This window comes from Mitsuaria sp. PDC51 (genome assembly GCF_900113225.1).
Classification (GTDB): Bacteria; Pseudomonadota; Gammaproteobacteria; order Burkholderiales; family Burkholderiaceae_C; genus Roseateles.
Map to the genome: position 1 here is coordinate 111,149 of NZ_FOZE01000002.1, position 111,595 is coordinate 222,743.

The 111,595-nt window shown below is 70.2% G+C and carries 105 protein-coding genes and 1 tRNA gene (2 of these 106 cut by a window edge); 48 read left to right on the forward strand and 58 right to left on the reverse strand.

The genetic code is table 11. The features are described 5' to 3' along the window. From BM393_RS11920 to BM393_RS11950, 7 genes are all read right to left on the reverse strand, one after another. Positions 1-515 carry the 5' end (the start) of a CS1-pili formation C-terminal domain-containing protein gene (locus BM393_RS11920; protein ID WP_091725666.1) on the reverse strand. It extends 1,990 nt beyond the left edge of the window, so only the first 515 of its 2,505 coding nucleotides appear in the window; the start codon lies at positions 513-515; the stop codon falls past the left edge of the window. Positions 516-565: 50 nt separating this feature from the next. Continuing rightward, entirely contained in the window at positions 566-1,057 is a 492-nt protein-coding gene (locus tag BM393_RS11925) for a CS1 type fimbrial major subunit (protein ID WP_091725668.1), read from the reverse strand. Positions 1,058-1,108: 51 nt separating this feature from the next. Continuing rightward, a complete protein-coding gene (locus BM393_RS11930; RefSeq protein WP_091725670.1) occupies positions 1,109-1,867 on the reverse strand; it encodes a hypothetical protein in 759 nt (252 codons plus the stop codon). Between the two features lie 625 nt (positions 1,868-2,492). Further along, on the reverse strand, positions 2,493-3,470 hold the full coding sequence (locus BM393_RS11935) for a tripartite tricarboxylate transporter substrate binding protein (protein WP_091725673.1): 978 nt from the start codon (positions 3,468-3,470) through the stop codon (positions 2,493-2,495). Between the two features lie 97 nt (positions 3,471-3,567). Further along, on the reverse strand, positions 3,568-4,599 hold the full coding sequence (locus BM393_RS11940) for a hydroxymethylglutaryl-CoA lyase (RefSeq protein WP_091725676.1): 1,032 nt from the start codon (positions 4,597-4,599) through the stop codon (positions 3,568-3,570). Between the two features lie 10 nt (positions 4,600-4,609). Beyond that, entirely contained in the window at positions 4,610-5,806 is a 1,197-nt protein-coding gene (locus BM393_RS11945; protein ID WP_091725680.1) for a CaiB/BaiF CoA-transferase family protein, read from the reverse strand. A gap of 133 nt (positions 5,807-5,939) precedes the next feature. Continuing rightward, a complete protein-coding gene (locus tag BM393_RS11950; protein ID WP_091725683.1) occupies positions 5,940-6,830 on the reverse strand; it encodes a LysR substrate-binding domain-containing protein in 891 nt (296 codons plus the stop codon). Positions 6,831-6,907: 77 nt separating this feature from the next. Between BM393_RS11950 and BM393_RS11955 the strand changes: the two genes are divergently transcribed. The 5 genes from BM393_RS11955 (at position 6,908) to mdoH (ending at position 14,261) form a co-directional block, all read left to right on the forward strand. Next, on the forward strand, positions 6,908-8,368 hold the full coding sequence (locus BM393_RS11955) for an ATP-binding protein (RefSeq protein WP_091725686.1): 1,461 nt from the start codon (positions 6,908-6,910) through the stop codon (positions 8,366-8,368). After that, positions 8,326-8,931 (forward strand): hypothetical protein, encoded by a 606-nt coding sequence (locus BM393_RS11960; protein WP_141225317.1) that lies wholly within the window; start codon positions 8,326-8,328, stop codon positions 8,929-8,931. The genes BM393_RS11955 and BM393_RS11960 overlap by 43 nt, the downstream gene beginning before the upstream one ends. Positions 8,932-8,965: 34 nt before the next feature. After that, positions 8,966-10,327: a sigma 54-interacting transcriptional regulator gene (locus BM393_RS11965; protein ID WP_091725694.1), complete on the forward strand. Its 1,362-nt coding sequence runs from the start codon at positions 8,966-8,968 to the stop codon at positions 10,325-10,327. 164 nt (positions 10,328-10,491) lie between these two features. Continuing rightward, positions 10,492-12,081: a glucan biosynthesis protein G gene (locus BM393_RS11970; protein WP_175538315.1), complete on the forward strand. Its 1,590-nt coding sequence runs from the start codon at positions 10,492-10,494 to the stop codon at positions 12,079-12,081. An 11-nt stretch (positions 12,082-12,092) separates the two neighbouring features. After that, on the forward strand, positions 12,093-14,261 hold the full coding sequence (mdoH, locus tag BM393_RS11975; protein WP_091725699.1) for a glucans biosynthesis glucosyltransferase MdoH: 2,169 nt from the start codon (positions 12,093-12,095) through the stop codon (positions 14,259-14,261). Positions 14,262-14,395: 134 nt separating this feature from the next. Here mdoH and BM393_RS11980 read toward each other — a convergent pair whose 3' ends face one another. The 7 genes from BM393_RS11980 to BM393_RS12005 form a co-directional block, all read right to left on the reverse strand. After that, a complete protein-coding gene (locus BM393_RS11980) occupies positions 14,396-14,800 on the reverse strand; it encodes a GFA family protein (RefSeq protein WP_091725702.1) in 405 nt (134 codons plus the stop codon). A gap of 148 nt (positions 14,801-14,948) precedes the next feature. Further along, a complete protein-coding gene (locus tag BM393_RS11985) occupies positions 14,949-15,887 on the reverse strand; it encodes an urease accessory protein UreD (protein ID WP_091725705.1) in 939 nt (312 codons plus the stop codon). A gap of 70 nt (positions 15,888-15,957) precedes the next feature. Then, positions 15,958-17,556: an ABC transporter substrate-binding protein gene (locus tag BM393_RS11990; RefSeq protein ID WP_254783430.1), complete on the reverse strand. Its 1,599-nt coding sequence runs from the start codon at positions 17,554-17,556 to the stop codon at positions 15,958-15,960. A gap of 52 nt (positions 17,557-17,608) precedes the next feature. Continuing rightward, positions 17,609-17,851 (reverse strand): hypothetical protein, encoded by a 243-nt coding sequence (locus tag BM393_RS25255; RefSeq protein WP_141225318.1) that lies wholly within the window; start codon positions 17,849-17,851, stop codon positions 17,609-17,611. Further along, a complete protein-coding gene (locus tag BM393_RS11995) occupies positions 17,844-18,809 on the reverse strand; it encodes an SDH family Clp fold serine proteinase (protein ID WP_091725710.1) in 966 nt (321 codons plus the stop codon). Before BM393_RS11995 ends, BM393_RS25255 begins: the two co-directional genes overlap by 8 nt. Before the next feature lie 99 nt (positions 18,810-18,908). Next, positions 18,909-20,135 (reverse strand): HD-GYP domain-containing protein, encoded by a 1,227-nt coding sequence (locus BM393_RS12000; protein WP_091725714.1) that lies wholly within the window; start codon positions 20,133-20,135, stop codon positions 18,909-18,911. Between the two features lie 146 nt (positions 20,136-20,281). Continuing rightward, the gene (locus BM393_RS12005; RefSeq protein WP_254783431.1) at positions 20,282-20,995 is read right to left on the reverse strand and encodes a c-type cytochrome; all 714 of its coding nucleotides are present in this window, start codon (positions 20,993-20,995) and stop codon (positions 20,282-20,284) included. A gap of 87 nt (positions 20,996-21,082) precedes the next feature. On the opposite strand from BM393_RS12005, the gene BM393_RS12010 reads away from it, so the two are divergent. From BM393_RS12010 to BM393_RS12025, 4 genes are read left to right on the forward strand one after another with little or no spacing between them, the layout of a single operon-like run. Then, a complete protein-coding gene (locus BM393_RS12010; protein ID WP_091725722.1) occupies positions 21,083-21,925 on the forward strand; it encodes a MoxR family ATPase in 843 nt (280 codons plus the stop codon). Between the two features lie 10 nt (positions 21,926-21,935). Continuing rightward, positions 21,936-22,160 (forward strand): hypothetical protein, encoded by a 225-nt coding sequence (locus BM393_RS12015; RefSeq protein WP_091725725.1) that lies wholly within the window; start codon positions 21,936-21,938, stop codon positions 22,158-22,160. Between the two features lie 49 nt (positions 22,161-22,209). Next, on the forward strand, positions 22,210-22,818 hold the full coding sequence (locus BM393_RS12020) for a GNAT family N-acetyltransferase (protein ID WP_091725728.1): 609 nt from the start codon (positions 22,210-22,212) through the stop codon (positions 22,816-22,818). After that, entirely contained in the window at positions 22,818-25,022 is a 2,205-nt protein-coding gene (locus tag BM393_RS12025) for a S9 family peptidase (protein WP_254783432.1), read from the forward strand. The genes BM393_RS12020 and BM393_RS12025 overlap by 1 nt, the downstream gene beginning before the upstream one ends. Before the next feature lie 39 nt (positions 25,023-25,061). Here the strand turns inward: BM393_RS12025 and BM393_RS12030 are convergent, their stop codons facing one another. Next, positions 25,062-26,354, reverse strand: a complete 1,293-nt coding sequence (locus tag BM393_RS12030; RefSeq protein WP_175538316.1) for an EAL domain-containing protein — start codon at positions 26,352-26,354, stop codon at positions 25,062-25,064. A 132-nt stretch (positions 26,355-26,486) separates the two neighbouring features. Here BM393_RS12030 and BM393_RS12035 point away from each other — a divergent pair, with 132 nt between their 5' ends. The 4 genes from BM393_RS12035 to BM393_RS12050 all read left to right on the forward strand — a co-directional run bounded on the left by BM393_RS12035 (position 26,487) and on the right by BM393_RS12050 (position 34,111). Next, positions 26,487-27,680, forward strand: a complete 1,194-nt coding sequence (locus BM393_RS12035) for a VWA domain-containing protein (RefSeq protein WP_091725736.1) — start codon at positions 26,487-26,489, stop codon at positions 27,678-27,680. Then, positions 27,677-29,608 carry an autotransporter assembly complex family protein gene (locus BM393_RS12040; RefSeq protein WP_091725740.1) on the forward strand — a complete coding sequence of 644 codons (1,932 nt, stop codon included), beginning with the start codon at positions 27,677-27,679 and terminating at the stop codon, positions 29,606-29,608. Before BM393_RS12035 ends, BM393_RS12040 begins: the two co-directional genes overlap by 4 nt. Positions 29,609-29,612: 4 nt before the next feature. After that, positions 29,613-33,911, forward strand: coding sequence for a translocation/assembly module TamB domain-containing protein (locus BM393_RS12045; protein WP_091725744.1), 4,299 nt, complete (start codon positions 29,613-29,615; stop codon positions 33,909-33,911). A gap of 125 nt (positions 33,912-34,036) precedes the next feature. Then, positions 34,037-34,111, forward strand: a tRNA-Arg gene (locus BM393_RS12050). Between the two features lie 109 nt (positions 34,112-34,220). Here BM393_RS12050 and BM393_RS25260 read toward each other — a convergent pair. Beyond that, positions 34,221-34,898: a hypothetical protein gene (locus tag BM393_RS25260; protein WP_217648437.1), complete on the reverse strand. Its 678-nt coding sequence runs from the start codon at positions 34,896-34,898 to the stop codon at positions 34,221-34,223. A gap of 417 nt (positions 34,899-35,315) precedes the next feature. Then, positions 35,316-35,657 (reverse strand): cupin domain-containing protein, encoded by a 342-nt coding sequence (locus tag BM393_RS12055; protein ID WP_091725747.1) that lies wholly within the window; start codon positions 35,655-35,657, stop codon positions 35,316-35,318. A 322-nt stretch (positions 35,658-35,979) separates the two neighbouring features. On the opposite strand from BM393_RS12055, the gene BM393_RS12060 reads away from it, so the two are divergent. Continuing rightward, positions 35,980-37,425, forward strand: a complete 1,446-nt coding sequence (locus BM393_RS12060; RefSeq protein WP_091725752.1) for a S41 family peptidase — start codon at positions 35,980-35,982, stop codon at positions 37,423-37,425. Positions 37,426-37,537: 112 nt separating this feature from the next. Here the strand turns inward: BM393_RS12060 and tatC are convergent, their stop codons facing one another. From tatC to argB, 12 genes are all read right to left on the reverse strand, one after another. Next, positions 37,538-38,332 carry a twin-arginine translocase subunit TatC gene (tatC, locus tag BM393_RS12065; protein WP_091725756.1) on the reverse strand — a complete coding sequence of 265 codons (795 nt, stop codon included), beginning with the start codon at positions 38,330-38,332 and terminating at the stop codon, positions 37,538-37,540. Beyond that, the gene (gene tatB, locus BM393_RS12070) at positions 38,329-38,814 is read right to left on the reverse strand and encodes a Sec-independent protein translocase protein TatB (protein WP_091725760.1); all 486 of its coding nucleotides are present in this window, start codon (positions 38,812-38,814) and stop codon (positions 38,329-38,331) included. The genes tatC and tatB overlap by 4 nt, the downstream gene beginning before the upstream one ends. Before the next feature lie 11 nt (positions 38,815-38,825). Beyond that, entirely contained in the window at positions 38,826-39,056 is a 231-nt protein-coding gene (tatA, locus tag BM393_RS12075; RefSeq protein WP_091725763.1) for a Sec-independent protein translocase subunit TatA, read from the reverse strand. Positions 39,057-39,246: 190 nt separating this feature from the next. Continuing rightward, entirely contained in the window at positions 39,247-39,594 is a 348-nt protein-coding gene (locus BM393_RS12080) for a histidine triad nucleotide-binding protein (protein WP_091725766.1), read from the reverse strand. A gap of 75 nt (positions 39,595-39,669) precedes the next feature. Then, on the reverse strand, positions 39,670-40,071 hold the full coding sequence (locus BM393_RS12085) for a hypothetical protein (protein WP_091725769.1): 402 nt from the start codon (positions 40,069-40,071) through the stop codon (positions 39,670-39,672). Then, positions 40,068-40,436, reverse strand: a complete 369-nt coding sequence (locus BM393_RS12090; protein ID WP_091725772.1) for a phosphoribosyl-ATP diphosphatase — start codon at positions 40,434-40,436, stop codon at positions 40,068-40,070. Before BM393_RS12090 ends, BM393_RS12085 begins: the two co-directional genes overlap by 4 nt. 5 nt (positions 40,437-40,441) lie before the next feature. Next, positions 40,442-40,834, reverse strand: a complete 393-nt coding sequence (gene hisI, locus BM393_RS12095; protein WP_091725777.1) for a phosphoribosyl-AMP cyclohydrolase — start codon at positions 40,832-40,834, stop codon at positions 40,442-40,444. Positions 40,835-40,880: 46 nt separating this feature from the next. Then, positions 40,881-41,363, reverse strand: a complete 483-nt coding sequence (locus BM393_RS12100; protein WP_091725781.1) for an NUDIX domain-containing protein — start codon at positions 41,361-41,363, stop codon at positions 40,881-40,883. Next, on the reverse strand, positions 41,356-42,309 hold the full coding sequence (locus BM393_RS12105) for an ATP-binding protein (protein WP_091725786.1): 954 nt from the start codon (positions 42,307-42,309) through the stop codon (positions 41,356-41,358). Before BM393_RS12105 ends, BM393_RS12100 begins: the two co-directional genes overlap by 8 nt. A gap of 56 nt (positions 42,310-42,365) precedes the next feature. Beyond that, positions 42,366-43,004, reverse strand: a complete 639-nt coding sequence (gene slmA, locus BM393_RS12110; RefSeq protein WP_091725790.1) for a nucleoid occlusion factor SlmA — start codon at positions 43,002-43,004, stop codon at positions 42,366-42,368. Positions 43,005-43,159: 155 nt separating this feature from the next. Then, on the reverse strand, positions 43,160-43,948 hold the full coding sequence (locus BM393_RS12115) for a response regulator transcription factor (protein WP_310732152.1): 789 nt from the start codon (positions 43,946-43,948) through the stop codon (positions 43,160-43,162). Positions 43,949-44,084: 136 nt separating this feature from the next. Further along, positions 44,085-44,999 carry an acetylglutamate kinase gene (gene argB / locus BM393_RS12120; protein WP_091725796.1) on the reverse strand — a complete coding sequence of 305 codons (915 nt, stop codon included), beginning with the start codon at positions 44,997-44,999 and terminating at the stop codon, positions 44,085-44,087. A 112-nt stretch (positions 45,000-45,111) separates the two neighbouring features. Here argB and BM393_RS12125 point away from each other — a divergent pair, with 112 nt between their 5' ends. Genes BM393_RS12125 through BM393_RS12135 form a run of 3 tightly spaced genes read left to right on the forward strand, consistent with a single transcriptional unit; the run spans position 45,112 to position 46,967 of the window. Then, a complete protein-coding gene (locus BM393_RS12125; RefSeq protein WP_091725799.1) occupies positions 45,112-46,098 on the forward strand; it encodes a cation diffusion facilitator family transporter in 987 nt (328 codons plus the stop codon). Further along, entirely contained in the window at positions 46,095-46,532 is a 438-nt protein-coding gene (gene dtd / locus BM393_RS12130; protein ID WP_091725803.1) for a D-aminoacyl-tRNA deacylase, read from the forward strand. Before BM393_RS12125 ends, dtd begins: the two co-directional genes overlap by 4 nt. A gap of 51 nt (positions 46,533-46,583) precedes the next feature. Continuing rightward, a complete protein-coding gene (locus BM393_RS12135) occupies positions 46,584-46,967 on the forward strand; it encodes a VOC family protein (RefSeq protein WP_091725807.1) in 384 nt (127 codons plus the stop codon). Positions 46,968-47,042: 75 nt separating this feature from the next. On the opposite strand, the gene BM393_RS12140 is transcribed toward BM393_RS12135, so the two are convergent. The 9 genes from BM393_RS12140 to BM393_RS12180 form a co-directional block, all read right to left on the reverse strand. Continuing rightward, complete coding sequence (locus BM393_RS12140) at positions 47,043-48,008, reverse strand: tripartite tricarboxylate transporter substrate-binding protein (RefSeq protein ID WP_091725811.1); 966 nt, start codon at positions 48,006-48,008, stop codon at positions 47,043-47,045. A gap of 139 nt (positions 48,009-48,147) precedes the next feature. Beyond that, positions 48,148-49,431: a phenylacetate--CoA ligase family protein gene (locus BM393_RS12145; protein ID WP_091725814.1), complete on the reverse strand. Its 1,284-nt coding sequence runs from the start codon at positions 49,429-49,431 to the stop codon at positions 48,148-48,150. Then, positions 49,431-49,721 (reverse strand): hypothetical protein, encoded by a 291-nt coding sequence (locus BM393_RS12150; protein ID WP_091725818.1) that lies wholly within the window; start codon positions 49,719-49,721, stop codon positions 49,431-49,433. The genes BM393_RS12145 and BM393_RS12150 overlap by 1 nt, the downstream gene beginning before the upstream one ends. Positions 49,722-49,768: 47 nt before the next feature. Beyond that, the gene (locus BM393_RS12155) at positions 49,769-50,575 is read right to left on the reverse strand and encodes an ABC transporter ATP-binding protein (RefSeq protein WP_091725821.1); all 807 of its coding nucleotides are present in this window, start codon (positions 50,573-50,575) and stop codon (positions 49,769-49,771) included. Positions 50,576-50,589: 14 nt separating this feature from the next. Beyond that, entirely contained in the window at positions 50,590-51,933 is a 1,344-nt protein-coding gene (locus tag BM393_RS12160; protein ID WP_091725824.1) for an ABC transporter substrate-binding protein, read from the reverse strand. Between the two features lie 77 nt (positions 51,934-52,010). Beyond that, positions 52,011-53,075, reverse strand: a complete 1,065-nt coding sequence (locus tag BM393_RS12165; RefSeq protein WP_091725828.1) for a branched-chain amino acid ABC transporter permease — start codon at positions 53,073-53,075, stop codon at positions 52,011-52,013. A 30-nt stretch (positions 53,076-53,105) separates the two neighbouring features. Continuing rightward, the gene (locus tag BM393_RS12170) at positions 53,106-54,035 is read right to left on the reverse strand and encodes a branched-chain amino acid ABC transporter permease (RefSeq protein WP_091725832.1); all 930 of its coding nucleotides are present in this window, start codon (positions 54,033-54,035) and stop codon (positions 53,106-53,108) included. A gap of 24 nt (positions 54,036-54,059) precedes the next feature. Beyond that, a complete protein-coding gene (locus BM393_RS12175; protein WP_091725836.1) occupies positions 54,060-54,968 on the reverse strand; it encodes an ABC transporter ATP-binding protein in 909 nt (302 codons plus the stop codon). Further along, positions 54,968-56,914 carry a long-chain fatty acid--CoA ligase gene (locus BM393_RS12180; RefSeq protein WP_091731366.1) on the reverse strand — a complete coding sequence of 649 codons (1,947 nt, stop codon included), beginning with the start codon at positions 56,912-56,914 and terminating at the stop codon, positions 54,968-54,970. Before BM393_RS12180 ends, BM393_RS12175 begins: the two co-directional genes overlap by 1 nt. Positions 56,915-57,241: 327 nt before the next feature. Between BM393_RS12180 and BM393_RS12185 the strand changes: the two genes are divergently transcribed. Next, positions 57,242-57,898 carry a Crp/Fnr family transcriptional regulator gene (locus tag BM393_RS12185; protein ID WP_404932661.1) on the forward strand — a complete coding sequence of 219 codons (657 nt, stop codon included), beginning with the start codon at positions 57,242-57,244 and terminating at the stop codon, positions 57,896-57,898. A gap of 45 nt (positions 57,899-57,943) precedes the next feature. On the opposite strand, the gene BM393_RS12190 is transcribed toward BM393_RS12185, so the two are convergent. Next, positions 57,944-58,534 (reverse strand): GNAT family N-acetyltransferase, encoded by a 591-nt coding sequence (locus BM393_RS12190; RefSeq protein ID WP_175538317.1) that lies wholly within the window; start codon positions 58,532-58,534, stop codon positions 57,944-57,946. 345 nt (positions 58,535-58,879) lie between these two features. On the opposite strand from BM393_RS12190, the gene BM393_RS12195 reads away from it, so the two are divergent. The 5 genes from BM393_RS12195 to BM393_RS12215 all read left to right on the forward strand — a co-directional run bounded on the left by BM393_RS12195 (position 58,880) and on the right by BM393_RS12215 (position 66,637). Next, positions 58,880-59,563 carry a response regulator transcription factor gene (locus BM393_RS12195; protein WP_091725845.1) on the forward strand — a complete coding sequence of 228 codons (684 nt, stop codon included), beginning with the start codon at positions 58,880-58,882 and terminating at the stop codon, positions 59,561-59,563. A gap of 7 nt (positions 59,564-59,570) precedes the next feature. Continuing rightward, entirely contained in the window at positions 59,571-60,875 is a 1,305-nt protein-coding gene (locus BM393_RS12200) for a HAMP domain-containing sensor histidine kinase (protein ID WP_175538318.1), read from the forward strand. 136 nt (positions 60,876-61,011) lie between these two features. Beyond that, positions 61,012-61,884, forward strand: a complete 873-nt coding sequence (gene imuA / locus BM393_RS12205; protein WP_091725850.1) for a translesion DNA synthesis-associated protein ImuA — start codon at positions 61,012-61,014, stop codon at positions 61,882-61,884. Beyond that, on the forward strand, positions 61,832-63,325 hold the full coding sequence (locus BM393_RS12210) for a DNA polymerase Y family protein (RefSeq protein WP_091725853.1): 1,494 nt from the start codon (positions 61,832-61,834) through the stop codon (positions 63,323-63,325). Before imuA ends, BM393_RS12210 begins: the two co-directional genes overlap by 53 nt. A 12-nt stretch (positions 63,326-63,337) precedes the next feature. After that, positions 63,338-66,637: an error-prone DNA polymerase gene (locus BM393_RS12215; RefSeq protein ID WP_091725856.1), complete on the forward strand. Its 3,300-nt coding sequence runs from the start codon at positions 63,338-63,340 to the stop codon at positions 66,635-66,637. A gap of 9 nt (positions 66,638-66,646) precedes the next feature. Here BM393_RS12215 and BM393_RS12220 read toward each other — a convergent pair whose 3' ends face one another. Continuing rightward, positions 66,647-67,042, reverse strand: a complete 396-nt coding sequence (locus tag BM393_RS12220) for a type II toxin-antitoxin system VapC family toxin (protein WP_091725858.1) — start codon at positions 67,040-67,042, stop codon at positions 66,647-66,649. Beyond that, entirely contained in the window at positions 67,042-67,338 is a 297-nt protein-coding gene (locus tag BM393_RS12225) for a hypothetical protein (RefSeq protein WP_141225320.1), read from the reverse strand. The genes BM393_RS12220 and BM393_RS12225 overlap by 1 nt, the downstream gene beginning before the upstream one ends. 245 nt (positions 67,339-67,583) lie before the next feature. Here BM393_RS12225 and BM393_RS12230 point away from each other — a divergent pair, with 245 nt between their 5' ends. After that, entirely contained in the window at positions 67,584-68,393 is an 810-nt protein-coding gene (locus BM393_RS12230; RefSeq protein ID WP_141225321.1) for an alpha/beta hydrolase, read from the forward strand. Positions 68,394-68,548: 155 nt separating this feature from the next. Here the strand turns inward: BM393_RS12230 and BM393_RS12235 are convergent, their stop codons facing one another. Continuing rightward, on the reverse strand, positions 68,549-69,589 hold the full coding sequence (locus BM393_RS12235; RefSeq protein WP_175538319.1) for a hypothetical protein: 1,041 nt from the start codon (positions 69,587-69,589) through the stop codon (positions 68,549-68,551). A gap of 181 nt (positions 69,590-69,770) precedes the next feature. Here BM393_RS12235 and BM393_RS12240 point away from each other — a divergent pair, with 181 nt between their 5' ends. The 3 genes from BM393_RS12240 (at position 69,771) to BM393_RS12250 (ending at position 72,863) form a co-directional block, all read left to right on the forward strand. Further along, positions 69,771-71,255, forward strand: a complete 1,485-nt coding sequence (locus tag BM393_RS12240) for a hypothetical protein (protein WP_091725867.1) — start codon at positions 69,771-69,773, stop codon at positions 71,253-71,255. A 152-nt stretch (positions 71,256-71,407) separates the two neighbouring features. Further along, the gene (locus BM393_RS12245; RefSeq protein WP_091725871.1) at positions 71,408-72,319 is read left to right on the forward strand and encodes a penicillin-binding transpeptidase domain-containing protein; all 912 of its coding nucleotides are present in this window, start codon (positions 71,408-71,410) and stop codon (positions 72,317-72,319) included. A 52-nt stretch (positions 72,320-72,371) separates the two neighbouring features. After that, the gene (locus BM393_RS12250) at positions 72,372-72,863 is read left to right on the forward strand and encodes a copper chaperone PCu(A)C (RefSeq protein WP_091725875.1); all 492 of its coding nucleotides are present in this window, start codon (positions 72,372-72,374) and stop codon (positions 72,861-72,863) included. A 15-nt stretch (positions 72,864-72,878) separates the two neighbouring features. Here BM393_RS12250 and BM393_RS12255 read toward each other — a convergent pair whose 3' ends face one another. Further along, entirely contained in the window at positions 72,879-73,817 is a 939-nt protein-coding gene (locus BM393_RS12255) for a LysR family transcriptional regulator (protein WP_091725879.1), read from the reverse strand. A 150-nt stretch (positions 73,818-73,967) separates the two neighbouring features. On the opposite strand from BM393_RS12255, the gene BM393_RS12260 reads away from it, so the two are divergent. Both BM393_RS12260 and BM393_RS12265 read left to right on the forward strand, forming a co-directional pair. Then, positions 73,968-75,008 (forward strand): zinc-binding alcohol dehydrogenase family protein, encoded by a 1,041-nt coding sequence (locus BM393_RS12260; protein WP_091725882.1) that lies wholly within the window; start codon positions 73,968-73,970, stop codon positions 75,006-75,008. A 245-nt stretch (positions 75,009-75,253) separates the two neighbouring features. Continuing rightward, positions 75,254-76,231, forward strand: coding sequence for a hypothetical protein (locus tag BM393_RS12265; protein ID WP_091725887.1), 978 nt, complete (start codon positions 75,254-75,256; stop codon positions 76,229-76,231). A gap of 9 nt (positions 76,232-76,240) precedes the next feature. Here BM393_RS12265 and BM393_RS12270 read toward each other — a convergent pair whose 3' ends face one another. Then, positions 76,241-77,326, reverse strand: a complete 1,086-nt coding sequence (locus BM393_RS12270; protein WP_091725892.1) for a zf-TFIIB domain-containing protein — start codon at positions 77,324-77,326, stop codon at positions 76,241-76,243. Positions 77,327-77,476: 150 nt separating this feature from the next. On the opposite strand from BM393_RS12270, the gene BM393_RS12275 reads away from it, so the two are divergent. Both BM393_RS12275 and BM393_RS12280 read left to right on the forward strand, forming a co-directional pair. Then, on the forward strand, positions 77,477-78,109 hold the full coding sequence (locus tag BM393_RS12275) for a phasin family protein (protein ID WP_091725896.1): 633 nt from the start codon (positions 77,477-77,479) through the stop codon (positions 78,107-78,109). 155 nt (positions 78,110-78,264) lie between these two features. Further along, a complete protein-coding gene (locus tag BM393_RS12280) occupies positions 78,265-78,894 on the forward strand; it encodes a PEP-CTERM sorting domain-containing protein (RefSeq protein WP_091725900.1) in 630 nt (209 codons plus the stop codon). A gap of 134 nt (positions 78,895-79,028) precedes the next feature. Here BM393_RS12280 and BM393_RS12285 read toward each other — a convergent pair whose 3' ends face one another. Together BM393_RS12285 and BM393_RS12290 are read right to left on the reverse strand one after the other, a co-directional pair. Next, a complete protein-coding gene (locus BM393_RS12285) occupies positions 79,029-80,525 on the reverse strand; it encodes a carboxypeptidase M32 (protein WP_091725904.1) in 1,497 nt (498 codons plus the stop codon). Between the two features lie 86 nt (positions 80,526-80,611). Further along, positions 80,612-81,094 (reverse strand): YqaA family protein, encoded by a 483-nt coding sequence (locus BM393_RS12290; protein WP_091725908.1) that lies wholly within the window; start codon positions 81,092-81,094, stop codon positions 80,612-80,614. 21 nt (positions 81,095-81,115) lie between these two features. Between BM393_RS12290 and BM393_RS12295 the strand changes: the two genes are divergently transcribed. From BM393_RS12295 to ruvC, 10 genes are all read left to right on the forward strand, one after another. Next, positions 81,116-82,018 carry an ABC transporter substrate-binding protein gene (locus BM393_RS12295; protein WP_091725913.1) on the forward strand — a complete coding sequence of 301 codons (903 nt, stop codon included), beginning with the start codon at positions 81,116-81,118 and terminating at the stop codon, positions 82,016-82,018. Positions 82,019-82,104: 86 nt separating this feature from the next. Beyond that, positions 82,105-83,199: a tRNA dihydrouridine synthase DusB gene (gene dusB, locus BM393_RS12300; RefSeq protein WP_091725917.1), complete on the forward strand. Its 1,095-nt coding sequence runs from the start codon at positions 82,105-82,107 to the stop codon at positions 83,197-83,199. Continuing rightward, positions 83,196-83,429: a helix-turn-helix domain-containing protein gene (locus BM393_RS12305; RefSeq protein WP_091725921.1), complete on the forward strand. Its 234-nt coding sequence runs from the start codon at positions 83,196-83,198 to the stop codon at positions 83,427-83,429. The genes dusB and BM393_RS12305 overlap by 4 nt, the downstream gene beginning before the upstream one ends. Positions 83,430-83,546: 117 nt before the next feature. Further along, positions 83,547-85,127: a bifunctional phosphoribosylaminoimidazolecarboxamide formyltransferase/IMP cyclohydrolase gene (gene purH, locus BM393_RS12310; RefSeq protein ID WP_091731371.1), complete on the forward strand. Its 1,581-nt coding sequence runs from the start codon at positions 83,547-83,549 to the stop codon at positions 85,125-85,127. Positions 85,128-85,494: 367 nt separating this feature from the next. Further along, on the forward strand, positions 85,495-86,019 hold the full coding sequence (locus BM393_RS12315) for a porin family protein (protein WP_091725925.1): 525 nt from the start codon (positions 85,495-85,497) through the stop codon (positions 86,017-86,019). Positions 86,020-86,229: 210 nt separating this feature from the next. Next, positions 86,230-87,639: a coniferyl aldehyde dehydrogenase gene (locus BM393_RS12320; protein ID WP_091725929.1), complete on the forward strand. Its 1,410-nt coding sequence runs from the start codon at positions 86,230-86,232 to the stop codon at positions 87,637-87,639. Then, positions 87,636-89,279 carry a GMC family oxidoreductase gene (locus BM393_RS12325; protein ID WP_091725932.1) on the forward strand — a complete coding sequence of 548 codons (1,644 nt, stop codon included), beginning with the start codon at positions 87,636-87,638 and terminating at the stop codon, positions 89,277-89,279. The genes BM393_RS12320 and BM393_RS12325 overlap by 4 nt, the downstream gene beginning before the upstream one ends. 9 nt (positions 89,280-89,288) lie before the next feature. Next, positions 89,289-89,918: a 1-acyl-sn-glycerol-3-phosphate acyltransferase gene (locus tag BM393_RS12330; protein WP_091725938.1), complete on the forward strand. Its 630-nt coding sequence runs from the start codon at positions 89,289-89,291 to the stop codon at positions 89,916-89,918. Next, entirely contained in the window at positions 89,915-90,901 is a 987-nt protein-coding gene (locus BM393_RS12335) for a phosphatidate cytidylyltransferase (protein ID WP_091725941.1), read from the forward strand. The genes BM393_RS12330 and BM393_RS12335 overlap by 4 nt, the downstream gene beginning before the upstream one ends. An 11-nt stretch (positions 90,902-90,912) precedes the next feature. Beyond that, complete coding sequence (gene ruvC / locus BM393_RS12340) at positions 90,913-91,461, forward strand: crossover junction endodeoxyribonuclease RuvC (protein WP_091725944.1); 549 nt, start codon at positions 90,913-90,915, stop codon at positions 91,459-91,461. 16 nt (positions 91,462-91,477) lie between these two features. On the opposite strand, the gene BM393_RS12345 is transcribed toward ruvC, so the two are convergent. Further along, positions 91,478-91,984: a cupin domain-containing protein gene (locus BM393_RS12345; protein ID WP_091725949.1), complete on the reverse strand. Its 507-nt coding sequence runs from the start codon at positions 91,982-91,984 to the stop codon at positions 91,478-91,480. Positions 91,985-92,140: 156 nt separating this feature from the next. On the opposite strand from BM393_RS12345, the gene BM393_RS12350 reads away from it, so the two are divergent. The 7 genes from BM393_RS12350 (at position 92,141) to BM393_RS12380 (ending at position 98,216) form a co-directional block, all read left to right on the forward strand. After that, complete coding sequence (locus tag BM393_RS12350) at positions 92,141-92,419, forward strand: DUF1902 domain-containing protein (RefSeq protein ID WP_217648438.1); 279 nt, start codon at positions 92,141-92,143, stop codon at positions 92,417-92,419. A gap of 5 nt (positions 92,420-92,424) precedes the next feature. Then, positions 92,425-92,622, forward strand: a complete 198-nt coding sequence (locus BM393_RS12355; protein ID WP_091725953.1) for a type II toxin-antitoxin system HicA family toxin — start codon at positions 92,425-92,427, stop codon at positions 92,620-92,622. A gap of 155 nt (positions 92,623-92,777) precedes the next feature. After that, positions 92,778-93,155: a hypothetical protein gene (locus tag BM393_RS12360; RefSeq protein ID WP_091725957.1), complete on the forward strand. Its 378-nt coding sequence runs from the start codon at positions 92,778-92,780 to the stop codon at positions 93,153-93,155. Positions 93,156-93,194: 39 nt separating this feature from the next. Then, positions 93,195-93,728: a sigma-70 family RNA polymerase sigma factor gene (locus BM393_RS12365; protein ID WP_091725960.1), complete on the forward strand. Its 534-nt coding sequence runs from the start codon at positions 93,195-93,197 to the stop codon at positions 93,726-93,728. A gap of 10 nt (positions 93,729-93,738) precedes the next feature. Then, positions 93,739-94,650, forward strand: a complete 912-nt coding sequence (locus tag BM393_RS12370; protein WP_091725965.1) for an anti-sigma factor — start codon at positions 93,739-93,741, stop codon at positions 94,648-94,650. Between the two features lie 40 nt (positions 94,651-94,690). Further along, a complete protein-coding gene (locus BM393_RS12375; protein ID WP_091725969.1) occupies positions 94,691-96,442 on the forward strand; it encodes an ABC transporter ATP-binding protein in 1,752 nt (583 codons plus the stop codon). Beyond that, on the forward strand, positions 96,429-98,216 hold the full coding sequence (locus BM393_RS12380) for an ABC transporter ATP-binding protein (protein WP_254783433.1): 1,788 nt from the start codon (positions 96,429-96,431) through the stop codon (positions 98,214-98,216). The genes BM393_RS12375 and BM393_RS12380 overlap by 14 nt, the downstream gene beginning before the upstream one ends. A gap of 231 nt (positions 98,217-98,447) precedes the next feature. Here the strand turns inward: BM393_RS12380 and BM393_RS12385 are convergent, their stop codons facing one another. The 11 genes from BM393_RS12385 to murG all read right to left on the reverse strand — a co-directional run. Further along, a complete protein-coding gene (locus BM393_RS12385) occupies positions 98,448-100,436 on the reverse strand; it encodes a serine protease (protein WP_091725977.1) in 1,989 nt (662 codons plus the stop codon). 124 nt (positions 100,437-100,560) lie between these two features. Beyond that, positions 100,561-100,746, reverse strand: coding sequence for a hypothetical protein (locus tag BM393_RS12390; RefSeq protein WP_091725981.1), 186 nt, complete (start codon positions 100,744-100,746; stop codon positions 100,561-100,563). Further along, the gene (locus tag BM393_RS12395) at positions 100,740-101,000 is read right to left on the reverse strand and encodes a hypothetical protein (protein ID WP_091725984.1); all 261 of its coding nucleotides are present in this window, start codon (positions 100,998-101,000) and stop codon (positions 100,740-100,742) included. The genes BM393_RS12390 and BM393_RS12395 overlap by 7 nt, the downstream gene beginning before the upstream one ends. Positions 101,001-101,208: 208 nt before the next feature. Next, complete coding sequence (gene lpxC, locus BM393_RS12400; protein WP_091725987.1) at positions 101,209-102,144, reverse strand: UDP-3-O-acyl-N-acetylglucosamine deacetylase; 936 nt, start codon at positions 102,142-102,144, stop codon at positions 101,209-101,211. 24 nt (positions 102,145-102,168) lie between these two features. Continuing rightward, positions 102,169-104,328 carry a sensor histidine kinase gene (locus tag BM393_RS12405; protein WP_175538320.1) on the reverse strand — a complete coding sequence of 720 codons (2,160 nt, stop codon included), beginning with the start codon at positions 104,326-104,328 and terminating at the stop codon, positions 102,169-102,171. Positions 104,329-104,643: 315 nt separating this feature from the next. Further along, a complete protein-coding gene (gene ftsZ, locus BM393_RS12410) occupies positions 104,644-105,879 on the reverse strand; it encodes a cell division protein FtsZ (RefSeq protein ID WP_091725997.1) in 1,236 nt (411 codons plus the stop codon). Positions 105,880-106,002: 123 nt separating this feature from the next. Continuing rightward, positions 106,003-107,232 (reverse strand): cell division protein FtsA, encoded by a 1,230-nt coding sequence (ftsA, locus tag BM393_RS12415; protein WP_091726001.1) that lies wholly within the window; start codon positions 107,230-107,232, stop codon positions 106,003-106,005. An 8-nt stretch (positions 107,233-107,240) separates the two neighbouring features. After that, positions 107,241-108,077, reverse strand: coding sequence for a cell division protein FtsQ/DivIB (locus BM393_RS12420; RefSeq protein WP_091726003.1), 837 nt, complete (start codon positions 108,075-108,077; stop codon positions 107,241-107,243). 46 nt (positions 108,078-108,123) lie between these two features. After that, positions 108,124-109,131, reverse strand: a complete 1,008-nt coding sequence (locus BM393_RS12425) for a D-alanine--D-alanine ligase (RefSeq protein WP_091726006.1) — start codon at positions 109,129-109,131, stop codon at positions 108,124-108,126. After that, complete coding sequence (murC, locus tag BM393_RS12430; protein ID WP_091726011.1) at positions 109,128-110,558, reverse strand: UDP-N-acetylmuramate--L-alanine ligase; 1,431 nt, start codon at positions 110,556-110,558, stop codon at positions 109,128-109,130. Before murC ends, BM393_RS12425 begins: the two co-directional genes overlap by 4 nt. Next, positions 110,555-111,595, reverse strand: partial view of an undecaprenyldiphospho-muramoylpentapeptide beta-N-acetylglucosaminyltransferase gene (gene murG / locus BM393_RS12435; protein WP_091726016.1) — the 3' portion only. Its footprint extends 78 nt past the window's final position; the window shows 1,041 of its 1,119 coding nt (coding positions 79-1,119); the start codon falls outside the window, past its right edge; its stop codon occupies positions 110,555-110,557. Before murG ends, murC begins: the two co-directional genes overlap by 4 nt.

Below are 111,595 nucleotides of genomic sequence, written 5' to 3' on the forward strand. Positions count from 1 at the left end.
AGTTTCGTGTCCGAGCCGCCGGCGATGTTCAGCGCGTTGTGAACGATCAGTCCCGCGCCGCCCCGCTCAGGAAGGCGGTAGTGCCGCGCCGGCGACGTCCTGTGCTCGGCCGCGGACGTCGCGATCAACAGCGTGGAGGTCTGCAAGTCGTAATGGAGCGCAACGACACCGTCGCATTCGAGCGCGCACGGGCCCAGGGGACGGGTTCTGCTCAGCGCCTGCAGCCATCGCGCGAGTTCGCCGCCGGAGACGGCGCTGCCCTGCTCCATCCACTCGATCAGTTGCACTTCGCCATCCCGGGTGAGCACGCCCATGGCGTCGGACAGGAAGACGCCGTCAATCTCTATCCGCATCGCGCGAGGCAGACCGAAGAACTGGTCCTTGAAGTCGGGAGGAAGGTGGGCCACCTGCGCGACCAGCGAGAGATCGCTCGGCTTGGGCGCCGCGTTGATGCCGAGGCAAGCCAGCGACATCACGGCGGCGAGCGGGATCGCGAACCGTTCAGCGTGTTTCATTGGGGAAAGCGGCAGAAGTGAAAAAGGGGCGCCGCGGCGCCCCGCCTCGATCAGATCGAGGAATCGAACACCAGGGCGACCTGGCCGTTGTAGACGCCAGGCGCCGGGGTGCCGGTCACCTTGGGCGCCAGGGTCAGACTGACCCGTTGCCCGGCTGCCGCCTTGTCCTTGTCGAGGATGACGGCGGCCTGAGCGTTGCCGACGTTCACCGCCTGGTCGTTGACGGTGACATCGATGCCGATCTTGCTGGAGGCAGCGCCGGTCAGTTCGGCCGCTTTCATCAGATAGGCCTTGATCGGACCGATGGTGCTTTTCATCTCCAGGGTGCGGCTCATCGTCTGCAGGCTGCCGTTGGTGTAGGCGAAGGTCTGCACCTCCGAGGGGTTCCATCCCGGCGAGGCCGTGACATAGAACGTCGCCGTCGGAATGTCCGCGGCCACCGAGACCGAGAAGTCCTTGACCTCCGCCAAAGCGGCGCCGGAGGCGGCAGCGAGCGTCGCGGCGGCCAGACCGGCCTTGAAGGTGCGGGAAAGATTGAGCATTCGTATCTCCAGATCAAACAGTTGAAAGTGAACAAACACGGGCGGGCGAACTCACCAGAAGTGCATTTCGCGCCGCTCGTCTCCCTCCAAGAGAGTGAACAGAACCCCATGGCCGGACTGCTTCTCCAGTTCCAGCCGACCACCGGGTCTGACATGCCGCACCGAGGGAGCGGTGCAGTTTTCTTTTGACGCGTCGCAGACGGTCAGCGCATCCAGCACCACGGTGCTGTTGCCCTCGTTGCGAAGGACGACGCGGTCCTCCCCCTGATCGACGCGGGTGTCGAAACGAGGGGTATCGGGGCGGACGATGACGATGCCGCCATAGCCCGTGAGGATGCTCACGCCCGCCGCGAGCGGCGCGCGAATGCGCTCGCGCTCCTCGTCGCCCAGCAGGAACTCGTCGCCGGCTTCGGGGAGCACCGGGACGAAGCGGACGCGGTAGTGGCGCTCCTTGTCGCGCGTCCCCCGGAACAGCAGCCGTGTGGACTGAATGCCGCCGGCCGGCACGATCAGGCGCGCGGGACTTGCGATGAGCCCGACGCCGATGCCCGCGCTCAAGCGCCGTGTATCGACCGGATGCTCCGTGGTTGCGCCTGCCTCGCCATATTCGATCTCGCTGACGCTGATGCGGACGAAAGCCGTCGTATCGCCGCTGTTCCGCACCTGCTTGAGGAGGGTGCTGCGGGACGGGCCCAGGTAGTCGAACATTGTTCCGATGCTGATGGACGGCGCAGCCTGCGCAACGGTCGTCAGCACGGCAAACGCCGATGCGATCGCCAGCCGGCGGGAGAGATCACGAATGAAGGGCATATGCGCTCCGGAAGAGTTACCCGTTCGCGAGCCCCTTGCCTTTCCCGCTCAACGGCGGTGTCGGCGATCAGAGAGGGGTGCGACGACAGGCACGTCAGTCCCCGGTGCCAGTGATGGGTTCCTCCGCGTCGAGTGCCCGCCTCTGACATTCGTCAAGAGCGTCCCCTTCACCGATCCCCAGCCTTCCTTGAAACATTCCCGGCACGGCGCAATGCGCAATGGTTCACGCACGCGAGGCATGAGCACGGAATCCGCTCCCGCGGATGGGATTGAGCGCGCGTCCGCCTCCGGCTTACGCATCGTCCCCGGGGGACGAAGTTTTCGATCAAGTCAATATCGCGCCGAGCGCTTGCTCATGCAGTTCGCCGCGCCGCACGGCGGTGCTACCGCAAAGACTGGCTAGCTGCCGCCGAGCCCTCGAAGGGCTGTCGCAGTGACGGTCGCGGTCGCTTGCATAGCCCAGGCGGATGAAATCCGAGGGCGCGCGGCCGGCGCCTGGGTAAGGCCGACACGTCAGATGTGGAACGTCCTGGCGACGTCGGCAGGGTCGGTCAGGCTGCGCCTTCACAGGGCAGTCCCGACGGCCCCGCATGAGGGGCGGCGCGCGGCTTGAAGCGACGTCTGCTCAGTCCGCCTGGATCTTGGCCGAGCCGATCACCTTGCCCCAGCGCTGGAACTCGGCGTCGCTGTGCGCCTGCAACTGCTGCGGATTCATGTAGTCCGCCGTCGCGCCGAGCTCGGCGGCCTTCTTCTTGAACTCGGGCGTGGCCATGATCTTCTGGATCTCGGCGGTCAGCTTGTCGACGACCGCCTGCGGCGTCTTCGCCGGCGCGAACACGGCGAACCACGAACCGGCGTCCAGCTGGGGCAGTCCGGCCTGGGTCGCGGTCGGCACGTCGGGCAGCGAGCTCAGGCGCTCCTTGCCGGTCACGGCCACCGCGCGCAGCTTGCCCGACGCGATGAAGGGCATGAACGGCGGCGGCGTGCCGAAGGTGAGGTCGACCTGGCCGCCCAGCAGGTCCTGCAGCGCCGGGCCGGTGCCCTTGTAGGGGACGTGGATCATCTGGATGCCGGCCTGCTGTTCCAGCATCACGCCGGTCACGTGCTGCAGCGACCCATTGCCCGAGGAGGCGAAGGACAGCTTGCCGGGGTTCTTCTTCGCGTGGGCGACCAGCTCGGCCACGGTCTTCACCGGCACGCCCTCGCGCACGACGATCAACTGCGGCGCGGTCAGCACGTTGGCCACGGGACGCAGGTCCTTCAGGTCCCAGGCGGCCTTCTGGATGTGCGGCGTGATCACGTGATAGCCGGAGTACTGCATCAGGATCGTGTAGCCGTCCGGCTCCGCGCGCTTGGTCGCGACGGCCGCGAGCGCGCCGCTCGCACCTGAGCGGTTGTCGACGACCACCGTCTGGCCCAGCGCCTTGCCCAGCGGCTCGGCGAGCATGCGCGCGGCGATGTCCGTCGTGCCGCCCGGCGCGGCGCCGACCAGCATCGTGATCGGCTTGTTGGGATACGGCGCCTGGGCCTGCGCGGCCTGCAAGGGCACCAGCAGCGCGGCGGCGATGGCAACCGCGGTGACGCGGCGGCGGGTCGGGTTCATGGCTTGTCTCCAGAAAGGGCCGCTCGTGGCGGCGTTGTCGTTGGGATCGAAAGAAGCTGGGCAACGCGTGGGCGGGCGCCCCGGGGCCACCGTGCCGTCAGGCGTCGCGGGCCAGCGCGCGCTCGCGGATCGCCTCGAAATCGCGCGGCCGCGGATGCAGGTCGAGCCGGCGCCCGGCGCTGACGATCTGGCTCGGCACCGCGTGGCCGATCAGCGCCGGCAGGCGCCTGGCCGCGGCGATCAGGCGCGGCAGGTCCACGCCGGTGTCGCAGCCCATGCACTGCAGCGCATGCACGATCTCCTCGGTGCAGACGTTGCCGGTCGCGCCCGGCGCGTAGGGACAGCCGCCCAGCCCGCCCAGCGACGCGTCGAAGCGGTCCGCGCCTGCGTCCATCGCGGCGATCACGTTGGCCAGGCCCATGCCGCGCGTGTTGTGGAAGTGCAGCGTCAACTCGGTGGCGGGCCAGCGCTCGCGGAAGGCCCGCACCAGCGCGACGACCTGCGTCGGGTACGCCATGCCGGTGGTGTCGCACAGCGTCACGCCGCGCGCGCCGAGCTGCTCGATGAAATGGCCGCACCAGCCCAGCACCGTCTGGACCGGCACGTCGCCCTCCATCGGGCAACCGAAGGCGCAGGACAGCGACACGTTCACCGCGGTCCCGGCCCGATGCGCCATCGCGGCGACCTCGGCCAGCCCGGCGAAGGACTGCGCGCGCGTCATGCGCAGGTTGGCCAGGTTGTGGCTCTCGCTGGCGGACATCACCAGGTTGAGCTCGTCGGCGCGCGCCTCGATCGCGCGCTCGGCGCCGCGGACGTTGGGCACCAGCACCGTGTAGACCACGCCCGGCCGGCGGGTGATGCCGCGCATCACCTCGGACGCGTCGGCGAGCACTGGAATGGCCTTGGGCGAGACGAAGGCGGTGACCTCGATCTTGGCCAGGCCCGCCTCGGACAGCGCGTCGACCAGCGCGATCTTGTCGGCCGTGGGCACGAAGACGGCCTCGGCCTGCAGGCCGTCGCGGGTGCCGACGTCCTGCATGAAGACGCGACGCCCGGCGCCGGTCCAGACATCGGACGGTGAGCGCGGCACACCCGTGCCGGTGGAGGCGGAAGCGTTGGAAGCGGTCATGGGGGCGCCCTCAGGAAACGATCTTGCGCTCACGCAATGCGGCGATCTGCTCGGCGGTGAGGCCGATCTCGCGCAGCACCTCGTCGGTGTCGCCGCCCAGCCGCGGCGCGGCGCGGCGCACCGCGCCGGGCGTGCCCATCAGCTTGGGCACGATGCCCGGCACGTCGATCTCATGACCGTCGCGGGTGGGCTGGCGCAGGATCATGTCGCGGGCCCGGAAGTGCGGGTCCTCGACGATGTCCTTGGCGGTGTAGACGCGGCCCGCGGGCACGCTGGCCTCGGCCAGCGGCGCCAGCACCTGCTCGACGGTGCGCGTCGCTGCCCAGGCGCCGATCGCGGCGTCGATCTCCTCGACGCGCGCGACGCGGCCGGCGTTGTTGGCCAGCGCCTCGTCCCGGGCCAGATCCTCGCGGCCGATCACCTGCATCAGCCGCTTGAAGATCGAATCGCCATTGCCGGCGATCAGCACGACGCCATCGGCGCAGGCATAGGCATTGGACGGCGCGATGCCTGGCAGCGCCGAGCCCGCCGGGCCGCGCACGGCGCCGAAGGCGCTGTACTCGGGGATCAGGCTCTCCATCACGTTGAGGACCGCCTCGGTCAGGGCCACGTCGATGACCTGGCCGCGGCCGCCATTGACCTTGCGGTGGTACAGCGCCGTCAGGACCCCGATCGTGCCGTGCAGCGCGGCCAGCGTGTCGCCGATCGAGATGCCGCAGCGCACCGGCACGCGGCCGGGTTCACCGGTCAGGTGGCGCAGGCCGCCCATCGCCTCGCCGATCATCCCGAAGCCGGGCAGGTCGCGGTACGGGCCGGTCTGGCCGTAGCCGCTGATGCGCAACATGATCAGGCCCGGGTTGGTCTTCGCGAGGTCCTCGTAGGACATGCCCCAGCCCTCGAGCGTGCCGGGGCGGAAGTTTTCGATCAGCACGTCGGCCTCGGCGATCAGCTGCCGGGCGATATCCTGGCCGTCCGCCTGGCGCAGGTCGAGCGCGATCGAGCGCTTGTTGCGCGACTGGACCTGCCACCACACCGAGGTGCCGTCCTGGATCATTCGCCAGTTGCGCAGCGGGTCGCCGCTGCCGGGGGCCTCGATCTTCACCACATCGGCGCCGAAATCGCCCAGCGTCTTGCCGGCGAACGGGCCGGCGATCAACTGGCCCATCTCGACGACGCGCAATCCTTGCAGCGCCTGCAGTCCTTCCATGGCTCGTGCCCTCCTGGTCCTGGTGATGGAGGCGCATTCTGGGAATGCACGCCCCTGAGCGGAAGGCGGGAGTCGCGGCGGCTGCTTTCGCGGGTCGCGAAAGCGGACCGGGGTTCACCCTCGGGCGAGGGTCTCAGGAACAGAGATGGTCGATGAACACGCGCACATGGCGCGGCAAGCCGTCGAGGTCACGCACGCCGATCAGCAGCCGGCGATCGGACCAGGGCTCGTCGAGCGCGACGCGGCGCAGGTCCAGCGGCTTGAGCAGCGGCTCGACCGCCACGTCCGGCAGCACCGCGATGCCCATGCCCGCCGCCACCATCCGGCACATCGCGTCGAAGCTGCGGACCTGGATGCGGTTCTTCAGGCGCCGGCCCAGGGTTTCGGTCTCCATCTCCAGCCGCTTGTGCAGCGAGGTGGCCTTGGCCAGCGTCACGAAGTCGTACTCGACCGCCTGCGCCCAGCGCACCGCCTTGCGGCGGGCCAGCGGATGGCCGGCCGGCGCCACCAGCACCAGCCGGTCCTGGCGGTAGTTCAGGACATGCAGCCCGAGCGCCGGCGTGCGGTCCGCGAAGATGCCCAGGTCGGCGCGGCCATCGAGCACGGCCACCACGATCTCGTGGCTGTCCGCCTCCTCCAGCTCGATGCGGATGCGCGGGTTGTCGCGCACGAAACCCGAGACCTGCGCCGGCAGGAACTGCGTCACCGCCGAGGTGTTGGCCCACAGCCGCACCACGCCGGTCAGGCCCGACGCGTAGTCCGACAGGTCGGCCGTCATCTGGTCCACGTCGCTGAGGATGCGCTGCGCATGGCGCTGCAGCGCCAGCCCGGCCTCGGTCAGGGAAACGCCGCGCGAGTGCCGCTCCAGCAGCGTCGTGCCCAGCGCGTGTTCCAGGTCGCTCAAGCGCTTGCTGGCCGCGCCGACCGCCAGCGCGGCCAGCGCCGCGGCCCGGCTGATGCTGCCGGTGCGCGCCACCAGGGCGAAGAGCGACAGCGAGACGAGATCGACGCGATGCAGGTTCATGGCCGCCGGAGTATCCATCCGTATCCGCCGCCCCGGCTGGCGCGGGGAGCGCGGGGCCGCCGCTAACATGCCGGCCGATGTTCAGCCTCCACCACATGTCCTTCCGCCAGATGCTGCTGATCGGCTTCCTGTCGATCGCGGGCCTGCTCGCCGCCGCGTCGCTGGGCGGACTGCTGACGCTGGAGCGGCTGACGATGCAGAGCCGCGAGGCCGTCGTGCGCGCCGCCCGCATGAGCGGCCAGGTGCAGCAGCTCGGCGATCGCGGCGTCAGCATGGAGCGCGCCGCGCGCCAGTACGCGGTGCTGGAGGACCAGGCGCTGCGCAGGCGCTTCGAGGAGGATGCCGACGATGCCGAGCATGTGCTGGGCCTGCTGCGCGCGCAGGGGCTGACGCCGGCGCCGCTGGAGGCGTGGAAAGCCAAGCTCGACGAGATCCGCGCGCTGATGGACAGCCCGCGCGCCCTCCCCGCCAACGCGCGCAGGCGCGAGACCGAGCTGATGACGCGTTTCCGCGAGCTCGGCGGCCTGACCGGCGGCCTGGCCGAGGACGTCCGCCGCCATGCCGAGACCAGCAACCGCGTGCTGCAGGACAAGCTCGAGAACGGCCGCGTGCTGCTCGGTCAGCAGGTCCTCGGCGCGATCGCCGTGGCGGCGCTGCTGTCGCTGGTGTTCGGCATCTTCCTGACCCGCCCGCTGCGCCGCCTGGAGCGCGCCATCGCCGGCCTGGGCGAGAACCGCCTGGACGACCGCATCGAGATCCCCGGCCCGGCCGACCTGCGCTCGCTGGGCCAGCGGCTGGACTGGCTGCGCCTGCGGCTGGCCGAGCTCGATGCCGACAAGGCGCGTTTCCTGCGGCATGTCTCGCATGAGCTCAAGACGCCGCTGGCCGCGCTGCGCGAGGGCACCGCGCTGCTCGAGGACGAGGTCGCCGGGCCGCTGAACGACAAGCAGAAGGAAGTCGCCCGCATCCTGCGCGACAACACCGCCGTGCTGCAGCGCCAGATCGAGGACCTGCTGCGCTTCAATGCCGCGGCCTTCGAGGCCCGCGACCTCAAGCCGCAGCGCACCGAGCTGGTGTCCCTGATCCAGGGCACGATCGACCACCAGCGCCTGCAGTGGCAGGCACGCGGATTGCAAGTGCGCCTGTCCGGCGGCCCGCTCGAAGCGGAGGTCGACCCGGCCAAGATCGCGGCCGCGGTCGGCAACCTGCTCTCCAATGCGATACGCTTCGCCCCGCCCGGCGGCCACGTCGACATCGACCTCGCGCGCCAGGGCGGCCAGCTCACCATCGACTTGCGCGACGACGGCCCGGGCGTCGCGCCGGCGGACCAGGCCCGCATCTTCGAGCCCTTCTATCGCGGCGAGCGCCAGCCCGACGATGCCCTCAAGGGCACCGGCATCGGCCTGTCCATCGTCACCGAATACATCGCCGCCCATGGCGGTCACATCGACCTGCTGCCCGCCGACCAGGGCGCACATTTCAGAATCACGCTGCCATGCGCCCACACGCCACGGTCCCTGAAGTCCCTCACCGCCTGACCGCGCGGCCACCCGTCCCGCTTGCCGCCGTCGCCGCGGTGGCGGTGGCCCTGCTCGCGGCGGGCTGCGCGCAGCAGCCGCCCCGCACCATCGTCAAGGAGGTCCGCGTCGAGGTGCCGGTGCAGGTGCCCGTCGTGGCGCCCACCGACAACGCGGCGCGCATCGTGCTCAATGCCAACGACCGCCTTCGCCAGCTCAGCCCGCTCGAGCTGGGCCAGGAAGTCGCGCCGCGCGACGATGCCACGCTGCCGCCCGGCAACGCGGTGCAGCTGGCGCTGGCGCTGATGTTCAGCCACAACAACGGCGAAACCTTCCGCGCCCAGACCCTGCTCGACCAGGTGCTGCGCGACGCCCGGCCCGAGGCCAACGAATGGCGCCCCATCGCCCAGTTCCTCGCCGACCGCGTCGCCGAGCAGCGGCGCATGGAAGGCGAGCTCGAGAAAACCAAGCAGGTCCGCGACGACCTGCAACGGCGGCTCGACGAAGCCAACCGCAAGCTCGAGGCGCTCAAGGCGATCGAACGCAGCCTCGGTGGGCCGCGTTCGGCGCTCGACAAGCCATGAGCGAAGAGCAGGGCCGCTCCTCGGAGGCAAGCGCATGAGCGCAGGCGCGCGACTCCTCATCGTCGACGACGACGCCGACCTGCTGAAGCTGCTGTCGATGCGGCTGGAGGCGGCCGGCTACGACGTCACCGCCGTGGGCAGCGCCGAGGCCGCGCTGGCGCAGATGGACGTGCAACGCCCCGCGCTGGTGCTCAGCGACGTGCAGCTGCCCGGCATGGACGGCCTGGCGCTGTTCAACACCATCCGCGAGCGCCACCCCGCGCTGCCGGTGATCCTGCTGACCGCGCACGGCACCATCCCGGACGCGGTCGCCGCCACCGCGCAGGGCGTCTACACCTACCTGACCAAGCCCTTCGACGGTCGCGCCCTGCTGGACACCATCGCGCAAGCCCTGACCCTCACCGCGGTCCACCAGGACGACAGCCCCGACCAGGCCTGGCGCGAGTCCATCGTCAGCCGCTCCAACGTGATGGCCGAGGTGCTGGCCGAGGCGCGCCTGGTCGCGGCCTCGCAGGCTCCGGTGCTGATCCGCGGCGAGAGCGGCTCCGGCAAGGAGCTGCTGGCCCGCGCGATCCATGCCGCCAGCCCGCGCGCCAAGCGGCCCTTCGTTGCCGTCAACTGTGGCGCGATCCCGGAGCCGCTGCTCGAATCGGAACTGTTCGGCCACGTCAAGGGCGCCTTCACCGGCGCGCTGGCCAACCACCGCGGCCTCTTCCAGGCCGCCGACGGCGGCACGCTGCTGCTGGACGAGATCGGCGACATGCCGCTGCCGCTGCAGGTCAAGCTGCTGCGCGTGCTGCAGGAACACCAGGTGCGCCCGGTCGGCGCCAGCGCATCGGTGCCGATCGACGTGCGCATCCTGTCGGCCACCCACCGCGACCTGGAGGCCGCGCTCGCCGAAGGCCAATTCCGCGAGGACCTCTATTACCGGCTCAACGTCGTCAGCCTGACGCTGCCCAGCCTGGCCGAGCGCCGCGAGGACATCCCGCTGCTCGCGCAGCACTTCCTGCAGAAGCTCGCGCTGAAGTACGACAAGCGCCTCAACGGCTTCGCGCCCGACGCGCTCAAGGCGCTCACGATGGCCTCCTGGCCGGGCAACGTGCGCCAGCTCCACAACGTCGTCGAGCAGGTGAGCGCGCTGGCGACCTCGCCGCTGATCCCGCTCTCGCTGGTGCAGCGCGCGCTGCGCTCGCCCAGCGTCGAAGTACTTCCTTACGCGGAGGCGCGACAGCGTTTCGAGCGGGAGTACCTGGTCGGCCTGCTCAAGCTCACCGACGGCAACGTCGCCGATGCCGCGCGGCTCGCCGACCGCAACCGGACCGAGTTCTACCGCTTGCTGCAGCGCAACGGACTGGAGCCCTCGATGTTCCGGTCCGAAGGACCTGTCGCCGAATAGCGACAAGAAAATTCATTCAAAATCAACAACTTGCAGAAAAACCCACCGTCAGCGTCGCCGCCCGGCGACAGAAAATTCACGGTGCGGCAGCGCACAAAACGCGTAAGTTGTTGATCTGAAAGAGAAATCGCCGGTGGCACGGGCCTTGCAGAAAGGCCCGCCACATGCGAACTATTCACGCCCTCACCCCTCAGGCCCGCATCCCGGCGACCAGCGCTCGCCGCCAGGCTGACCAACGTCGGTGGATCGGATCGTTCATCGGGCTGGCCGTCGGCGCCGCCCTGCTGGCCGCGGCCTCCGCCGCCCAGGCCTTCGGCTTCGACGAGATCGCCGAACGCGCCAAGGGGCTGGCGGCCAAGCCCTACGTCGCGCCGCCGGACAACCTGCCGGCCGAGCTCAAGCAGCTCAACTACGACCAGATGCGCGACATCCGCTTCAAGCCGGATCGCGCGCTGTGGCGCCAGGAGCGGCTGCCCTTCGAGCTGATGTTCTTCCACCTGGGCCACTACCAGACCCAGGCCGTGCGCATCAACGAGATCGTCGGCGGCCAGGCCCGGCCGGTCCCGTTCAAGCGCGAGGACTTCGACTACGGCAAGAACAGCCAGCTCTCGCCGGGCAAGTGGGGCGATGTCGGTTACGCCGGCTTCCGCGCGCATTACCACCTCAACAACGACAAGTACAAGGACGAGCTCGCCGTCTTCCTGGGCGCGAGCTACTTCCGCGTGCTGGGCGCCAACCAGCATTACGGGCTGTCGGCACGCGGCCTGGCCATCGACACGGTCGGCGGCAAGGGCGAGGAATTCCCGCGCTTCAGCGAGTTCTGGATCGAGCGCCCCGGCGCCGACGCCAAGACGCTGACCGTGCATGCGCTGATGGACTCGCCCCGCGCCAGCGGTGCCTACACCTTCGTCATCAAGCCCGGCGCCGAGACCGTCGTCGAGACCCGCGTGCGCCTGTTCATGCGCGCCCCGGTGGCGACGCTGGCGCTGGCGCCGCTGACCTCGATGTACCTGTTCGGCGAGAACCAGCCGCAGAAGGGCGACTTCCGGCCCGAGGTCCATGACAGCGACGGCCTGATGGTCGCCAGCAGCAGCGGCGAGTGGATCTGGCGCCCGCTGATCAATCCGAATGGCACGCTGACCACCTCGTTCACGCTGCCGGGCGTGAAGGGCTTCGGCCTGATGCAGCGCGACCGCCGCTTCTCCAGCTACGAGGACACCGAGGCCCGCTACGAGATGCGGCCCTCCGCCTGGGTCGAGCCCACCAGCGACTGGGGGCCGGGCCGGGTCGAGCTGATGTCGCTGCACACGCCCGACGAGACCCACGACAACATCGTCGCCTACTGGGTCCCGGCGAAGCAGCCGGCCCCGGGCCAGCCGCTGGACTACTCGTACCGCCTGCACCTGCAGGGCGAGCAGCAGCAGCGTCCGCCCGGCGCCTGGGCGGTGCAGACCCGCACCGGCTACAGCTACGCCAAGCTCGACAAGAACGAGCAGCAGTTCATCGTCGACTTCGAAGGCCCGTCGCTGGCCGCGCTGCAGCCCGGCGCCGAGGTCAAGGCCATCGCCAGCACCAACGCCAACGGCGAGGTGACCGAGGTCAACGCCTATCCGAATCCGGTCACCGGCGGCTGGCGCATGGCCGTCCGCATCAAGCAGTTGCGCCCCGGTCAGTCGACCGAGCTGCGCGGCTTCCTCCAGACGAAGCAGCAGGTCCTCACCGAGACCTGGAGCCTGATTCTTCCTCCCCAGTGAAGGAGCCCGACATGACGCATTCCGCCCTGCATCCCGCCGCCTCGGCCCCCGGTCCGGTCGGCCCGAGCGCGCCGGCCATCAAGCGCGGCGCGATGGTGCCGCGGCCCTGGGGCCAGCGCACGCCGCCGGTCGAGTCGCTGCCGGCCTCCGAGCCGCCTCAGGCCTGGGAAACCGCGGCCCGGAACCGGCGCAACGCGCTCAAGCTGTCCATCGCCGGCGCCACCGCGCTGGCCACCGGCGTGCTCTGGCAGACCCACAACGGCTGGGCCAGCGACCCTTGGGCCTTCGCGCTGCAGTGCGTGCACCTGGCGCTGTTCGCCCTGCTCTTCGCCTGGGTCAGCGCCGGCTGCGTCACCGCGGTGATGGGCTTCTGGGTGATGCTGCGCGGCGACCGTCACGCCATCTCGATCAAGGACGCCGGCAACGAGCCGCTGGGCGCCGACGCCCGCACCGCGCTGGTCATGCCGATCTGCAACGAGGACGTCACCACCGTCTTCGCCGGCCTGCGCGCCAGCTGCGAGTCGCTCGCGGCGGCCGGCGCGCTGCGGCTGTTCGACGTCTACATCCTGTCCGACAGCTCCGATCCGGAATGCCGCACGCAGGAGCTGGCCGCCTGGGCCGAGCTGCGCGCGCAGTTCGCCGGCCGCGGCCGCATCCATTACCGCTGGCGCCAGCGCCGGGTGAAGAAGAAGGCGGGCAACGTGGCCGACTTCTGCCGCCGCTGGGGCCGCAACTACCGCTACATGGTGGTGCTGGACGCCGACAGCGTCATGAGCGGCGACTGCCTGCTGGGCCTGGTGCGCCTGATGGAAAAGAACCCGCGCGCCGGCATCCTGCAGGCCGCCAACCAGGTCTGCGGCCACGACACGCCGCATGCCCGCGCGCAGCAGTTCGCGAGCCGCGTGACGGGGCGCCTGTTCGCCGCCGGCATGCAGTTCTGGCAGCTGGGCGAGGCGCACTACTGGGGCCACAACGCGATCATCCGCGTCGAGCCCTTCATGAAGCACTGCGCCCTGGCCCCGCTGCGCGGCAAGGAGATCATGTCGCACGACTTCGTCGAGGCCGCGCTGATGCGTCGCGCCGGCTACCAGGTGTGGCTGGTGGCGGACCTGCCGGGTTCGTATGAACAGCAGCCGCCGCACCTGCTGGCCGAGCTGCAGCGCGACCGCCGCTGGTGCCAGGGCAACATCCAGAACGCCGGTCTGATCGCCGAGCCCGGCCTGCACGGCGTGCACCGCGCGATGCTGGTCACCGGCGCGCTGTCCTACCTCGCCGCGCCGCTGTGGCTGCTGTACGTGGGCCTGGGCGTGCTGCTGTGGAACGTCGGCGGCAACGAGGCCTTCCAGCCCTTCATGGAAGACGGTTCGCTGGCCCCGGGCGTGGCCGCGCTGTGGCTAGGCACGATCGGCATGCTGGTGCTGCCGCGCCTGCTGTCGGTGGCCGCGCTGATCCTGCGCGGCGAGCAGTCGCAGTACGGCGGCACGCTGAAGCTGCTGGCCTCCTGCGCCACCGAGGCCGGCATGTCGCTGCTGCAGGCGCCGCTGCGCATGGTCGCCCATTCGATCTTCTGCGTGGTCGCATTGACCGGCATCTCGCTGGACTGGAAGTCGCCGCCGCGGGCCGCCGAGGACGTGTCCTGGCGCGAGGCCTTCGCCGCCTACGGCCGCATCAGCGCGATCACTGCGGTGATCGCCGCGGCGATCGGCGCGCTGAGCCCGTCGACGCTGATCTGGATCGCGCCGATCGCGCTGCCGCTGCTGCTGGCCGCGCCGATCACCGTGCTGTCCAGCCGCGCCCGCCTGGGCGAGCGCATGCGCCGCGCCGGCCTGCTGCTGATCCCCGAAGAGAGCCAGACCCCGACCGTGCTGCGCAACGCCTGGGCCTATGGCCGCCAGGAACGCCACCTTCCCGGCTTCGCCGACCTGCTCGCCAGCCGCCGCCTGACCGCGCTGGCGGCCGAGGCGATGGGCCGCCGCGACGTGGGCCAGGGCATGCGCGCGCAGGTGCGTCGCCAGCGCCTGGAGCAGTTGAGCGCACAGCCTGGTGCCCTCGACGCGATGAGCAACGCCGAGCGCATGCGCTTCCTGAGCGAACCGGGCCACCTGCTGCGACTGGCGCAGCCGCTGCGCCCCGTGGCGGAGGCACGTGTCGTCCGTCCCGACCTGCGCCTGGCCGCCTGAGGCTGCTTGACGCCGCCTGAAGCCGCCGGAAGCCGCTACCTGCCGTTGAGTCCCGCCCCATCGGCCCGGGCGCCTCGCCGAAGAGTCATGGCGGAGGCGTGGTGCCCGGGATCGATGCGGTCAACGCCGCGGCGCTACATCGGATCGCGGTCGTAGGCCCGGACGTCCTGCGGCAGCCGGACCCAGCCATGCATGCGGCAGGTGTAGACCGAGTCCTGCGGCGGCGGGAAATCCGGATCCCCGAATCCCCCCACCGCCACGCCGACCGATCCCTCGACCCCCTCCTCCGTGTGGAAGACGGTGCTGCCGCACACCGGGCAGAAATGGAATCGGAATCGGGCGCCCCGGTCGCCGGCGCGCACGAATTCGGTCGCGATGCCGATGACCTCATAAGGTTCGGCAAAGGCCGCCAGCGCCGCGAAGACACTGCCCGTGCGGCGCTGGCACGCCAGGCAGTGGCAGAGGCCGGTTCCCAACGGCTCACCCTGCACCACGATCTTCAATTGGCCGCAACTGCACGAAGCGGTACGTGAAGCCATGCGATCACCTCCCCTGGAGACCGGACGTGGAGCGGCCATGCTAAGCGCAGCGCCAGGGCGCTGGCTACCAATCTGAGACATCGTTGCCACACCGACATGAATCGCCGTCCCCTCTCCGAGGGATGCGGCCCGCGCGGCGAGGGCCCGGCTACATCGCCCACAAGCGGGGCGTGGTGCCGTCCAGGTCCCACAAGGCGTGACGCCAGGCGGCCCAGCAACGCCGCAGCAGCAGCGCGACCGGCTCGACCACCGGTCCCAGCACCCGCACCACCAGCACACCGTCCTGCGCGGCGGTCGCGCCGGCGCTCGCGCGCAGCGGATCGGCGTCGATCAACGCGCGCACCGCGTCCAGCGCGCGTTCACGGCGATCGCGATCCAGCGCGGCGCCGCTGGCGAAGACCAGGGTGCCCAGGCAACGCTGCCCGGCCAGGCCGAGCTCGCCGTCCATCAGCAGCGCGTCGACCGCGTCCAGCCGGCCGCGCTCCAGCCAGACGCCGGGGATCTCCAGGTGCTGCAGGAAGCGGCCACTCGAGAACGGCTGCCCCGCGCCGGGCAGCCCGAGCGCGGTGATGTCCCAGGCCAGCAATTCGGCCGTCGGCGCCAGCGTGAAGCGCGCCTCGTTGACCGCTTCGCAGCCGGGGTAGGCGATCGCCTCGAGCGGCAGCCATTCCAGGCGCGCGCCCTCGCCCAGCGTCGCCCGCACGCGCTGCGTGGCGGGCGCGCCGTCCGGGCTGCGGTAGAAGCGCGTCGCGCCGGGCGTGGTCACCAACGCATGCGCCCCCTCGCCGACCGTCACCGCGATGTCCAGGGTGTCGCCGCCGACCAGCCCGCTGGGCGGATGGACCAGCACGCTGTGGCAGATCGCGTCGCCTTCCGGGTAAAGGCTCTTGAGCAGGCGCAACGGTCCGTCGTGCTCATGGCTGACGACGCAACGCCCTCGCTCGAGGCGGTAGTCGGCGCCCAGGCGGGCCAGCCACTGCCGCTGGGCCGGGGCGGCCGTCGTCGGGGACGAGGCCGGGCTGGCCGGGCTGGTCGGGCTCAGCGAAGAGGAGGTCGACGGGAATGAGGGATCGAAGGTCGCGGTCATGACGGCGCAGGAGGCAGGCGGCGGATGTTAGGCGCATCCGCACCATCGACGCCGCGCCGCTGGGCAAGGCTCACTTCGGCACAGTGATCCAGGCGTAGTCCAGCCAGTTGTCGGCGCGATGCACCGCCTTCACGCCCTGGCGCAGCGCCCAGGGCGCGGCCTGGCGATGCAGCGGCAGCACGTGCAGCTGCTCGCGGTACTCCTGCAGCGCCGCCTTGATGAGCGCCTCGCGCTTGACCGGATCGGCCTCGGCCGAGGACGCGGCCGCGAGCTGGTCGAACTTCGGATTCCGCGAGCGGCCGTAGTTGTAGAAGCCGGCGCCGGAGGCCTTGTCGTCACTGCGGTAGACCGGCGTCAGGATGGTCTCGGCATCGGTGATCGCGCCGCCCCAGCCCATCAGGTAGAGGCTGGTCTCGTAGCGCTCCAGCTTGGGGAAATAGAGCACCCGCGGCATCGCGTTGACCTTCACCTTGAGCTTGATCTGCGCCCACATCGAGGCGAGCGCCAGGCAGATGCCCTCGTCGTTGACGTAGCGGTTGTTGGGGCAGTCCAGCGTGACCTCGAAACCGTCGGGATAGCCGGCATCGGCCATGCCCTTGCGGGCGGCGGCGAGGTCGAACGGCAGGCGCGTCTCGAGTGCCGGATCGTCATATGCGCCGAGCGGTGACGGCGTGAGGCCGCCGGTGGGTTGCGACAGCCCGTTCATCAGGCGCTTGTGGATGGCTTCGATGTCGATGGCCTGGTACATCGCGCGGCGCACGCGCAGGTCCTGGAACGGGTTTCTGCCGCCCGGCGCGCGGCCGTACACCAGCGTGTCGCGCGCCTGGTCCATGCCGATGAAGACGAGGCGGTTCTCGAGCCCCTCCAGCACCTGCACGCCGGGCGTGGCGCGCAGCCGCGGGACGTCGCGCGGCGCGGGGTCCAGCAGCAGGTCGATCTCGCCCGACACCAGCGCGGCCAGCCGCGTCGCGTCGTTGGAGATCGGCGTGAACTGGACCTCCTGCACGTTGCCCTCGAAGCGGCCCCACCAGTTCGGGTTGCGCTTGTAGACGGTGCGGATGCCGGGCTGACGGCGCACCAGCATGAAGGGGCCGGTGCCGTTGGCGTTGAAGCTGGCGTGGCTTTCCTCGTTGTCCTTGAAGCTGAGCGGGCGCGTGACCTTGTGCTGCTCGCTCCAGGACTTGCTCATGATGAACAGCAGGTCCAGGTGCTGCAGGAAGATCGGATTGAAGCGCGGCTGGGTGATCTCGACGGTGAGCTCATCGATCTTGCGGGCGGTGCCCACGGCGTTGGCGTAGACCGCGACCTGGGAGGTCGGCGCCTTGGCGCGCTGCAGGGAGAAGACGACGTCGTCCGCGGTGAAGGCCGAGCCATCGTGGAACCGGACGTTGGGCCGCAGCTTGAAGCGCCAGACGAGCGGGCCGATCTGCGTCCATTCGGTGGCAAGACCCGGCACGATGTTGAGCTGCCGGTCGCGGGCGGTGAGGCGCTCATAGACCTGCGAGTTCATGCCGTTGGTCAGGCTCTCGTTCTGCGAGTGCGGGTCCATGGTCTGGGCATCGCCCTGGCTGGCCCAGCGCAGCGTCTGCGCCGCGGCGGTCGACGCCGCGCCGACCGCCCCACCGACCACGCCGGCGCACAGCGCCAGCAGCATGAGCATGCGCGTCATCCCGGTCTCCCGACGACTCTGTGAATGTCGGCCGAGTGTAGGCAGGCAGTGGTCAGCGGGTGGTCGGGGTCTTTCCGGACGGTTCTCGGATTGCCGCAACAGCGCGTCGCGCACTCCAGGGGCTGGCCCCTTCCTGCGAATATGAGGCCCACCGCTCCTCCTGCCGCCGCGCGGCGAGCGGCGACCCCGGCTTGCGATCCAGGTCGAAAAGGCCGGGATACAAGGTGAGGATCTGTTTGAGCATTTCCCGCTTGCTGTGGATCAGCAGATCAAGTGGATTGAGTCGTTCATACATGGATGCACCCCTCGAATGCAAATGGGAAACCATGAACCGAGACGACGGGGCCACCGTCGTGGTCGTCAAGTGGGCGAGTGCGGCATCGGTCCACGATGGCCCGAAGTCCCTCGTCCACGGGCCAGACGTTGCGCAGCAGTCGCCGCGCCTCTTTCCGATCGATGACAAAGGAGTGGGACGGATAGCCAGCAACCAGCTCGGCCAGACCGCCCGGCTCGACGTTGCGCCCTCGTTCTGCAAGACGCCGGCCATAGGCATGCGCGATCGTCATTGCACGATGCATCTCGGCCAATCGTTGCGGGTTCACCTGCTCCGCCATTGGCCGCAGCAGCTTCGCCGCGATGTCCGCGGCAATCTCGGACGCCACGCGTGTGGAGAGGCCACGTTCGGACAGGTCCAGCAAGGACACCTGGAAGGCCGTCATGAACTGGGCCAAGAGGATGTTGGCCGCCGTCAGTTGCTCAAGGCTTGAACTCGTCACCCCCAGCTCGTCGCCACGAAAGACCTGAACGTCAAGCGGGCCCAGTTCGCTCCTGTCGTCCATGTAAAGCGCCGAGGCACCCAACGCAATCAGCGTCCCCGCACTCTTGCAATAGCGGGGGATCAGCACATGCATCTGCCGATAGTGGTGGCTCAATGCCCGTGCGATTCGAAACGCAGCATCCGGGTCACCGCCGGCCGTCTCGAGCACGAGCAGCACATCGTCGTGCGTCTTCCCGGTCTCAACCAGGGTGCTCAGTCGTTCATAGCCGGCAACTGATACCTCACCGGTGTAGGTCACCACGTCATAGGGCGGCATGAGAGGCGACACGGGTTCCGCGCTCTCTTCCGCCGGCCCGGCGACATCGTTCTCCACGCCGTCCGCTTCATCCTTCCAACTCACTGCCATCGGATGCCCTCCAGCGCCAGACATCGGCGCGAGGTCCGCATCTTCGAGCGGCGCGTTCGGAAGGACCATGACCCCGACTAGGAGACCTTCGCCTCGAAACTCGGAGCCCGCCACTCAATCGAGTCTGGCCCGCCCACCGAAACATGCCGTTGGCGCCTGCGCCGACGCTCACCCCGCCGGCGTCTGCCAGAGTTCATCGAGCTTCTGGAAGCCCCAGGTGGCCGGATCCTCGCGGCCGATGATGCGGTCCGTCGCCCCGGGCGAGGACAGGTCCAGGACCTGCGTCGGGATCGGCATCTGCGACTTGGTCGAATAGAACGCCCGCACCCGCGGCGCCGTCAGCGCGGTCGCGTTCTGCTCCAGCACCACGGCGAGCTTGCCCGACTGCAGCTTCACCAGCGTGCCGACCGGGTAGATGCCCACGCACTTGACGAAGGCCTGGAACACGCGCGGATCGAAGTGGCCGGTCCATTGCGCCATCCGCGCCAGCGAGGACGCCGGATCCCAGGCGCTCTTGTAGGGCCGGTTCGAGGTGATCGCGTCGTAGACGTCGCACACCGCGCCCATGCGCGAGAGCAGGCTGATCTGCTCGCCCGCGAGCTTGCCGGGGTAACCGCTGCCGTCCATCTTCTCGTGGTGGCGCAGCGCCACGTCCAGCGCCGCCTCGGGCACCGAGGTGCCCTCCTTGAGCATCTCGTGGCCGCGCGTCGGATGGTCGCGCATGATCGCGAACTCGGCATCGGTCAGCGCGCCCGGCTTGTTCAGCACGTTCAGCGGCATCGCCATCTTGCCGACGTCGTGCAGCAGCCCGGCCAGGCCGGCCTCGCGGGTCTGCGCCTCGTCCAGGCCCATCTGGCGGGACAGCGACACCATCAGCGCGCACACCGCCACCGAATGCATGTAGGTGTAGTCGTCCTTGGTCTTGAGCCGCGCCAGGCTGATCAGCGCCGACGGATTGCGCTCCACCGAACTGGCCACCTCGGCCACCAGGGGCAGGCATTGCTCGGCGTCGATCGCCTTGCCCAGCCGGGCCTCGCCGAACAGGTTCATCACCGCGCGCTTGGAGCGCTGCATGACCTGCGACGCGCGCTCGAGCTCCTCGCCCATCGACGCCGGCGCGGTCCCGAGCTCCAGCCGGGGCGCGGCCTGCACCACCGCCGGAGCCTCGGGCGCGGCCGGCGCCGCGCCTTGGGCCGCCGCCGGGGGCGCCACGTCCAGCCCCTTGGAGGCGTCGATCCAGCAGAAAGGCACGCCGCTCGCCTTCAAGGCCTTCAGGTCCTCGGGGTCCGTCAGGACGAACTTGGTCTTCCAGAATGGATGGGACAACCACGAGCCCTCCATCCCCTGCAGGAACATGCCCAGCTTGACATCCGACGTCGGAATCTTCTTCAGCATGACTGGCGTTTTCGTCCAGGACAACACAGTATGGCGCCCTCCCCGGCGCTCGCACAGTCAGGCGACCATGAAAAAAACCGCCCCTCGGGGCGGTTCGTGATTGTCTTCGCGCCGCGGCCGGGAGCCCGGCCTCAGCGTGCCACGGTTCAGCGGAACCGGGACTGCGGGACTGTACGGAGTTCGGACGGCAAGCTGGCCAGGTACTGGGACAGCGTCTTGAGTTCCGCGTGGGTGAACTGCTTGACCTGGCCCGCCATCACCGCGTTGCTGCGGCCGTGATAGGGCTTGCCCTGGATCTGGTAGGACTTGAGCGCGACGTACAGGTAGTCGGCGTGCTGGCCGGCGATCTTCGGATAGGTGCCGTCGATGGGCTTGCTGAAGTTGGCGCCATGACAGCTGGCGCAGGCGCCCTTGTCGAGCAGCTTCTTCACGTCGGCGGGCGCCTCGACCGTGGCCGGCACCGCCTCGACCTGGGCCAGGCCGGCGTAGTACTCGGAGATCTCGGCGATGTCCTTGTCGCCCAGCGGCAGCGCGATGCCGCGCATCGTCGGATGCTTGCGGTCACCCTTGGCGTAGGCGGTCAGCGCGGAGGCGATGTACTTGGCGTTCTGGCCCGCGATCATCGGGACCTTGTGGACCTCGGGGAAGGTGGCCTGGTAACCCGGGATGCCGTGGCAGCCGATGCACATGGCCACCTTGGCCTGCACCGGCGCCTGGGGGCCAGGTGTTGCCGCGGCGGGTGGGGTCGCGGCCGGCGCTTGTCCCGGCGCGGGCGACGAAGGGGCGTTGGACTGAGCGGATACAACAAACGCACTTCCGGCCAGCATCAACGCGAGGGAGATCTGCAGTTGTCTTCTCATGGTCCCGATCTTCGAGGATTTGGGGCGGCGCGATTATAGGGGGGGCCCTATATACTGGTTTTCACCGCTGCGCTAGAGAAACCCCTCATGAAATTCAAAGGTTCCCAGGACTACGTCGCCACGCCGGATCTGATGCTGGCGGTCAACGCGGCCATCACCTTGAAGCGGCCGCTGCTGGTCAAGGGCGAACCGGGCACCGGCAAGACGCTGCTGGCCGAGGAGGTCGCCAAGTCCCTGGGACTGCCGCTGCTGCAGTGGCATGTGAAGAGCACGACCAAGGCGCAGCAGGGCCTGTACGAGTACGACGCCGTCTCGCGCCTGCGCGACAGCCAGCTCGGCGACGACAAGGTGCGCGACATCTCGAACTACATCGTCCAGGGCACGCTGTGGCAGGCCTTCGCCTCGGACACGCCGGTGGCGCTGCTGATCGACGAGATCGACAAGGCCGACATCGAGTTCCCCAACGACCTGCTGCGCGAGCTCGACCGGATGGAGTTCTACGTCTACGAGACCCGCGAGTGGGTGCGCGCCCAGCACCGGCCGCTGGTCTTCATCACCTCCAACAACGAGAAGGAACTGCCGGACGCCTTCCTGCGCCGCTGCTTCTTCCACTACATCAAGTTCCCCGAGGCCGACACGATGCAGGCCATCGTCGACGTCCACTTCCCCGGCCTCAAGAAGGAGCTGCTGGCGGCGGCGCTGAAGACCTTCTACGACGTGCGCAAGCTGCCGGGGCTGAAGAAGAAGCCCTCGACCTCGGAGCTGATCGACTGGCTCAAGCTGCTGCTGGCCGAGGACATCCCGGCCGAGGCGCTGCAGACGCAGGACGACAAGGTCGCGATCCCGCCGCTGGTGGGCGCGCTGCTGAAGAACGAGCAGGACCTGACCCTGTTCGAGAAGCTCGTCTACATGCAGAGCCGCAACCGCTGAGGCCGCCGCGATGAGCCAGGACTTCAATGCCGCCTGGCGCGCCGCGCTGGCGGACGCGCTGGGCTTCGTGGGCGGCGGCGTGATCGGCCTGCTGGTCGGCCGCGCGCTGGGCTGGGAATTCATCGGCGCGCCCGGCTGGGGCACGACGCAGATCCTGGGCCTGCTCACCATCCTCGCCGGCATGGGCGGCTGCCGCTGGCTGCTGCGCCGGCTGCTGCTCGGCGGCAAGGGCTGAGCGCCCCTCTCCTTCCCTCCACCGCCGGCCGCGGGGTCGGCCCGATCGCATGACCGCATCCACTCCCTTCACCGCGCCGGTCACCCTGGCCGGCCCGCACGCGCGGCTCGAGCCGCTGTCGCCCGCGCACCGCGAGGCGCTCGCCGAGGCCGCCGACGACGGCGCGCTGTGGAAGCTCTGGTACACGACCGTGCCGGCGCCCGAGCGCATGGCCGCCGAGATCGAGCGCCGGCTGGGCCTGCGCGACGCCGGCACGATGAATCCCTTCGCCGTCTTCGACGCGCAGGGCCGGGCCGCCGGCATGACGACCTACATGAACATCGATGCGGCCAACCGCCGCGTCGAGATCGGCTCCACCTGGACGCGCGCCTCCTGCCAGCGCAGCGCGCTGAACACGCAGTGCAAGCTGCTGCTGCTCCAGCATGCGTTCGAGACCCTGGACTGCATCGCGGTGGAGTTCCGCACCCATCGCCTGAACACGCAGAGCCGCCGCGCGATCGAGCGGCTGGGCGCGCAGCTCGACGGCATCCTGCGCTCGCACCTGCGCATGCCCGACGGCACGCTGCGCGACACCTGCGTCTACAGCATCACCGCGGCCGAATGGCCGACGGTGCGCAACCACCTGCAGTGGCAACTCGACAAGCCCCGGAGCGCCTGATGGCCACGTCCAGGAAAACCACCGCCAAGCAAGACACCGCCAAGCGAGACACGGCCAAGGGCGAGACCGCCAAGCGCGCCAAGCGGGCCACCACGAAGCGCGCCCGCGCGGCGATGGCGCTCAAGGCCCTGGACGTCGACGCGCTGTGGTCGCTGGCGCGACTGGGCGCGCCCAGCCTGTCGCCGGACGGCGCCCAGGCCGTGGTGCCGGTGACGCGCTTCGACATGGAGAAGAACCAGGGCGCGACCTCGCTGTGGCTGCTGTCCACGCTGGGTGGCGATGCGCGTCCGCTGACCTCCGCCGGCGAGAAGGACGGCCAGCCGCGCTGGAGCCCGCAGGGCGACCTCGTGGCCTTCATCGCGCGCCGAGACCAGCAGGGCGACAAGGACGAATCCCCGCAGCTGTACGTCATCCCGCCCGACGGCGGCGAGGCGCGCCGCGTGACGAAGATGCCGTTCGGCGTCGAGGCCTTCAAGTGGTTCCCGGACGGCCGGCGCCTGGCCTTCGTGTCCTGGGTCGATCCCTCGCTCAAGGGCCAGGCCGCGCAGGCACAGCGCCGCCAGGCCGAGAAGGATCGCAAGGACTCGGCCTATGTCACCGAGGAAGGCTTCTACCGCTTCTGGGACCATGCGCTGCCGATGGGCCGCGTGCCGCACCTGCATGTCGTCGACCTCGACAGCGGCCAGGTGCGCGACCTCTTCGAAGGCACCGACTACGAACTGAGCCGCGCCGAGCCGGATGCCGACAGCTTCGACATCTCGCCCGACGGCCGCCGCATCGTCTTCAGCTTCGATCCCAACACGCCCAAGACGCTGGAGCACCGCAATGCGCTGGCCGAGGTCGAGGTGCGCTCCGGCCGGGTCCAGGTGCTGCTGCATGAGCCGGCCTGGGACCTGGTCGCGCCGGTGTACAGCCATGCGGGGCACCACATCGCGTTCGTCGCCTGTCACCAGGGGCTGAAGCACACGATGCCGCAGCAGCTGGCGGTGCTGGACACCCATGGCCACTGGGCGGTGCTGTCCGAGGACTGGGACCAGGAAGTCGCCGCGCCGCTGCGCTGGGACGAGGACGACCTGGGCGTGCTCTTCTGCGCCGAGGAGCGCGGCCGCCGCCACCTCTACCGCTTCGACGTCAAGACGCTGCACGCCTTCCCGCTGTGCGAGGGCGGCCATGTCGGCGCCTTCGCGCTGGAGGCCGGCACGCTGGTCGTCCTGCATGACAGCGCGAGCTTCCCGCCGCGGCTGTCCGTCGTCGACCGGGAAGGCGATGCCGCGGAACAGGTGCTGCACCGGATCGAGTCCTTCAACGACGCGTCGCTGTCGACGCTGGCCTTCGGCGCGGTCGAGGAGCGCTGGTACGAGGGCGCGCTCGGCGAGCCGGTGCAGATGTGGCTCTACTACCCGCCCGGATTCGACCCGCGCCGCAAGACCAAGGCGCCGCTGATGCACCTGATCCACGGCGGCCCGCACACCGCGATGGGCGACAGCTGGCACTGGCGCTGGAACCACCAGGCGATGGCGGCGGCGGGCTACGTGGTCGCCTGCGTGAACTACCACGGCTCGTCGAGCTTCGGCAATCGCTTCGCCGACTCGATCACCGGCCGCTGGGGCGAGCTCGAGCTGGAGGACGTCGAGCGCGCGACCGACCTGCTGCTCCAGCAGCCCTGGGCCGACCCGAAGCGGGTCTTCGCGACGGGCGGCAGCTATGGCGGCTACATGGTCGCGTGGATGAACGGCCATGTGCCGGCCGGCCGCTACCAGGCCTACGTCTGCCATGCCGGCTGCTACGACTGGACGGCGATGTTCGCCAACGACGCCTACCTGTGGCATGCGAAGGAGCTGGGCACGGCCTACTGGAAGGATCCGGCCAAGGTCGCGTCGCAAAGTCCCATCGGCTACGCGCAGCACTTCAACACGCCGACGCTGGTCATCCACGGCCAGCTCGACTACCGCGTGCCCGACGCGCAGGGCCTGGCCTACTACAACACGCTGAAGGCGCAGGGCATCGCCGCCCGGCTGGTGTGGTTCCCGGACGAGAACCACTGGGTCATGAAGCCGCGGAACTCGAAGCTCTGGTATGGGGAGTTCTTCGATTGGCTGCGCCGGCACGATCCCGCTGGCGCGAAGCCGGCGGCCCCAAAGACCACCAGGTCGGCCAAGTCCAGGAAGTCGATGACGTCGGCGACGTCGGCCCGCGAGTCCTGAAGCGCCGGCGGGCGGGGCCGTCCCGATGCCGGCGGCGGCTCAGCCCTCGTTCCAGTCCAGGTCCCCGCACAGCACCCGCAATCGTCCGTCCTGCCGGTACGCCACCGAGACCGTCACGCACATCCGCGCGCCTTGCAGGCTCAGGTAGGGGCGGGTGACCTGGATCTCGCCGACCGCCTCAACCGCGCGGCGGAAATAGGGACGGCGCGCCCAGCGCGCGTCGCCGGCGCGCGCCATCGGCAGGAAGCGCGGATCGATCCCGGCCGGCCCGGAGGCCGGCACCGCGCGCGGGCCGAGTTCGCGCCCTTCCTCGTCGAGCAGGTAGCACATCTGCGCGCCTTCGAGCCGCAGGAAGGCCTGGCACGCCTCGGCCAGCGACCGGCCCTGCTGCAGCGGTCCCAGTGCCAGCGCGAGCGCGCTGCGGAACGGCGTCAGCCGGTCCTGGTGTTCCCGCTGCCGCCGCGCCTGGCGCTCGTTGAACAGGCCCCAGACGTCCTCGAGCGCGGACACGCCCTCCTCGTCGCGCAGGAACGGCGCCGGATGCCCGAAGGCGAAGCCCTGCACCAGATCCACATCCGCATCCATCGCGATCTGCGCGTCCTCGGTCGTCTCGATGCCCTCCAGCAGCACCAGCGAGCCGCAGTCATGCAGCAGCGCCGCCATCTGCGACAGCGCCCGCGCCATGCGCCGCGACCCGCGCGCGCGCACCAGCAGCGAACGGTCCAGCTTGACGATCTCCGGACGGATGCGCCAGATACGGTCGAAGTTGGAATGGCCGACGCCGAAGTCGTCCAGCGCCAGCAGGCAGCCGGTCGCGCGCGCCGCCTCGACCGCGTCCTCGAAGGAGTCGTCGCGCGCCATCACGTCCTCGGTCACCTCGAACACCAGCCGGTGCGTGGGCAGGCCGAGTTGATGCACCACCTCCACCGCCCGGGCCAGCATCCGCACCTGCAGCGCGGCATGGTTGAAGACGGCCGGGTGGATGTTCAGGAACAGCCAGCAGTCCGGCTGCCGCTGCGCGACGAAGTTGTGGACGTGCAGCAGCCGGCACAGGCGGTCCAACCAGACCTGCTGGTCGAAATTGCCGACGCCGTCGAAGGCGGTGACCGGCGTGATGGGCCGGCCGCGGTCGTCCTCGACGCGGATCAGGCCCTCATAACCGACCGGCCGGCGGTGCGGATAGCCGTAGACCGGCTGGAACGCGCTGGTCAGCCGGTAGTTCTCGTAGCTGCCGACCCAGCGGCCGCGCTCCTCGCGCACCGCGCCGTACAGCGCCTGCAGCATCGCCTCGACTTCGGCGTTGTCGTCGCCGTGGCCTTGACCGTGATCCATGCACCCGATCCCAACGTTGGAAGCTCCGCGGTCCCGCGGCCGCGGACCCGTGCGTGCCGCCGATGCTACGCCCGCGGACCGGTCAACCGGCATGGATAATGCCCGGATGCCCCGGAGTTCAGGGGGAGGCCCATGCTGATCCAGTTCTTCTACACGCTGCGCGCCGCCAAGCTGCCCGTCTCCGTCAAGGAGTACCTGACCCTGCTCGAAGCCATGAAGGCCGGCGTGCTCGACGACCGCGCCGAGGGCGGCAGCGGCCCGACGGTCGACAAGTTCTACGCGCTCGCCCGCACCGCGCTGGTCAAGGACGAGGCCCTGTTCGACAAGTTCGACCGTGCCTTCGCCGCCTACTTCAAGGGCGTGGAACTGATGGGCGACCTGTTCAAGGCGCTGCCCCAGGAATGGCTCACCAAGCAGCTCGAACGCGAGCTCACGCCCGAGCAGCTCGCCCAGCTCAAGGCCCTGGACTGGGACGAGCTGATGGACACGCTGCGCCAGCGCCTGGAGGAACAGCAGGAGCGCCATGAAGGCGGCAGCCGCTGGATCGGCACCGGCGGCACCAGCCCCTTCGGCAACGGCGGCGTCAACCCGCGCGGGGTCCGCATCGGCGGCCCGGGCGGCCAGCGCAGCGCGGTCAAGGTCTGGGAGCAGCGCGCCTACAAGGACTACGACGACGGCATCGAGCTGGGCACCCGCAACATCAAGGTCGCGCTGCGGCGGCTGCGCCGCTTCGCGCGCGAGGGCTCGGAGCTGGAGCTCGACCTGGACGACACCATCCACAAGACCGCCGCCAACGCCGGCATGCTGGACATCCGCATGATCCCGGAGCGCCACAACAAGGTGAAGCTGCTGCTGCTGATGGACGTCGGCGGCACGATGGACGAGCACGTGCATCGCGTCGAGGAACTCTTCTCCGCGGTCAAGAGCGAGTTCAAGCACCTGGAGTTCTTCTACTTCCACAACTGCGTCTACGACTTCGTCTGGAAGAACAACCGGCGACGCTTCAGCGAGAAGACCTCCACCTGGGACCTGATCCACAAGTACAACCGCGACTACAAGCTGATCTTCGTCGGCGACGCCACGATGAGCCCTTACGAGATCCTGCAGCCCGGCGGCAGCGTCGAATACAACAACGAGGAAGCCGGCGCCGAATGGCTGCAGCGGCTGACCAGCCACTTCACCAGGCACGTCTGGATCAACCCCGAGCCGGCCGGGGTCTGGCAGTACCGCCAGAGCATCTCGCTGATCCAGCAGCTGATGCAGCAACGCATGATGCCGCTCACGATGGGCGGCCTCGAACAGGCGATGCGCGTGCTCAACCGATGACGGCGACGCTACCGACGCCCTCGTTCCTCCGGCTTCTGCGGCGCCTGCTGCCGATCGTGGCGATCGGCGCGGCGGGCGCGATGCTGGGCGGCTGCTCGCTGCTGCCCACCGACCGCAAGGCCGAACTCAAGGTCGCCGCCACCGAGGGGCCGGACGAGGCCAATCCCAACGTCACGCGGCGCCGGATCTCCGCCTACGAGCTGACCGTGGAGGCGCCGCCGGAGCTGCGCGCGCTGCTGATGCAGCACCTGGACCTGGCGCGCTTCCGCGACACGCCCGAGGACATGCGCCTGACCGCCGCCGAGCTGCGCCGGCTCGCCGCCGTCGCGCCCGAGCAGGCGACCAAGCTGCTGGAGACCGCCGGCTACTTCAACGCCAAGGTCAGGACCGAGGAAGTGGGCGACCTGAACGACGGCGTGCGCAACCTGCGCCTGATCGTCGAGACCGGCCCGCGCGCGCTGGTGCGCCAGATGGACCTGCGCATCGAGGGGCCGCTCAAGATCGCCGCGGAGCGCGGCGACAAGATCGCCGGCGCGCTCGAACGCACGCTGACCCAGAGCTGGCTGCTGCAGCCGCAGACCGGCTTCAGCCAGGGCGACTGGGCGGCCGCCAAGAACGCGCTGCTGACCCGCGCCCGCGCGCAGGGGTATCCGCTGGCGCGGATGACGCACAGCGAGGCCGTCGTGCAGGCCGACGACAACCAGGTGGACATCGCCGTGACGCTGGAGACCGGGCCGCTGTTCACGCTGGGCGAGTTGACGGTCGAGGGCCTGAAACACCAGCCCGAGGACAGCGTGCGTCGCCTGGCCGGCTACAAGCTGCATCAGCCCTACAACGAGAAGCTGCTGCTCGACTTCCAGGAGCGGCTGCTGGGCACGCAGCTGTTCGACAGCGCCAGCGTCGAGATCCAGCCCGAGAGCGTCACGCCGCCGCCCGGCGCGGAGACGGTGGAGGTGCCGGTCACCGTCAAGATCCGCGAGGCGGCGCGCCAGCAGGTGACGCTGGGCGTCGGTTACCGGACCGTCGACGGCCCCAGCACCAGCATCGAATACACGCACCGCAAGCCCTTCGGCCTGAACATCCGCGAGCGCAGCAAGCTCGAGCTCTCGCGCGTGCGCCAGGCGCTGGACACCGAGATCAGCTCGCACCCGCAGCCCAACATGCAGCGCAGCCTGGCGCTGGTGAAGGTCGAGCGCATCGACGACAACGACCAGGTCAACCTCAACCTGAGCACCCGGCTCGGCTACGCCAAGGAGACCGAGCCCGAGGACCGGCTGACCTACATCGAGGTGCTGCGCGCCTGGGAGCACAAGCCCGACATCCCGACGACGGTGGCCGGCGCGGTCTCGCTGAACCAGCAGATGACCTGGCGCCGGCTGGACTCGCGGGTGCTGCCGACCAAGGGCTGGAGCGCGACGATGACGGTGGGCGGCGGCTGGGCCGACAGCTCGTCGGAAAAGAACGGGCCGTTCGCGCGCGCCACCGGCAAGGTGTTCTGGTACACGCCGCTGTCGGGCCGCTGGCTGTTCTCGACCCGGCTGGAAGGCGGCCAGATCCTCGCCAAGGGCAAGCTGGGCCTGCCCGAGGCGCTGCGCTTCCGCACCGGCGGCGACGACAGCGTGCGCGGCTACGGCTACAACGACCTCGGACCGGTCAACTCCACCGGCGCGCAGACCGGCGGCCGCGTGCTGCTCAACGGCAGCGTCGAGGTCTCGCATCCCCTCACGCCGCGCATCCCGCAGCTGATGGGCGCGCTCTTCCTCGACGCCGGCCAGGCCGCGCAGAACTGGGGCGACTACCACCCCGCCTGGGCCTACGGCACCGGCCTGCGCTACCGCAGCCCGGTCGGCGTGCTGCGCTTCGACTTCGCCAAGGGCAACCTGGTGGACAAGTGGCGCCTGCACTTCAGCGTGGCGATCAGCCTGTAATCCGATGAGCGATCCCCGCGACGACCTCCCGCCGCCCGCGCCCTCCGGCACGACGCCCGCTGCCGCGCCCGTGCCTGCTGGCCCCACCAACCCGACCGACGACGGCGACGCGGCCCGACGGCTGCGCCGTCGGCGACGCGGCCGCGGCCTGCTGTGGGTGCTGCTGGCCGTGCCGGTGCTGGTGGGCCTGCTGCTGCTGGCGCTGGTCTGGGCGCTGAAGACGGAAGGCGGCACGGCCTACGTGCTCGCGAAGGTGCCGGGGCTGACGCTGCAGCAGGCGCGTGGTCGCCTGCTGGGCGACTTCGACGTCGACCGCGCCGAGCTGGTGTTGCCCGGCACCGAGGACCGCATCGTCCTGGAGCAGCTGCAGTGGCGCAATGTGCGGCTGGCCTGGAACCGGTCGCCGCTGCTGTGGGGCGAGGTCCGGGCGGACCGGCTGGCCGTCGCGCGGCTGCGGGTGCAGATGGCGCCCAGCGCGTCGACCGAGCCGGCGAAGCCGCCGCTGAGCCTGCTGTCGCCGGTGGCCATCACGATCGCCGACCTCGAGATCGGCGAGCTCTTCGCGCCCGGCCTCGACCAGCCCCTGCGCGGCCTGCGCGGCAGCGCGGCGCTGGGCAGCGACGGCGGCCAGCAGCACGCGCTGACGGTCAGGTCGCTGGCCTGGCAAGGACTGACCCTCGCCGGCGAGGCCCGCATCGCGACGCGCGACGACCTGAAGCTCGCCAGCCGCTGGACGCTGAGCCAGCCCACCGGCGAGCTGCCGTGGACAGCGCCGTTCCAGCTGGACGGACCGCTCGCGGACCTGACACTGAAGGGATCGCTCGAGGCGGCGAAGCAGCGGCTGCAGGTGCAGGCGCGGCTGCAGGCCTTCGCGCCCTTCCCCGTCGCCCAGCTGCAGGCACGAGCGCAGGACCTGGACCTGGCCGCGCTGCTGCCCGGCACCGAAGGCGTGCCGCGCACCGGCCTGACCGGCCTGGTCACGATGACGCCGAACGCCGACCGGTCGCTGAGCGTCAAGGCCGACCTGGACAACGGCGCGGCCGGCCGCCTCGACCAGGATCGCCTGCCGCTGCGCGCGCTCCAACTGGACCTGTTGCTGGACCCGTCGAACTGGACCCGGCTGCGCCTGCCGCGGCTCGACGCGCAGCTGGCCGGCGGCGGTCGGCTGCAGGCCGTCGGCCAGACCAGCCAATCGGCCGGCAGTGCGCTGACGCTGCGCCTGACCGGCCTGGACAGCCGCCAGATCGATGCGCGATGGCCGCTGGTCCAGGCCCGCGGCGAATTGAAGCTGGGCACCCCGGCAAGCCTGGCCGCGCGGGGCGCCGACCCGGTCCTGACGGTCGAGGGCGACTTGGCCGGCGTGCTGGGACAGGGCAAGCTGCAAGCGCCGCTGGAGGTGACGCTGGCGGCCGAGCTCCGGCAGCGGTCCGTCGCGCTGCAGCGGCTGCAGGCCCGCTCCGGCCCGGCGACGCTGAAGGCCGAGGGCGAGTTCACCCTCAACGAGGCGCTTTCCCTCGCCGAGGGCTGGAAGACGCGGCTGGAGGCTTCGGTGCAGGGGCTGGATCCGCGCCGCCTGAGCGCGGAGCCGCTGGCTGAAGGCGCGCTGCCGCAGGCGCTCAACGGCCGCCTGCAGGCGACGCTGCAATCGGTGCGCGGCAGCCTCTGGCCGCAAGGCAAGGCCGAGTTCGACCTGCAGCCCAGCCAGTGGCAAGGCCTGCCGCTGAGCGGCCAGCTCCGCTACAGCCGCAACGGCGCGGCCGCGCCGGACCTGCTCGCCGACCTGAAACTGGCGGACGCGACGCTGCAGGCGCGCAGCCGCATCAACGCCTCGGCCCGCCGCGAACAGGTCGACCTCTCGATCGAGCTGAACGCGCCGAAGCTCGCCAGCCTGCAGCCGATGCTGCGTGCCCGCTTCCCGCAGGCGACGATCGTCGGCAGCGCCCAGGCGCAGGCCAGCGTCGTGCTGGTCCAGCCCGGCGCCCGCCAGGCGCAGTACGGCAGCGACGGCAAGTGGCAGCTGCAGGGCCTGGGCCTGTCCGGCGTGCCGGGCCTGCCGGCGAATTCCGGCAGCCGGCCGGCGCTGCAGCTCGACGCCGCCTCGGGCCAGTGGTCGCTGTCCAGCCTGAAGGACGCCCGCCTCGCCTGGACGACGCAACTCCGCCAATTGCGCCTGCCGCAGCAGAGCACGCGGCTGGACGACCTGCAGCTCGAGCTGTCAGGCAGTTGGGCCCAGCATCGCCTGACCTTGACCACGCAGGGCCAGGTCCCGCTGCCGCCGGTGCTGACGCAGCCCACCGCGACCAAGGTGGTCGCGCGCGCGCAGGCCGCGAGCGGCGCGGGCGGCACCCTCGCCCAGACCGTGCCGCTGGACCCGCAGGGCGCTCGCGCCCGGCTCGCACTCGACGGCGCGCTGGACACCGATCCGCTGCAGGCCTGGCGCCAGGGCGCGAACTGGCAGGCCCGCAACCTGGCGCTCGCGCTGGAAGCCAGCCAGCAGCCGACGCCGCTGCTCAAGGCCGGGCCGCTGGCACTGGCGCTGCGGCTCGACCGCGGCCTCGATCCGCGGCAGGCGGCGCTGGCGCCGGGGCGGATGGAGCTGCTCGGCGCCGGCCTGCGCTGGGACCGGATGAACTGGCAGAGCTCGTCGCGGTCCGACCTGCCCTCGGGCGAATGGGACGTGCAGGCCGCGCTGGAGCCGCTGGCCGCGGCGCCGGTGCTGAACAAGCTGCAGCCGGACTTCGGCTGGGGCGGCGACCTCCAGATCGAAGGCCGCTTCAAGTCGCGTCGCGACGCGCGCGGCCTGACGGTGGACGCAATGATCGAGCGCACCCGCGGCGACCTGACCGTCACCGACGAAGTCAGCACCCAGCGCCTGGGCTTGACCGACCTGCGCCTGGGCGTGATCGCCGACCAGGGCGTGTGGCACCTGGTGCAGGGCGTGGCCGGCGAGAACATGGGCGCCGTCGGCGGCGCCCTGAGCTTCCGCGCCGCCAACGCGCATGCCCTGCCGACGCCAGGCGCCAAGCTCGAAGGCGGCATCGAGGCCAAGGTCGACAACATGGGCAACTGGGGCCCGTGGCTGCCCGCCGGCTGGCGCCTGGGCGGCAGCCTCGCGGCGACGCTGAGCTTCGGCGGCACGCTGGGCGCGCCCGAGATCCGCGGTCAGGCCGGCGCGCAGAAGCTTTCGCTGCGCAATCCGCTGATGGGCGTGGACATGCAGCAGGGCGAGCTGGCGCTGACCATGAGCGGCCGCGAGGCCAGGCTGGAGAAGTTCAGCGCCCGGGCCGGCAACGGCACGGTGAACATGGACGGCACGCTGCGCTTCGGCGCCCAGCCCAGCGCCGAGCTCTCGCTGAAGGCGGACACCTTCGCGCTGCTGCAGCGCGTGGACCGACGCGTCGTCGCCACCGGCGCCGCGCAGCTCAAGGCCAGCGCGCAGCTGCTGGACCTGAAGGGCCAGTTCGTCGTCGTCGAGGGCCTCTTCGACTTCTCCCGTGGCGACGCGCCGCAGCTCGACAGCGACGTGCAGGTCGTGCGCCAGAGCGCGCCGCCCAAGGCGGTGGACGGCAGCGGCAAGCCGATGCGGCTCAAGCTGGACCTCGACCTGGACCTCGGCCGGCGGCTGCAGCTCAAGGGCTACGGCATCGACACGCGCCTGCGCGGCTTGCTGCATGTGGCGCAGGACGGCCAGCCAAGACCGCAGATGACCGGCGAGGTCCGCAGCGAAGGCGGCACCTTCAACGCCTACGGCCAGAAGCTGGTGGTGGAGCGCGGCGTGTTCAGCTTCGTCGGGCCGCTGGACAACCCGCGGCTGGACGTGCTGGCGATCCGCCCCGGCATGGAGAACGAGGACGTGCGCGTGGGCGTGACCGTGACCGGCACGGCCAACAGCCCGCGGATCCGGCTCTACTCCGAGCCCGACATGAGCGAGACCAACAAGCTGTCCTGGCTGGTGCTGGGCCGCTCGCCGGACAACCTCGGCCGCAGCGACACCGCGCTGATGCAGCGCGCCGCGATGGCGCTGATCAGCGGCGACGGCGAGAGCGCCAGCGACAAGCTGATCCACAACATCGGCCTGGACGAGCTGTCCTTCAGCGGCGAGGGCGACGACGCGCGGGGCACCGTCGTGCGGCTGGGCAAGCAGGTGAGCCGCAACGTCTTCGTCGCCTACGAGCGCGGGTTGAATGCGACCACCGGCTCCTGGCAGGTCATCTACAAGCTCGCGCAGCGCTTCACGCTGCGGGCGCAGGCCAGCGAATACCAGCAGGGGCTGGACGTGATCTGGCAGTGGAAGTGGGAGTAGCGGGGCTGTAGCAGGCCTGTAGCAGACCCGTGGCGCGGCCGAGGCCGAGCGGCCGCGTGCCAGGCGCTCCTTCCATGCGAGAATCCGCCGCTTTCGCGCAGCCGCCCGCCCGGGCGCTGCGTGGGCTCTCCGTAGTTCAATGGATAGAACGGCCGCCTCCTAAGCGGCAAATCTGGGTTCGATTCCCGGCGGAGGGACCATCGGGTTTGTCCACGCGGTTTCTCGCAAACCCTGACACTCCGCCTGACCCCACATTCGCCAGGAGTCAGTGCCCCACTCGCCCCGTACTCCCGGACCGGCCCGATGGCTTTACGGTTTTGAGGTCCACGCGGATACGGAGTTGGAACGGAACGCGGCCTCCATCCTCTTTGAGAGCACTAGCGCCTTTTCTCGCTGAGGCGAACCTTCCGGCCACTTTGAAAGCGCATAGCTCTCAAAGCTTCCGTCGCATATTCCGGTCTGCAAGCAGGCGGTGAAGGTTCGAAGATCGTTGGAGCGCTCCGCCTCCAGCGACGTGGCGTTGAAGGAGGCAAGCAATACTGCGCGACGGAATATTTCCGCGTCCTCGGGAGCTCTGAAGTCTTCACCTTGAAACCGCGGAAGGCCGGCCAATACCACTGCTGCCGATGCGAGTTGCCCTTGTTTGGCGAGTTCAACTAGCGCTTCGCCGGTCTTCGCATTGATATTGAAAAGATCGGCACGTGCCTTGTTGTAGCTCTTCGCATAGACATCGTCTTCGCGAGCGCGGTCTGCGGGGACCTCAAGACGAAAACTGCTGCAGCGGCTTTGGACCATTTGTTGCGCCTCAATGAACCGCGCTTGGAACGCCGCAGGATCCTTCCCGAGCTTATTGGCCCGCTGGTTGGCAATGTCCGGCAGGCTACTTCGAGCAACCCGGTTCGCCTCTCGGCACTGGAAAGTCACCTGATCCGAGTTGGCGAAAGAACCAGGTGCCGACAAGGCTTGCTGCTCGGTGACAAATGCCAACGGATCAGGGCTGGACATACCTCTTGCGAGCGCCCCCACACCCGGCGGCTGTGTTGGAGTCGGCAGACGTGCGGGGGACATATCCGTTGCCCTCGGATGAGACGCTGGAGAAGCCATTTCCGTTATCGCTGCAGTTCCTCCGAGCGATGGCGCGCGCAGACTAACTGGGTCACCGTCACCGCGATATGCCCAAAGGCCCAATGCGGCTGCGCAGGCCACCAGGATGAACGAAACATGGCTTCTCTTCATGGGGCGCAGTTGTTTTGCTCAGCTCGTGATGCAGGACTTCGGCCAGCTCAAGCCGATCCGCAAGAGCGCGAGTGGCCTGGTGCGAGTGGCCCGACAAGCGGCTGACCGCCGGAGGGACCACAGACGCCCCGCGCCGGTCTCGCATGGGTCTCGCGCCGCACCAACGATTCAGCGCTTCAGCACGATCGTCACCAGCGCCGACGCGTCCACGACGCCGGTCACGCCGTGCACCACCCCGCCCTCCAGATAACAGAGCTGCCCCGCGCGCAGGCGCTGGCGCTGCTCGGCGCCGTCGCGTAGCACGCTCAGTTCGAGCTCGCCTTCCAGGCAATGGAGCGTAATCTCCCCGTCCACCTTGTGCGGCGGCAGCGACTTGCCCCGCGGCAGCACCACCCGCATCACCTCCAGGCCCTCCGACTTGAACAGCGCGGAGGACGGCGTCCCGGACAAGGCGGCGCCAAGCGGCGCGACATCGATCGGCTGGGCGGGGGCGGCATGCGGCAAGGCCATGGCTCTGCTCCTGAAAGGCTGACGACGGCGGCGCGGGTACGCGCCGCGGCTGGCGATCGGGCCATCATGGCACCGACCGGCGCGACGCGCACCCCCGGCGCGGCCCTGCCCTGCCGGAAGTCATCGCCCCCCGTGACGAACGGGATCGGCAAAGCGCCAGGATTGCGCGCGGTACGCGTAAAAGCGGGGTAAACCGACTTTTCATGCCGGGCCGCCTTTTTGCCCGACGCATATACTGGGAACGCCTTTGTTCCGTCCCGCGCAACGGGGACGAACAAGCGGCGCCAAGCAGCCAGGCTGTACTGATTCAAGGTTTTTCATCATGGGCGCCAAACTGAAAGTCGCGGGCTGGGTCGCGTTGGGAGCGATGGCCGGGGTCATGACGACGATGCAGCTGCAGGCCAATGCGCGCAGCACGACCAGCCCCCTTCCGCTCGAGGAACTGCAGCAGCTCGCCGCCGTCTTCGGGATCGTGAAGTCCGACTACGTCGAATCCGTCGACGAGAAGAAGCTGATCAACGATGCCATTTCCGGCATGGTCAGCGGCCTGGACCCCCACTCCCAGTTCTTCGACAAGAAGAGCTTCAAGGAATTCCGCGAAAGCACCTCCGGCAAGTTCGTCGGTGTCGGCATCGAGATCGGCATGGAGGACGGCCTGGTCAAGATCGTCTCGCCGATCGAAGGCAGCCCCGCCTTCCGCGCCGGCCTCAAGAGCGGCGACCTGATCAGCAAGATCGACGACACCGCGGTCCGCGGCCTGACGCTCGACCAGGCGGTCAAGAAGATGCGCGGCGAACCCGCCACCAAGGTCACGCTGTCGATCTACCGCAAGTCGGAGAGCCGCACCTTCCCGATCACGATCACCCGCGAGGAAATCCGCGTCCAGAGCGTGCGCGCCAAGATGGTGGAGCCGGGCTACGCCTGGATCCGCGTCAGCCAGTTCCAGGACCGCACCGTCGAGGACTTCACCCAGAAGCTCGCCGACCTCTACAAGCAGGACCCCAAGATCAAGGGAGTCGTGCTGGACCTGCGCAACGACCCGGGCGGCCTGCTCGAAGGCGCCGTCGCCATCTCCGCGGCCTTCCTGCCCAAGGGCGTGGAAGTGGTGTCGACCAACGGCCAGCTCGCCGAATCCAAGGCCAGCTATCGCGCCGATCCCGACTTCTACGCCCGCCGCGGCTCCGGCGACCCGCTGCGCCGCCTGCCCGAGGCGCTCAAGAGCGTGCCCCTGGTGGTGCTGGTCAATGAAGGCTCCGCCTCGGCCAGCGAGATCGTCGCCGGCGCGCTGCAGGACCACAAGCGCGCGACGGTGATGGGCCTGCAGACCTTCGGCAAGGGCTCGGTGCAGACGGTGCGCCAGCTCGGCCCGGACACCGCGGTCAAGCTCACCACCGCCCGCTACTACACGCCCAGCGGCCGCTCGATCCAGGCCAAGGGCATCGTGCCGGACATCCCGCTGGACGAGACCGCCGAGGGCAACGTCTTCGCCGAGCTGCGCATGCGCGAGGCCGACCTCGAGAAGCACCTGCACAGCGCCGACGAGAAGACGGAAGAGGCGCGCTCGAAGGAACTCGAGAAGATCCGCGAGGAGCGCCGCCAGAAGCTCGAGGCCGACTACGCCAAGCGCGCCGAGCCGCCCAAGCCGCTGCCCGAGTTCGGCAGTAGCGAGGACTTCCCGCTGCGCCAGGCGCTGAACCAGCTGCAGGGCAAGCCGGTCGCGGTTTCCAAGGTGGCCCAGGAACGCAAGGCGGAAGCCAAGACGGAGTGAGCGACATCGGCCGGCGGCCGACGAGCCACCTTCCCGACCCCCCAATGAAAAACGCCCGGTGCAGTGCACCGGGCGTTCTTGTTTGGGGTCCTGGCTGAGGGCTCGTGCCGTCTCAACCGGCCGTCGTGCCCTTGTGTTCCTCGGTATCGTCCGGCGCCCGGGTGTAGCGGGCAAAGGCGCCGGCGGCCCACAGGCCCACTTCGTACAGCAGGCACATCGGAATCGCCAGCGCGAGCTGCGAGACGATGTCCGGCGGCGTGATCACGGCCGCGATGACGAAGGCCAGCACGATGAAGTAGCCGCGGAACTGCTTGAGCTGCGCCACCGTGACGATGCCCATGCGGGCCAGCACCACGACGACCACCGGCACCTCGAAGGCGGCGCCGAAGGCGATGAACATGTTCATCACGAAGCCCAGGTAGGCCTCGATGTCCGGCGCGGCGGTGATGCTCTTGGGCGCGAAGCTCTGGATGAAGGTGAAGACCTTGCCGAACACGAAGAAGTAGCAGAACGCCACCCCCGCGAAGAACAGCAGCGTGCTGGACACCACCAGCGGCATCACCAGCCGCTTCTCGTGCGAGTACAGGCCCGGCGCGACGAAGGCCCAGACCTGGTACAGCACCACCGGCAGCGCCAGCAGGAAGGCCGCCAGCAGCGTGATCTTCAGCGGCACGAGGAAGGGCGACAGCACGTTGGTCGCGATCATCGAACTGCCCTGCGGCAGGTGCGACACCAGCGGCACGGCCAGCAGGTCGAACAGGCCGCCGGGACCGGGCCAGGCGCACAGCAGGCCGAAGGCCACCCCGATCGCCAGCAGCGCCCGGATCAACCGGTCGCGCAGCTCCATGAGGTGGGACACAAAGGGCTGTTCGGTGCCGGCCAGTTCGTCTTCTTGGGGGCTGCTCATGAGGCTCGGCGAGGAGGACGGAAGCGCGCCACGCGGGCCGCGCCGGATTGGGCATGGCGTTTCACGCCCAGCCGCTGCTTGTACCAGAGCGGCGTGGCGCCCCGCTTCAGGCGCCAGTTCTTCTTCGGATGCGCGTAGACCGGGACCGGCGACGCGTAGCCGCCGATCGAGCCATCCGCCGACGTGCCGTCGACGGACAGGTCGGACCAGGTCGACTGCAGCGCCTGGTTGGCGGAATCCACCTGCTCCTGGACGCTGGCGTGCACGTCGCTGACGGCGGTCTCGAACTGGCCCTTCATCTTCTGGAGTTCCTCCAGTTCGATGGACCGGTTCACTTCCGCCTTCACGTCGGCGACGTAGCGCTGCGCCTTGCCCAGGAGCGTGCCCACCGTGCGGGCCACGCGCGGCAGGCGCTCAGGGCCGAGCACGACCAGCGCCACCGCGCCGATCAGGATCAGCTTGTCGAAGCCGAAATCGACCATGCGGGTCGTGCTCAGCTACGGGTCTTGGCGTCGACGTCGACGGTGTTCGGATCGGCCGCCTTGTTGGTGTTGGCCACCTGCTGCGGCGGCGCGTCGGACGAGGTGCCGTCCTTCATGCCGTCCTTGAAGCCCTTGACCGCGGCGCCCAGGTCGCCGCCCACGTTGCGCAGCTTCTTGGTGCCGAACACGGCGATGACGACCACCAGCACGATCAGCCAGTGCCAGATGCTCAAACTACCCATGACATTCTCCAGAGTCGGAAGTCGAAATTCTAAGGGGCGCTCATGACAGCCATACCGGCGATCTGCGCCCCTCCCTGCCCGCATCAGCGGCTTATGCGCCTCACCCTACCCGCTGGGCGAACGCAACCCCTCGTATATCGAGCGGTCGGCGCTGGCTTTCCGGGGCGGCCGCGGGCGAAGCGGGGGATGTTCAGCCCTTCGACCAGGGGCGAGGCCCGCCGATCGCATGCATGTGGAGGTGGAACACCTCCTGACCGCCGTCCGCCCCGGTGTTGACCACGGTGCGGAAGCCGTTGGTGACGCCCAGTTCCTTCATCAGCCGCGGCACCAGCACCGACATCTTGCCCAGCAGCGGCGCATGCTCGGGCTGCAGGTCGGCCATGCTGGCGATGTGCTGCTTGGGGATCAGCAGGAAATGCACCGGCGCCCACGGGTGGATGTCGTGGAAACCGATCAGGTCGTCGTCCTCGTAGACCTTCCTGGCGGGAATCTGGCCCTGGACGATCTTGCAGAAGATGCAGTTGGGGTCGTGGCTCATGGTGGCGGCGGGAGCGGCGGTCGGGAATTGCGGCGAACCGGAATCAGGCGGAGGGCGAGGCGGCGAGGCGCTGCCTCAGGTCGGCATCGGCCGGCGGTCGTTCATCGCCAGCCAGCCGCGCACGATGCGGTACAGGAACCAGATCGAGATCAGGCACCAGGCGATCCAGCCCGGGATGATGAACAGCAGCCACAGCGGGATCGTCACCACGTACAGGATCCCGCACCACAGCACGCTGCGCAGGCGCCAGGAGAAGTGGGTGGCCTGCCAGGTGCCGACGGCCTCGTCGCGCTTCACCAGGTCGACGATCACCGCGACGATCAGCAGCACGATGCTGGCCTGCACGCCGGGCAGCAGTGCGCCGATGGCGACGATCGCGTGCAGCACGTAGCTAATGATGCCGACGGTGCGCAGACTGGCCTCGCGCTGCGGATCCAGGGCAACGGACGGCGGTGGCGGATCGAACGACTCGGTCATGGGCGCTCCTGTGCTTGTCTGCTGGCGAATTCCTCGAGGCCGGACAGGCCTTCGCGGCGGGCGAGCTCGGCCAGCACCCGCTCGGGCCGCACGTCGAGCGCGGCCAGCGCCACGATCGAGTGGAACCACAGGTCGGCGACTTCGTAGACCAACTTGTCGGGCGCGCCGTCCTTGGCGGCGATCACGACCTCGGTCGCTTCCTCGCCCACCTTCTTGAGGATCTGGTCCAGGCCCTTGGCGAAGAGCCTGGCGACATAACTCTTGTCGGGATCGCCCTCGGCGCGGCGCTGCGCGACCACGTCGCCCAGGTGCGCGAGCACGTCCCGCGAGAGGGACGCGCCGGCGGCGGTGTTGTCGGTGCTCATCGCGCTCAGGCCTTGTAGATGGTGGCCGGGTCCTTGAGGACCGGCTCGACGGTGGTCCAGCGACCCTGCTCGAGCTTCTGGAAGAAGCAGCTGTGGCGGCCGGTGTGGCAGGCGATGCCGGGCTCATGGCCGTGCTGGGTGATGGTGAGCAGCACCACGTCGTTGTCGCAATCCAGGCGGATGCCGTGGACCTGCTGCACATGGCCGGACTCCTCGCCCTTGTGCCACAGCTTCTGGCGCGAGCGGCTCCAGTACACCGCTTCGCCACGCTCGGCGGTGCGGGCCAGCGCCTCACGGTTCATCCACGCGAACATCAGGATGTCGCCGGAGCCCTGCTCCTGCGCGATGACGGGCACCAGGCCGTCGCGGTCCCACTTGATCTGATCGAGCCAGTCCATCGCGGCAGTGTAGTCCGGCCCTGCCGACGCCGCCGGTCGCGCGCCCTCAGACGACATGGGTGAGCCCGACATGGAAGCGCTCCGCCGCGAACCACTGCAGCACCGGGATCGTGCCCGGCAGCACCGGCTGGACCTGCACCGGCAGGTGCTGCCAGCTCATGGCCTGGCCTTCGCGCATCTCGAACTCGCCGGTCCATTCGTAGACCTTGCAGAAGTGCAGCCGCACCTTGGCATGCGGGTACTCCATCAGCTCGATCTTCCAGGGATGGGCCGCGCCGATGGTGATGCCGAGTTCCTCGTGCAACTCGCGGCGCAGTGCCTGTTCCACCGTCTCGCCCGCCTCGAGCTTGCCGCCCGGGAACTCCCAGTAGCCGGCGTAGACCTTGCCCTCGGGGCGCGAGGTCAGCAGGAACTCGGTCTCCCGGCCGCCCGCCTCGCGGCGCACCAGCACGCCGACGGCAACGTCCACCGGCACACGGTCGGTGGCGGCGGACGGGCTGTGCGGATTGGCCTGTTGCGGCTCAGACATGGTCGAGGCCCTCCGGTGCGTCGCGGTCCGCGGTCGCAGCGACGGACGCGACCGGCGCCATGCCTTCATCGGCACCGCCGCGGCCGGCCAGGTCGCGGGCGAACTGGTAGGCGACGCGGCCCGAGCGCGAACCGCGCTCCAGCGCCCAGACCAGCGCCGGCTGGCGTGCCGCCTCGATGCGGGCGGCGTCCAGACCGAAGTGCGACAGCCACTGGGCGACGATCGCCAGGTACTCCTGCTGACTGAAGCTGTAGAAGCTGATCCACAGCCCGAAGCGCTCGCTCAGCGAAATCTTCTCCTCCACCGCCTCGCCCGGATGCACCTCGACGTTGCCGTCGCGCTCCGAGTGGGTGTAGCCGAGGTTGTCCTTCATCTGCTCGGGCAGCAGGTGGCGGCGGTTGCTGGTGGCGTAGATCAACAGGTTGTCGGTGGCGGCGGCGACCGAGCCGTCCAGCATCGACTTCAGCGCCTTGTAGCCGGCCTCGCCCTCGTCGAAGCTGAGGTCGTCGCAGAAGATCACGAAGCGCTCCGGCCGGTCGGCGACCAGGTCGGCCAAGTCCGGCAGGTCGACCAGGTCGGCCTTGTCGACCTCGATCAGGCGCAGCCCCTGGCCGGCGAACTCGTTCAGGCAGGCCTTGATCAGCGAGCTCTTGCCGGTGCCGCGCGCGCCGGTCAGCAGCACGTTGTTGGCGGGCTGGCCCTGCACGAACTGGCGGGTGTTGCGCAGCAGCCGCTCCTTCTGCGGCTCGACTTCCTTGAGGTCGGCCAGGCGGATCGTCGACAGGTGGCGCACCGGGTCGAGCCGCGCGCTCGCGCCGCGCTTGCGGTAACGGAAGGCGACCGCCGCCTCCCAGTCGGGCGGCGTCAGGGGCTGGGGCAGCACGGCCTCCAGGCGGCTCAGCAGCGCGTCGGCGCGCCGCAGCAGGGCATCAAGGGCGTCGGACATGGGGCCGAGTGTAGGGGCCGCGCCCCCGGTCGGCGGGCGCTGGGCGGCGGCCGGACTCAGGCGAGCATTCGCATTGCGGCATCCAACTGTTCGGTGGGAAGCCGCTTGAAGCCGGAGCGCGCATACCGCTGCAGCCGGCCAATGATGAAGCTCACCAGCACCGAGGCCTGCGCCTGGGCCTCGACCGTCGGGGTGCTCGAGCCCGAGGCCTCGGCCGCGGTGCGCAGCGCCTGGCGCAGCGAGGACTCGACCTTGTCGAAGAACTGGTTCATGCGCGCGACCAGACGCTCGTTCTCGTAGACCAGCGCGTCGCCGACCATCACGCGGGCCATGCCCGGGTTGCGTTCGCCGAACTGCAGCAGCACCGCGACGATGCGCTGCGCCTGGGCCAGGCCATCCGTCTCGCGCTCGGCGATCTGGTTGAGCAGCGAGAAGATGCTGGTCTCGATGAACTCGATGAGGCCCTCGAACATCTGGGCCTTGCTGGCGAAGTGCCGGTAGAGGGCGGCCTCGCTGACTTCCAGCCGCGCGGCCAGCGCGGCGGTGGTGACGCGCTCGGCCCCGGGCTGTTCCAGCATGCTGGCCAGCGTCTGCAGGATCTGCACCCGGCGCTCCCCTGGCTTGAGCCGCTTGCGTGGCAGCTCGGCCGGCTTGGCGGCGGCGGAGTCCGAGGTATCCGGGGGGCTGGTGTGCATGGGAGGGGCCGAAGTGTGCGGCGATTCTGGCACAGCCCGAACACCGCCTTGACGCCGATGCCGGACGCCGTACGGGCCGGCGGCCGGCGATCAGCGGCCCGACGGCACCCACGCGTGGTGCCGCTGCGCTGGCCGCGGGCGCGGCCCCGGTCCGGTCAGTCGCGCAGCCAGCCCAGGCGCCGCGCCTCGTAGATGGCCTCGACCTTGGAGCGCACCTGCAGCTTGCGGTAGGTGCGTTTCACGTAAGTCATGATCGTGTGCGGCGACACATTCATGAACTGCGCGATCTCGTCGAAGGTGAAACCCTTGGCGGCCAGGTGCAGCACCCGCGATTCCTGCTCGGACAGGGCCACGACCTGCTCGTCGACCAGCGGCATCGGGGCCGACTCGCCGAAGCCGCGCGGATGGGCGCCCGCGCCCTGCGGCGCCAGGCGCAGCAGCAGGCGGCGCGCGATCACCGGCGAGATCGGGCTGCCGCCCGCGCGCAGCGAGCGCAGCTGGCCGGGCAGGTCCAGCGCCAGCGAGTCCTTGAGCAGGTAGCCGGTCGCGCCGGCCTCGATGCTCGAGAGCACATGCTGCTCGTCGCCGAAGACCGAGATGACCATCACCTCGCACTCCGGCGCGACATGCGCGGCATGGCGGATCAGTTCGATCCCGCTGCCGCCGGGCAGGTCGAGGTCGACCAGCAACACGTCGGGACGCGTCTGGTCGAACATCTTCCGCCCCTGCTGGAGATCGGTGGCCATGCCCACCAGACGGATGTCCGGCGCTTTTTCCAGGGCATGGGCGAACGCTTCGCGGAAGCGAAGCTGATCTTCGACGATCAAGACGCTGAACAGTGACATGCAATCCCTCACGGCTATGGAGCCGCTGCGGGGCGCATTCTGGGATGTCGCGTCTTTCAGCGGCAATCCCCAGCTTGCAGTGGTATGACCTTCGACCATCCCCGACTCCTGAGCGTTACGCGAGGGCAAAGCACGCTCCCGGAAACGACCGAGCCCCCTCGTTCGGAGGGGGCTCGGTGGGGAATTTCGCCCCTCTGGGGGAGCGCCGGGGACGCCCCCGGGGCACGAACTCAGCTCAATGCGAGCGGATCATCGTGCCGTAGGCCTGCTCGGAGAGGATCTCCAGCAGCATCGCGTGGGGCACGCGGCCGTCGATGATGTGCACCGCCTTGACGCCGCTGCGGGCCGCGTCCAGCGCCGAGGCGATCTTGGGCAGCATGCCGCCGGACAGCGTGCCGTCGGCGAAGAGCTCGTCGATCTCGCGGGCCGACAGGTCGGTCAGCAGCTTGCCCTGCTTGTCGAGCACGCCGGGGGTGTTGGTCAGCAGCACCAGCTTCTCGGCCTTGAGCACCTCGGCCAGCTTGCCGGCGACGACGTCGGCGTTGATGTTGTAGCTCTCGTTGCTCTCGCCGAAGCCGATCGGGCTGATCACCGGGATGAACTGGTCGTCCTGCAGCGCCTTCACGACGCTGGGGTCGATCGCGACGATGTCGCCGACCGAGCCCACGTCGTGCTCCTTGGCCGGATCGTCCTTGTCGATCAGCTTGAGCTTCTTGGCGCGGATCATGCCGCCGTCGCGGCCGGTCAGGCCCACGGCCTTGCCGCCGGCGACGTTGATCAGGCCGACGATGTCCTGCTGCACCTCGCCGGCCAGCACCCATTCGACGACGCTCATCGTCTCCTCGTCGGTGACGCGCATGCCCTGGATGAAGTGGCCCTTCTTGCCGAGCTTGTTGAGCGCGTCCTCGATCTGCGGACCGCCGCCGTGCACCACCACCGGGTTCAGGCCGACCAGCTTGAGCAGTACCACGTCCTCGGCGAAGTCCTGCTGCAGCGCCGGATCGGTCATCGCGTTGCCGCCGTACTTGATGACGATGGTCTTGCCGTGGTACTTGCGGATGTAGGGCAGCGCCTGGGACAGCAGCTCCGCCTTGTCGCGCGGCGGGATGTGGCTGAGGTCGGCGTCGTGGACGGGCGGGGTGTTGCTCATGGTGCTGTCCGGATGAGGCGGAAGGGGTGGCGGATGGGGTCGCGGGGCGGACCCTCCAGGGAGGGCGCGCAAGTCGAACGGGCGCCATTCTAGGACCGGCAAAATCGACGCCATGCAAGTGCAGCAATACCTGAAGCTCTCGGTCCTCGTGGCAGTGCTGACCATCGCCCTGAAGACGGCCGCCTGGTGGTGGACGGGCTCGGTGGGCCTGCTGTCGGACGCGCTCGAATCGGGGGTGAACCTGGCCGGCGCGCTCTTCGGCCTGGCGATGGTGACCATCGCCCGCCGTCCGCCCGACGAGGACCACCCCTTCGGCCACCACAAGGCGGAGTACTTCTCCAGCGCCTTCGAGGGCGCGCTGATCCTGGTGGCCGCGCTGGGGATCGGCTGGGCCGCGATCGAGCGGCTGCGCACGCCGCAGCCGCTGGAGGCGCTGGGCGTCGGCATGGTGCTGTCGCTGGTGAGCACCGCGATCAACGGCGCGCTGGCCTGGAAGATGCTGCGGGCGGCGCGGGAGCACCGCTCGATCGCGCTGGAAGCCGACGCGCGCCACCTCTTCACCGATGTCTGGACCTCGGTCGGCGTCGTGGCCGGGCTGGTCGGCGTGCTGCTCACCGGCTGGACCTGGCTGGATCCGGTGCTGGCCATCCTGGTGGCGCTGAACATCCTGCGCGAGGCGATGCACCTGATGTGGCGCTCCACCGCCGGCCTGATGGACATGGCGCTCGAACCCGAGGACCAGCAGGCGATCTCCGCCGTGCTGAAGGGCTTCGCGTCGCCGGAGCTGCGCTTCGACCATGTCGCCACTCGCGTGGCCGGGCAGCGCCGCTATGTCGATTTCCACCTGCACGTGCCGGCGCGCTGGACGCTGGGCGAGGCCGCGAAGCTGCGCGGCGAGGTCGAGCGGGCGCTGATGCGCGCGCTGCCCGGCATCCGCGCCAGCATCCAATTGCTGCCGGTGAATGTCGAGACGCGCTTCGCCGAGCAGGCCGCGCGGGAGGCCCAGGTCCAGGCCCAGGCGCAGGAGGACACCCCGAAGGACGCCCCCGGCGCCCCCTCCCCCCTCACCCCGCCCACCCCCAAGGAAGGACAGGCATGATCGCGCTGCTCCAACGCGTGAAGGAAGCCCGGGTCGATGTCGGCGACCGCTGCACCGGACGCATCGGGCCGGGCCTGCTGCTGCTGGTCTGCGCCGAGCCGCAGGACAACGAGGCGGTGGCCGACAAGCTGCTGCAGAAGATCCTGAAGCTGCGCATCTTCAGCGACGAGGCCGGCAAGATGAACCGCAGCCTGCAGGACGTGGGCGGCGGGCTGCTGGTCGTCTCGCAGTTCACGCTGGCGGCCGACACCTCCGGCGGGAACCGGCCCAGCTTCACCGGCGCCGCGCCCGCCGAGCTCGGCCGCCGGCTCTACGAGCACCTGGTGCGCTCGGCCCGGGCGCAGCATCCGGTCGTGCACACTGGCGAATTCGGCGCCGACATGCAGGTCAGCCTGGTCAACGACGGGCCGGTGACCATTCCGATGCGGATGTGACAGACCTCCGAGCGACGACTTGAACGACCACCCGATGAAGGGGAGCCAACGATGATCAGCTACGTGACCTTGGGCAGCAACGACCGCCGCGCGGCCAAGGCCTTCTACGACGCGGTGCTCGCGCCGCTGGGCCTCAAGCCCGGCTACGCGGACGACGAGATGGTCGGCTACGGCCCCGAGGGCGGCGAGACCCAGCTGTGGATCGTGCAGCCCTTCAACGGCCTGGACGCGACCGCCGGCAACGGCACGATGCTGGGACTGGCCGCCTCGACGCGGGCCCAGGTCGACGCGGTCCACGCGGCGGCGCTGGCCGGCGGCGGCCGGGATGAAGGCCGTCCCGGCCTGCGCGAGAGCTACGGGCCCAACTTCTACGCGGCCTACTTCCGCGACCTGGACGGCAACAAGCTGTCGGTGGTGTGCCGCTCGCCGGCGTGACCCGGCGCCCGCCGCAATGAAAAAGCCCGCCAGGAGGCGGGCTTGCGGGGCGATCAGCCGGCGATCAATCGGCAATCAGTCAGCGTACTGGCCGGCCGCCTTGATGACCGGGGTCCACTTGTGGATCTCGGCCTCGACGAACTTCTTGTGCTCGGCCGGGTTCACGCGGTTGTCGGTCACGATCACCGCGCCCAGCGCTTCCTCGCGCTTGTGGAAGTCGGCATCCTTGAGCGCCGTCTTCAGCGCGGCGTTGATCTTCTCCAGCACCGCCTTGGGCGTCCCCTTGGGCGCGTACATGCCGTGCCAGATCGACACGTTGAAGCCCTTCACGCCGGATTCGTCCAGCGTCGGCAGCTTGGCCAGCGAGCCGCCCAGGCGCTTGGACGTCGAGACCGCGAAGGCCTTGACCTTGCCGCCGTCGATCTGCGAGGTGGTGTTGGTGGTCTGGTCGCACATGATGTCGACCTGGCCGCCGATCAGGTCGGTCATGGCCGGGCCGGTGCCCTTGTAGGGGACGGTGGTCATGTCGATCTTGATCGTGCTCATGTAGAGCAGGCCGCACAGGTGCGAGGCCGACCCCAGGCCCGCGTTGGCCAGGTTGATCTTGCCCTGGTTGGCGTGAAGCCACTTCTGCAGCTCGGCGTAGTTGTTGGCCGGCAGGTTCGGGCGCGAGATCAGCGTCATCGGCACTTCGTTGATCAGGCCGAGGTACTCGAAGTCGTCCAGGGTCTTGTACTGCAGGTTGCGGTACAGGGCCGGCGCGGTCGACATGCCGATGTGGTGCAGCAGCAGGGTGTAGCCGTCCGGCGCGGCCTTGGACACCTTGGTGGCGCCCAGCGTGCCGCCGGCGCCGCCGACGTTCTCGATCACGATGGTCGCGTTCAGCGGCTTGCGCAGCGCCTCGGCCAGGTCGCGGGCGACCTTGTCGGTCGGGCCGCCGGCGGCGAACGGAACGACGATGGTCACCGGCTTGTCGGGATATTCGGCCCAGGCGGCGCCGACGCTCAGCAACGCGACACAGGCGAGCAAGGTCTTCTTCATGGCTGTCTCTTCCTCGATGGAGGTGTGGGTGATGGCGCGGATGCTAGGTCGCCGCCCTTCCCTGCAACCTTCGGAAACTACGTAAGCCGGCCTCCTGCGGGGCCCGGGGCCCGGGCATCTGCCGCGAAACAGCGGGAAATCAGTCGAACTTGCGCAGGTCCTCGATGACTTTTCCGTCGTTGGGCAGCGCGCCGGCGGCGACGAAGGCCACCTCGCCACGCAGCTTGGTCACCTCGCGCAAGGCGACGGCCAGCTGGTCCGCCAGGCCCTCGGGGACGGCGCCGTCGGTCTCCACCCGCAGCGTCATCCGGTCCTGCGCCATCTCCCCCTCGACGACCAGCCGCCCGCGCCGCGCCTGCGGGAAGCGCCGCAGCACCTCGGCGACCTGGCCGGCATGCACGAACATGCCCCGCACCTTGGCGCTCTGGTCGGCGCGCCCCATCCAGCCCTTGATGCGCAGGTTGGTGCGCCCGGTCGGGCAGCTGCCCGGCAGCACCGCCGACAGGTCGCCGGTGCCGAAGCGGATCAGCGGGTAATCCGGGTTGAGGGTGGTGACGACGACCTCGCCGACCTCGCCCTCGGGCACGGGGTCGCCGGTGCCGGGGCGGACGATCTCGACGATGACGCCTTCATCCACGACCAGGCCCTGGCGGGCCGAGGTCTCGTAGGCGATCAGGCCCAGGTCGGCGGTGGCGTAGCACTGGAAGCCGGTCACGCCGCGCTCCACGCACCAGTCGCGCAGCGCGGCGGGGAAGGCCTCGCCGCTGACCAGCGCCTTGCGCACCGACAGCGGCTGGCCCTGCTCGGCCGCCTTGTCGAGCAGGATCTTAAGGAAGCTGGGCGTGCCGACGTAGGCATGGGGCCGCAGCTCGGCCATCGCCTGCAGCTGCAGCTCGGTGTTGCCGACGCCGCCGGCGAAGACCGTGCAGCCCAGCGCCTCGGCGCCGCCTTCCATCATGGCGCCGGCGGGGGTGAGGTGGTAGCTGAAGGAGTTGTGAACCAGGTCGCCGGCGCGCAGCCCGGCCGCGTGCAGCGCGCGTCCGACGCGCCAGTAGTCGCGGCCCAGGCCCTCGGGCTCGTAGATCGTGCCCGGCGACTGGAACACGCGGCGCGCGCCGGTGTCGCGCTTCAGGCCGCGCCAGCCGATGGTCGAGAAGCCGCCGAAGGGCTCGAAGGCGCCGCGCCCGCCGTCGGCGCGCACCGCCTGCTGGCGCGCCAGCAACTCCGACTTGCGCGTCACCGGCAGCCGGGCCAGCGCGGCGCGGCTGCGGACCTGGTCGGGCTCGACCTCGGCCAGCAGCGCGGCGAAGGCCTCGGTGTGCTGCCGCGCGTTGGCGACCTGGTGCGGCAGCGCCGCCATCAGGGCGGCCTCGCGGAGCGCGGGATCGCGGGCCTCGAGGGTGTCGTAGAACTCCGCGGCCATCACTCGTCCGCCCATTGCGCGAGCCGGCGCTTGAGGTCGTCCTGGAGCTTGCGCACCTCGGCGGCGCTGCGGCAGGCGCGGGTCTCCCAGTCGGGGCTGCGCATCGGCTTCTTCGCCAGTTGCGCGCTGATCTGGCCGTCCCCGGCCGACAGCCGGAGGACCTCGCTGCCCTCGAAGCTCCAGCTGTCGCCGCGCTCGATGAGCTGGCGCAGGTCGCGCAGCGCGCGGCGGAGCTGCACGAGCGCCTCCTCGACCTTGAACGGCGGTGGCGCGAAGAAGTCGTTGTCCATGAACTGCTCTCCCTTGGATCTCCGGTCAGGGCGCGCGGCGGCGGGCCTCAGGCCAGCCAGCGCTTGCGGCGCTTGTAGCTCTTGACGTCGCGGAAGCTCTTGCGGTCGGTGCCGCCCATGCCGAGGTAGAACTCGCGCACGTCCTCGTTGTCCCGCAGCGCCTGGGCCTCGCCGTCCATGACGACGCGGCCGTTCTCGAGGATGTAGCCGTAATCGGCGTAGCGCAGCGCCATGCTGGTGTTCTGCTCGGCCAGCAGGAAGGTGGTGCGCTCCTTCTGGTTGAGGTCGCGGACGATCTCGAAGACCTCCTCCACGATCTGCGGCGCCAGGCCCATCGAGGGCTCGTCCAGCAGCACCATCTTCGGATTGGCCATCAGCGCGCGCCCGATCGCGCACATCTGCTGCTCGCCGCCGGAGGTGTAGGCCGCCTGCGAGCCGCGCCGCGTCTTCAGGCGCGGGAAGTAGGCGTAGACCTTCTCGAGGGTCTCGGCCACCGCGGCCTTGCCGTCCTTGCGGGTGTAGGCGCCGGTCAGCAGGTTCTCCTCGATCGTCAGGTGCGCGAAGCAGTGACGGCCTTCCATCACCTGGATGACGCCGCGGTCGACCATGGCGGAGGTGGACAGGCGCTCGATGCGCTCGCCGCGCAGCTCGATCGAGCCCTTGGTCACCTCGCCGCGCTCGCCGGCGAGCAGGTTGCTCACCGCGCGCAGCGTCGTGGTCTTGCCGGCGCCGTTGCCGCCGAGCAGCGCCACGATGCGTCCTTCCGGCACCTGCATCGAGACCCCCTTGAGCACGAGGATCACGTGGTTGTAGATGACCTCGATGCCGTTGACGTTCAGAAGGACATTGGTCATGGCGCGCTCCGGGCTCAGCTCTGGCAGTCCGCCGGGGTGCGGCGGGTGACCTTCTTGTCGCTGGCGTACTTGTCCGCCGCCGCCTTGACCATCGGCTTGATGATCTGCTCGTCGGCCTGCAGCCAGTCGGAGGAGAAGTTCCACTTGCTGCCGTCCCAGGTGTGGACGCGCGCCCAGGTGGAGCCCATGTGGTCCTGGCAGGAGGTGGAGATCGGCCGGATCAGGTTGCCCAGGCCGAGCGCGTCGAGCCGCTTCTGGTCGATGGACAGGTTCTCCAGTCCCCAGCGCACCTGCTCGCCGGTCATCACCTTGCCCTTGCCGAAGCGCTCCTGCGCGCGGCGGATCGCCTCGACGCTGAGCATCGAGATGATCATCCCGCGCGTGTACAGCACCGAGCCGACCTCGTCCTTGGGCCCGCTGCCCTGGCCCTTCTCATGGACATGCTTGAGGATGTCCTGCATGACCCTGGCCTGCTGGCCCGAGCCGTTCAGCGCCAGCGCGTTGTAGCCCTTGGCGCCCTCGCCCACGTCCTTGACGTCGGGCTCGGCGCCGGCCCACCACACGCCGTACATCTTCTCGCGCGGATAGCCGGTGGCCTGGGCCTCCTTCAGCGCGGTCGAGTTCATCACGCCCCAGCCCCACAGCAGCACGTAGTCCGGACGCTGCTGGCGCACCTGCAGCCAGGCCGACTTCTGCTCGACGCCGGGCGCGGTCACCGGAATCTTCACCAGCTCGAAGCCATGCATCTTCTGCCGCTCCTCCAGCAGCGGGATGGGCTCCTTGCCGAAGGGCGAGTCGTGATAGACCAGCGCGATCTTCTTGCCCTTGAGCTTGTCGAAGCCGCCCTCCTTCTTCGCCAGGTGCTGGATCAGCATGTCGGCGGCGGTCCAGTAGCTGCCCATCATCGGGAAATTCCACTTGAAGACATTGCCGTCCTGCGAGGCCGACAGCCCGTAGCCCAGCGTCACCAGCGGGATCTTGTCGGTGGGCACCTTGTCGGTCAGCGCGAAGGTGATGCCGGTGGCCTGCGGATCGAAGAGCGATGCGCCCTTGCCCTTGAGCCGCTCGTAGCACTCGACGCCCTTGTCGGTGGCGTAGCCGGTCTCGCACTCCTCGAAGGTGATCTTCACGCCGTTGATGCCGCCGTCGCGCGCGTTGATCAGCTTCAGGTAGTCCTGCTTGCCGTTGGCCCACGGCGTGCCGTTGGGCGCATACGGGCCGGTGCGGTAGACCAGCAGCGGGATGAACTGCTCCTTGGCCTGCGCCAGCGCGGCGCCCGAGCCGCCCAGCAGGCTGGCCGCGGCGGCCAGCATCAGCGCGGCGCGCGCCGCGATCGTCGAGGTCTTGTGTGGCTTCATCGGTCTGTCTCCTGGTGGCACTCGTGATGCCTTGTTGAATGTGTCGGAACCGGAAGGACTGCGGGGGAACTGCTGAATCAATGCGGGAAGGGCCACAGGCGCAGCTTCTCCTTCGCGATCTGCCAGAGCCGCGCGAGGCCGTGCGGCTCGACGATCAGGAAAAACACGATCAGCGCGCCGAAGATCATCGTGGTCAGGTGCGAGGCCAGCGCCGTGTCGATCGGGATGCCGAACCAGTACGGCAGGTTGTCCAGCACGATCGGCAGCACCACCAGGAAGGCGGCGCCGAAGAAGGCGCCGGCGATCGAGCCCAGCCCGCCGATGATGACCATGAACAGCAGCTGGAAGCTGCGGTCGATGGAGAACGCCGCCGGCTCCCACGAGCCCAGGTGGATGAAGGCCCACAGCGCGCCGGCCACGCCGACGATGAAGCTGCTGACCGCGAAGGCGCTGAGCTTGGCCGCCATCGGGCGGATGCCGATGACGGCGGCGGCGACGTCCATGTCGCGCATCGCCATCCAGCTGCGGCCGATGTGCCCGCGCACCAGGTTCTTGGCGATCAGCCCGAACACCAGCACGAAGCCCAGGCAGAACAGGTATTTCTGCACCGGCGTCTCGATCGGCATGCCGAGCACCGACAGGCCGGACACGCCGACCGAGCCCGAGGGCGAATCGTTGGTCAGCCACTTGATGCGCAGGAAGGCCCAGTCGCAGAAGAACTGCGCGGCCAACGTCGCGACGGCCAGGTACAGGCCGCGGATGCGCAGCGACGGGATGCCGAAGAGCACGCCCACCACCGTGGCGCACAGCCCGCCCAGCAGGATGGCGGCGACCACCGGCATGCCGTCCACCCGCGCCAGGAAGTTGAAGGCCGCGTAGGCCCCCACCGCCATGAAGCCGCCGGTGCCCAGCGAGATCTGCCCGCAGTAGCCGACCAGGATGTTCAGGCCCAGCGCCGCCAGCGACAGGATCAGGAAGGGGATGAGGATCGCGCGCAGCAGGTACTCGCTCGCGAGTCCCGGCACCACGATGACCGCCAGCGCCAGCAGCAGCCCCATGGCCACGCGGTCCTGCGCGATCGGGAAGATCTGCTGGTCCGCGCCGTAGCTCGTCTTGAACTGGCCGTTCTCGCGATAGAGCATGTCGTTCTCCGTTTCAGGCGTTCGGGCCGTTCAGACGCGGTCGATGATCTTCTCGCCGAAGAGGCCCTGCGGCCGCACCAGCAGGAAGACCAGCGCCAGCACGTAGGCGAACCAGATCTCGATGCCGCCGCCCAGCGACGGGCCGATGTAGATCTCCGACAGCTTCTCGCCGACGCCGATGATCAGCCCGCCGATGATGGCGCCCGGCACCGAGGTCAGCCCGCCCAGGATCACCACCGGCAGCGCCTTGAGCGCCACCAGCGAGAGCGAGAACTGCACGCCCAGCTTGGAGCCCCAGATGATGCCGGCCACCAGCGCGACGAAGCCCGCCACGCTCCACACGATCACCCAGATGCGCGACAGCGGGATGCCGATCGACTGCGCCGCCTGGTGGTCGTCCGCCACCGCGCGCAGCGCGCGGCCGGTGCCGGTGAAGCGGAAGAACAGCGACAGCGCGGCGACCAGCACAGCGGCGATCAGCGCGGCCGCCAGGTCCTCCTGGTTGACCATCACGCCGCCCTGGAAGCTCTGCTCCATGAGGAACACCGGGTCCTTGGGCAGCCCCACGTCGATCTTGTAGATGTCCGAGCCGAACAACGTCTGCCCGAAGCCGTCCAGGAAGTAGGTGATGCCCAGCGTGGCCATCAGCAGCGTGATGCCTTCCTGGTTCACCAGGCGCGACAGCACCAGCTTCTGGATCAGCCAGGCGACGGCCACCATCAGCGCCATCGCCACCAGGAAGGCCAGCAGGTTGACGGCCAGCTTGCCGCTCAGGCCGGTCCAGCGCGGGATCCACTCGGCGAAGCGCGCCATCGCCAGCGCCGCGAACAGCACCATCGCGCCCTGCGCGAAGTTGAAGACGCCGCTGGCCTTGAAGATGAGCACGAAGCCCAGCGCCACCAGCGAATACAGCATGCCCGTCATCAGGCCGCCGATCAGCGTTTCGAGGAAGAAGCCCATGTCGATCGCTCCTGCGTCCTGCCGTCAATGCGAGGCGCCGAGGTAGGCGCGGATCACGTCCTCGTTGGCGCGGACCTCGTCGGGCCGGCCATCGCCGATCTTGCGGCCGTAGTCCAGCACCACCACGCGGTCGCTGATGTCCATCACCACGCCCATGTCGTGCTCGATCAGCACGATGGTGGTGCCGAACTCGTCGTTGACGTCCAGGATGAAGCGGCACATGTCCTGCTTCTCCTCGACGTTCATGCCGGCCATCGGCTCGTCCAGCAGCAGCACCTTGGGCTCCATCGCCAGCGCGCGGCCCAGGTCGACGCGCTTCTGCAGCCCGTAGGGCAGCCGGCCCACCGGCGTCTTGCGATACGGCTGGATCTCGAGGAAATCGATGATGCGCTCGACGTGCTCGCGGTGCGCGATCTCCTCACGCTCCGCCGGGCTCCACCACGGATTGCGAAAGGCCTGTGCGAACAGGCCCGTGCGCATGCGCAGGTTGCGGCCGCTCATGATGTTGTCCAGCACGCTCATGCCCTTGAACAGCGCCAGATTCTGGAAGGTGCGCGCCACGCCCATCTCGGCCATGCGGCGCAGCCGCGTGCGCGGGCTCAGCCGGCGCACGTCCTCGCCGCGGAACAGCACCCGGCCCTGCTGCGGCTGGTAGACGCCGTTGATGCAGTTCAGCATCGAGCTCTTGCCCGCGCCGTTGGGGCCGATGATGGCGCGGATCTCGTGCTCGCGGACGTCGAAGCTGATGTCGTTGAGCGCCTTCACGCCGCCGAAGGACAGCGTGATGTTGCTGACTTCCAGGATCACCTCGCCGACACGGCGCTGCGCGGCGGGCGACTCGCTCGCGGCGGGCGCGCCCGGATCGGCGACGGCCGCGGCGGCCTGGGCATCCTGGAACAGCGCCGAGCCCGGCGCGGTGGCGATGGCGCTCATCAGGCGGCCCTCCGGGTGGGCGAGAAGGTGCGGGCCTCCTCGATGCGCAGGTCGGCGGCGACGCTGCCGGTGCGGCCGTCCTCGAAGCGGACCGCCGTCTCGATGTACTGCGACGGCCGGCCGTCGTAGAGCGCCTCGATCAGCACCCGGTACTTGTCGGCGATCGCGCCGCGGCGGACCTTGCGGGTGCGGGTGAGCTCGCCGTCGTCGGCATCCAGCTCCTTGTGCAGCACGAGGAAGCGGGTGATCTGGCTGCCGGCCAGACGCTCGTCCTGCGCGAGGTCGGCGTTGACCTTCTCCACGCAGTCGCGGATCAGCGCGTAGACCTCGGGCTTGCCGGCCAGGTCGGTGTAGCCGGCGTAGGGCAGGTTGCGGCGCTCGGCCCAGTTGCCGACGGCCTCGAAGTCGATGTTGACGAAGGCGCAGACGCGGTCGCGGCCATCGCCGAAAGCCACCGCCTCCTTCACGAAGGCGAAGAACTTGAGCTTGTTCTCGACGTACTTGGGCGCGAACATCGCGCCGTCATGCGCGCCGCCGCGCAGCCGGCCGACGTCCTTGGCGCGGTCGATGATCTTCAGGTGGCCGCCGGCATCGAGGAAGCCCGCGTCGCCGGTGCGGTACCAGCCGTCGGCGCCCAGCACCTCGGCCGTCGCCTCGGGGTTCTTGTAGTAGCCCTTGAGCAGGCCCGGCGAGCGCACCAGGATCTCGCCGCTCTCGGCGAGCTTGATCTCCACGCCGTCGATGGGCACGCCGACGGTGTCGGACCGGGCCTCGTGGTCGGGCTGCAGGCAGACGAAGACCGCGGTTTCGGTCGAGCCGTAGAGCTGCTTGAGGTTGATGCCGATCGAGCGGTAGAAGCTGAACAGGTCCGGGCCGATGGCCTCGCCGGCGGTGTAGGCCACGCGCACCCGCGAGAAGCCCAGCGCGTTGCGCAGCGGCCCGTAGACGGCGAGGTCGCCGAGCCGGTACTTGAAGCGCTCCCAGCCGCCGACCGGCTGGCCGTCCATCAGCGCGGGCCCGACGCGACGGGCCAGCGCCATGCAGCGGGCGAAGAGCCAGCGCTTGAGCGCGCCGGCGTCCTCCATGCGGATCATCACGCTGGTGAGCAGGCCCTCGAAGACGCGCGGCGGCGCGAAGTAGTAGGTCGGGCCGATCTCCTTGAGGTCGATGCTGACGGTGCTGGCCGACTCGGGGCAGTTGACGACGTAGCCGCAGGCCAGCCACTGCGCATAGCTGAAGATGTTCTGGCCGATCCAGGCGCAGGGCAGGTAGGCCAGCACCTCCTCGTCGTGGGTGAGGCGGTCGAAGCGCGCGCCCGCCTGCGCGCGGTCGATCAGCGTCGCATGGGTGTGGACCACGCCCTTCGGGTGGCCGGTGGTGCCGGAGGTGAAGAACATCGCCGCCACGTCCTCGGCGCGGCCGGCCTCGACCTCGCGCTCGAACCAGCCGGGATGGCGCATCGCATGGGCGCGGCCGTCGTCGCACAGGCCGTCGATCGAGCCCAGGCCGTCGGCCGCGTAATGGCGCAGGCCGCGCGGATCGTCGAACCAGACGCGGCGCAGCGCCGGGCACTGGTCGCGGATCTCGAGCAGCTTGTCGACCTGCTCCTGGTCCTCGACGACGGCGAAGGCGACCTCGGCGTTCTGCAGCGGGTAGACGAACTCGGCGGCCACCGCGTCCTGGTACAGCGGCACCGGGATCGCGCCCAGCGACTGCGCGGCGAGCATCGCCGCGTACAGCCGCGGCCGGTTCTCGCCGATGACCACCAGATGCTGGCCGCGCGCCATGCCGGCGGCGGCGAAGCCGTGCGCGAGATCACGCACCAGCGCCGCGAGCCCGGCCCAGTCCAGCGTCTGCCAGATGCCGAGCTCCTTCTCGCGCAGCGCCGGCGCGCCGGGGCGCTGCCGTGCATGGGCGAGCAGCAAGCGGGGGAAGGTCTGGTCCACCGTCGTCTCCTTGTGGTCCCCGCTGTCGCCGTCTCTGGTGGAGGCGCTCATGCCGCGGGGTAAATGGACTGTAGGCCGGCTCATTGACGCCGTGTTGTCGTTGCGACGACATTCCTAGGGAGAGTTCGGGGCAGCGTTTTCCCCAGGGGGGCGCGTCAGGCTGTTGTCATGCGCCGGCGCGATGAACGGGGGATGGCCTCGATCACCGACACCGCTGTCCGCGCCGCGCTGGGTTCGCCGTCCCCGCCGCCCCTGCACCCGTCCCTGTCGGGGGCCGTGCCGACGCAGCCGCTGCGGCTGCGGGCGCGGGCCGCAAGCGCGCAGGAGATGGGCGCCATCCCCTGGCTGAAGGCGATCGAGCCGGAACTGCGCGAGCGAGTCTCCGCCAGCATCCAGGTGGCGGAGGTGGAGGTCGGCGAGCGCATCTGCCGCATCGGGCGCGAAGCCAATTTCTGGTTCGGCGTCATCGACGGCCTGCTCAAGATGAGCAATGACGAGGCGGCGGCGCGCCAGGTCACCTTCACCGGCGTGCCGCCGGGCGGCTGGTTCGGCGAGGGCACCCTGCTCAAGCGCGAGGCCTACCGCTACAACATCCAGGCGCTGCGCCGCAGCGTCGTCGCCGGCCTGCCGCTGGACAGCTTCCATGAACTGCTGGAGACCAGCCTGGCCTTCAACCGCTACGTGCTCAACCAGCTCAACGAGCGGCTGGGCCAGTTCATCGCCGCGCGCGAGATCGACCGCCAGAGCGATCCCGACCTGCGCGTCGCCCGCAACCTGGCGGCGCTGTTCCATCCGCAGCTGTACCCCGGCGTGAACGGGCTGCTGCGCATCACGCAGCAGGAACTGGGACATCTGGTGGGGCTCTCGCGCCAGCGCGTCAACGAGGCCCTGCGCCACCTGCAGGCGCAGCGGCTCATCGCGGTCGAGTACGGCGGATTGCGGGTGCTGGACCTCGCGGGGCTGCGGGTGTATCCGCAGCAGTAGCGGTGTCGGGGCGGTGCTGGTCCGTGGGCGCGGGGCCGGCCGGCCTCAGGCGCCGAACGGCGTCGCCTCGGGTTGCGCCGGCGGATGCGCGGCGTACTGCGCGGCGTTGATCTCGTAGAGCAGGCTGGCCGCCTCGCCCGGATGCTCGGCGACCGAGCCGGTCAGCCGCAGCCCGACCCGCTCCAGCGTCTTGCGCGCCGCGGTGTTGCCCGGCGCCAGCAGCGCCTGCACCGAGGTCGCGTGCAGGCTGTCGAAGGCCAGCGCCAGCGCCGCCAGCGACATCTCCGCCGCATACCCCTGGCCCCAGTGGTCGGACAGGAAGTGGAACTCCAGCAGCAGCGCCGGCGCGCCGCAGATCCGCCCCCGGCTCAGGCCGCCAAAGCCGATCGCCCCGAGCGAGGGCTGCTCGCGCAGCGAAACCGCCCACGGCCCCAGCCCGTCGCGCGCCCACAGCCCGCGCCATTGCTCCAGCCGCTCGGACATGGCGGGACCGCCGGATTCGAATCGACGATTCGCCGGGTCGCACAGCAGGTCGCGGAAGGTCCGGGCGTCCGCCGCCGCGGGCGGACGCAGGGTCAGCCGGGGCGTGTGGGTGAGCCGCTCGACGGCCGGGATGGAGAAGAGGGGGGCAAGCATAGGGGTTAACCCGCAAATTATGCGCCTGCGCCGCATTTCAAGTCATCTCCCGACCGCTCGGTCGGTGACCGCAGCGGGACTTGCGTCACGAAAGGTGACGAAGGCGTTGGAACCCTGGAAGTTTTGGCCCCTTGCGCGCAGATCGCCCGCTGCTTGCGCCGATCCCAAGGCCGCTCCCGGGGCCGTTACCCCGGCCGCGCCGGGCGACAGCCCAGCGACAGGTCGGCGCGGGCCGACTCGCATAGCATTCCCGGCATCCGCGGGCCCGGCGGGGGACTTCCCCCCCTCCGGGCTCCCTCCCCAGGACGACGCGGCGCCCGGCGCCGCAGGAACGTGAGCCTCGTCATGAAGCTGCTGGTCATCGAAGACAACCCGGACATCGTCGCCAACCTGTTCGCCTACCTCGAGCCGATGGGCTACGAGCTGGACGTGGCCCGCAACGGCCTGGGCGGGCTGGCGCAGGCCGCCGCCGGCTCCTACGACGCGATCGTGCTGGACCTGACCCTGCCCGGCCTGGACGGGCTGGACGTGGCCCGGCGCCTGCGCAAGGACTTCCGCCGGCCGACCCCCATCCTGATGCTGACCGCGCGCGACACCATCGCCGACAAGGTCACCGGCTTCGAGAGCGGCGCCGACGACTACCTGGTCAAGCCCTTCTCGCTGGTCGAGCTGGAGATCCGCCTCAAGGCGCTGATGCGGCGCTCTCACGGGCTGAACCTGAGCTCGGCGGTGAGCTACGCCGACGTCAGCTTCGACCCCGACACGCTGGAAGCCACCCGCGCCGGCAAGCCGCTGCAGCTCACGCCCACGGGCTACAAGCTGCTCTCGGCCTTGCTGCGCGAGGCCCCCAAGCTGGTCCGCCGCGAGGACCTGGAACGCGAGGTCTGGGGCAACGACCCGCCCGACAGCGATGCGCTGCGCACCCACATCCACGCGCTGCGCTCGGCGTTGGACAAGCCCTTCCCCGTCCCGCTGCTGAAGACCCATCCGGGCATCGGATACCGGCTGGTGTCGCCCGATGCGGGCTGAGCCCCGCGTGACCCGCGCCCCCTGGCGCCTGCGCTCCACCGCCGCGCCGACGACGCTGCGCACGCGCGTCGCCGCGGCCTTCCTGCTGCTGACCCTGCTGGTCTGCGGGGCCTTCGCCGTGGCGGCGGTGCGCATCGCCTCGAGCATCGAGGACCGCCTGATCGACCAGCGCCTGAGCCGCACCGCCGACGAGCTGATCGCCCGCGAGCGGCAGGGCCTGGAGCCCGACCTGCCGCCCAGCGTCACGCTCTACCGCGGCACGGAGATCCCGGCCCCGCTGCGCGGGAAGCCGCCCGGCAAGTACACGCTGCCGCAGGACGGCCAGCTGGTCAGCGCGCTGGTCCGGAACGACCTCGGCCCGGTCTTCGTGCTGACCGACCGCGACGAGGACTTCGCCAAGATCGAGGCGGGCGTCTACGGCCTGCTGGGCCTGGCCTTCGTCTGCTGCCTGGGGCTGGCGCTGTTCCTGGCGCAGCTGACCGCGAGCCGCATCGTCGCGCCGGTGACCGCGCTGGCACGCGCGGTGGAGACCGGCGCCGCGCCGCGCGAGTACCCGCTGCAGGATTCCACCGACGAACTGGGCGTGCTGTCGCGCGCCTTCGCCGCCAAGACCGAGGCCCAGCAGCGCTACCTGGACCGCGAGCGCTGGTTCACCGGCGACGTCAGCCATGAGCTGCGCACCCCGCTGGCGGTGATGCTGGGCGCCGCCGAGGTCCTGAAGGCGCGCCTGCACGGCCGGGACGACATGGTCGAGCTGGCCGAGCGCATCCGCCGCACCGCCGCCGACACCAGCGAGCGCGTGGTGGCGATGCTGCTGCTGTCGCGCGATCCGGCCAGCATCGGCGCGCCGCCGACCGCGGTGCTGCCGCTGCTGCGCCAGGAGATGGAGCGCTGCCGGCCGCTGCTCAAGGGCAAGGCCGTCGAGATGACGCTGCATGCCGCTCCCGCCGATGCCGCCCTGGAAGTGCCGGCGCGGCCCGAGCTCGCGGCGATCGCGCTGGGCAACCTGATCCGCAACGCCTGCCAGTTCACCGAGGAAGGCCGCGTCGACATCCGGCTCGAGGCCGGCCGGGTCGTCATCGAGGACACCGGCATCGGCATCCCGCCAGCGGTGCGCGATCGCATCTTCGACCGCTTCATGCAGGTGGACCCGGCCGGCGCCGGCAGCGCCGGGCTGGGCTTGGCCATCGTCAAGCGCGTGGCCGAGCACCTGGGCTGGACCGTCAGCCTGGAGGCGCCCGCCAACGGCGGGACGCGCTTCGCGCTGAGCTTCGGGCAGGCGTCCAGGGAGCGGGACATTCTCCCCACTTGAAGCGCGACATCCGCTGGACGGCTCGGCCGTCCCACCTATACTGTATGCACATACAGTTCCCAACGCCGGTGTCACGACCGGCGTTGTCGTCTCTTCCGCCGACCGTCTCGCTGATCGTTCCGCCGACCGCCCCGCCATGTCCGCCCTGCCCTTGCCCCTTCCCCCCGCCGTGGCCGAGGCCGTCTGGCGCGGCGACGCGCTGGGCCGCGGCACCGACACGGTCTGGCCCAGCGGCTTCGACGCGCTCGACGCCGAACTGCCGGGCGGCGGCTGGCCCGGCCGCCAACTGACCGAGCTGCTGCTGCCGCAGTTCTCGCTGGCCGAATGGCGGCTGGCCGGCCCGGCGCTGCGGCGCGTGGTGGCCGACGGCGCCGCGGTGGCGATGGTCGGCCCGCCCAAGCGCCCGCACCTGCCGGGCCTGATGCACCTGGGACTGGACGAGCGCCACCTGGTCTGGATCGACGCGCGCGCGCCCTCGGAGCGGCTCTGGTGCGCCGAGCAGCTGATCAAGTCCAACGCCGCCGGCGCGGTGCTGGCCTGGATGCCGCAGGCCGCGCCGGAACAGCTGCGGCGGCTGCAGGTGCTGGCGCAGTCCTTCGAGGGGCCGGTGTTCCTGTTCCGGCCGCTGGCCGCGCGCCACGATCCCTCGCCGGCGCCGCTGCGGCTGCAGGTGACGATCGACGTCGACTGGGCGCTGGACGTCCTGATCCTCAAGCGCAAGGGCCCCGCCCATGAGACGCCGCTGCGGCTGGCGTCCATCCCGGGCGGGCTCGAGCGGGTGCTGACGCCCCGGGTGATGCGGCCCAGCACGATGCGCCCTGTCGCGCCGATCGCGCCGATCGCGCCACTCGCGCCGGTCATGCCCGCCGCGACCGAAGCCGCGCCCGCCGCAGCGTCCGCCTTGTCCGAATCCTCGCGCGCGCCGCAGCCGCTCGCCCTGTTCCCGGAGCTGACCGATGTTGTGGGTCGCCCTGATCCTGCCGCCTCGTCCGCCGGCGCCGTCCGCTGATCCGGCCGCGCCGCCGGACCATCCCTGGGGGATCTGTCCGGAGGCGCAGGCGGGGCTGGCCGTGTGGTGCCTGCAGTTCACGCCGCGCGTGGCGCTGATGGAGGACGCCGTCGTCATGGAGGTCGAGGCCAGCCTGCGGCTGTTCCGCGGCCGGGGCGCGCTCCAGGCACGCATCGCCGACGAGGCGCCGGACCTGGGCGCCGTCGGCATCGGCTGGGCGCCGACAGCCACCGCCGCGCTGGTGCTGGCGCGCTGCGGCGTGCCGGACCTGGGTGGCCGGCTGCTGCAGGCGGTGCTGGATCCGCTCCCGCTGCAGGCGCTGAGCGCCGGCGCCGAACATGCCGAGCCGCTGAGCCGTGCCGGCATCAACACGCTGGGCCAGTTGCGGGCCTTGCCGCGCGGCGGCATCAGCCGGCGCTTCGGGGCGGCGCTGCTGGCGATGCTGGACCAGGCCTACGGGCTGCGTCCGGAGGCGCATCGCTGGGAAGTGCTGCCGGAGGATTTCCACGCCCGCATCGAGCTGCCCGGCCGCGTGGACCACGCGCCGGCGCTGCTGCTGGGCGCGAGGCCGCTGCTGATGCGGCTGTGCGGCTGGCTGGCGGCGCGCCATGCCGGCGCGACCGGCGTGACGCTGCACTGGGTGCACGACTCGATGCGCGCCAAGGATGCCGGCGATGGCGGATCGCTGACGATCCGCACCGCCGAGCCGATCCGCGCGCTCGAGCACTTCTGCCGGCTGATGGCCGAGCACCTGGCCAAGACGAAACTGCTGGCGCCGGTGGGCGAGCTGAGGCTGGAGGCGATCGGCGTCCAGGCCCTGACCGAGGACAGCGCCTCGCTGCTGCCCGACACGGTGCGCACCGGCGAGACGCTCTACCTGACGCTGGAGCGCATCGCCGCGCGCCTGGGCCCGGAGCGGGTGATGCAGCCGGCGCCTGGCGACGATCACCGGCTCGAATGGATGACGCGCTGGCAGCCCGCCACCGACGGCCAGCGCGCCGGCGCCTCCGGCACGGGGCGCCGGCGTCTGGCGGCGCGGCCCGCGCCGTCCATGCCCGAACCCGGCTTCCTGCTGGAGCCGCCGCTGCGCCTGGCGCTGCGCGAACACCGGCCGCATTACCAGGGCGCGCTGACACTGCTGGTCGGTCCCGACCGCGTCGAGGGCGGCTGGTGGGACCGCCTGCCGGCGCGCGCGCCCGCGGACGCGGCAACTGGGACTGGGACTGGGGCTGGGACCGGTGCCGGCGCCCGGGACCAGACCGCGCCGTCCTTCACCGCGCTCGTGCCGCAGGACGACGCGGCGATGGTGGCGGTCGGCCACCGCAACGTCGTGCGCGACTACTGGATTGCGGTCAACGACAACGCGGGCGTCGTCGCCATCTTCCGGCAGCCGCTGGACGATGGCGGCAGTGCGTGGTTCCTGCACGGCGTCTACGCCTGAACGGGTCGAGCGATGACGGCCCCGCCTGCCCTGCCCGCCGCCGCACTGCCCGCGCTACCTGCGCTGCCGGACTACGCCGAACTGCGCTGCCTGAGCAACTTCAGCTTCCTCAAGGGCGCCAGTTGGCCCGAAGAACTGGTCGAGCGCGCCAAGGAACTCGGCTACCGCGCGCTCGCGATCACCGATGAATGCTCGATGGCCGGCATCGTGCGCGCGCACGTGGCCGCCAAGCAGCATGGGCTGAAGCTGCTCGTGGGCAGCCAGTTCCGCATCGACCCGCGCGACGGCGCCGGTCCGGACGAGGCGGCCCCCTTCACGCTGGTGGCGCTGGCCTGCAACCTGAACGGCTACGGCAACCTGTGCCAATTGATCTCAAGGCTGCGGCGCTCGGCCGACAAGGGCAGCTACCGCTGCACGATCGACGACATCGGCCCCCAGGCACTGGATGACTGCGTCGTCATCGCCTGCGCGGACCGGCATGCGGCGGCCGCGCCGCTGCTGGCGATGTCGCGCTGGCTGCTGTCGCGCTTCACCGGCCGCTGCTGGCTGGGCGTGACCCAGACCCGCGAGCTCGACGACGAAAGCCGTCTGCTGCGACTGCGCGAGGCGGCCGCGCTGACCGAGATCCCGCTGGTGGCCGTCGGCGACGTCACCATGCATGTGCGCAGCCGCAAACCGCTGCAGGACGTGTTGACCGCGACCCGGCTGGGTCGGCCGCTGACCGAGTGCGGCCAGGCGCTGGACCGCAACGCCGAGCGCCACCTGCGCGCGCGGGGCCGGCTCGGGCTGGCCTTCCCCGCCGAACTGCTGGCCGAGACCCTGCGCGTGGCCGCCCGCTGCGAGTTCAAGCTCGACGAACTGCGCTACCACTACCCCTCGGAGGTCGTGCCCGACGGCGAGACGCCGGCCAGCCACCTGCGCCGCCTGACCTACGAAGGCGCGGGCCGGCGCTGGCCCGACGGCATTCCTCCGGCGGTCAGCGAGCAGATCGAACGCGAGCTCGCGCTGATCGAGGAGCTGCGCTACGAGCATTACTTCCTCACCGTTGCCGACATCGTCCACTTCGCGCGCTCGCAGGGCATCCTGTGCCAGGGGCGCGGCAGCGCGGCCAATTCCATCGTCTGCTACTGCACCCACGTGACCGAGGTCGATCCGCAGCGGATGCAGGTGCTGTTCGAGCGCTTCATCAGCAAGGAGCGCAACGAGCCGCCCGACATCGACATCGACTTCGAGCACGAGCGCCGCGAGGAGGTCATCCAGTACCTCTACCGCAAGTACACGCGCGAGCGCGCGGCGCTGGCGGCGGTGGTGATCTCGTACCGGGTCAAGAGCGCGCTGCGCGACGTCGGCAAGGCGCTGGGGTTCGAGCCGGAGACCCTGGACACGCTGTGCGGCAACCACCAGTGGTGGGACGGCCAGACCATCGACGCGGAACGGCTGCGCGAATCGGGCCTGGACGCGAATGACCTGGCGGTGCGGCAACTGGTGGAGATCACCTCGGAGCTGCTCGGCTTCCCGCGTCACCTGTCGCAGCACCCGGGCGGCTTCGTGCTGACGCAGGGACCGCTGACGCGCATGGTGCCGGTGGAGAACGCGTCGATGCCGGACCGCACCGTGATCGAGTGGGACAAGGACGACCTCGACGCGGTCGGACTGCTCAAGGTCGACGTGCTGGGGCTGGGCATGCTGACGGCGATCCGCAAGACGCTGGACTTCATCGGCAAGCGCCAGCGGGCTCCCTTCGAGGTCAAGGACATTCCGGCCGAGGACCAGGCCACCTACAAGATGATCCAGCGCGCCGAGACGATCGGCGTGTTCCAGATCGAGAGCCGGGCGCAGCGCAGCATGCTGCCGCGGCTCAAGCCCGAGAAGTTCTACGACCTGGTGATCGAGGTGGCGATCGTGCGGCCCGGTCCGATCCAGGGCGGGATGGTGCATCCCTACCTGCAGCGGCGACAGGGGCTGGAGCCGGTGGTCTATCCGAGCGGATTGGAATCGGTGCTGGACCGCACGCTGGGGGTGCCGGTGTTCCAGGAACAGGTGATGCAGATCGCGATGATCGCGGCCGGGTTCACCGGCGGCGAGGCCGACGAGCTGCGGCGCTCGATGGCGGCCTGGAAGCGCAAGGGCGACCTGGGGAAATACCGCGAGAAGCTGATCGAAGGGATGCGCGCGCGCGACTACCCGGTGTCCTTCGCGGAGCAGATCTTCGAGCAGATCAAGGGCTTCTCGGAGTACGGCTTCCCGGAGTCGCACGCCGCGTCGTTCGCGTTGCTGGTCTACACGAGCAGCTGGCTCAAGAAGCACCGGACAGCGGAATTCCTGGCGGGGATGCTGAACGCGCAGCCGCTGGGCTTCTATTCGCCGAGTCAGCTGGTGCAGGACGCCAGGCGCAGCGGCGTCGAGGTGCGGCCGCCGGACGTGATGCACAGCGACTGGGACTGCACGCTGGAGCGTGCCGATGGCCGCGTGATCCGGCCCACGCGTCGCGGCAAGGACACCGAGGCGCTCGATGCGCGGCCGCTGGACCAGGACGGCATCGCGCAGGACGAGGACGGCGACCCCTATCTGGAGTCGGACGAAGCGCTGGCGATCGACGCGGCGCCGGTGGCGGTGCGGCTGGGACTGCGGCTGGTGAAGGGCCTGCAGCAGGCCTCGGCGGCGGCGATCTGCCTCGAGCGCAGACGCGGCCCGTTCAACGACGCGGAAGACCTGGCGCGCCGCACCGGCCTGAACCAGCAGCAGATGACGACGCTGGCGGCGGGCGACGCGCTGACCAGCCTGAGCGGCCATCGGCGCCAGCAGATGTGGGACGCGGCCGCGCAGCATGCGCCGCCACCGCTGCTGTCGACGGCGCCGGTGCAGGAGGACTTCCTGGCGTTGCCGCAGGCGCCGGAGGGCGAGGAGATCGTCTTCGACTACGCATCGCTGGGCCTGACGCTGCGGCGGCATCCGCTGTCGCTGCTGCGGCCGATGCTGCGCGAGCAGCGCTGGATGTCGGCGCGGGAACTGAACGAGTTGCCGGATGGCCGCCCGGCGCGCGGCTGCGGGATCGTGACGGTCAAGCAGCAGCCGGCGACGGCCAAGGGGACGATCTTCATCTCGCTGGAGGACGAGACCGGGGACATCCAGGTCATCGTGCACCGCGCGCTGTGGCAGCGGCAGCGCCAGGTCATGCTGCATTCGCGGCTGATGGCGGTGAAGGGCAAGTGGCAGCGCAGCGGCGAGGTCCGCAACCTGATCGCCGGCCACATGGAAGACCTGACCCCGATGCTGGGACGCTTGAGGACGGAGAGCCGGGATTTTCACTGAGTCCCTGGGTCAAGGCTGACGCGCGCTCAGGCCCATGTGGGTCAGCTTGCGAATCGCTCGACGATCGAAAGTCACGAATGTCTCGCCACCTCGTCGACGTCCCTCACAGGCGATCACACCGTCCGAGAAATCTCCACCCGCCTGCAAGAGGTCCAGTCCCGCATCGACGATCTCGCCATCAAGGTCGATCCGGGGAAGCCCCAGCAGTCCACTGATGGCCTTGTGGATGTCTCCTGAATCAAAACGGTAGCGCGTCCTCAAGACCCAGAACAGCTCACAAAGGCTTGAGACGGCGATCACGATCCGTTCTGCATCACGAAACAAGTTCCGAACCATCATCTCTTGCTCGGGCGCATCGCCAACCACCAGACGCACGAGCAGGTTGGTGTCAGCGGTGATCCGCATCACCGCCGCCCCGCCCAGCCGTCCTCGATCGCTTTCCGGATCTGCTTCAGCGAAAGCGGCTTCTTCTGCTTGCGCGGCCGATCCCGAAGCATGCCAGCCACGCTGTCCACTTGACTCGTCCGCCGCTCAAGGTGCAGATAGACCGTGCCATTCGCCCAGAAGTCCACATCGATGCACTCCCCGGGAAGCAAGCCCAGGTGCTCTATCACCTCGGCGGGCAGCATCACTTGATCGATAGAACCACGCGTGTCGATCTTCATCCTGGCCTTTTTCATCGGAAGCTCCTTGGCACTCATGGAATGCGCTTGAGGTCGGAAGCCTAGCCCCGCACGCCATCGAAAAACCGCCTCTCCCCCTGACTTCCGTCAACGGTGGGAGAGAACGCGCGGCCTCCCCCTGCGGATCCCTCGGCTGTAGGTTCCGTCCGACGGCGCAATGCGTCCTCCGGGGGGTACCCAAGGGGTCGGTCCTTGCGGAAAGATCGGCTCAATGGTCCTCATGCCGACCCGCCCGTTCCGCTGGCGTGGCCGGCCCCGACATCATGAAAAAGATTGCCGTCCGTGCCCGCGCGCTGCCCGTCGCGGCGCCGCTCATCCCGTCGCCCTCCTGGGCGCTGCTCGGCATCGAGCCGCTGCGTGCCGCGATGGAATACGCCAGCTGCCGCCTGATGGACCGCAGCGGTCATCCGCCCGGCGACGGTCATCCCGTCATCGTGTTCCCCGGCCTGGCGGCCGACGCGCAGTCGATCGCGCCGCTGGTGGGCTTCTGCCATGGCCTCGGCTACGCGGCGCGCGACTGGGGCCGCGGCCTGAACACCGGGCCGGTGGGGAACATCGACCGCTGGCTCGACGCCCTCGCCGCCGACATCGAGGCGCTGGTCGCCGACCAGCCGCAGGCGGTCTCGCTGGTCGGCTGGAGCCTGGGCGGCATCTACGCGCGCGAGATCGCCAAGCGCATCGCGCTGCCCGTCCGGCAGGTCATCACGATCGGCACGCCGATCACCGGCGAGGCGGCGCAGACCAACGTCAGCCTGCTCTACCGCTGGATCAACGGCGCGCTGCCGGTGCTGGACGAGGACTTCAAGGCGCGCCTCCTGGCCGCACCCCAGGTGCCGACCACGGCCATCTACAGCCGCAGCGACGGCGTCGTCGCCTGGCAGGCCTGCGTGCAGCGCGAGGACCATCCGATGATCGAGAACGTCGAGGTCGACGGCAGCCACTGCGGCCTGGTGTGGAATCCCGCGGTGCTGAAGGTGGTCGCCGACCGGCTCGCCCATGCGCCCGGCGCGTGGCGCCCCTATGGCGACGCCACCGAGGCGAAACCCGCGCGCGCCGTCCAGTCGCTGAACTGATCGGCGCCGAGCGCTGAGCAGCGCTCTGCGAGCGGCAGGCGCCGGGAGGCGCCGTGCCGCACCCGCGCTACCGGATCAAGGCGATCAGGATGATGATCGGAATCGGCACGCCCAGCAGGTACAGCAACAGCGATCGCATGCGAGCTCTCCTTGCTTCAGTCGATGAGGTCGCGCTGCCGGCCGCCGATGGTGGCCAGCAGGCTCGCGGTGAAGGCGCCGATCAGCAGCGCCACGAACATCCACAGCGCCGCCGCCAGCGTCGCCTTGCGCGCGGCATCCGCGGCTTCGCGGGCGCGCGTTTCCAGCGCCTGCGCCTCGGCGCGGGCGCGCTGCAGCGTCTCGGTCACGCGCCGTTCGGCCTCGGCCTGCGTCAGGCCGGTCCGCTGCGCCACCAGCTGCGAGGCGGCGCGCGTGTCGTCCGAGGACAGGCGGCCCTCATGACGCAGCGCCCGTACCACGAGGCGTCGCAGCGCGGCGGACGACTGCTCGTCCGCATGCGCCATCGACGCGTCCGGCCAGCCGCGCAGCGTCGCCGGATTGGCCCCGGCCGGCGCAGCGCCGGCGGTCGCGGTGAGCGAGGGCCGCAGCAGCGTGTCCACGTAATAGCCGAGATCGTCGCGAGCCAGCGGATCCGAGCCCGCCCGGCCCTCCGCGCCGCGCTCGGCCAGGGTGCCGTCGGTCTCGGGCGATGTCCCCGCGGTCGCCGTCGTCGCTGTCGCCGCCGCACCGGCCGTCGCGACGCCGGCTGCGGTCGCCGCTCCCTTCACCCCCAGTCCCGCGATCGCGCCCACCGACGCCGTCAGCGTGGCCGCGGTGAACAGCGTCGCCACCGCCCAGGACAGCAGGCCGTGGGCGGTATCGCGGAAGTGGACCTCGTCGGCATCGGTGCCGCGCCAGCGCACCCGCAGCCGTCCGGCCAGGTAGCCCCCAAGCCCCGACGCCGCCAATTGCGTGAAGGCGAGCCACGCGATACCCGCCGCGCCGAGCGTGCCGGCGCTGGCGCCATCGCCGCCCCAGGGCGACACGGCGGCCAGGCCCAGCCCGACGCCGAGCAGCAGCAGGATCAGCGACAACGCCGCCGCCGCGGCCGCACCGGCCAGCACCGCGCCCCACGACACCGCCGAGACCGTCCCCCGGGCGGGGTAGGCTCCGCCGACGCTGCTCTCGCCCGCATACCAGGCTTCGTTCGCGACCATCGCAATCCCCTCGAGTGGTGATGAGGTCTGCTGGCAAAGGACGGACCTGAGATCGGGGACGCCCCTTTGGAGACGGCGCCCATGACCGGTGCCGTAACCCCGTGCCGTAACCCGGCGCCGTAACGCGCGTTACGCCGATGCCGTCACACCGACCGCGCGGCCCGCGCAGAATGCGTCACCCATGACCGTTGCCACCGTTGCCTCCGTTTCCTCCGCACCCGTCGCCGACAGCGTCGCGCATCGCCTCCAGCTGCTGCCGCACGGCCTGCGCATCGACGGCCTGCCCGAACTCCGCAACCGCCTGCTGCCGCGCCTGCTGGCCGCGCTGCTGCAGGCGCACGAGCAGGGCCTGGCCCGCGTCGACAGCCCCTGCTCGCGCGCCGAGCTGCGCGAGCGCATCGCCGGCATGGCCGAGCTGCACCGCACCCAGGTCTGGCGCGCGCTGGCGTTGCTGGACGACGGCCCGCTGGCCGCGCTGATCGAGGCCAGCGCCCGCAGCAGCGGCCCGTTCTGGCTGAACGCCCCACTGCTGGCGCGCTGCCAAGTTGAGATCGATGGCGAGCCCGCCGCCGGCGAAGCCCTCGCGCGCTGGCTCGGCCAGCAGCGCCCGGTGCGCGCGCCGGCCGCCGCGCCGCTGCTGCCGCTGGCCTACGCCGAGGCGCTGGCGCGCGCTGACTACCTGCTCGACCGCGGCGAGCTCTACCCCGCCCGGCTCGCGCTCCAGCAAGCCGCGCCGCACGTGCCGGAGGGCGACGACGCCGCGGCCGCCGCGCTCGGCTTGCGCCGCGCCCGCATCGCGCGCCGCCTGGGCGACTGGGCCGCGCTGCAGGACGAGCTGCGCGAACTCGGCCAGGCCCTCAACCATGGCCGCCTGCCCAGGCTGGAACGCCGGCAGCTGCGCGCCCGCGTCGCGATCCTGGCGGCCTGGCACTGGTACGGCAGCCTCGGCCAGGCCGCGCCGGCGCTGGACAAGCTCGACGAGGTCGAGCCCGAGGCGCTCGCCAGCGACTCCACCCTGCGCTGCGACCACGGCAACCTGCGCGGCATCGTGCTGCGCGAGCTCGCCCTGGCCCGCGGCGACGCGGCGCTGGCGACGCAGTCGCTGGCCAGCCTGGGCGATGCGTTGCGCGCCGCCTCGCTGGCCGGCCTGCCCGACGCGCTGCAGGTCTGCGCCGCCAATTTGTCCAACACGCTGGGCCAGCTCGTCGAGGCCGGCCTGCTGCCCGCCGCCGGCCCCGGCATCGCGGACGCGCTGCGCTGGCTGCTGCTGAGCGACGCGCTTTGCGCGCGCTGGCAGCTCGGACGCAGCTCGCTGCTGAACACCATCTTCCTGCTGCGACTGGCGGCGCTGGGCCGGCTGGACTTCGCCGCGCTCCAGCGCCTCGCTTCGGCGCAGGGCCTGCCGCTGCCGGCGGTCTCCTTCAACGAGCTCGCGGCCCAGCGCTGGGCCTCCTGCCGCGCGCGCCACTCGCAGCTTCCCGCCGACCAGCGCTGCGCCTTCCTGCTGCTGTGGGCCCGCCACGCGCTCGACGAAGGCGACGCCTTCACCGCCACCGACCTGGTTCGCCAGGCCCGGCTGCAGGCCCGCAAGCTGCGCGACGAGGACGCGCGGCGCCGCTACCTCGACGAGGCCGAGGCGCTGATGCCGCGCACCCGCCGCGCCTGAGCCGAAGCGATCCATCGCGGCGCCCGCGCAGCGCGGGATCGACCGCGCGAGGTCGCAGGTCGCAGCCGCAACGCCCGTAACCGCACTTCGATGCGGCGCGGCGCGACGGACTCCGGACACTGGTGGCCTCGATCACCGCACGGAGTTCCTCCATGACCCTGTCCCGTCTGTCGACCGGCGCCCTGCTCGTCTGCCTCGCGCTCACCGCCTGCCGCGCCTCGTTCGCACAGGGCGGCGCGACGCCCACTCCAGCCCCATCCGCCACGTCCTCCGCGCCCGCCGCCCTGGCCGTCGTCCCCGCCGACCAGCGCGAGCGCTGGGAGACCCGCCCGGAGTTGCAGCGCCATTTCGCCGAGCTCGGCACCGCGGGCACGATCGCCGTGCTCGACACCCGCGCGCATCGCTGGATCGCCTCGGACAGCGTGCGCGCCTTCGAGACCTTCCTGCCCGCCTCGACCTTCAAGATCCCGATGTCGCTGATCGCGCTGGAGACCGGCGCCGCGGTCGACGAGACGCAACCCTTCAAATGGGACGGCACCGAGCGGCGGATCGCCGACTGGAACCGCGACCAGACGCTGGCCTCGGCCTACCGGGTCTCGGCGGTGTGGGTGTTCCAGTCGCTGGCCCGCCAAGTCGGCCAGCCGACGGTGCAGCAGTTCCTGCGCGACTTCCGCTACGGCAACGCGATCGCGGGCCCGGTCGGCGATCGCTTCTGGCTCGACGGCGACCTGCGCATCTCCGCGGTCGGCCAGGTGGAATTCCTGCGCCGCGTGCATGACCGCGCGCTGCCGCTGTCCGACCGGACCTACGACATCGCTCGCAAGGTCCTGCTGCGCGAGCAGGGCCCCGGCTGGCGGATGTACGCCAAGACCGGCTGGGCCGATGACGCCCGGCCGCGGCCGATCGGCTGGTTCGTCGGCTGGGTCGAGCAGGACCGCGACCCGCGGCCGGTCTACTTCGCGCTCAACCTGGACATGACCGATGCGGCTTTCGCCCCGCGCCGCGAGGAGATCGCCAAGCGCGTGCTGCGCGCGCTCGGCGCGCTGGAGCCCGCCAGGCCGTGAGCGATCGCCGATACTCGCCCGATCGTCGACAACCCCGATTGGACGCCCCCCGATGAAGTCCCCCGCTCTCGCCCGCGCCGCCCTCCTTCCCCTCCTGCTGGTCGCCGGACTGGCCCAGGCCCAGGTCGTCGTCAGCGACGCCTGGGTCCGCGCCACGGTGCCGCAGCAGAAGTCCACCGGCGCCTTCATGCAGATCAAGTCGCCGACGGACACGAAGCTGGTGTCGATCAGCTCGCCGGTCGCCGGCGTGGCCGAGGTGCACGAGATGGCGATGGACGGCAACGTCATGCGCATGCGGCCGGTCAGCGCGCTGGCGGTGCCGGCCGGCAAGCCGGTGGACCTGAAGCCGGGCGGTTATCACGTGATGCTGATGGAGCTGAAGGGCCCGCTCAAGACCGGCGACGCGGTGCCGCTGACGTTGGTGTTCGAGGGCGCTGACAAGTCGCGCTCGACCGTCACCGTCCAGGCGCCGGCCCGGACCGGCCCGGTCACCGCCCCCGACGCCAAGGACCCGCACGCGGGCCACGGCGACCACAAGCACTGAACGCGCGACCGCGGCTCAGGGGCGCCGCAGCCCCTGCGCGAGGTGATCCACCAGCGCCTTGAGCCGCAAGGGCAGGAAGCGCTGGCTGGGCATCAGCGCATGCAGCGGCATCGGACGCCCCACCCATTCGGGCAGCACCTCCACCAGCGCGCCGCTGGCCAGGCTGTCGCGGATGTCGAGGTCGCTCTTGTAGGTGAGCCCCCGCCCTTCGAGGGCCCACTGGTGGGCGATGCCGCCGTCGTCGGCGGTGCGCCGGCCCTGCACCGACACCTCCACCGGCGCCGCCTGCATCGCGTCGCGGCGCCAGAAGCGCCACTCGCGCTCCAGCCGGTCGCCGATCTTGAAGCGGATGCATTCGTGCTGCGTCAGCTCGCCGGGATGGGTGGGCCGTCCCTCCCGCTTCAGATAGTCCGGCGACGCGACCAGCAGCCGGCGTCCGTCATGGAGCTTGCGCGCCACCAGCCGCGAGTCGGCCAGCTCGCCATACCGCAGCGCCAGGTCCACCTCGTCGCGCACCACGTCCTGCAGCGCGTCGCCGACGCTGAGCTGCAGCTCGACGCCCGGGTGGCGGTCGAGGAAGCTGTCCAGCAGCGGCAGCAGCGCCCGCCGCGTCAGGTCGCTGGACGCGCTCAGGCGGATGCGCCCGCGCAGGGCCGCCTGGTTGCCGCGGCCCTTGCCCGCCGGGCCCTCGCCCTCGGACACCAGCGCCAGGCCCTCGTCGAGCAGCTCCAGCGCCCGCTGCGCATAGTCCCGCAACCGCTCGCCGGCCATGGTCAGCCGCAGGGCCCGCGTGCTGCGCTCGGCCAGCCGCACGCCCAGCCGCGCCTCCAGCTTCTTCAGCATCGCGCTGGCCGCCGCCGGCGTGATGCCCATCTCGCGCGACGCCGCGGTCAGGCTGCCGCCCCGCGCGCACTCGATCAGCAGGCGCAGCTCGGCGGTGTTCTCGATGTCCATGGGCCGTCCTCCTCGGGGAATCTTCAATCCAGGTTTGAAACTGATAGCCATTCAGCAGGCTTCATTGATTCTGCCCAAGCGCGCACCATCCGTCCCCTGCGGGTCCTCATCCCCTCTTCCTGTCTCCCAATCCTTAAAAGGAGTCGTCTCATGAAAGCCGTCGGCTACTTCCAGTCATTGCCCATCACCGCCTCCGAGTCGCTGCTCGACCTGGACCTGCCCCTGCCCGCCCCCGGACCGAAGGACCTGCTGGTCGAGGTCGCCGCGGTCGCCGTGAATCCGGTGGACACCAAGATCCGGGTGCGCCGCGCCAGCGCCGATGGCACGACGCCGGTGATCCTGGGCTGGGACGCGGTCGGCACGGTGCGCGCGATCGGTCCGGAGGTCAGCGGCTTCGCCGTCGGCGACCGGGTCTGGTACGCCGGCGACATCACCCGCCCCGGCAGCAATGCGCAGTTCCAGTGCGTCGACCACCGCATCGCCGCCCGCGCGCCCACGACGGTGAGCGACGCCGAGGCTGCCGCGCTGCCGTTGACCGCGATCACCGCCTGGGAACTGCTGTTCGACCGCCTGCAGGTGCAGCAGCAGGCGGACCGTCCGGTCAGCCTGCTGGTCACCGGCGCGGCGGGGGGCGTCGGCTCCATCCTGGTCCAGCTGGCACGACGCCAGACCCACCTGACCGTCATCGGCACCAGCTCCGAGCCGGAGGGCGAAGGCGGCCGCTGGCTGCGCTCGCTGGGCGCGCATCACGTGATCAACCACCGCGAGCCGATCGCGCCGCAAATCGCCGCCCTGCAGCGCGACGGCGCGCCGCCGCTGCGCTACGTCACCAGCCTGACCCACACGCCGCAGCACTTCCCAGGCCTGGTCGAGGCCCTCGAACCGCAGGGCAAGCTGGCGCTGATCGATGACTTCGGTCCGGGCGACATCGACGTGATGGCGCTGAAGGGCAAGTCGCTGTCGCTGCACTGGGAACTGATGTTCACGCGCAGCATGCATGCGACGCACGACATCGCCGCCCAGGGCCGGCTGCTGGCCGAGGTCGCCGCGCTGGTCGACGCGGGGCAACTGCGCACGACGCTGGCCGACGTCGTCGGTCCGATCTCCGCCGAGCACCTCCGGCGCGCCCATGCGCTGCAGGAGAGCCAGCGCCAGCGCGGCAAGCTGGTGCTGCAGGGCTGGCCCGCCTGAACGGGGCCTGAGCGCGGCCTGAACGTCGGGGCCGCGAGGTCCGCGTTGCGCGCATGCCGCACTTCTCGTCACAGTTGTGACGTCTTACCGCCCCGGCCCGCCGGGGCGTTTTCATTGGCGCGCGGCTCGGGAAAACCTCCAGTGCGCGACGGCCTCGCGCAGGCGATACCTGCGGCCTCGGACGCCACGACGCGTCCGGCGAATCAACAACGGCCGACCACGGCCATGCAGAGCGAGGGATCGTCATGAACATCCGCAAGGTCCTGGCCGCCGTCCTGCCGGCGGCCCTTCTGTGCGCCGGCGCCTCGGCCACCGCCGCCACCATCGGCGTGATCCTGCCGGGCAGCTACCCGAGCACGGCGCAGGCCGAGGAACTGCAGCTGGGCATGACGCTCGCGCTCAAGACCTGGCCCGGCGACGCGGCGCCCAAGCTGGTCATCAAGGACAGCGGCTGCGACGCCCGCAAGGCCGACGCGATCTCCCAGGAATTCATCAAGGCCAAGGTGGACCTGGTGCTGGGCAACTGGTGCGAGATCAACGCCGGCGCCGACGCGCTGAAGGCGGCCGGCATCCCCTTCATCTCCAGCAATGCCGAGCGGGTCAAGGACCAGGACCTGCAGCTGCAGCTGGGCCGCATCGAGCTCAATGCCGGCGAGAAGATCGCCGCCGACCTGCGCCGCCAGACCGGGCTGCGGATCAGCGCGCGGACCTCGTGCTGGATGGACTTCGATGCGACGTTGTCCGAGCGCGTGGACGCGGTGCTGTGCCCGGTGCTGACGGTCGACCGCGGCCGCTGGGACCAGGTGGCCAACACCTACGGCGCGGCCTTCCGCAAGCCCTTCACCGCCTCGGCCGCGCGCGGCTACGCGGCGATGGAGGTGGCCTTGAACTACCTGCGGCGAGCCAAGGGCATGAAGCCCGCGGCGGCGCTGAAGGAGACCCAGGCTATGGCCACGCTGCTGGGCCCGGTGCCGACGCTGGACGCGCCGGCGCCGACGACGGCGCTGCAGCTGGTCTTCCGCCACGACCTGCCCAAGCTCAATCCGCAGCAGTCGCAGACGCTGGACAAGCTGGTCAAGACCAAGGGCTGCGCCTGCCCCGGCGGCACGCTGCGCAACGGCTGCCCGCGCGATTCCGGTCCGTGGGGCGAGCTGCCCTTCGTCGTGCGCGGTGGCGGCACACCGCCGGCCTGCACCAAGCCGATCGGGCTGCTGGAACTCTGAGCGGCCCGCTCAGCGCAGCAGCAGCGCGGCGATCCGCAGCGCGATCTCCACCAGCGTCGGCGGCGAGCCGCCGCTGGATTCGGGCCATCCGGAGCTCGGCCATTCGCGGGCGCCTCCGCGGTCGCGGCGGGCGTTCTCCCGGTCGTAGCGTTTCTCGTAGTCGCCTCGCCAGAAGTGGCCATGCTTGCCGCCCGCCGGATCGCTGGGAGTGACATAGGAGGCCAGCCGGCGGCGGCGTTCCTGCTCCACCTCGTCCTCGGCGACGCGCCCGTCGTGCTCGAGCGCATCGAGCAAGGGCCCGAGTTCCTCCAGCGACGGCACCACCACCGCGTGATGGCAATGCCCGCAGCGCGTCTCGCGCGTCGGATCCATCGGTGCGCCGCAGCCGCGGCAGGCCCAGCCGACCGGCTTGCCGCCGCTGGGCATCAGCAGCGGCTCCGAGGGCGAGCGCCGGCGCAGCGCGTTCGTCAGGCGCGGCATGTCGATCATCACCAGCGGGCTCCGGCACCACGGGCAGTCCTCGCCCTTGCCGTCGGCCGGGCCACCGCAACTCAGGCAGCACAGCTGGCGCCGCTCCGCCTGCAGCGCGCCGCGCTCGGCGGGCAGCAGCGGCCGCACCAGGCCGCGCTCGGCCAGCATGCCGGCCTGGCTGTGCAGGTGGCCGCCGCAACCACCGCACTCCAGCACCGGGAAGCGCCCGTAGCGCGTGAGATTGCGGACCTCCTTCAGCGCCTTCGCGCAGAGCGGGCAGGCCCGGCTCGGCGCGTGCGGCACGTCCGCCTGGCGCAGCCGGTGCAGGTCGCGCAGCAGCTGGATCCAGGCGGCCGGGGACAGGTGCACCGACTCGCGCGCGTCGAACCACACCAGTCCGCAAGGGCCGCAGTGGTCGATGTCGACCGTCGCCGGCGCGTGATGGCCGGGCAGGCTCAGGTGGCGCATCGGGGCCCGGCACTGCGGGCAGTCGACCAGCGCGCCCTTGCGCAGCGGCAGGTCGGGGTCCATCGCCAACGGCGGCAGCGGCGGGGGCGCCTCCGGCACGGTGTCGGGGAAGTCGTCGCCCGGGCGGCGGCCTGGGGTGGTGGTCGGCAAGGACATGGCCGGGATTCTGGTCCATGCGCCGTTCGCCCCGATGGGGGGTTGCGCACGTCAGGCGCGTCATCGTGACGCGCGGCACGCGCCCTATAGTCCGGTTCTCGACGAGCGGCGGAGGTCAACGCCGCCGCCCCGCGACGACAAGGAACGCCCATGGTCAAGAAGCAACAGAAGACGGCCGCCCCGAAGCCGGCGAAAGGCCGCCGCAAGGACGCCGCCTCGGCGAAGGTCGCGGACACGCCGTTCGCGGAGCAGGTCAAGGCCTCGGCGCAGCAGATCTGGTCGGCGGGCCTGGCCGCCTTCGCCAAGGCGCAGGACCAGGGCGGCGCGATGCTGGACAAGCTGTCCGGCGACAGCGCCAAGGCCCAGGACCCGATGCGCGGCGCCGGGGAGAAGCTCGACAGCGCCGCGCGCCGGATGAGCGACCTGGCCGGCGAGGTCGGCAGCCGCGCCGGCCAGCACTGGGACAAGCTGGAATCGATCTTCGAGGACCGCGTCGCGCGCGCGCTCGCCCGGCTGGGCATGCCGGCGGCGGAAGAGGTCGCCCGGCTGCAGGCCCGCGTCGAGGCGCTGGCCGCCGAGGTCGCGATGCTGCGCGCCCAGGCAGCGCCGGGCGCGAAGGCCCAACCGGCCAAACCGGCCAAATCGCGCAAGGCCGAATCCGCCAAGTCCGAATCCCCAAAAACCGAATCGCCCAAGACCAAGGCGCCCAAGGCCCGGACCGTCCAGGCGGCCAAGTCGACCAAGGCGGCCAAGGCGGCCAAGCCTCGCGCACGCACCACCTGACCCCTTGAAGCGGCGCGCGTGGCGTGCGAAACGTCACGAATCGTTTCGGCATCCCCAGCGCACAGGGGGATGGCAGGCGGCGGGCGGTCTCGAACAATTCGACACAAGCGCAGACCTCCTGCGCGCCCCTTGTCGAACTTCCGAGTCCCGCCGCCATGAAGCGTCTGATTGCAGCCTCCCTCCTCGCCGCTCCGCTGTTCGCGTTGGCCGCGCCCGTCAACCTGGTCAACAACGGCAGCTTCGAGTCGACCGTGATCGGCAATGGCAGCTATGCCATCGTCAACAGCGTCGTCGGCTGGACCGTCGGCCCGCACGGGCTGGAAATCCGCAACAACGTCGCCGGCTCGGCCTTCAACGGCAGCAACTTCACCGAGCTGGACACCACCACCAACAGCTGGATCAGCCAGACGCTGAACACGGTGGCCGGCGCCTCGTACACGCTGAGCTTCGCCTACACCAACCGCCCGGACAACCAGGGCGCGGTGAGCAACGGCCTGACCTGGCAGATCGGCGACCTGAGCGGCAAGGTCGGCAACAACACCGACACCACCTGGCAGACCTTCAGCACCACCTTCACCGGCACCGGCAGCCCGATGACGCTGCGCTTCGGCGCGACCGGCCGCAGCGACTCCTACGGCACCTCGCTGGACAACGTGGTGGTGTCGACGCTGAGCGCCGGCGGCAACGCTTCCGCCGTGCCGGAACCGCACAGCCTGGCGCTGATGCTGGCCGGCCTGGGCGCGATGGGCTTCGTTGCCCGCCGCCGCAAGGGCGGCAAGGCCTGACACCAGGACAGGCGGGTCCTCGACGACTCGTTGGGAGCGCGACGTGGGGTAGAGACCGCGGACGCGCATGGAGACAAGGGCACCCCACGGGGTGCCCTTTCTCTTGGGCGGCGCGATGGCGCGCGCCCGGCACCTCAGCCCAGGTAGCGCGTCTCCAGGTGGCGGCGGAAGTGCGCCGGCGCCAGCGCCTCGCCGCTGGCGCGTCGCACCAGCTCCGGCGTCTCCCAGCGGCTGCCCTGCGACCAGATGCGGTCCTTGAGCCAGTCGAAGACCGGCGCGAGCTCGCCGCGCGCGATCTCCTCGTCGAGCGTCGGCCGCTCGCGGCGCATCGTCGCGAACCACTGCGCCGCGTACATCGCGCCCAGCGTGTAGCAGGGGAAGTAGCCGAAGAGGCCGCAGCCCCAGTGCACGTCCTGCATGCAACCGTCCTTGTAGTTGCCGCGCGTGTCCAGGCCCAGCAGCTCCTGCATCTTGCGGTCCCACAGCGCGGGGATGTCCTCGACCTCGATCTCGCCCTCGATCAGCGGGCGCTCGATCTCGTAGCGCAGGATCACATGGGCTGGGTAGGTCACCTCATCGGCGTCGACGCGGATGTAGCCCGGCGCCACGCGCGTCATCAGCTTGTGCAGGTTGTCCGCGGCGAATCCGCGCTGATGGCCCAGGTGGCGCTCCACCAGCGGCTGCAGCAGACCGGCGAAGCCGGGATGCGCGGCCAGCTGCATCTCGAAGGACAGGCTCTGGCTCTCGTGCAGGCCCATCGAGCGCGCCCGGGCCACCGGCAGCCCCAGCCACTCGCGCGGCAGGTTCTGCTCGTAGCGGCCGTGGCCGGTCTCGTGGATGGTGCCGGTCAGGCTCTGCAGGAAGCTGTCGTCGCGGTAGCGCGTGGTCATGCGCACGTCCTCGGGCACACCGCCGCAGAACGGATGGGCGCTCTCGTCCAGCCGGCCAGCCTCGAAGTCGAAGCCCAGCAGCTTCATCGCGTCCAGTCCGAGCGCCCGCTGCGCGGCTGCCGGGAACGGCCCCTGCGGGTGGAGGACGCTGTCGCGCGCCTGGCGGTCCATGACCTGCCCGATCAGCCCGGGCAGCCACTGGCGCAGGTCGCCGAAGACGCGGTCCACCTCCGCCGAGCGCATGCCGGGCTCGAACTGGTCGAGCAGCGCGTCGTAGCGGCTCAGGCCCGCGTCGTCGGCGAGGTACTGCGCCTCCTCCCGCGCGTAACGCACCACCGGGCGCAGGTTCTCGACGTAGCCGGCCCAGTCGTTGGCCGGGCGTTGCTGGCGCCATTGATGCTCGCAGTGCGAGTTGGCCAGCGAGCGGGCCTCGACCAGCCGCTGCGGCACCGCGTTGGCCGAGCGCCAGACGCGGCGCATCTCGCGCAGCGAGGCACGTTGGACATCGTCCAGCGGCTCCTGCGCGGCCTCGTCTAGCAGCTGTTTCAGCGCCGGGTCGGTGCCCAGCTGGTGCAGCAGGCCGTCCATCTCGGCCAGCGCCTCGGCGCGGGCCTGCGCGCCGCGCGACGGCATGAAGGCGGACTGGTCCCAGGACGCGATCGACTGCAGGTGGGACAGACGGTGGATGCGCTGGTGGCGCTGGCACAAGGCGTCATAGGCCGGGGTGCGGGGGGTGCTCATGGCGGGGTCTCCTGTCGGTGCCCCGCATTGTGCAAGCGTCGGCGCAGGGTCCCTCCAGTCACGTCCGACCGGGCGCGGCGCCGCGCTCAGTCCAGCATCGCGACACCCACCGAGGTCATCAGCAGGTAGCGCGCGAACTTGCCGATCGCCATGTAGCCGACGCAGGGCCAGAACGGCAGACGCAGCCAGCCCGCCAGCGCGCACAGCGGGTCGCCGACGATGGGCAGCCAGCTCATCAGGCAGGTCTTCGCGCCGAAGCGTCGCAGCCAGCCGAGCACCCGCTGGTCGCGCGGCGAGTGATGCACGGCCGCCTCGTAGGCGCGCTCCGCGCCGTAGCCCATCCACCAGGTGATCGCGCCGCCGAGGGTGTTGCCGACCGTGGCCACGAGGATCGCCGGCCAGAAGAGCTCCGGCTTCGCATGCACCAGCAGCAGCACCACCGGTTCCGACCCCATCGGCAGGAGCGTCGCCGACACCAGCGCCACGACGAACACCGCGCCCAGGCCCACCTGAGGGAGAGCCAGGGTCTCCAGCATCAGGTGAATCATGTGTTGCAGCCAAGCTTCCATGCGTGGGATTATCTGAAGACCATGTCCTTGCGCCGCCTTGCCGTCTCGTCGTTCGCGCTGATCGGCCTGGCCCTCGCGGGTCCGGGGCACGACGGCCGCCTGTCCCCCGCCGCGACCGCCCGGGCGCAGACCGCCCCGCCGTCCGCTTCCGCACAGGCAAGCGCGGCGCCCGGTCCGGCCAGCCCGCTGCCTCCCATCCCGGGCTGTCCGCTGCTGGTCGCCTCGGGCAACCCCCAGTACCCGCCCTACCTGTGGCGCGACCCGGCCGACGAGCAGAAGCTGGTCGGCGCCAATGCCGACCTGATGCAGTGGCTCGCGGCCGAGATCGGCATCCCGGTCGAGACCCGCTACGTCGGCCCCTGGGGCCGGGTGCAGGAGGAGATGCGCGCCGGTCGCATCGACCTGATCGCGGGCGCCTTCTTCACGCTGCCGCGCACCGAGTACATGGACTACTTCCACCCGGCTTTCCGCGAGACGCGCAGCGTGATCTGGACCCGCAGCGCCGCACCGGTGGCGTACAAGCGCTGGAGCGACCTCGCGCCCAAGCTGGGCGTTACGGTGATCAACAACAGCTTCGGCGTCGAGTTCGACAACTACGCGCGCCAGTCGCTCAAGATCAGCCAGGTCGCGAGCATCGAGCAGGCGATCCAGATGCTGCAGCGCGGCCGCGCCGACTACCTGATCTACGAGGACACGCCGGCCGAGGCCTATGTCGCGCGCAACGGCGGGCCGGCGATCCAGCCGCTGCTGCCGGCGATCGCGCGCGAGGGCCTGTACCTGACGCTGTCCCACCGCTCGCGCTGCAACACCCCCGAGCTGCGCGGCCGCCTCGCCCGCGCGGTCTACAAGCTGTCGCAGGAACGGGTGATGAACCGGCTGGTCGAGCAGGGCTTCGTGCTCTGGCGCAAGCAGCCGTCGCCCTGACGGCCCCACCCGCCGGAGGGATCGGGAGGGGAAGCCGGAGCGGTATACTTCTGCCTCTTTTTTGTGCAGCCTCCGCACCGCTCCCGATGTCCACGCCGCTGCCCGGCACGCTCACGCTGGGTTCCTTCGTCCTGCCGAACCGTCTGTTCGTCGCCCCGATGGCGGGCGTGACCGACCGGCCCTTCCGCGTCCTGTGCAAGAAGCTGGGCGCGGGCTACGCGGTCAGCGAGATGGTGACCTCGCGCAAGGACCTGTGGAACAGCCTGAAGACCTCCCGCCGCGCCAACCATGAGGGCGAGCCGGCGCCGATCTCGGTGCAGATCGCCGGCACCGACGCGGCCATGATGGCCGAGGCCGCCGCCTACAACATCGACCGCGGCGCGCAGATCATCGACATCAACATGGGCTGCCCCGCCAAGAAGGTCTGCAACAAGTGGGCGGGCTCGGCGCTGATGCAGGACGAGGCGCTGGCGCTGCAGATCGTGGAGGCCGTGGTCGCCGCCTGCGCGCCGCGCGGCGTGCCGGTGACGCTGAAGATGCGCACCGGCTGGTGCCAGGCCGAGAAGAACGCGGTGGCGCTGGCCCGGGCGGCGGAGTCCGCCGGCATCGCGATGGTGACCGTGCACGGCCGCACCCGCGAGCAGGGCTACACCGGCCACGCCGAATACGACACCATCGCCGCGGTCAAGGCCGCGCTGCGCATCCCGGTCGTCGCCAACGGCGACATCGACACCCCGCGCAAGGCCCGCGAAGTGCTGGCCGCCACCGGCGCCGACGCGATCATGGTCGGCCGCGCGGCGCAGGGGCGGCCCTGGATCTTCGCGGAGATCGCGCACTTCCTCGCCACCGGCGAGGAACTGCCGGCGCCCCGCGTCGCCGACGCCAAGCGCTGGCTGGTCGAGCACCTGCACGACCACTACGCGCTGTACGGCGAGCTCACCGGCATGCGCAGCGCGCGCAAGCACATCGGCTGGGCGGTGCGGGCGCTGCCCGGCGGCGAAGACTTCCGGCGCCGCATGAACGCGCTCGAGACCTGCGACGACCAGGTCCGCGCGCTCACCGACTGGCTCGATGCGCTGGCGGCCCACCACGAGCGCCTGCCCTACGTGCCGGCCGCCGATGACGCCGCGAACGACGGACAACACCAAGACGAAGACCAAGAAAGAAGGCTCACGGCATGACGCCCAAACCGATCGACTCCTGCATCCGCGAAAACCTGGAGGCCTACTTCCGCGACCTCGGCGGCGAGGCACCGCACTCGATGCACGAGATGCTGATCCGGCTCGTCGAGAAACCGCTGCTGGAGGTCGTCATGCAGCACAGCGACGGCAACCAGAGCAAGGCCGCCGAATGGCTGGGCATCAACCGCAACACCCTGCGCCGCAAGCTCGTCGAGCATAAGTTGATCTAAGACCACCCCTACCGGCTTCCGCCGGCCCCTCAAGGGGCGAACGCGGGAGCCCGGCAAAGCCGGATCTCCGCGTTCCGCTTGGTCACACCCGAATCCCCCCGCATCGAAGGAATGTTCATGGCCCAACTCACCGCCCTGATCTCGGTCTCCGACAAGACCGGCATCGTCGAATTCGCCCAGGCGCTGCATGCGCTGAACGTGCGCCTGCTGTCCACCGGCGGCACCGCCAAGCTGCTGGCCGACGCCGGCCTGCCGGTGACCGAGGTCGCCCAGCACACCGGCTTCCCCGAGATGCTGGACGGCCGCGTCAAGACGCTGCATCCGAAGATCCACGGCGGCCTGCTGGCGCGCCGCGACCTGCCCGAGCACGTCGCCGCGATCCAGCAGCACGGCATCGACACCATCGACATCCTGGCGGTGAATCTCTATCCCTTCGAGTCCACCGTCGCCAAGCCCGGCTGCACGCTGGAGGACGCGATCGAGAACATCGACATCGGCGGCCCGGCCATGGTCCGCAGCGCGGCCAAGAACTGGAAGGACGTGACGGTGCTGACCGACGCGTCGCAGTACGCGCAGGTGCTCGAGGAACTCAAGGCCCACGGCAAGACCAGCGACAAGACGCGCTTCGCCGCGTCGGTGGCCGCGTTCAACCGCATCGCGCAGTACGACGCGGCCATCAGCAACTACCTGAGCGCGCGCCTGGACGACGGCTCGCTGGCCGAGTACCCGGCGCAGATGAACAGCAGCTTCGTGAAGGTGCAGGACCTGCGCTACGGCGAGAACTCGCACCAGACCGCCGCGCTCTACCGCGACCTGTATCCGGCGCCCGGCTCGCTGGTGACCGGCAAGCAGTTGCAGGGCAAGGAGCTCAGCTACAACAACATCGCCGACGCGGACGCCGCCTGGGAGTGCGTGAAGAGCTTCGACACGCCGGCCTGCGTGATCGTCAAGCACGCGAATCCCTGCGGCGTGGCCGTCGCGGCGAGCGCCGCCGATGCCTACGCGAAGGCCTTCAAGACCGATCCGACCAGCGCCTTCGGCGGCATCATCGCGTTCAACCGCGAGGTGGACCGCGCCGCGGCCGAGCTGGTGTCCAAGCAGTTCGTCGAGGTGCTGATGGCGCCGTCCTTCAGCGCCGAGGCGCGCGAGATCTTCAAGGGCAAGGTCAACGTGCGCCTGCTCGAGATCGCGCTGCCGCCGGGCGGCGCGCGCCCCTGGGACCAGGGCCGCAACGCGCAGGACGTCAAGCGCGTCGGTTCGGGCCTGCTGGTGCAGACCGCCGACAACCACTTCCTGTCCAAGGCCGACCTGAAGGTCGTCACCACGCTGCAGCCGACGGCGCAGCAGCTCGATGACCTGATGTTCGCGTGGACTGTCGCGCAGTACGTCAAGAGCAACGCGATCGTGTTCTGCGGCAATGGCATGACGCTGGGCGTGGGCGCGGGCCAGATGAGCCGCATCGACTCGGCGCGCATCGCGTCGATCAAGGCGGAGAACGCCGGCCTGGCGCTGGCCGGCTCGGCGGTGGCCAGCGATGCGTTCTTCCCGTTCCGCGACGGCCTGGACGTGCTGGCCGACGCGGGCGCCTCCTGCGTGATCCAGCCGGGCGGCTCGATGCGCGACGACGAAGTCATCGCCGCGGCCAACGAGCGCGGCATCGCGATGGTCTTCACCGGCGTACGCCACTTCCGCCATTGAGCGCCTGCGCCTGCGCCGGGGGCCGGGTCTTGCCCGCCCCGCGCGCGCTCCGCTCCGCTTCAGGCCCGGCCCTCGCGCCGGGCCTTTTGCTTGGCGCGTCGCCGTTACCGGTGCCCTCGCTGGCGGCGCATCCCTGACACATCTCTGCCGTTAAGACCGCATCAATGCATGTACGTTCTGCAGAGCGGACCCACTCTGATTGGGGATACGGGGCCTAGGCACCCACTCATTTGCGTCGCGAGCCTGCAACTCCATATGCACTTTTTTACCGCAGCGTGACCTCTTGCATTGACCGGCCAAGTGCGGCGTTGATACCTTTCGCCCCGCATCGCCGAGATGCGATTTTTCTTTAGAGAGAAGTATTCGAATGACCAAGATTTCCGCCATCGTCGCCGCCGCCCTGCTGGCCGCCGGCGCCGCTCAAGCACAGACCCAGACCCAAGCCCCGCTGTACGGCGAACTGGGCTACACCTTCGTCAAGGTGAAGGCTGACGGCGGCCTGTCGGCCAAGCCGGGCGCCATCCGCGGCATCGTCGGCTACGACGTGCACCCGAACGTCGCCATCGAAGGCATGCTGGCCTTCGGCGTGTCGGACGACACCGTCGGCGGCGCCAAGATCAAGATCCCGCACAGCTACGGCCTGTTCGTGACCCCGAAGTACGCCTTCGACCAGTTCGAAGTCTTCGGCCGCCTGGGCTACGCCCACAGCAAGATCAAGGCTTCTGACGAAGACGGCTCCATCTCCGACAGCGGCGGCAGCTTTGCCTACGGCCTGGGCGCGAAGTACAACTTCGACAAGTCGATCTACGGCGCTGTCGACTACATGCGCTATTACAAGAAGGACGGCATCAAGGCCGACGGCTTCACGCTGAGCGTGGGCTACCGTTTCTGATCGTCGCGATCGCCTCGCGCGATCCGACCGGGCCTTCATCGGCCCGAATTGAAAGCCCGGCTCCGGCCGGGCTTTTTCTTTTGGCGCGCCGGCACGCACCGGATCCGCCACGGCTAGTCGCGCCCCTCTAGTCCAGGGTCGACGCGCTTGGCCCGCCACGCGAATGCGCATAGCCTTCGGCTCATTCCAAGCATCCGGCGGAGACACGCGATGGACCAAGCCCTGCACGAGCGCCTGCACCTGATCCTGGAGCAGCAGCGCGCGGCCTTCGACCGTGAACGCCTGCCCTCGCTCGCGCAGCGTCGCGACCGGCTGGAGCGGCTGCGGCGCATGACCGCCACACATGCGCAGGACCTGGCCGAGGCGATGTCCCGGGACTTCGGCCACCGCTCGCGGCATGAGAGCCTGCTGGCCGACCTCTTCACCGTCGAGTCCGGCGCGCGCCACGCGATCCGGCACCTCAAGCGCTGGATGGCCGTGCGGCGCGCGCCGACCGCGCTGCACTTCCTGCCCGCGTCCAACCGCCTGATGCCGCAGCCGCTCGGCGTGGTGGGCATCGTGGCGCCCTGGAACTATCCGTACTACCTGGCGATGGCGCCGGCGCTCGCCGCGCTGGCCGCGGGCAACCGCGTGATGATCAAGCCCTCCGAGCTGACGCCCGCGACGTCGGCGTTGATGGCGCGGCTCGTCGCCGAGCACTTCGCGCCCGACGAGATGACCGTCGTCACCGGCGACGCCGAGGTCGGCAAGGCCTTCACCCACCTGCCCTTCGATCACCTGTTCTTCACCGGCTCGACGCCGGTGGGCCGGCTGGTGGCGCAGGCCGCGGCGCAGCGCCTGACGCCGGTGACGCTGGAGCTGGGCGGCAAGTCGCCCGCGATCGTCGACCGCAGCGCCGATCTCGCGCTGGCCGCCGAGCGGATCGCCTTCGGCAAGCTGCTCAACGCCGGCCAGACCTGCGTCGCGCCGGACTACGTGCTGGCGCCCAAGGAGCTGGTGCAGCCGCTGGCCGACGCGATCGTGGCGGCGGTGCGGCGCTTCTATCCGCGCATCGACGGCAACCCCGACTACACCGCCATCGTCAGCCCGCGCCACCATGCGCGGCTGCGCGGCCTGCTGGACGACGCCCGCGCCCGCGGCGCGACGCTGCGTCCGACGCACGACGAGGCACCGGCCGATCGCCGCCTCGTGCCCACGCTGCTGCTGGGCACGACGCCCGACATGACGGTGATGCGCGAGGAGATCTTCGGCCCGCTGCTGCCCATCGTGCCCTACGGCCACGTGTCCGAGGCGATCGCGCAGGTCAACGCGGGCGACCGCCCGCTGGCGCTCTACTGGTTCGGCGAGGACCGGGCCGCGCGCGAGGACGTGCTGGCCCGCACCGTGGCCGGCGGCGTCACCGTCAACGACTGCATCTGGCACCTGGGCCAGGAGGAGCAGCCCTTCGGCGGCGTCGGCGCCAGCGGCATGGGCGCGTATCACGGCGTTTGGGGCTTCAACACCTTCAGCAAGCTCAAGCCGGTCTTCCTGCAGACGCGCTTCGCCGGCACCCGGTTGTTCCATCCGCCCTATGGCCGGACCTTCGACCGCCTGCTCGGCCTGCTGAAGAAGATCACATGAGCGCCGCGGACCGCGTCGACGCCGACATCGTGATCGTCGGCGGCGGCTCCGCGGGCGCGGTGCTGGCCAGCCGGCTCAGCGAGGACCCCGCCTGCCGCGTGCTGCTGCTGGAAGCCGGCGGCCGCGGCGACGGCTGGATCACGCGGACGCCCTTCGCCGGCGTGCTGCAGGTCGCGGCCAGGCTCAACAACTGGGGCTTCGAGACCGTGCCGCAGGCCGGCCTGAACGGGCGGCGCGGCTACCAGCCGCGCGGCAAGGCGCTGGGCGGTTCCTCGGCGATCAACGCGATGGTCTACACGCGCGGACATCGCAGCGACTACGACGCCTGGGCGGCGGCGGGCAATCCGGGCTGGGGTTACGACGAGCTGCTGCCGTACTTCGTGAAGGCCGAGCACAACGCGCGTTTCGGCGCGCCGTGGCACGGGCAGGACGGCCCGCTGCGCGTCGGCGACCTGCGCACCGACAGCCCGGTGCACGCGGCCTGGCTAGCCGCCGCGCGTGAATGCGGCCATCCGGTGCGCGAGGACTTCAACGGCGACGACATGGTGGGCCTGGGCGTCTACCAGGTCACGCAGCACGAGGGCGAGCGCTGGAGCGTCGCCCGCGGCTACCTGCATCCGATCCTCGGCCAGCGCCCCAACCTGCGCGTGGAGACCGGCGCACGCGCGCTGAAGCTGCTGCTGGAAGGCCGGCGCGCGATCGGCGTGGAGGTGCTGCAAGGCGGCCAGCGTCGGACGTTGCGCGCGGCGCGCGAGGTGCTCGTCTGCGCGGGGGCGCTGCAGTCGCCGCAGTTGCTGATGTGCTCGGGCATCGGCGACGGCGCCGCGCTGCAGGCGCTGGGCCTGCCGGTGGCGCACCACCTGCCGGGCGTCGGTCGCAACCTGCACGACCATCCGGACTTCGTCTTCGGCTACGCCTCGGACCGGCTCGAACTGGCCGGGCTGTCGCTGCGCGGCGGCTGGTCCTTCCTGCAGCAGGCCCGGCGCTACCGCCGCGAGCGGCGCGGCCTCGTCACCAGCAACTTCGCCGAATGCGGCGGGTTCCTCTCGACGCGCCCCGGCCTGCCGGCGCCCAACGTGCAGCTGCACCTGGTGGTGGCGCTGGTGGAGGACCATGCGCGGCGACTGCACCTGGGCCATGGGATGTCCTGCCACGTGTGCCTGCTGCGTCCGCGCAGCCGCGGCGCCCTGACGCTGGCGAGCGCCGATCCGCTGACCGCGCCGCGCATCGATCCGGCCTTCCTCGACCACCCCGAGGACGTGCGCGAGCTGATCGAGGGCTACAAGCTGACGCGCGACCTGATGCGCGCGCCGGCGATGCGGGCGCTGTGGCGGCGCGAGCTGTGGAGCGCCAACGTCGGCGACCACGGCAAGGGCAACGGCTCCGGCTCTGGTAACGACGACGACCAGGCGATCGAAGCGCTGCTGCGCGCGCGCGTCGACACCGTCTATCACCCGGTGGGCACCTGCCGCATGGGCGCTGACGCGCTGGCGGTGGTGGACGAGCGGCTGCGGGTGCGCGGCCTGGACGGGCTGCGCGTGGTGGACGCGTCGATCATGCCCAGCGTCATCAGCGGCAACACCAACGCGCCGGTGGTGGCGATCGCCGAGAAGGCGGCCGCGATGATCCAGCAGGGATAATCGCGCCCCATGGTCCTTGCCGAAATCACCGGCCTGTTCCTGTCCTGGCTGGCGCGCCTGATCACCGGCGCCCAGGGACACTGGAAAGGCTGCCCGCCGACGTCGGAACAACGCATCTACTTCGCCAACCATCAGAGCCATTTCGACTGGGTGCTGATCTGGGCCTCGCTGCCCGGCGAACTGCGCGCGCGTACCCGCCCGATCGCCGCGCGCGACTACTGGACGAGCTCCGCGCTCAAGACCTGGCTCACCACCGCCGTGTTCAACGCCGTCTACGTCAGCCGCACCCGCGCCACGCCGGACGAGGATCCGCTCGAGCCGCTGGTGGACGCGCTGCAGGGCGGCGACTCGCTGGTCATCTTCCCGGAGGGCACGCGCTCCAACAAGGGCGCGCCGCAGGCCTTCAAGGCCGGCCTCTATCACCTCTCCGAGCAGTTCCCCGAGGTGCAGCTGATCCCGACCTGGATCGACAACGTCCAGCGCGTCATGCCCAAGGGCGAGGTCGTGCCGGTGCCCATCCTCTGCACCGTCACCTTCGGCGCGCCGATCCGCATCGAGCCCGGCGAGGACAAGCGCGCGTTCCTGGAACGCGCCCGCGCCGCCGTGATGGCGCTGCGTCCGGGAGGGTGGAAGGAATGAGGTGGCTCAAGTCATTGAACACCGGCGAGCAGGTCGCCTTCCTGTTCGTCGTGCTGTTCGGCGCGCTGCTGCTGGTGAGCATCGGCTCGGTGCTGTGGTCGCTGCGCGAGCGGCCCGAGCAGGAGCAGGAAGCCTGGCAGGCGCGCTGGGCGCGGTTCCGGCATGAGCTCAACATGGTGTGGGTCGGCGCCTGCCTGTTCTGGGCCGCCTGGGTGTCGGGACCGGTCGGGGCGACGCTGCTGTTCGGCGTGTTCTCCTTCCTCGCCTTCCGCGAGTTCATCACCCTGCTGCACACCCGCCGGGCCGACCACCGCGGGCTGATCATGGCCTTCTTCGTGATCCTGCCGCTGCAGTACGTGCTGGTGGGCACGCGCCACTTCGACCTGTTCTCGGTGCTGATCCCGGTCTACGGCTTCCTGGCGATCCCGGTGGCCAGCGCGCTGGCGGACGATCCCGGCCGCTTCCTCGAGCGCAACGCCAAGATCCAGTGGGGCATCATGGTCTGCGTCTACGGGCTGTCGCACGCGCCGGCGCTGCTGCTGCTGGACATCCCCAAGTACCAGGGGCGCGGCGCCTTCCTGCTGTTCTTCCTGGTGGCGGTGGTGGCCTGCGGGCAGATCGCCCAGGCGGTCGCGACCAGCCGCTTCCGCGCCCGGCCGGTGGCGCGCCGCATCAGCCGCTCGTTCACGATGAAGGCTTGGTGGATCGGCGCGTTCGCGGCCGCCGTCGCCGGCGCGCTGCTTTACTGGATCACGCCCTTCAAGGCCGGCCAGGCCGCGATCGCGGCCTTCATCGCGGCCGGGTGCGGCAGCTTCGGCGTCTTCGTGATGCAGGCGCTCAAGCGCGACGCCGGCATCCATGCCTGGGGCAACCGCAGCGCGATCACCGGCGCGGTGGGGCTGCTGGACCGCATCGCGGTCATGTGCTTCGCGGCGCCGGTGTTCTTCCATTCGGTGCGGTGGTACTTCCGCGCCGCGACCTGAGGAGATCCGCCATGCGCATCCTGGGCATCGACCCCGGCCTGCAGACGACCGGCTTCGGCGTGATCGACGCGGACGGGCCGCGCCTGGCCTACGTGGCCAGCGGCACGATCAAGACCAACGCGCTGCCGACCGGCGACCTGCCCGGCCGGCTCAAGATCCTCTACGACGGCATCCGCGAGGTGGTGTCGCGCTACCAGCCGACCTGCGCGGCGGTGGAGATCATCTTCGTCAACGTCAACCCGCAGTCGACGCTGCTGCTGGGCCAGGCGCGCGGCGCGGCGCTGACGGCGCTGGTGTCCTGCGACCTGCATGTGTCAGAGTACACCGCGGTGCAGATGAAGAAGGCCATCACCGGTCACGGCGGCGCGGCCAAGGCGCAGGTGCAGGCGATGGTGGCGCGGCTGCTGGCGCTGCCCGGCGAGCCGGGCAAGGACGCGGCCGACGCGCTGGGCATCGCGATCATGGACGCGCATGCGCGGGTGTCCTTCGACGCGATGAGCCGCCAGACCACGCTGCAGCGGCGCCAGCACGCGCAGTTCAAGGGCTCGCGCACCTACTGAGGCCCAGGGCGGCGCTTCAGGGCTCGTCGTGCCAGTAGTCGAGGTCGCCCTCGCCGACCTTGCGCAGCGCCTCGAACGGGCGGTCGCCACCGATGCCGGCCTCGGCCATGAATTTGTTGGAGTCGGGATAGACGCAGATCTCGGGCTGCTCCATCGTGCTGATGGACAGGTATTTGATCGGCGCGTCCGAGGTGTTGATGATGTGGTGCGGGTACTCGGGACCGGCGGGGATGAAGATCACGTCGCCGGCCTTGATCGGCAGCCGCTCGCCGGCCACGCGCAGCGTGCCGGAGCCTTCCAGCACGATGAACATTTCCTCCTGCGCGTGATGCAGGTGGTAGGGGCAGGTGGTCTTGCCCGGCTCGACGATGTCATAGGACGCGCCGAGCTTGCTCGCGGCGGTGCCGCGCGCCAGCCGCGCGAAGCGCGACTCGTACAGCGGCTCCCGCTTGAACGCGGTCAGCTCGACTTCATGGAAATTGCGGATCAGTTGGGCGGCGAGCGCCTGGGCGCGATCGTTCATGCGGGGGTCTCCTTGCGCGACGACGGGGCGGGCTGACTTGAACCCGGGATCGCAGGCTAGCGTGTCCCCCCGTCGTCGGCAAACCCAAGTCAATGACGCCAGCGCGAGGGATTCTTAGCATGTGGCTCTTCCTCCACTGACCGCAGGAGTTCACCCATGCATTCGATCCAACTGACGGTGGCGTACGATCCGCGAATGAAACGCCCGCTGCAGATCCAAGCCGACTGGGATCCCGAGGCCTCGGTCTGGGTCGCCACGTCGGAGGACGTGCCTGGGTTGGCCACCGAGGCGGAGACGCTCGAGGCACTCGAGGCGAAGCTGAAGGTCCTCGTGCCCGAACTGCTGGAAGCGAACGGCCATCTTCCCGACGGTCCGGAGCTGTCGATGGAAGTGCTGGCGCGGCGCGTCAGCAGCACCTCGATCCACCTGCGCTGAGTCCCATGGGCGCCAGCTTCACGCCGGAGCTGGTCCGGATGCTCCGCGCCGCAGGTTGCTGTTTCGAGCGCCGCGGCAAGGGCGATCACGACATCTGGTTTTCCCCGCTGAGCCGTCTCCGCTTCCCGGTGGATCACCAGATCAAGTCGAGGCACCTTGCCAACGCGGTCCTGCGCCAGGCCGGCCTGGCCAAGCACTTCTGAGACAGCCCCGCGGGCGTCGCGCCCGGTGCGGATCGCAATGGCCTGCCGCCACCATGGCGATCCCTCGCCGGAAGGACGAAAGTCAGTTGGAATAACCGGCCTTCCTGCCGTGTTCATGCAATACCCCCACCTGATCCCAACCCAGGAGACCCCGCATGACGAAGACCCTCAAGCTCACCGCCGCCGCGCTGCTGATGGCCGCCGCCGGACTCGCCGCCGCGCAGACCGCGCCCGCGATGGCCAAGGACGGCGCGCTGGTCGGCGCCAACGACATGACGCTCTACACCTTCGACAAGGACGCTGCCGGCTCCGGCAAGAGCGTCTGCAACGGGCCGTGCGCCACCAACTGGCCGCCGCTGATGGCCCGCGCCGAGGACAAGGCCAGCGGCGACTGGTCCATCATCACCCGCGACGACGGCTCCAAGCAGTGGGCCTACAAGGGCAAGCCGCTGTACTTCTGGGTCAAGGACGCCAAGCCCGGCGACCGCAGCGGCGACGGCATCAACCAGGTCTGGCACACGGCGAAGCCCTGAACCGCTCCCCTGTTTCCGCGACCGCAGGCCGTCCGTCCCATGCCCCTCGTCCTCGACGAAGCCTTGCCGCTGCTACCGCGCCTGCGCCGCCACGCGCGGCTGCTGTGCGGCGATGCGGCGCGGGCGGACGACCTGCTCCAGGACACGCTCGAGCGCGCGGCCCGCAAGGGCGCGCTGTTCCATGCCGAGCCCGGCCCGACGCGCCTGGATGCGCTGCGCAACTGGCTGCTGACGCTGATGCATCGCCTCTACCTGAACCAGCGCCGCGATGCCCGCGAGGCCCTGCACGACTCGCTGGACGACGAGGACACACCGCAGCCGCTGGTCCATGAACCGCAGCAGCAGGTGGCCCTGCGCCTGGACCTCGAGCGGGCGCTGGCCGCGCTGCCCGCCGCCTCGCGCGAGATCCTGCTGCTGGTCTGTGTCGAGGAACTCAGCTACCAGGCCGCCGCCCAGGTGCTGGAAGTGCCGGTAGGCACGGTGATGTCGCGGCTGTCCCGCGCGCGGGAGCGGCTGCGGCAGTCGATGGACGGCGTCGCGCCGGCCCGCCCCCCGCTGCGAGTGGTGAAATGAGCGCCCCGCCATGACGCACGACGACCACGAACTCGACGACGCCACGCTCCACGCCTACGTGGACGGGCAACTCGAGCCCTCCCACGCCGCCGAAGTCGCCGACCGGCTGCTGCGCCAGCCGCGCGCCGCACAGCGGGTACTGGCCTGGCGCGAGCAACGCGAAGCCCTGCAGGCGCTGCATCGCGACTGGCTCGACGAACCGGTGCCCTCGCGCCTGAGCGCCGCGCTGCACCCGCCGGCCACGGCCGCCGTCGTCGCCTCGCCCTCCCCCTGGCCGCGCGCCTGGGCCGCCGCGCTGCTGGTGGCGCTGGGCCTGGGCGCGGGTGCCGCGGGCGGCTGGGGCGGTCACGGCTGGTGGCAGGGCAAGCAGCAGGCCGCCGCGCAGGCCGCCGCCCAAGCCGCCGCGCGCGCGGCGGGCCGCGATCCAACCGTCCCCGAATACGTCCGCGACGCCGCCATCGCCCACGCCGTCTACCAGCCGGAAAAGCGCCACCCCGTCGAGGTCGGTGCCGACCAGGCGGACCACCTCGTCCAGTGGCTGAGCAAGCGCCTGGGCGCGCAGCTGTACACCCCGGTGCTGCGCGATTACGGCTGGAAGCTGGTCGGCGGCCGCCTGCTGCCCGCGAGCGACGACCCCTCCGTCGGCGGCGCGCTGGCCCGCGCGCAGTTCATGTACGAGAACGACGCCGGCGAGCGCTTCACGCTGTACGTCAGCACCGGCGCGGCATCACCGGAAGCCCCGGTCGCCTTCCGCCTGACGCAGCGCACCGAGGGCGGCAGCACGACGCGCAGCTTGTACTGGATCGACGGCAAGCTGGCCTACGCGCTCAGCGGCAACTTCGACGAGAGACGCCTGCGCGTGCTCGCCGACCTGGTCCATGCCCGCATGGGCATGATTGCCCGCGCGGCCTCATCGCCCTGACCTTTCGGCATGAAAAGTCCGGCGGGCACAATGCGCCGCCATGTCGCTCACACGCCTGATCGCCGGCCACATACGCGGCCATTGGCGGCCCTATGCCGCCAGCGCGCTGATGCTCAGCACCATCGCCGTCCTGACGGTCTGGATCCCGCGTCAGGTGGGCCATGTCGTGGACGCGCTCGTCGCGCACCGCCTCGCCGGCTGGGACCTGATCGCCCAGTTGAGCCTGCTGGTGCTCGCCGGCCTGGCGATCTACCTGCTGCGCGTGGGCTGGCGCCTGGCGCTGTTCCGCACCGCCTATGAACTCGGCCGGCAGCTGCGCACCCGCCTCTACGCCCAACTGACGCGCCAGGGTCCGGCCTTCTTCCACGCCCAGCGCACCGGCGATCTGATGGCGCTCGCCACCAACGACGTCGACGCCATCGAGATGGCCGCCGGCGAGGCGCTGCTCGCCGCCTTCGACGGCTCGCTGACGCTGATCCTGGTGCTCGGGATGATGACGATCGGCGTCGACTGGCGCCTGGGCCTGGCCGCGCTGGTGCCCTTCCCCTTCATGGCCTATGCGTTCTGGCGCATCTCGACGCAGGTCCACGTCGCCTGGTCCGATTCGCTGACGCGCTTCTCCGCGCTGAACCAGCAGGTGCAGGACAGCCTCGCCGGCGTGCGCACCGTGCGGGCGCTGGGCCTCGTGCGGCGCAGCCGCGCGCAGTTCGGCGAGCTCGCGCGTGACGCCGGCGCGGCCGCCTACCAGGCGCAGCGCTGGGAGGCGATGTTCGAACCCGCCGTCGGCCTGTCGCTGGGCGCGGCCACGGTGATCGCGCTGGGCGTGGGCGCGTGGCTGGTCGGCACAAACCTGATCACCATCGGCCAGCTGACCGCCTTCACGATGTACCTGGGCCAGCTGATCTGGCCGATGTTCGCGGCGGGCTGGGTGCTGTCGCTGCTGGAGCGCGGCCGCGCCGCGTGGTCGCGGCTGCAGCCGGTGCTCGACGCACCGGCCGGCCTCGTCGACACCGGCACGCGCGAGCTGCCCGCGCAGGCGGACATCGCCTGGGACCGCGTGTCCTTCCGCTATCCCGGCATGGCGCAGCCGGCGCTCGAGGACATCACGCTGACGCTGCCGCCGGGCCGCACGCTGGGCATCGTCGGCGCGACGGGCTCGGGCAAGTCGACGCTGTTGCGGCTGCTGCTCCGGCAGTACGAACCGGATGCCGGCGCGGTGCGCCTGGGCGGCGTGCCCGCGCCGGAGATCCGGCTCGACGCACTGCGGCGCGGGCTGGCCTGGGTGCCGCAGGAGCCCTTCCTGTTCTCGGCCTCGGTGGCGGACAACATCGGGCTCGCGCGCCCGGACGCGACGCGCGAGCAGATCCTGGCGGTGGCCGAGCTGGCCGCCGTCCATGACGACATCGCGCGCCTGCCGCAGGGCTACGACACGCTGGTCGGCGAGCGCGGCGTGACGCTGTCCGGCGGCCAGCGCCAGCGCGTCGCGATCGCGCGGGCGCTGCTGGCGCAGGCGCCGGTGCTGCTGCTGGACGACGCGCTGTCGGCCGTGGACAGCGGCACCGAGACGCAGATCCTGGACCACTGGCGCGAGTTGCGGGAGCGCCATCCGGAGCGCAGCCTGGCGATCGTCAGCCACCGGCTCTCGGCGGTGATGGAGGCCGACGAGATCGTCGTGCTGAAGCAGGGCCGGATCGTCGAGCGCGGCCGGCATGAGGACCTCATCGCCCTGGGCGGCTGGTACGCCGGCCAATGGCGTTATCAACAACTGGAGGCCAGCCTTGACGCCGCCTGAGACCGCGTCCGGCACGGACGGCAAGACGCAGCCCGACCGCCACTCGCCGCGCGAGGCGCTGGCGCTGCTCGCGCAGGCCGCCGCACCGGAGCGCCGCGGCCTGGCCAAGGGCCTGGGCTGGCTGGTCGTGGCGGCCGCGCTCGAGGCCATCGGGCCCATCCTCGGCAAGCACTTCATCGACGCCCACGTGCTGCCGCGCGATTTCTCGCTCGGCCCGATGGCGCTGCTGCTGGGCGCGATGCTGCTGGCCGGCTGGGCCGCGAGTCTGCTGCGCTACGCGCAGCTGCGGCGCATGGCGGCGGTCGCGCAGCGCTCGGTGCTGCGCCTGCGCGAGCAGGTCTACGCCCATGTGCTGGCGCAGCCGATGGCCTTCTTCGACCGCAGCATCACCGGCCAGCTGCTGAGCCGCATCACCAACGACACGGACGCGGTCAACAACCTGTACCGGCAGGTGCTGTTCGTGATGCTGGACTCGACCATCGTCGTGGCCGGCGCGCTGGTCGCGATGGCCTGGCTGGACTGGCGGCTGATGCTGATCGTGCTGGCGCTGGTGCCGGCGAGCTCCGGGATCATCTGGCTCTACCAGCGCGCCAGCAGCGGCCCGGTGCAGAAGGCGCGGGCGCTGCGGGCCGAGCTCAACGCGCAGATGGCCGAGAGCATGGCCGGCATGGCGATGCTGCAGTCGGCCGGCGCCGCGCAGCGCTTCGCCGCGCGCTACGAGACGGCCAACCAGGCGCAGCTGCAGGCGCGCGTGCAGGAACTGCGCGCCAATGCCTGGCTGCTGCGGCCGGCGCTGGACCTGCTCAACGTGCTGCTGATCGTGACGGTGATCTACGGCTTCGGGCAGCGCGAGCTGTCGGGGATGGAGGTCGGCCTGCTCTACGCCTTCCTGGCCTACATCGCCCGGGTCGTCGAGCCGCTGATCCAGATCACGATGCAGTTCAGCCAACTGCAGCAGGCGCTGGTGGCAGCATCGCGGGTGCGCGCACTGCTGCGCGAGCCGTCCGAGCCGCGCTCGCACCGACCGGACCTGGTGGTCGGCGCCGGCGCGATCCGCTTCGAGCACCTGCACTTCGCCTACACGCCGGAGCAGCCGGTGCTGCGCGACCTGGACCTGGACATCCCCGCCGGCAGCTTCGTCGGCATCGCGGGCCACACGGGCTCGGGCAAGTCGACGCTGCTGGCGCTGCTGCTACGCTTCTATCAACCGCAGCAGGGCCGCATCCTGATCGACGGCCAGCCGCTGGCCCAACTGCCGGACGAGACCTTCCACGAGGCGCTCGGTCTGGTGCCGCAGGAGCCCTACCTGATCGCCGGCAGCGTGCGCGACAACATCCGCATGGGCCGGGCGATCCCCGACGAGCAGCTCGAGGCGGCGGCTCGCGCGGCGCGGGCGCACGACTTCCTGAGCGCGCTGCCGCAGGCTTACGACAGCCGGCTCGGCGACGGGGGGCTGGCGGTGTCCACCGGGCAGAAGCAGCTGATCGCGCTGGCACGCGCGCTGGCCGGGAATCCGCGCATCCTGCTGCTCGACGAGGCGACGGCCAACATCGACAGCGCGACCGAGGCGCAGGTCGGCGAGGCACTGCGCGCGCTGCGCGGCCGCGTGACGGTGATCGCGATCGCGCACCGCCTGTCGACGATCCGCGATGCCGACCAGATCGTGGTGCTCAACCACGGCCGCCTGTCCGAACGCGGCACGCACGAGGCGCTGATGGCGATCGAGGGCGGCATCTACCAGCGCCTGGTGCAGCTGCAGGCGCTGGAGGAGTGAGCAGGTCTGTGCCGAGCCGCGGCTGAAACGAAAGAAGCCCGGTCTTTCGACCGGGCTTCCGAGGGCCTCGAAGGGCAGGTTTCCAGAAGGTTCCCCGAAGGGCTGGAAGCTAGGAATGGCCTCAAAGGGCAGGACGGATTCTGCGCTTGGCGCGGGTGGACATCAAGACAGTGGTTCGAGTGGCTGCGTCGCATCGATGTGCAGCGCATATTCGCTTATCGGAACACGTCATCAATGCTCGTTGACCTTCGCCGCCTGCATCAGCAGGTCGAGCTTGGCCTTCATCTGGTCCTGCGGCGTGCCGGTCTCCGCCCGGTACTGGAAGGTGTAGAGCACCTCCGGCGCGGGCTGTGCGTCCGCGACGCTGGGGATCGCGCTGATGATCTGCCGGTCGTTCGCGCTCACCGCGACACCGTCATAGGGATGCGCGTGACGCAGCCGCTTGCTCCACTCGCGCTTCACCGCCTCGCTGCCGGACTCGGCGGGCGTTGCGTGCCGGAACACATCGATCTCGGTCTTCTCGTCGGGGTTGTAGGCCACGACACCGGCGATGCGGAGTTCATCCCCCGCCGGCGCGTGCTGGAAGGCGAGGTCCAGGCGCAGCCGACCACCCGGTTCGATCTTCTGCAGCTCGGGCCCGTAGGTGAACGCCAGACGGCGGTCGTCGAACGCGAAGCTGCGTCCATAGTCGACCTTCAGCACCGGCTCCGCCAGCGGCTTCGGCAGCAGGGGCCCCTGCTGCAGGAAGCGGTTCCAGTCGGACAGCTTGCCTTCGTAGGAGGCCGCGAAGAAGCCGGTCATCCGCTTCATCCGGTCGATCTGCCCGGCCAGGCCCAGCGCGCCCGCCCGGGCCTCGAAACCGACCGAGCCATCCGGCACCGGCAGGTCGAACGCCATCATCCAGTCGCTGCCGAACCAGGTCGTGACGTGCCAGAGCCGCACCTGCCAGACCCGGCCCCAGCCGTCGGTGAAGCGGGTGTCCTCGGTCGGGTTGCCCAAGGAGGCCACCTTGATCGTCTCCGCGTTGACGTGGATGGTGCCCGGTGACGCCTTGAGCACCAGGTCCCTGACCATGCGGGGATCGGCATACCACTTGGCCGGATCGATGCCCTCGGGCCGGTGCCGGTGGAACACCAGGTAGCCCTTGAACTCGGCCGCGTCCTGCCAGCCCTCGTGCCCGAGATCGAGCCGCGTGTAGTGCGGCTGCGTGATCACCCAGTCGCCGTTGCCGTTCTGCACGACGATGCCGGGCGCGCTGCGCTCGTAGAAGCCGTGCAGCAGCCGGTCGCTGCCGTTGCCGCGAGGAAAGGTGTCGTTGGCGTTCTCGGCGAGCAGGTCCCGCAGTTGGGCGGCATTGAACTCGTCGGCCGCTTTCATGTAGGCCTGCGACAGCTCGGCGAAGCGCTTGGGCGCGGGGATGTCGACCTTGAAGCGTGCCGACCGCGTCTTGTCGAAGACGGCGAAGCCGGTGACGCCGCGCGTGTCCGCGCTCACCACGCCGTCGGGCGCGCGCTTCACGAGCGCGATGGGGACGGCGATGTTGAGCGTGTTCTCGGTGGTGCGCATCGCCCGCACGATGCCGATCACGCGGCCCGAGGCGTCGACCAGCGGTCCGCCGCTGTTGCCGCCGGAGATCGGCGCGGAGAAGCGCATCCACGACCAGCGGCCGCTGTCCTCCTCCGGCGTGTCGGAGGTGTAGTTCCCTTCCCGCATGACGACGCCCTCGCCGAGCGCGTTGCCGACGGCATAGACCGTGCCGTTGAGCACCGGCTTCTCGTTGAGCGGCAGCGCGGCGACGCTGTCCGGCGGATTCGCCAGCGTGAACACCGCGAAGTCCTGGTCGACGGAGCCCTTGGTGACCTGGGCGATCGGATAGAGCTTGCCGGCCGCGTCGCGCAGCATCGGCTCGCCGCGCGAATCGCCGAACGAGGCGATCAGCACATGCATGGCGGTGACGAATTGGTGGTCGCCGATGGCGAAGGCGGTGCCGACCGACACGTACTTGTCGGCGCGCATCTGATAGGGCAGCAGCTCGTGCCAGGGCTTGTCGTAGCGGATGGACTCCTCGGCCGGCTTGGGCACGACGACCTCGAAGGTGGCCTCGCGCACCTGGCGCTGGATGTCGGGCTCCAGCGGCGCCGCGAGGGCGCCAGCGCAGAACTGCAGGCCAAGAATGCCAACACCGCCGAAGCGGACCATTGCCGCCAGTGCCCTTTTCATACATCCCCCCGTATGGCGACCGGAGGAAGGCCCGGCCGCTGGGGGATGCTGAGGTCGACAAGCTGCGCGGTGGTGTCGAGCGGGTGAAGAAGGATGAAGCGGCGGGCGGCGGCCGGTCAGGGGGTCACACCAGCAGGATCAACCGCTCCAGGATCAGCACCGAGAACGCGCCGATGCCGGCGATCACGGTCCACTTGATCAGCAGGATCGCGCGGCGGCGCCAGACCGGGCGCTTGGTGGCGATGTAGAGCGCGAAACACAGCAGCCCCGCCACGAGCAGCAGGGCGATGACGGTGCGGACGATCAGCATGGCATCGGCCCTTGCGATTGGGCGGCCGCAATCGCGAGCTCTTCGAGCGAATAGAAGTAGCGCGCGTGACTCACCCGCAGCGCCGCCTCGCTCGCTGCGCTGAACAGCACGATCTCGTTCTCACGATCGCTGCCCAGAAGGCTCAACTCCAGCTCCAGCCGATCATCCGCGGCACGGACGTGGTCCGCATCGTCGTACTTGTCGAACCGCAGCAGTTGCTGTGCACGGCGGTCGTAATGCACCAGAAAAATCATCGGAGCTCCAATCGTTCCGGAATGCTCAGCGTGCTGCAGCTTTCAGGATCGCTTGCATGCTTTTGGCCGGCCGCTGCGAGGAATGAGCGCCGGTAGTCATCCAGCGACCTCAGATCGGCCGCGGTGACGCACCCTTTCAGTCGTTTGCCCAGCTTCTGCAGCTGGCTCTGACTCAACGGCATGCGTCCCCAATCGCCTCAGCGCAACATCACCACGCCGGCGCCAACTCCGCGAACCCCGCCGGCGCGTCGCGCTCGTCCTCGAAGGTCACGATCTCGTACGCTTCCGCGTCCGCCAGCAGTTCGCGCAGCAGCAGGTTGTTCAGCGCGTGCCCGCCCTTGAACGAGGTGTACGCCGCCAGCAGCGGATGCCCCACCACCTGCATGTCGCCGATCGCGTCCAGGATCTTGTGCTTCACGAACTCGTCGTCGTAGCGCAGCCCCTCGGCATTCAGCACGCGGTAGTCGTCCACCACGATCGCGTTGTCCATGCTGCCGCCCAGCGTCAGCCCGCGCGAGCGCATCAGCTCGATGTCCTTGGTCATGCCGAAGGTGCGCGCCCGGGCGATTTCGCGCTTGTACTGGCCGCTGCCCATGTCGAACACGTAATGCTGGCCCGTCGCCGACACCGCCGGGTTGTCGAACTCAATCTGGAAGCTCAGCGTGTAGCCGTGATGCGGCACCAGCTTCGCCCACATCAGGCTCTTGCCCTCGCCCTTGCGCACCTCCACCGGCTTCTTCACCCGCAGGAACTGCTTGGGCGCGTTCTGCAGCTCGATGCCCGCGCTCTGCAGCAGGAAGACGTAGCTCGCCGCCGACCCGTCCAGCACCGGCACCTCGTCGGCGTTGATGTCGATCAGCAGGTTGTCGATGCCCAGGCCCGCGCAAGCCGACAGCAGGTGCTCGATCGTCTGCACCTTGGGCTGGCCGGGATCGCCGCCGGGGCTGATCGTGGTGGCCATGCGCGTGTCGCAGACGCTGTGCGTGTTGACCGGGATGTCGACCGGCTGGGCCAGGTCCACCCGACGGAACACGATGCCGGTGCCAGGCGCCGCGGGCCGCAAGGTGATCTCCACCTTCTGGCCGCTGTGGATGCCGACCCCGACCGCGCGGGTCAGCGATTTGATGGTGCGTTGCTTGAGCATGGGCGGCATTCTCCCAAATCGGGGTCAACCCTGCTGGACGACGGCCTCATGGTCCGCGCGCGCCACCGGCAAGCGCAGCGTCACCACCGTGCCGTGCCCCAGGCTGCTGTCCACCCGCAGGGACCCGCCCAGCACCTTCGCCCGGCGCTGCAAGCCACGCAGGCCGCGCCCCTGTGAAATCGTGCCGACGTCGAAGCCCTCGCCGTCGTCCTCGACCCGGATCTCCACGCGCCTGCCCAGGTCGCGCGTGACCACCCGCACCCGCGACGCCCGCGCATGCTTGAGCGCGTTGGTCAGCGCCTCCTGCATCAGGCGAAGCACATGCAGCGCGTCGGGCGGCTCCAGCCATTCCAGCGGCGGCAGGTCGTGCACGTCCCATTCCAGCTTGAGGCCGCCCAGCTGCAGCCGCTTGCCCAGCCGGTAGCGCATCGTCGCCAGCAGCGACACCAGGTCGTGGCCGACCGGCTCCAGCGAATCGATCACCAGCCGCAGGTCATCCACGCATTCGCGCAGCACGTCCACCACCTGCTCCTGCGGCATCGTGCCCTGCTCCACCGCGACCATCGCCGACAGCAGCGAGGACCCCAGCCCGTCGTGCATGTCCTGCATGATCCGCTGCCGCTCCAGCAGCAGCGCCTGCTGGCGCTCGACCTCGCGCAGCTTGTCGTGCTGCGCGCGCAGCTCGACGCTGCGCTCCTCCAGCCGCTGCGCCAGGTCCTCGTTGGCGCGCTCGACCTGGCGCAGCGCCTCGATGTAGCGGTACTGCACCGCATACAGGAAGCTGGCCAGGATCACCAGCGTCGCGAACGGCATCAGGTAGACATGCTCCGGCCACCACCAGCCCGCCAGCAGGCCGAGGTCGTGCACGCCAAGCGCCACCCCGATCACCAGCGCCGCCGCCATCACCCGCAGCTCGCGCGTGCCCTGGCGCCAGGCGACGCTCGCCACGAAGGCGGTGCCCGCCAGGCCCACCACCGCATTGCAGATGTGCAGCAGCACCAGGGCGTCGAAGCCGCGCCCCCACAGCGGCATCGACGCCAGGCTGGACACCAGCACGAACAGCGCCATGCCGCGTTCGAAGCGCGCGAAGCGCTGCCGCGCGAAGCGCAGCGCGAAGAGGAAGGTCAGCAGCATCACCCACGACATCGAGGCATGGGTCACCCACCAGAACCACTCGAGCGCGTCGCGGGTGCGCGGCAGGTCCAGGTGGTAATGCAGGTTGCGGACCAGCCAGGCGACGGTGGCCAGCGAGAACAGCAGGTAGGAGGAATCCTCGCGGCGCTTGAACCAGAGCAGCAGCGCGAACAGCCCCAGCGTCACCAGCGTCAGCCCGGTGGCCTGCGGCACGCCGATCTGCAGCACCCAGCGGCGATCGTGGCGCGGCTCCAGGTCCTCGCGCGCGCCCAGCCAGACGCTGGACACCGAGTAATAACCGGCCTGCATCACCGGCACGGCGATGACCACCTCGATCTCGCGCGCCTGCTGGATCTCGGTCAGCGCCGCCGGCAGCACCACCCACAAGGGCCGCACCCATTGCTCGCGCGCGCCGGACTGGTTGTCGAAGACCGGCCGCCAGCCGTCGTCGGTCTTGACCAGCACCGCTGCGGCCAGCGCCACCAGGCGCGGCATGTACAGCGCGACGCTGGTGGGCCAGCGCCCGTTAGGCGCCGCGTAGCGCAGGCGGTACCAGCGCATCTGGAAGCGCGGGGCGGCGCCGGTGGTGGTGGTCGCCTCGCGCTGCTGGAATTCAGGCAGCCGCACCGGTTGCCAAGCGGCGGGGTCCGACGGCGGCAGCAGCGCCTGCGGCAGAGCGCCGTCCTGGCCGTCCATCACGCGCAGCGCGCGCCACCAGGCCTTCAGTTGGTCCTGGGTCCACTCGCTGGTCGCGACCTCGGCCTCGGTCGCGCGCTGGGCGCCAGCGGCCGGCCCGCTGTCGGGCACCGGTCGCGCCGGCCCCAGGGGCGACGCCCGCGTGGCATGCGTGTCACGCGTCGCCCCGGTGAGCGGCATCGAGCTCGAGGCCGTCCCGTTCGAGGCCGGGCCGCCCGGTGCGGCTCGCGTCCCGCTGTCGGCATCGCCCGGTGGACCGATCTGACCGCCACTCGCGCCACGCCCTTGAGACCACGCAGTGACCGGCGCCGCGAGCATCAGCGCGAAGACCATGAGCAAGAGGAACGGCGCCATGGACGACGCCATGGACGACGCCAGGATCGACGGCTTCGAGGAACGCGACATCCATGCCTGCCGCACCCGCGCGACCGGCCCACTCGCCGCCGACATTCCATCCTCGCCCTGGACCATGCATTCGCTCTGTCTTGTGATCGGGCGCCAGTGTGCCGAAGTTCACGCAGCGGCACGAGCATTCAATTGCAACAGCCTCCCCCCGAAGGATGGGGGCGCAGCGACGCCGTCGTTCCGCCTTCCGAAAAGCAAAAGAGGCCATGCCCCCGCGAGGGGACATGGCCTTCAAGCTGATGGCGTTCGAGAAAGAGGTCGGTCTCAGTCCGCCTGCTTGCGCAGGAAGGCCGGGATCTCGATCTCGTCCATGCCGTTGGACGACAGCGCCTCCACCTTCGCGGCGGCGGTGCGGCCGTGGCGCCACACGCTCGGCACGCTCATGCCGCCGAAGTCCGAAGCCGTCATCGGCGCGGCGGCCGGCGCGCCCTGAGCGGCGGCGCTGCCCGGCATCACCACCGGCTGCGTCAGCACCGGCATGTTGTCGGTGCCGGTGCGCAGCTGCGGCTGCTGGACGACGAGCTGCGGTTGCTGGCGCGCCGCGGAACGCTGGCTCAGGCCAGTCGCGATCACGGTGACGCGCAGCTGGTCGCCCAGCGATTCGTCGTAGGCGGTGCCGTAAATGATGTGCGCATCTTCAGCGGCGTAGCGCTTGATCGCGGTCATCGCGTTGCGGCTCTCGGCCAGCTTGAAGTTGTTGCGGCTTGCCGCGATCAGCACCAGCACGCCACGCGCGCCGGACAGATCGATGCCTTCCAGCAGCGGGCAGGCCACGGCGCCTTCGGCGGCCTTGGTCGCGCGGTCCGGACCGGCCGCGACGGCCGTGCCCATCATCGCCTTGCCCGGCTCGCTCATCACGGTCTTCACGTCTTCGAAGTCGACGTTGACCAGACCCGGCATGTGGATGATGTCGGAGATGCCGCCGACCGCGTTCTTCAGCACGTCGTTGGCGTGCGCGAAGGCCTGGTCCTGCGTGACGTCGTCGCCCAGCACTTCCAGCAGCTTGTCGTTGAGCACGACGATCAGCGAATCGACATTCGCCTCGAGCTCCTGCAGGCCCAGGTCCGCGGCCTTGCCACGGCGGTTGCCTTCGAACTCGAACGGCTTGGTGACCACGCCGACGGTCAGGATGCCCATCTCCTTGGCCACGCGCGCGATCACCGGCGCCGCGCCGGTGCCGGTGCCGCCGCCCATGCCGGCGGTGATGAACAGCATGTGCGCGCCGGTGATGGATTCGCGGATGCGGGCTTCCGCTTCCTCGGCGGCCGATTTGCCGACCTCGGGTTTCGCGCCGGCGCCCAGGCCGGTATGGCCCAGTTGCAGGAGTTGATCGGCCTTGGAGCGATTCAGGGCTTGGGCATCCGTGTTGGCCACGATGAATTCCACGCCCTGGACACCTTGGCTGATCATGTGCTCGACCGCGTTGCCGCCGCCGCCGCCCACGCCGATCACCTTGATCTGGGTGCCCTGATCAAACTCTTCGATCATCTCGATCGCCATATCAAACCTCCTGTCCATATTGTGCAGTTGCCATCAGCAAAATAGAAGTGGGATCGGCCCTTTTTTAGGGGGCAAAACCCTCGAACGTCGTAAAGAAAGCGTGAGCCGATGAGTTCCGGCTTCTTAGAAATTTCCCAGGAACCAGTCTTTCGCGCGGCCGAACAGGGTCTTCACCGAACCCGCCTGCTGCGCCGCCTTGAATCCCCGTGTGCGCGAGAGCCGCGCTTCCTCCAACAAACCCATCACGGTCGCCGAACGGGGATTGGCAACCATGTCGAACAGCGCGCCGCCGTAAGTCGGATTCCCGCGACGCACCGGTTTCAGGAAAATGTCCTCGGCCAGTTCGACCATGCCCGGCATGACCGATGAACCGCCCGACAGCACGATGCCCGAGGACAGCAGTTCCTCGTAGCCGGAATCCCGGATGACCTGATGCACGAGGGAGAAGATTTCCTCCACGCGCGGTTCGATCACCCCGGCCAGTGCCTGTTTGGACAGCATGCGCGGCGCCCGATCGCCCAAACCCGGGACTTCGACCTGGTCGGCGGGATCGGCCAGCAATTGCTTGGCCACGCCATGCTCGACCTTGATTTCCTCCGCATCCTTGGTCGGGGTGCGCAGCGCCATCGCGATATCGCTGGTAATCAGGTCGCCGGCAATCGGAATCACCGCGGTATGGCGGATCGAGCCGCCGGTGAAGATCGCCACGTCGGTGGTGCCGGCGCCGATGTCGACCAGCGCCACGCCCAGGTCCCGCTCGTCGGAAGTGAGTGCAGCCAAACTGGAGGCGCTCGGGTTCAGTACGAGCTGCTCGACCTCCAGCCCGCAGCGGCGGACGCACTTGACGATGTTTTCCGCCGCGCTCTGGGCGCCGGTCACGATATGGACCTTGACCTCCAGCCGGCCGCCGCTCATGCCGATCGGCTCCTTGACCTCGTGGCCGTCGATGACGAATTCCTGCGGTTCCACCAGCAACAGGCGCTGGTCGTTCGGGATATTGATGGCCTTGGCGGTTTCCACCACCCGGGCGACATCCACCGGCGTCACTTCCTTGTCGCGCACGATGACCATGCCGGTCGAGTTCTGGCCGCGGATATGGCTGCCGGTAATCCCGGTGTAAACCCTCGAAATCCGGCAGTCGGCCATCATTTCGGCCTCTTTCAGCGCCTGCTGGATGGACTGGACGGTGGCATCGATATTCACCACGACGCCGCGTTTCAGGCCATGGCTGGGCGCCACGCCCAGGCCGGCGATGCGCAATTGGCCGTCCCCCATCACCTCGGCCACCACCGCCATGATCTTGGCGGTGCCGATGTCCAACCCGACGACCAAATCCTTGTATTCCTTGGCCATGCCTGTCCTCAATTCTTCTTGGCGCCCTTGGGCGCAGTGGTAACCGTCGTCACGCCGGCGAGCCGGACCGCATATCCGGATTCGTGGCGGAGGTCCGCCGATACCAGCGACGTGCGGTAGCGGGCGGTGATCTGCGGAATGCTGGCGATGAACTGGCCAAACCGGGCCACGACTTCAGCCTCGCTGCCCCGGCCGAGTTCAACGACCGCTCCCTTTTCCAGCGTGGCCTTCCAGGAACCGCGACCCGACAAATCCAGCCGGGCCACCCCTTCATCCAGTTTCCCGTGGGTCATGGGATCGAGCTGGCGCCACATCGCCAGCATCGCCGCCGACGATTTGGCCGGCCCGGCCAGGGTCGGCAGGTCCTCGTCCTCGACATCGCCCAGATTCGCCTCGAAGACCTCGCCGAAACTGTTGACCAACCGGGTATCGACGACCGCATCGCTGTCGGCATCGGCGTTCTCGGCCTTGGTTTCCCAATAGGCGGCGGGGCGGTGCTCCTCGAGCGCCACCACCAGGTGCAGCGGCCAGACGCGGCGCACCGTCGCATGACGCACCCAGGGCACGGCCTCGAAGGCGGCGCGCGCCTGCTGCAGGTTCATCGTCAGGAAGTTGCCCGACAGCCGCGGCAGCGCGTTCGCCCGCAGCGACGCGCTGCTGTTGCGGCTCACGTCGCCCTCGACGGTGATGGACTTGATCGAGAACGCCGGCTGCCGCGCCAGCCAATGCACCCCCACCGCCGCCGCGGCCAGCGCCACGGCGAGCAGCAGCAGGCCGGCCACCCCGTTCATCACTCGGATGTCCGGCGGCAGCGGGCTGGCGGTGTGGGTGAAGGTGGCGCCCATGGGAGGGGTGGTGGCGGTGGCTTGGGGGTGTCCTGTCAGCCGGCGTTCAGGCCTGGCTGTCCAGCCGCGCCTGCGACAGCAGGTACAGGCACAGCTTGGGATAGGAGATGCCGACGGCCGCGGCCGCCTTGGGCACCAGCGAGTGGGAGGTCATGCCCGGCGAGGTGTTGATCTCGAGCAGGAAGAGCTGGCCGTCGGACCTGCGTCGCATCACGTCCACCCGCCCCCAGCCGCGCGCGCCCAGCGAGCGGTAGGCGGCCAGCACCAGCTGCTGCACCCGGGCCTGCTCCTCGGGCGGCAACTGGCCGACGAGGTATTGCGTGGTGTCGGTGAAGTACTTGTTCTGGTAGTCGTAGTTGCCGCCTTCGGCCCGGATCTCGATGACCGGCAGCGCGATGGCGCCGGCGCCCTCGCCCAGCACCGGGCAGGTCAGTTCGGCGCCGTCGACGAACTCCTCGCACAGCACCTCGGCGTCGTACCTGGCCGCGAGCTCGACCGCCGCCTGCATGTCCGAATACCCCATCACCTTGGTCGCGCCGATCGACGAGCCCTCGTGCGGCGGCTTGACGAAGACCGGCAGGCCGAGTTCGTCCGGCACGGTGCGCACGCGCTCGCGCTGCAGCTCGTCGCGCCGCAGGCTCACCCAGCGCGGCGTGGACAGCTGGTCGGCCAGCCAGACGCGCTTGGTCGTGATCTTGTCCATCGCGATGGCCGAGGCCATCACGCCGGAGCCGGTGTAGGGGATGCCCATCAGCTCGAGCGCGCCCTGCACCGTGCCGTCCTCGCCGTGGCGGCCGTGCAGCGCGATGAAGGCGCGCTGGAAGCCTTCGGCCTTGAGCTCCAGCAGGTTGCGCTCGCCCGGATCGAAGGCGTGCGCATCGACGCCTTCGGATTGCAGCGCGGCCAGCACGCCGCTGCCCGACATCAGCGAGACCTCGCGCTCGGCCGAGTCCCCGCCGAAGAGCACGGCCACCTTGCCGAGCGCCTTGGCGTCGATGCGGCCGATGGCCAGCTGCTGAGAGAGCGTCGAGTGGATGTCGAGGTCTGCGGTCATGCGCGGCCTCCCTTCGTCATGAGTTCAACGGTGCGCGCGGGAACGGCGGCGATCGAGCCGGCCCCCATCACGATCACCACATCGCCGGCGCGCGCCTGGTGGGCGATCGCCTGCGGCAGTCCCTGCCAGTCGCCGACGAAGCCGGCCGCGGTGCCGCGGTCCGACACCGCGCGCGCCAGGCTTTCGCCGCTGATGCCGGGCAGCGGGGACTCGCTGGCGGCATAGATCTCGGTCAGCAGCACGCCGTCGGCCTGCGACAGAACCTCGGCGAAGGCCTCGAAGCAATCGCGGGTGCGGGTGTAGCGATGCGGCTGGAAGGCCAGCAGCAGGCGGCGGCCCGGATAGGCGCCGCGCGCGGCCTGCAGCACCGCCTGCATCTCCACCGGGTGATGGCCGTAGTCGTCGATCAGCAGCGCGGTGCCCGCGACGCCATCGGCCGCCGCCACCGGCAGCTCGCCATAGGACTGGAAGCGCCGGCCCACGCCGCCGAAGGTCGCCAGGCCTTGCAGCAGCGCGGCATCGTCCAGGCCCAGTTCCATCGCCATCGCGATCACCGACAGCGCGTTCAGCACGTTGTGCTGCCCGTTCAGGCGCAGCCGCACGTCCAGCGCGGGCAACTCGCGCCCCTGGCGGTCGCGGCGCAGCGCGGTGAAGCGCATGCCGCCGCCGGCCTCGGCGCGCACCTCGGTCGCGCGCACCGCGTTGTCCTCGCCCAGTCCGTACAGGACCACCGGGCGCGACACCATCGGCACGATGCTGCGCACGCCGGCGTCGTCGCCGCACAGCACCGCGGCGCCCCAGAACGGCATCAAGTGCAGGAAGTCGACGAAGGCCTGACGCAGACGGGCCATGTCGTGCCCGTAGGTGTCCATGTGGTCCGCGTCGATGTTGGTGACGATCGCCAGCTGCGGCAGCAGGTGCAGGAAGGACGCGTCCGATTCGTCGGCCTCGACCACCATGTGCGGCCCGCTGCCCAGCGCCGCGTTCGCGCCCGCCGCCAGCAACTGGCCGCCGATCGCGTAGCTCGGATCGAGCCCGGCCTGCAGCATCACCGTGGTCAGCAGCGAGGTCGTCGTCGTCTTGCCATGGGTGCCGGCCACCGCGATGCCCAGGCGCGGCCGCATCAGTTCGGCCAGCATCTGGGCGCGCAGCAGGACGGGGATGCCGTGCTGGTGGGCGGCCATCAGCTCCGGGTTGTCGGCCTTGATGGCGCTGGACTTGACCAGCACCTGCGCGTCGCCGACATGCTGGGCCGCATGGCCGATCTGCACCTCGACGCCCAGCGCGCGCAGGCGGCGCGTGGTGTCGCTCTCGCCCTGGTCGGAGCCGCTGACGCGATAGCCCTGCGCGGCCAGCAGCTCGGCGATGCCGCTCATGCCGGCGCCGCCGATGCCGGTGAAATGGATGTGCTGGATGGCGTGCTTCATGCGCGCGCTCCGTTCCCGGCGCCGCCGGAGCGGGCGCCCTTGGCGGCGACCAGCGCCTCGAGTTCATCGGCCACGCGCGAGGCCGCGCGCGGACGCGCCAGCGAGCGCGCCTTCGAGGCCATCGCCAGCCAGTGCTCGCGCGGCTGCTGCAGCAGGTCGAAGAGCGATTGCGCGCTCAGCTCGCCCTGCGGCAGGTGCGTGCCGGCGCCATGCTGCGCCATGTACTGCGCGTTGTCGCGCTGGTGCGAGGTCGTGCTGACGACCAGCGGCACCAGGATGCTGGCGACGCCGGCGGCGCACAGCTCGGACACCGTCACCGCGCCGGCGCGGCAGATCACCACGTCGGCCTCGGCCAGGCGCGTGGCCATGTCGGTGATGAAGGGCACGACCTCGGCCTGCACGCCGGCCTTGGCGTAGGCCGCCTGCACCAGCGGGAAGTTGGCCTCGCCGGTCTGGTGCGTGACCATCGGGCGCTGGTGCTCGTCCCACAGCGCGAGCGTCTGCGGCAGCACGTCGTTGATCGCGCGCGCGCCCAGCGAGCCGCCCACGACCAGCACCTTCAGCGGTCCGTTGCGGTCGGCGAAGCGCAGCTCGGGCGCGGGCAGATCCTCGATCTCGGCGCGCACCGGGTTGCCGGTGACGACGCTCTTCTTCTGCTGCGCGGCGGCCAGGCCGTCGAAGCCGAAGGCGATCTTGCGCGCCACCGGCGCCAGCGCCTTGTTGGACAGCAGCAGCGCCGCATCAGCGTTCACCAGCATCAGCGGGCGACGCATCACCCAGGCCATCAGGCCGCCGGGGAAGCAGACATAGCCGCCCATGCCCAGCACCGCGTCGGCCCTGCGGGCGGCGAAGATGTTGGCGCTCTGCGCGAAGGCCTTGAACAGCCGCACGACGCCCAGCAGCGAGTGCTTCAGGCCCTTGCCGCGCAGGCCGGCGAAGGACAACCGGTCCATCGGCAGACCCGACGGCGGCACCAGCTTGTTCTCCATGCCGGCCTCGGTGCCGAGCCAGGAGACGGTCCAGCCGCGGCGCTGCAT

Excerpts from the sequence above, each read along its gene's own strand:
- BM393_RS11925 (WP_091725668.1), bottom strand. The coding sequence starts at position 1,057 with ATGCTCAATCTTTCCCGCACCTTCAAGGCCGGTCTGGCCGCCGCGACG.
- BM393_RS11930 (WP_091725670.1), bottom strand. The coding sequence starts at position 1,867 with ATGCCCTTCATTCGTGATCTCTCCCGCCGGCTGGCGATCGCATCGGCG.
- BM393_RS11935 (WP_091725673.1), bottom strand. The coding sequence starts at position 3,470 with ATGAACCCGACCCGCCGCCGCGTCACCGCGGTTGCCATCGCCGCCGCG.
- BM393_RS11940 (WP_091725676.1), bottom strand. The coding sequence starts at position 4,599 with ATGACCGCTTCCAACGCTTCCGCCTCCACCGGCACGGGTGTGCCGCGC.
- BM393_RS11945 (WP_091725680.1), bottom strand. The coding sequence starts at position 5,806 with ATGGAAGGACTGCAGGCGCTGCAAGGATTGCGCGTCGTCGAGATGGGC.
- BM393_RS11950 (WP_091725683.1), bottom strand. The coding sequence starts at position 6,830 with ATGAACCTGCATCGCGTCGATCTCGTCTCGCTGTCGCTCTTCGCCCTG.
- BM393_RS11955 (WP_091725686.1), top strand. The coding sequence starts at position 6,908 with ATGTTCAGCCTCCACCACATGTCCTTCCGCCAGATGCTGCTGATCGGC.
- BM393_RS11960 (WP_141225317.1), top strand. The coding sequence starts at position 8,326 with ATGCGCCCACACGCCACGGTCCCTGAAGTCCCTCACCGCCTGACCGCG.
- BM393_RS11965 (WP_091725694.1), top strand. The coding sequence starts at position 8,966 with ATGAGCGCAGGCGCGCGACTCCTCATCGTCGACGACGACGCCGACCTG.
- BM393_RS11970 (WP_175538315.1), top strand. The coding sequence starts at position 10,492 with ATGCGAACTATTCACGCCCTCACCCCTCAGGCCCGCATCCCGGCGACC.
- mdoH (WP_091725699.1), top strand. The coding sequence starts at position 12,093 with ATGACGCATTCCGCCCTGCATCCCGCCGCCTCGGCCCCCGGTCCGGTC.
- BM393_RS11980 (WP_091725702.1), bottom strand. The coding sequence starts at position 14,800 with ATGGCTTCACGTACCGCTTCGTGCAGTTGCGGCCAATTGAAGATCGTG.
- BM393_RS11985 (WP_091725705.1), bottom strand. The coding sequence starts at position 15,887 with ATGACCGCGACCTTCGATCCCTCATTCCCGTCGACCTCCTCTTCGCTG.
- BM393_RS11990 (WP_254783430.1), bottom strand. The coding sequence starts at position 17,556 with ATGACGCGCATGCTCATGCTGCTGGCGCTGTGCGCCGGCGTGGTCGGT.
- BM393_RS25255 (WP_141225318.1), bottom strand. The coding sequence starts at position 17,851 with ATGTATGAACGACTCAATCCACTTGATCTGCTGATCCACAGCAAGCGG.
- BM393_RS11995 (WP_091725710.1), bottom strand. The coding sequence starts at position 18,809 with ATGGTCCTTCCGAACGCGCCGCTCGAAGATGCGGACCTCGCGCCGATG.
- BM393_RS12000 (WP_091725714.1), bottom strand. The coding sequence starts at position 20,135 with ATGCTGAAGAAGATTCCGACGTCGGATGTCAAGCTGGGCATGTTCCTG.
- BM393_RS12005 (WP_254783431.1), bottom strand. The coding sequence starts at position 20,995 with ATGAGAAGACAACTGCAGATCTCCCTCGCGTTGATGCTGGCCGGAAGT.
- BM393_RS12010 (WP_091725722.1), top strand. The coding sequence starts at position 21,083 with ATGAAATTCAAAGGTTCCCAGGACTACGTCGCCACGCCGGATCTGATG.
- BM393_RS12015 (WP_091725725.1), top strand. The coding sequence starts at position 21,936 with ATGAGCCAGGACTTCAATGCCGCCTGGCGCGCCGCGCTGGCGGACGCG.
- BM393_RS12020 (WP_091725728.1), top strand. The coding sequence starts at position 22,210 with ATGACCGCATCCACTCCCTTCACCGCGCCGGTCACCCTGGCCGGCCCG.
- BM393_RS12025 (WP_254783432.1), top strand. The coding sequence starts at position 22,818 with ATGGCCACGTCCAGGAAAACCACCGCCAAGCAAGACACCGCCAAGCGA.
- BM393_RS12030 (WP_175538316.1), bottom strand. The coding sequence starts at position 26,354 with ATGGATCACGGTCAAGGCCACGGCGACGACAACGCCGAAGTCGAGGCG.
- BM393_RS12035 (WP_091725736.1), top strand. The coding sequence starts at position 26,487 with ATGCTGATCCAGTTCTTCTACACGCTGCGCGCCGCCAAGCTGCCCGTC.
- BM393_RS12040 (WP_091725740.1), top strand. The coding sequence starts at position 27,677 with ATGACGGCGACGCTACCGACGCCCTCGTTCCTCCGGCTTCTGCGGCGC.
- BM393_RS12045 (WP_091725744.1), top strand. The coding sequence starts at position 29,613 with ATGAGCGATCCCCGCGACGACCTCCCGCCGCCCGCGCCCTCCGGCACG.
- BM393_RS12055 (WP_091725747.1), bottom strand. The coding sequence starts at position 35,657 with ATGGCCTTGCCGCATGCCGCCCCCGCCCAGCCGATCGATGTCGCGCCG.
- BM393_RS12060 (WP_091725752.1), top strand. The coding sequence starts at position 35,980 with ATGGGCGCCAAACTGAAAGTCGCGGGCTGGGTCGCGTTGGGAGCGATG.
- tatC (WP_091725756.1), bottom strand. The coding sequence starts at position 38,332 with ATGAGCAGCCCCCAAGAAGACGAACTGGCCGGCACCGAACAGCCCTTT.
- tatB (WP_091725760.1), bottom strand. The coding sequence starts at position 38,814 with ATGGTCGATTTCGGCTTCGACAAGCTGATCCTGATCGGCGCGGTGGCG.
- tatA (WP_091725763.1), bottom strand. The coding sequence starts at position 39,056 with ATGGGTAGTTTGAGCATCTGGCACTGGCTGATCGTGCTGGTGGTCGTC.
- BM393_RS12080 (WP_091725766.1), bottom strand. The coding sequence starts at position 39,594 with ATGAGCCACGACCCCAACTGCATCTTCTGCAAGATCGTCCAGGGCCAG.
- BM393_RS12085 (WP_091725769.1), bottom strand. The coding sequence starts at position 40,071 with ATGACCGAGTCGTTCGATCCGCCACCGCCGTCCGTTGCCCTGGATCCG.
- BM393_RS12090 (WP_091725772.1), bottom strand. The coding sequence starts at position 40,436 with ATGAGCACCGACAACACCGCCGCCGGCGCGTCCCTCTCGCGGGACGTG.
- hisI (WP_091725777.1), bottom strand. The coding sequence starts at position 40,834 with ATGGACTGGCTCGATCAGATCAAGTGGGACCGCGACGGCCTGGTGCCC.
- BM393_RS12100 (WP_091725781.1), bottom strand. The coding sequence starts at position 41,363 with ATGTCTGAGCCGCAACAGGCCAATCCGCACAGCCCGTCCGCCGCCACC.
- BM393_RS12105 (WP_091725786.1), bottom strand. The coding sequence starts at position 42,309 with ATGTCCGACGCCCTTGATGCCCTGCTGCGGCGCGCCGACGCGCTGCTG.
- slmA (WP_091725790.1), bottom strand. The coding sequence starts at position 43,004 with ATGCACACCAGCCCCCCGGATACCTCGGACTCCGCCGCCGCCAAGCCG.
- BM393_RS12115 (WP_310732152.1), bottom strand. The coding sequence starts at position 43,948 with ATGGTCGAAGGTCATACCACTGCAAGCTGGGGATTGCCGCTGAAAGAC.
- argB (WP_091725796.1), bottom strand. The coding sequence starts at position 44,999 with ATGAGCAACACCCCGCCCGTCCACGACGCCGACCTCAGCCACATCCCG.
- BM393_RS12125 (WP_091725799.1), top strand. The coding sequence starts at position 45,112 with ATGCAAGTGCAGCAATACCTGAAGCTCTCGGTCCTCGTGGCAGTGCTG.
- dtd (WP_091725803.1), top strand. The coding sequence starts at position 46,095 with ATGATCGCGCTGCTCCAACGCGTGAAGGAAGCCCGGGTCGATGTCGGC.
- BM393_RS12135 (WP_091725807.1), top strand. The coding sequence starts at position 46,584 with ATGATCAGCTACGTGACCTTGGGCAGCAACGACCGCCGCGCGGCCAAG.
- BM393_RS12140 (WP_091725811.1), bottom strand. The coding sequence starts at position 48,008 with ATGAAGAAGACCTTGCTCGCCTGTGTCGCGTTGCTGAGCGTCGGCGCC.
- BM393_RS12145 (WP_091725814.1), bottom strand. The coding sequence starts at position 49,431 with ATGGCCGCGGAGTTCTACGACACCCTCGAGGCCCGCGATCCCGCGCTC.
- BM393_RS12150 (WP_091725818.1), bottom strand. The coding sequence starts at position 49,721 with ATGGACAACGACTTCTTCGCGCCACCGCCGTTCAAGGTCGAGGAGGCG.
- BM393_RS12155 (WP_091725821.1), bottom strand. The coding sequence starts at position 50,575 with ATGACCAATGTCCTTCTGAACGTCAACGGCATCGAGGTCATCTACAAC.
- BM393_RS12160 (WP_091725824.1), bottom strand. The coding sequence starts at position 51,933 with ATGAAGCCACACAAGACCTCGACGATCGCGGCGCGCGCCGCGCTGATG.
- BM393_RS12165 (WP_091725828.1), bottom strand. The coding sequence starts at position 53,075 with ATGCTCTATCGCGAGAACGGCCAGTTCAAGACGAGCTACGGCGCGGAC.
- BM393_RS12170 (WP_091725832.1), bottom strand. The coding sequence starts at position 54,035 with ATGGGCTTCTTCCTCGAAACGCTGATCGGCGGCCTGATGACGGGCATG.
- BM393_RS12175 (WP_091725836.1), bottom strand. The coding sequence starts at position 54,968 with ATGAGCGCCATCGCCACCGCGCCGGGCTCGGCGCTGTTCCAGGATGCC.
- BM393_RS12185 (WP_404932661.1), top strand. The coding sequence starts at position 57,242 with ATGGGCGCCATCCCCTGGCTGAAGGCGATCGAGCCGGAACTGCGCGAG.
- BM393_RS12190 (WP_175538317.1), bottom strand. The coding sequence starts at position 58,534 with ATGCTTGCCCCCCTCTTCTCCATCCCGGCCGTCGAGCGGCTCACCCAC.
- BM393_RS12195 (WP_091725845.1), top strand. The coding sequence starts at position 58,880 with ATGAAGCTGCTGGTCATCGAAGACAACCCGGACATCGTCGCCAACCTG.
- imuA (WP_091725850.1), top strand. The coding sequence starts at position 61,012 with ATGTCCGCCCTGCCCTTGCCCCTTCCCCCCGCCGTGGCCGAGGCCGTC.
- BM393_RS12210 (WP_091725853.1), top strand. The coding sequence starts at position 61,832 with ATGTTGTGGGTCGCCCTGATCCTGCCGCCTCGTCCGCCGGCGCCGTCC.
- BM393_RS12215 (WP_091725856.1), top strand. The coding sequence starts at position 63,338 with ATGACGGCCCCGCCTGCCCTGCCCGCCGCCGCACTGCCCGCGCTACCT.
- BM393_RS12220 (WP_091725858.1), bottom strand. The coding sequence starts at position 67,042 with ATGCGGATCACCGCTGACACCAACCTGCTCGTGCGTCTGGTGGTTGGC.
- BM393_RS12225 (WP_141225320.1), bottom strand. The coding sequence starts at position 67,338 with ATGAGTGCCAAGGAGCTTCCGATGAAAAAGGCCAGGATGAAGATCGAC.
- BM393_RS12230 (WP_141225321.1), top strand. The coding sequence starts at position 67,584 with ATGAAAAAGATTGCCGTCCGTGCCCGCGCGCTGCCCGTCGCGGCGCCG.
- BM393_RS12235 (WP_175538319.1), bottom strand. The coding sequence starts at position 69,589 with ATGGTCGCGAACGAAGCCTGGTATGCGGGCGAGAGCAGCGTCGGCGGA.
- BM393_RS12240 (WP_091725867.1), top strand. The coding sequence starts at position 69,771 with ATGACCGTTGCCACCGTTGCCTCCGTTTCCTCCGCACCCGTCGCCGAC.
- BM393_RS12245 (WP_091725871.1), top strand. The coding sequence starts at position 71,408 with ATGACCCTGTCCCGTCTGTCGACCGGCGCCCTGCTCGTCTGCCTCGCG.
- BM393_RS12250 (WP_091725875.1), top strand. The coding sequence starts at position 72,372 with ATGAAGTCCCCCGCTCTCGCCCGCGCCGCCCTCCTTCCCCTCCTGCTG.
- BM393_RS12255 (WP_091725879.1), bottom strand. The coding sequence starts at position 73,817 with ATGGACATCGAGAACACCGCCGAGCTGCGCCTGCTGATCGAGTGCGCG.
- BM393_RS12260 (WP_091725882.1), top strand. The coding sequence starts at position 73,968 with ATGAAAGCCGTCGGCTACTTCCAGTCATTGCCCATCACCGCCTCCGAG.
- BM393_RS12265 (WP_091725887.1), top strand. The coding sequence starts at position 75,254 with ATGAACATCCGCAAGGTCCTGGCCGCCGTCCTGCCGGCGGCCCTTCTG.
- BM393_RS12270 (WP_091725892.1), bottom strand. The coding sequence starts at position 77,326 with ATGTCCTTGCCGACCACCACCCCAGGCCGCCGCCCGGGCGACGACTTC.
- BM393_RS12275 (WP_091725896.1), top strand. The coding sequence starts at position 77,477 with ATGGTCAAGAAGCAACAGAAGACGGCCGCCCCGAAGCCGGCGAAAGGC.
- BM393_RS12280 (WP_091725900.1), top strand. The coding sequence starts at position 78,265 with ATGAAGCGTCTGATTGCAGCCTCCCTCCTCGCCGCTCCGCTGTTCGCG.
- BM393_RS12285 (WP_091725904.1), bottom strand. The coding sequence starts at position 80,525 with ATGAGCACCCCCCGCACCCCGGCCTATGACGCCTTGTGCCAGCGCCAC.
- BM393_RS12290 (WP_091725908.1), bottom strand. The coding sequence starts at position 81,094 with ATGGAAGCTTGGCTGCAACACATGATTCACCTGATGCTGGAGACCCTG.
- BM393_RS12295 (WP_091725913.1), top strand. The coding sequence starts at position 81,116 with ATGTCCTTGCGCCGCCTTGCCGTCTCGTCGTTCGCGCTGATCGGCCTG.
- dusB (WP_091725917.1), top strand. The coding sequence starts at position 82,105 with ATGTCCACGCCGCTGCCCGGCACGCTCACGCTGGGTTCCTTCGTCCTG.
- BM393_RS12305 (WP_091725921.1), top strand. The coding sequence starts at position 83,196 with ATGACGCCCAAACCGATCGACTCCTGCATCCGCGAAAACCTGGAGGCC.
- purH (WP_091731371.1), top strand. The coding sequence starts at position 83,547 with ATGGCCCAACTCACCGCCCTGATCTCGGTCTCCGACAAGACCGGCATC.
- BM393_RS12315 (WP_091725925.1), top strand. The coding sequence starts at position 85,495 with ATGACCAAGATTTCCGCCATCGTCGCCGCCGCCCTGCTGGCCGCCGGC.
- BM393_RS12320 (WP_091725929.1), top strand. The coding sequence starts at position 86,230 with ATGGACCAAGCCCTGCACGAGCGCCTGCACCTGATCCTGGAGCAGCAG.
- BM393_RS12325 (WP_091725932.1), top strand. The coding sequence starts at position 87,636 with ATGAGCGCCGCGGACCGCGTCGACGCCGACATCGTGATCGTCGGCGGC.
- BM393_RS12330 (WP_091725938.1), top strand. The coding sequence starts at position 89,289 with ATGGTCCTTGCCGAAATCACCGGCCTGTTCCTGTCCTGGCTGGCGCGC.
- BM393_RS12335 (WP_091725941.1), top strand. The coding sequence starts at position 89,915 with ATGAGGTGGCTCAAGTCATTGAACACCGGCGAGCAGGTCGCCTTCCTG.
- ruvC (WP_091725944.1), top strand. The coding sequence starts at position 90,913 with ATGCGCATCCTGGGCATCGACCCCGGCCTGCAGACGACCGGCTTCGGC.
- BM393_RS12345 (WP_091725949.1), bottom strand. The coding sequence starts at position 91,984 with ATGAACGATCGCGCCCAGGCGCTCGCCGCCCAACTGATCCGCAATTTC.
- BM393_RS12350 (WP_217648438.1), top strand. The coding sequence starts at position 92,141 with ATGCATTCGATCCAACTGACGGTGGCGTACGATCCGCGAATGAAACGC.
- BM393_RS12355 (WP_091725953.1), top strand. The coding sequence starts at position 92,425 with ATGGGCGCCAGCTTCACGCCGGAGCTGGTCCGGATGCTCCGCGCCGCA.
- BM393_RS12360 (WP_091725957.1), top strand. The coding sequence starts at position 92,778 with ATGACGAAGACCCTCAAGCTCACCGCCGCCGCGCTGCTGATGGCCGCC.
- BM393_RS12365 (WP_091725960.1), top strand. The coding sequence starts at position 93,195 with ATGCCCCTCGTCCTCGACGAAGCCTTGCCGCTGCTACCGCGCCTGCGC.
- BM393_RS12370 (WP_091725965.1), top strand. The coding sequence starts at position 93,739 with ATGACGCACGACGACCACGAACTCGACGACGCCACGCTCCACGCCTAC.
- BM393_RS12375 (WP_091725969.1), top strand. The coding sequence starts at position 94,691 with ATGTCGCTCACACGCCTGATCGCCGGCCACATACGCGGCCATTGGCGG.
- BM393_RS12385 (WP_091725977.1), bottom strand. The coding sequence starts at position 100,436 with ATGAAAAGGGCACTGGCGGCAATGGTCCGCTTCGGCGGTGTTGGCATT.
- BM393_RS12390 (WP_091725981.1), bottom strand. The coding sequence starts at position 100,746 with ATGCTGATCGTCCGCACCGTCATCGCCCTGCTGCTCGTGGCGGGGCTG.
- BM393_RS12395 (WP_091725984.1), bottom strand. The coding sequence starts at position 101,000 with ATGATTTTTCTGGTGCATTACGACCGCCGTGCACAGCAACTGCTGCGG.
- lpxC (WP_091725987.1), bottom strand. The coding sequence starts at position 102,144 with ATGCTCAAGCAACGCACCATCAAATCGCTGACCCGCGCGGTCGGGGTC.
- BM393_RS12405 (WP_175538320.1), bottom strand. The coding sequence starts at position 104,328 with ATGGCGCCGTTCCTCTTGCTCATGGTCTTCGCGCTGATGCTCGCGGCG.
- ftsZ (WP_091725997.1), bottom strand. The coding sequence starts at position 105,879 with ATGGCGATCGAGATGATCGAAGAGTTTGATCAGGGCACCCAGATCAAG.
- ftsA (WP_091726001.1), bottom strand. The coding sequence starts at position 107,232 with ATGGCCAAGGAATACAAGGATTTGGTCGTCGGGTTGGACATCGGCACC.
- BM393_RS12420 (WP_091726003.1), bottom strand. The coding sequence starts at position 108,077 with ATGGGCGCCACCTTCACCCACACCGCCAGCCCGCTGCCGCCGGACATC.
- BM393_RS12425 (WP_091726006.1), bottom strand. The coding sequence starts at position 109,131 with ATGACCGCAGACCTCGACATCCACTCGACGCTCTCTCAGCAGCTGGCC.
- murC (WP_091726011.1), bottom strand. The coding sequence starts at position 110,558 with ATGAAGCACGCCATCCAGCACATCCATTTCACCGGCATCGGCGGCGCC.